This is a genomic window from Paraglaciecola sp. (assembly GCF_039942875.1).
GTDB lineage: Bacteria > Pseudomonadota > Gammaproteobacteria > Enterobacterales > Alteromonadaceae > Paraglaciecola.
Map to the genome: position 1 here is coordinate 1 of NZ_JBDVBQ010000041.1, position 107,445 is coordinate 107,445.

The following is a 107,445-nucleotide window of genomic DNA, read 5'->3' on the forward strand; positions in this document are numbered from 1 at the left end:
AAATCAAGCAGCCCATAATCCGTTAGAAAGGGTAAAAACAGACAACCTAACCCAATTAATAAGAATATCGCACCAGCTACGTCTATATAAGCCGTTATGCCAGTCTCTTTAGATATTACCCAGTCAGGACCTACCTGAAAAAACGTCATACTTGATGCTACGCCCCCTATGATTGCCAGCAGAGTCCATAACCAGTGAGAGGCGATAAATTTTTCACTTAAAGGCAACTTTTTAGCAAAGCTTTTAGGGGTTAAATTGTAGATAACCGCCACCACAGCCCCTAAGAAAAAGACGCTACAAGTGAATACTTTCATGTCGTTACCAATCATTTGGGTAAACAGGCTTGCCACTAGCCCAAGGCTGATTGTCCACGAGTCATTATACTGAAAGGGCACCAAAAAAAATAACACGCCAAATAAAGAGCACCCCAATAGTTTGAGCCAAATTAAGGGAGAGGATGCGGCTTCTTTCTGTGAGGAGCTCTGTTGTATTGTCATGTTCTGTTTCCTAACGTTTAACTGTTTTAGTTGACTAATATTTAAGGTGTGACTTACTTAACCTCTAAAATGCGTAGCCACATTCAAGGGCCGCTTCATCAAGTTCAATTAAAAAGGGGGCATCATAGGCTTCTGCTTGATTTAACAATGCGGATAATTCTGTGAGGCTTTTTGCATGCGCCCCATTACACCCCATAGCTTTGGCAAGTGCCACATAATCTGGCGGAATAATGTCTACGCCATTTTTTTCGACTTTGGCATCATCCATAAAGCGGCGAATTTCACCATGACCTTGGTTATTCCACACGATATAAATTACGGGAACATTCGCGTCCACCGCACTGATAATTTCATTTAGGCTAAATTGTCCACCACCGTCACCTGTTAAACCAATTACGGGTAGCTTGGGTGCGCCTATTTTTGCTCCAATAGCTGCAGGAAACGCATAGCCTAAGGTGCCGTAACCACTGGTTGAATGGAAGTATCGGGCTGTGTTGTTGGTTTCATAATAAGCTTGGGCGTAGTAAGCAGGTTGGGTAGAGTCACCTACGATAACGCAGTCACCTAAGGTGTCTGTGATAGTTTTGAAAAAATCTCGGTAAATAGTTTTTTTCATATCTTGGGTGTCTTTGCGTAAGGTATCGCAACGTGAATGTACTATATCTATATTTTGGGTTTTAACGGCAGATAGACCGCTATTGATAGCGCTTAATGCTTGTTGTGCATCTGATAAAATAGGTAAGTCTGGTCTATGGTTTCGCATCAGTTGTGCGCTATCAATATCAATACGAATGAGCTTACCTTGGATCTGTAAATCACCTAGAAAGAAAAAATCATAATCAGTTTCTGCCAGCTCAGTACCCACTGCAAGGACGACGTCAGCTTGTCTTTCGATTTCTTCACGAATGGCTGGATGAGAGGGAGTAGAGCCAATGGCTAATGGATGATCTGGCGGCATAACCCCTTTACCATTGCAGGTATTTACCACTGGCATGTTGAGTTTTTCTGCAAGCTCTTGGGCAGCAAAATCTACTTTTTTAGCTCCGCCACCCAATATCATTACTGGCCGCTTCGCTTGGCTAAGTAAAGCTACTGCTTGCTTGATGCTATCAGGTTGCGGCGCAGGTGCTTGGGGCACAGGCCAAGGTTGCATATCTAGGTGGCTCGCATCTTGTGCTAATACATCAATGGGGATTTCAATGTGCACAGGGCCGGGTCGTTGGCTACTGAAAACCGCAAACGCTTGAGCTAATACTTTAGGTAGGTTGTCTACACTCAATAAAGTATGACTATAACGAGAAACTCCAGAAGTCAGGGCCAACTGGTTTGATAGTTCATGTAAACGCCCTTCGCCCATGGCTAACTGCTGCGTGCGGTTTACGGATGAAATCACTAACATAGGAATAGAGTCTTGTAGTGCTTGTCCCATGGCGGTGACTATATTCGTCATACCTGGCCCTGTGATAATAAAGCACACTCCGGGTTTGTCTGTGACTCTGGCATACCCATCAGCCATAAAACCTGCACCTTGCTCATGGCGTGGCGTAACATGCTTAATGGGCGAGCCTTTTAAACCTCGATACAACTCAATGGTGTGTACGCCAGGTATACCAAAAATTGTATCGACGCCATAGGCTTGTAATAATCGAGTGAGTGCTTCACCACAGGTTTGTTGTTGCATGCTAATTCTCTATATGTCTGTTCTTATTATTGAATATGCGTTCTCTAATCTTGTTGTGACGGTTATACCCAGAGCCAACAACTAAAATACTACGCTTTTTCTAATGATTGTTGCCACAGTTTTTGTACGGTTTCTCCCATGATGAGCGCTTCTTCCCAGCGATCGCTCAACTCTTCACCGTCTGCTCCTGTTATGGCATAAACCGGTGGGCCTAATTCGCATAAAAATACACATGCGTCATCGCTTTGTTTACCGTGTCTGGCAAGCCAATTATCAAAGCCTTCTGACCACCAAGTTTGAAATAATTCAAACCAAGGTTTGTTTTGGGGGAACATAAAAGGTACTTGTACTTGTTCTCTTGTGGCGACACGGCCATGAAAAGCCTCTGCTTTTGTTAAAAATTCAGAGATACGTTGTTTCGCTAAGTCATGAAGAGGTAGGTAATATTCTTGATTCACTAAGGTATGAGACAAATCAGCCACCATTAGTAACTCAGGTACTTGCTCCATAAGTTGCAAAGTAAACAATAAATCGTTGGTCATACAGTTGCGATGAATTTCAACGTGGGAAGGAATGCCTGCTTGCTCACCAATAGCCAACCACTGTTGTGTGATACCTGCTACATGTTCAACACTCCAAGGTTCAATCTGACCTACTATAGCGATAAATCTGGGTTTGATAGGCTGTTTAGCTGCAAACTCGACAATATCTTTATAATGGTCGACACTTTTTACAAAGGCGTTGTATACCAAATCTAAGCCGTGTGCTTGTAATAAGGGCATGGCGGTTTCTATCAATTCTAACGGGTGATAGCCAATATCAAAACTGACTCCTTTGAAGCCTGCGTTTGATATTTTTTCTATTTTTTCTTCAAGACTTAACTCAAAACCATCGGGGCGTTTATATTCCATCGCCCACATTGATTGGAAAACGTCTAGCTTTGCCATTATTGTTCCTTACTGTCGTTGGGCTTGATGCCATGCTTTGCAAAGGCATCAAGTAACGGATTTAATTGGGTTTGAAATTGACGCCAAAGACCTACAGAGCGACTATAAATCGGCTCTCTTACTTGGCTGGCACTCGCTGTTTGGCTGGCGCTACTATTTTGATGAAAGTTAAGGCATTCTGGCGCCCAATCTAATTCACAAAACGCCAGTAACTTACGGGTTTCTAATTCTTGAGACTGAACCAGTTGTTCGTAGTCTATGGTGTGTATTTGTGCTGGAAATTGTAATTTCCATCGTTGCATCATTGTTTGATACCCAGCGATAAAATCAGCCGTGTCTTCTAGCGCATAGGAGTATTCGTAACCTCTATCGAATAACATTTTGAAGTTGCTCAAGGCGGCATCAAAGGGGTTACGGTTGACATGAATTATTTTTGCATTGGGTATGGCTTGTAAAATCAGGCCACAATATAAAAAGTTATAGGGCAGCTTATCTACAAAAAACGCTGCGCCTTCAACATAGTTGTTCGCAAGTTGTAGATAGCGATTTGCCATATTGTTTAAGGTGTCAGGGGTGACACTTTGCACTAACTCTTGATCTACACCTTCAAGCCCAGCGGCAATAGGCTTACCTCCTGCCTCTAGCAAGGCCATAGGAAACGCATTGAGTTCACCGCCACTGACTACATTGGGGTGACTGGCAATAATACGTTCAACTAATGTTGTGCCTGTTCTGGGCAGCCCCACAATAAAAATTGGAGTTTGTGACGGAGTTTGAGCCGTGCCACTCATTTGCTTTTGAAGTGCTTCAGAAAACCCCACTATGGTTTGCATCAAAGCTAAATCTTGCTTGATATCATAGGGGCGTTGCTGGCGCTTTATTGCACTACCAAGACTTAAATGCTGAAACGCTTTAGGATAATCCGCTAAGTCTTCGTAAACTTTGCCATGGGCATAATGCAGCATAATATGGCCATGATGACTCGCTGGTAATAACTGACTACAGCGGCTTAGCAGCGGAATAATATCTTCAGCTGTTTTGAAGCGGCGTAACTGAGACAAGTTATAGCAGGCTTGATAATTCTCAGGCTCTAACTTGATGACTTCTCTGTACAAGGTTTCGGATTCGGCTAACTTACCGTTAAAACGAAGCAAAGCAGCCAATTGATTACGGCTGCGCTTGCTATCTGGCTCGACGTTTAAAGCTTGGGTGTGTGCGTTAATGGCTAAATCGAGTTGATTGGCCATGTAACGTAATTCTCCAAGCTTATCCCACTCTTGAGCGCTATTGTTGCTGTTTAGTAAAGATGAGGCTTTATCAAGGACTTTAGTCGCCGCTGAAAAAGTTTGAAATTGTAAATAACATCCAGCTAAGTGAAAAAGGTGCCACACATTTTTGGGATCACAATCAATAGCTTTTAAGGCACTATTGATTGTCATTTTGGTTTGCCCTAAGCGCAGACTAATTTCTGATAAGTCTTGCCAAAGCAGCCCATTAGTTGCCTCTTTTTTTAGTGCTTCAGTACAAAGCCTGGCCGCGTGGTTAATATTGTTAGCGGCCAGGCTTGCCTGAATCAGCTGGTGGTAATGATCGTCAGACTGATCCAAAATTTCCATTCTCATCAATAGTTAAGTACTGGTTTTATTGTGTCAGAACTTATAGCTCACAGATACACCCACAGTGCGCGGGCGCACACGGTATAATTGGTCACCTAACTGTGCAATATCGTATTGCTCACCTGCTTTTACCTCACCTGCTGCTGCATCAATGATGTATTTACCATCACCATCAGATGCTGTTGCATCGTCTGCGTTTAGTAAGTTTTCAGCGAACAAAGCAACAGACCATTGGTCTATGTCGTATCGGACACTGGCATTCCATAAGGTTGAAGATGGAATTTCATCGTACCCTGTTTCATAAAAGATAGAGGGTTGTGCATAACCAGTTGTAAATTCATCTTTAAAAGATACACCGATTTTTGCCGTTAATTCACCATCTCCTAGTTCTTGGGTAAATATCAATGAGCTGACTAAGGTAGACTCAGGTATGCCAGGTAAAGACTCGCCATCAGCTGCAGCAAAACTTCCGTCTGGAGCTAAAAAGTCCTCTGTTAGTTCAGCATTGGTATAGGTATAACCAAAATTAAGCTTTAAGCTTTCAGTAAGATTAGCGTTAAGCTCAACTTCAATACCTTTAGACTCAGCACTTTGGGCATTGATCATCGCAGGGAAACCACCAGCCGGTGATTGCACTAATAGAATTGGGTCTTCCCAGTCGATGAAGTAAGCAGTGGCACTATAGTAAAGATCGCCATCTAGCATGCTGCCTTTTACGCCCACTTCATAGTTGGTTGATTTGTCTGGTTCAAAAAACAAATACTCTTCACTTTCACCAAAAATACCCGTGGTCGGCAAACCATTAGCGCCACCATGGCGGAAACCTTGTGAAATGTTGAGGTAAACTTTGGTATCTAGGTCAATGTCGTACGCTATGTTTAAGCGGTATAGCAGATCGCTGAAGTCTTTTTCGTCTTCGCCTGCTGCATAACCTCTAGGATCAATGCCTGAGTTTTCAGTATCGCCACAGGTGAAAAAGCCTAAAGTGGTGTTCCAAAACTCTTCACAAGCGGGCAGTAACACTTCTTGTTTGGCATAAAAATTCTGCTCAAAATAGCGTAAACCTGCTGTGATGCTTAGCTCTTCGGTGGGGTAGTAAGTGACTTCACCAAATATCGCGTAGTCTTCAAATTCAGTTTTTTGAATGTTGCCATAACCCACATCGGTTCCCACTGGGTTAGTGATGTTAAAGGCCGCATCTAGACCATAAACATAGTCGTAAGCATCCGCTTCAAAGTCTACTGAATTATAATAAACACCCAACAACCAATCTAGATCGTCATCATTTGAGCCTGCCAAGCGGAACTCTTGGGTAATCGTGTCTGTTTTGTAGGTCTTTTCGCCCACAATAACTTCTGACGCGGGTGAGGTTCCACCTGTGTAACCATAGTAAGAAATATAATAAGGTCCCCACCAAGTTGAGTGACCGTAGTTGTAGCTTTGGTCATAGCTGCTTTCGGCTTCGTTACTAGTAATAGAGGTAGAAGAAGTAAAGTCAGCAAACCCCAATTCATGTTCGACTACAAGTGAAGTGATGCTGGTTTCACGTTCAAATTGTTCAATGATTTTTGCTGCTGACTGATAACCATCTAGACCTTCTGAACTTGCTGAAGAACCTTGCACATCATCTTTTTGCATGTTGTAAGTGAGGAGTACCTCAGTTTTATCTGTAGGTACCCAACGAGCAGATAAACGAGCCATGGAGACGTCTTCATCGTTGATATCTTTTGCTGTGAAATACTCACCAGTAGGTTGGTTGTTGCTATCTAACCCTGCGATATAGTCGCTGTCGATGTAACCACCATTTGCCAACTGAGTGACGACACCACGGATGGCAAAATTGTCACTTAATGGCACGTTTAATGTGAACTCAACATCATGGTTTATATCACCGGCGCCATCGGTAGATGATAACTTAGCTTGGGCTTTTCCTGATACCTCATCGAACTCTGGTTTATTGGGAATATAACGTATGGTGCCGCCTAAAGAACCCGACCCATATAAAGTTGATTGTGGACCTTTGAGTACTTCTACACGATTCATGTCACGCAGTTCAAGGTTGGCAAACAGAGGGGTTTCACCTAAATAAATTGAAACAACTGGGTCGGTTGTCATGGCGAAATCTTCTTGAGCGCCACCTGTTAGGTTAAGACCACGCATGATGATGCCAGAAGATATACCATTTTTACCCCGTCCTACATCAGTTAGTGTTAAACCTGGGATAGAGCGGGCAATACTAGAAAAATCAGTAATGCCAGCATTTTCTAAGGCTTCACCACCGTAGGCTGAAATACTATAAGGTACTTCTTGAATGGTGGTTTCACGACGAGTCGCGGTAACAGATATTGTCTCAATATCTTTGGCTTTTGGGCTGGTGTCTTCTGGTGCTGTTTGCGCCATACTTAATGCTGGCGAGCCCATAAAAGCACAACAAATTGCCACGCTTAATTTGTTTGGTTTAAACATCTAAATACTCCCTCGAACTAAGTAGTAATAATTAATTTATTATTTTTATTTAACTGTGATGGATATTATTAAGTGCATCTAAAACTGGCAAACAACAAAAACAACTGATGGTATTACAAAATGGAATGGCTACAATGGATACCAATTCAATAATGATATAGATAAGCTTAGGGTGTTAAACTTGAATAAAGTAAAGGTGGTGTAAGTGAGAGGAAAACTCCCTACAATTATTTCATTGCAGTGTTTTGATGCCGTAGCTCATCATTTGAATATGACCTATGCTGGTAATGCTTTGCACCTCACCCAAAGTGCGGTGAGTCGTCAAGTTAAGAATTTAGAAAAGCTGATTGGCCGTGAATTGTTTTACAGGCAAGATAATCAACTCACTTTGACGCCAGTGGGTGAACAGTATGCTGAAGAAGTCCACAAAATGTTAAACAGCTTAAATGCTGTGACGCAAAAAATATCCTCTAATACTGACTATACCAAAACCGTTAAGTTAAAAGTGGTGACTGAACCGACCTTCGCCATTGCTTGGCTAATGCCCAAGCTAAACGAGTTTTATACTAATTACCCAGATATTGAAATTGATTTAGGCACCGACTTTGAGTCGGTTGCCCGTAATACTCGTCGTTGTGATTTTGCGATACTGTGGGGGGATGGTGATTGGCCACATTATTATGCTGAACCACTGCGACACGATACCTATTTTGCAGTGTGTACTCCAAAATATTTAAGAGGTAGAAAGCCCGTTAAAACCATGCGAGAAGTGGCCAATTTTGATTTTATTCATCAAAGTAATGCCATGTCCACAACCGATGAATGGTTCTTAAAAGCAGGTATGACTGAGAAAGAAATTTCTATGATAGGTGGCCAATACTTCGACTACTTTATCTATTTGTTGCAAGCAGTGAAAAATAATATTGGAGTGTCGATACTGCCAGAGTATTTAGTCCGAGATGCCATAATTGAAGGGGAGTTAATTGTAGCCTGCGAAGAGAGCTTCAGGCCGACGCAACGCTTTCATATACTTTATGATAGTGAGCGCCAAGATGATTATGCTATTCGTCAGTTTAGAAAATGGCTACTCACTCACAAAGATGACATGTGATGGGAATGCATAATGCAAAGTAGCCACAATGACTTTCTAAGTACCGAAACACAAACTGAGTTGATTAATGCTCTGGGCACTAACCACTTTTTTAATGTCTTGGTTGATGCGCTTTCGGCAGTTATCTGTTTTGGCAGTAGCTCAGCGATTTGTTACAACAAACATAAAGCCCCCGAGTTATTGTTTTCGAATTTAACAGAGCTCGAAGATAAGATTTTTTATGCGCGCTTTTTAGATGGTGCATATGTGGCCAGCCCAGCATATCAAGGGTTTATGAATGATTTAGATGATGGTCTTTATGCATGGAGCGAGTTGATGCCAGAAGGGTTCAAACAATCTCAAATGTATGCGGCTTATTACCAAGAGAGTGGCATTGAAGATCTCGCTTACTTCTTTGTCAATTGTGGTGATTTAGGCTTTATTCAATTTAGCATTGGCAGGCATTCTCCTAGCTCTGTTTTTACTGAAGCCGAACTCCTATCTTTACAAACTGTAAGTTCGGTACTGATTGCTCTTGTAACAAAGCATTGGCAGTTCGCAGAGCAGCAACAAGGGCAAAATGTGGTGCCACTTTCTTCAATGGTGTCAGAAAGAGTGAACTATTTACTTAACCATTTTGAACCTGAACTATTGACAGCCAGAGAGCGCCAAATAGCGAAATTGGTGATTACAGGTCATTCTTCACAGTCCGCTGCAGACAATTTACATATTTCGCCGGGTACTGAAAGAGTTCATAGGGCCAAACTCTATGCCAAATTGAAACTACGTTCTAATTCAGAGTTGTTTTCGTATTTTTTGAATCAGTTAAGGTGTGTTGATTAGGCAAAAAAAAGGGAAGTACTCACAGGTACTTCCCTTGTATATTTTAGGTTTTGTTATGGACTACTTTGCCGTTTTTAAACTTTCAGAATAGTCTTTGGCAGCCTGTAAAACTCTAAGGGCATTATTAGCCCAAATGTCTTCTAAGTCTGATTTAGTGTAGCCTTCATCGAGTAGACGTTGGGTGATCCTAGGTAGGTTAACTACATCCATCATATCTTTGACACCACCGCCGCCATCCCAGTCGGCACCTATACCCACATGTTTTGGACCTACCACTTTTAAAGCGTGTAAAAAGTGTTTCATATACACTTCAAATGTGGCTTTTACTGCTGGGTGCTCATGTTCTATCTCGCGACGTTTTTCAATTAGTGCATCCATGTCTACACCTTGCGCTCTGAGTGCAAACAAGCCTTTGTAGGCTTCTGCACGCTCAGGATTTTTAGGTAAATCAGCAAGGTAGTCACTGTAAGCGTTCATTTGAATCACGCCCCCCGATGCAGCTAACTTTTTAAGTAAAGCGTCATCAACGTTACGGGGGTGGTCATAAATGGCTTTAGTACCGGTATGAGACAAAATGATCGGTGTTTTCGATAAACGTATCATGTCTTCGGTTGTTTTATCATGAGCATGAGAGCCGTCTAAAACAATACCTAGGCGGTTAGCTTCTGCGACTAGCTCTTCACCTAAAGGTGATAAGCCGCCCCATTTTATGCCTGATGGATCAGTAGAGCTGTCACCAAACTGGTTGTTTTTAAAATGTACCGGACCCACCATTCTTAACCCAAGTTTGTAGAATGTTTCTAGTAAACTTACATCTGTACCAAGTGGGTAAGAGTTTTCCATACTCATGTAAACTATGAGTTTACCGGCTTTTTTTATGGCTGCAGCGTCTTCTGGCTCAGTCGCAAACTCAAATACATCTGGGTTAGCTGTCACCATAGTGTGAATTGCAAGTGCTCTAAGGATAGCGGTATCACGACTGTCTTCGTAGCCTTCCTGAGTCAGCGGGCCTTGTGGTGAGTAAATCACCCAAAATCCACCATCTAAGGCACCCTCTAACATTCTTGGTACATCAACTTGTGAAAAATCATGACCGTAAGTATGACGCTCTAGAATATCAAAACCCGGTTGTACTAAATGGGCAGGCGTATCTAGATGGGTATCTAAGGTCACGATAGAGCGTTGTATAGCTGTTGCATCCTCTAAAGAAGTAGGGCTAGCGCAAGCGGTTTGCGAAAGCAGCAAACCTATAGCGACAGATACCATTTTTTTATTCAGTTTAAGCATATTTCTCTTCATTTTATTAGAAGGCTACCGTTAATGAAGCTTGGAAGTTACGTGGGTTCAGTGGACGATAAAATGCAGAGCCTATGAAAGCGAAGGACAATACTTCTTCATCAAAAAGGTTATCAACATTAAAGCGTAAGCTAACGTTTTCTGGCATACCGAAAGGATTTATACCTCCTAAGTCTAAATAAGCACTCACTAAGGTGAAGCTTTCCATTGTATAGGTTTCAGCATAGTCCGTATAACGACTGCCAGTATATTTGGCTGAGACATTCGCAACAATCCACTCTGTGGGTTCATATGTAATACCGGCTGTCACTAGCCATTCTGGGCTATCTGCTAATCTACTACCTGCTGGGTTACTACCAAAACCGTCAACTAAGGTAGCATTTTTATAAGAAATGTTAGCGTTGAAGTAAAGTTCTTTATCAAATGCTTCTGGTTGATATACACCACTTAACTCAAATCCGTATGCTTCTGAAGCGCCGCCATTGATATAAAAACCTTCAGGTTGACCCGTTGCAGGATTGATGACGTTACTAGCAAATAGTCGGTTGTCGAATCGAGTGTAGAATAATGCAAGTGCAGCGTTAAAGCTTTCTTGATTGGTTCGATAGCCTAATTCAAAGTTATCGGCTTCTTCACCTTCAGGAGTGTCCGCTTCAAAGCTGATCGCGTTATCATAAATATCGTCTGTGCCACTTGGTAGGGCAAAGTTCTTTGAGTATGACGCAAATAATTGGTCGTTATCATTTAATGCATATACTGCACCGATTGAAGGTAAAAAGTGATTGCTGAACTCGCCTCCAACAGATTGAGGACCATAGCCCGCTTCGCCATCTATTTCATAATCGTTATAATCACGATAGCCATCTAGTGAATAATCAACACTTAAAGATTTAAGACCCACTTCTAGTTTTAAATCATCATCCATTAGGCTGATGGTGTCTTTAATGTATAGTTGGGTGGTGTCTCGTACTGAAGTGTAGTCACGTCTGTAGTAAGCTACTTCGTCCCATATTACGTCACCATCAGCGCTACCTGCTGTTTTATTGAGGCGCTGTTGAGTACGGTTGTAGGTATCTTCTTCAAGCCATGCCCCAAATTCGATATGGTTGTTTTCAAGCTCTAAGCTAAAATCAGCCACAAAGCCTTTACGCTCGCCACCAACAGAAGACAAACCGTATTGTACGCCTCTAGGGTGCACTACATCTAATCCAGCAGCGGCTTGGTCTGTGTAAATACCCAATGTATTGCTATAAGAATCTGGAGATACACCATAGCCATCTTTATCTTCTAGGTAGGCCGTGCCGGTGAACATTAAGTTGTCGGTTAAATACGTGTTTAGCTGCAATGAATACAACTTGTCATCCCGCACGTTGATACGGTCTTCGTAATAACTTGTACAGTTGCTTCCGGTAAACACGGGCGTAAAGTCAGAGTCGTCTATGGTGCCGTCTTGGTTAAAGTCGTATACGCCAGGATCAGCAGAGATACAGCCTTCAGGAATGGAATCTGAATAGCTGTAGTAGTAATCTGCCTCGAAGGTTGCGGCCGTACCTGATGGAGAATCATAATCAAAGAAGTCATTGGCTACGTAACTAAATTCTAACGTTGTGCCTTGATCAAAGGTATAGATGGCTTTTCCTTCGATATGCTCTCTGTCTATGGTGCCTGGGCCACGCCATAGGTCACTATCAGTTTTTGAACGGCTTATAAAAGCTTTGAAACCGTTTATATCACCGGTTTCAAGTTTGACAAATGAGCGCTGCAAATTGTCGTCGCCTATGGTCATAGATACTAGGCCGCCCATTTTATCTGATGGATCTACCGAATAATAAGATGCAATTGGCCCTAATGATGAATAGCTAGGTGCTGAAACATCACCAGCACCAGGAGAGGCAACCACAGATGCGAGATTTTCGTTGTCAACATACCTAAAGATTGGGCTACCACCAAATGCGTCAGACCGGCCCATTGGCACTCCGTTTAATACAAACCCTATTTGACTTAAATTAAAGGCTCGTACATTCACTGAGTTGCCAAATTCGTACAAACCTAAAGCCCCGTCTGTTTGAACATTAAAGCCCGGTAAACTTTCTAACATTTTTAACCCTGAAATTCCCGCTGGGGCCGATAACAAAGCGTCACGGGTCACGGCTAAGGTATTGGTGACTTCACCTGTACCTATGGCTATTTCTGTTTCAGAAATTCGACGCCCAACTACTTGAATTTTTTCTTCAGCTTCAGCTGATTGTGTTGTGTCAGACTCTTGAGATAACGCAGGACTAGCAGCGAATAAAGTGGCGAGAGATGCACTTATTAAAGAGGGACGAAAGTACTTATGGATAGTTTTCAAAGGTGACTCCTGGCTGTAATAGTTACTTACTTTGTTGGGGGGTATTGGTAATAAAAAATTATATGAATCAATTAACGTACCAAATTAAAAGCCACTAGCTTTGGACTTCCTTAATCGCTTCAGAGGGCCTTATAGGTTTTGAGGTTGCTAATTTGTAACATTTTGTAAGGTGTGTTTTTTGACGGGTTTTATGCTGAGTAAAATAACTTTAATAATTATACATGCACCAATTAAGAATAATTATGCACTAAATGTGATTTTATTGTGAATAATAAATCTATAACAAAGGTTAAGTTTTTAATTTAAGCGCCTAAATACAACTCAATTTAAGTCATATGATGGGTAATAAATTTTAGACTCCACCTTATGTTTATCGAGTATGGCTTGTAACTCCCCCGAGTTTTTAATGAGCTGTATGGTTTTGTTGATGGCTGGCATTAGATGTTGATGTTCCTCTCTTAATCTAATTAACAGGTTTCCTGAAGAATGTACTGCAGAAAATGCAATGTTAACTTTATTCAAGTTAGCCCAATACTTTGCGGTTTCTCTTTCCAGAATAATGACATTAAAACGCTCATGTTTCAGGCCTTGTAATAATTGACTTTCATTTAAAAAGTCCACTCTTGTAAATGTATTGTCATCAAAATAAAAATAGCCCGCAATGGTGCCAACGTGTTTACCAAATATTGACTCTCGGGAGGGAAACAAGTATTGGTTCGGTGCTAGTGTGATTAGGTTTTCAGTGATCTCAAATAATGGCTCGCTATTTACATATTCTTCAGATTGTTGCTCTTTTGACAGCCACTCTAAGCAAATTAAATCAAAATCAACCCAGCCATCTTTTAGGGCTTTTTGAGCTCTTTTTGCAGGCAAAGGCACAGGTATGAACTCAATATCAGAATGTGCAGTCATAAGTTGAGCCAGTTCACTAAGTACTCCTGGTTGTCCTGCTTCTGCGCCTGTTCGAAACGGCACCCAGCCTCCGGGTTCACCTATGTCAAAGTAAAGCTTTGTTTTTTGTGCTTGGGCAAAGTCGCTTAAAAACGTCATGAGAAATAAAAAACAAAAATTCTGAAGAGGAAAGCTTATCAGGGAGTGTTTATTTAGCATTGGCACCTTAGGTTTTTGTTAAATTCAAGGAGGCATCTTTTGAGATATCGTAGTGGTATATATGGTTTTTGTTAACCACACGATTCAAAATATCCCCAAATCGCTTTTTGTTAACATGGCTAAGTTGACGACTTTGTATTTCTTTAAGTAACTCTAGAGTATTCATTTTCTCATAATCTAGTAGTTCAGCATCCACCATACCTTGAAGTAAGTTTAGACTAAATGCGATTTCTCTGGGGAATAAAATATAGGCTTGATAAAACTGTTTTGTGGCTTCTAAAAACTCTTTAGCCGCGTACTTTTGTAGACCATTTTTATTATACTCAAGCGCCTGAGGTTTTCTCTCTCCAATGCTATCGGCCCCTTTAGCAATCAGCATAGAAGATACTGTTTTCTCGTTTTCGTCTTCAATTTGTTTTAGTTTTTCTTCGCCCAACTCTAAGAGTTCTTTGGCTTTGGCTGTGTTACCAATATTTTGCCACACGTGTATGGCATCGGTAATGGTGGGGATTTCAGCATTTCGTAGATCTCCCATACCTTTTCGCGCTAATACTTCGTGGGTTTTTTTTTCGTTTCCTTCTAAAAAAGCGACTATGGCATGCATGTAATCTTTACGAATAGTGAGTTCTGGATCTAATGACTTTCGACCCGCAGCGCCGATTAAGTATTTCGCCACTTTTAGACTTGCTTGACGCTCGTTGGCAAGTCTTTGTTCTGCTTCAAAAATATAACAGCGAGCTAATTCAAGTGATATTTCGTCGAAATGCTCTCGATTAGAACGGTTCGATTCTCGCTTTTTTTCTAAAAATTTAATGGCATCATCACAACGATTTTGCGCTTGAAATATATGGGCTTTTAATTGTGAAGCAGGAATAGATAATTCCCCTTCGTTAATTTTCCCCATGTATTGTTCAGCTTTGCTGTATTGATTTTTTTCCACGTTGATTCGCGCTAACCATTCGCAGGCTTTGCCATTTGTAAGTTGAGAGTCGGTCAGGCTTGTTAACAGTTCTTCACTTTGTTCGACTTTACCGTCGAGAAATAATGATTGGATTAGCCCCCACCTTGCCCAAAGGACTTTATCTGAACGCTCTAATATTCCTGAATAGAGTTCGCGAGCTTCACCAAAACGGTTAAGTTTAGTTAATATGTGTGCTTTCAATTTAATCAAAGCAGAACGAAATTTTGGTTTTTTATTGGCAACGATTAACGCATCAATAGATTTTAGAGCCTTAGAATAATTATCGTCGTACATGTTTTCATAAATCGGCAATAAAAATGTATGTAAATATAAGCAATTTCGGACATTTTTTTGCAGGTTATGAATTGTATAGGGCTTGGTTACTACGGCTTCAGGATGAATATTGACTATTTGCCCTATTATGAGCGGTAAGCGATCGTAGGTAACGAACATTACACATGTTCTTTCATCGATCAGTTTAACTTTTTGTAAATCTTGGACTACTTCAACACCGTTTTTATAAAGGCCAAGGTGAAAGTCCATAAGTAATAAATCAATTTTATTCCGCTTAATATTTGCCTTTAATTCACGGCCATTACTAAAGCAACTTATGTGCGAAAATCCCATATCTAATAGATGGTTACGAATATTGGCCCGCGCCATTCCGTTATCTTCTACAACGGCTACTTTAACTTTGTTAAATGACATAGCAACTTTATAAAATTGAGAATGAAGGCCTAGCATAGCAGGGCAAGACAAGAAAATAATGAGTCTTTTTATAGGGTAAGTATGAAAATATAGAACTATGAGATGCTAGGTTTCATAAGTTTGTAATATTGTGTGTAGTGAGTTGTGTTTTTAATCAAATATTAACCTAAAAGTAATAGTTTGATAACATTGAAAAACTATCAAATAGAAGTAAGAAAATATGTTTACGGAATCCACCACCGTTCTTTTTGAAGAACTAGATACAGATAATGGTGTGAAGATTGGGCATGCCAAACTCACTAAAGTTAGTGCTTTGAATGCCTTAGATTTAGGAATGATTGAGTCGTTATATGCGCAACTAAGCATATGGCAACAAGACCAATGTATAGCCTTGATTTTATTAGATGCTGAAGGAGACAAAGCATTTTGTGCTGGTGGTGATGTGGTGTCTATGTATCACTTAATGAAGCAGGCACAGAGTCATGTCGTCCAAACTGATTGCGATGAATATATTCTGCAACGATTCTTCACCTTAGAATACAGACTTAACCACCTTATCCACACTTATAGTAAACCTATTATAGTCTGGGGGAATGGCATAGTGATGGGCGGCGGACTAGGTTTGATGTGTGGTGCAAGCCATCGTATTGTGACTGCCAGTTCACGTATTGCTATGCCTGAAATTAGCATTGGTTTATATCCAGATGTTGGAGCGAGTTATTTTTTGAATAAAATGCCACTTGGCTGTGGTTTGTTTTTGGGGTTAACAGGTGCTGCTATTAATGCAGCAGATGCCTTGTACGTCAACTTGGCTGACTATTTTGTATCCCAGGATTTAAAAACAGAGTTTGTTAGCTGTTTGCTTTCGGCAACTTGGGAAACGACTTCTGTCGACACTACATTAAATACATTATGTGATATTTTCCAAACAAAAAACTCTGATGATTTACCTTTAGGCCATTTAGAAAGTCGACAAAACTGGCTTAATGGTTTGTCTCAGCTCCGTTCAGTCAAAGAAGCCGTTAATTATATTCAATCTATCGATCCACAACAAGACTCATGGTTTGAGCGATCTCAGAAAACGCTGAGTAGAGGCTCGGCAATTTCGGCTCATATTCTCTATGAACAATTACGACGGGGTAAAACCATGACCTTGTCCGAATGCTTGCAAATGGAGCTAGGTTTGTCTTGTAAATCTGGAAAATTTGGCGAGTTTCAAGAAGGGGTTAGGGCGCTGCTAGTAGACAAAGATGGCAAGCCAAATTGGAAATATAAAACCGTTGAAGAGGTACCTGACTCTGTGGTCGAGTATTTCTTTGAGGCCATATGGCCTGCTGATTTACATCCATTGGCTCACCTTACTTAGCCTTAGTTCAATCATAATCATATTAGAAAGAGAGTTAAAATGAATTTACAGAATCAAGTGATAGCCATAACAGGTGCAGCCCAAGGGTTAGGGAAATCCATGGCACAAGAGTTTGCAAAACAGGGGGCACACATCGCCCTTTTGGATATGCAAAAAGAAGGCGTTGAAGCCCTAGCTAATGATATAAAAAAGCTCGGCGTAAACGCCCTAGGGTATGCGGTAAATGTTACCGACGAAGCGCAGGTAGAAGCTACCTTTGCAAAAATAGCTACTGACTTTGGTCAGTTAAATGGCTTGATCAATAGTGCCGGAATTATGCGTGACGGTATGTTGTTAAAGGTAAAAGAAGGAAAAGTGCTAGATAAAATGCCGTTGCAACAATTTCAATCTGTGATGGATGTAAATGTTACAGGAACATTTTTGTGTAGCAGAGAAGCGGCGGCACAAATGGTTGAGACGAAAAGCCAAGGAGTGATCATTAATATTTCGTCGGTCTCTAGAGCAGGTAATATGGGGCAAACAAATTACTCAGCTTCTAAAGCTGCGGTATCTACCATGACAGTTTCATGGGCAAAAGAATTAGGGCGCTTTGGCATACGTACTGGCTGTATTGCTCCAGGATTAGTAGAAACTGCAATGGCAGCGCAAATGCGACCAGAAATGCGCGAGATGTTTATTAAAAGTATCCCAGCCCAGCGTTTGGCTGAGGTTGAGGAGTTAGCCCATGCCGCTAAGTTTATTTTTGAGAATGACTACTTTACCGGCAGAACGCTAGAATTAGATGGCGGCACTAGGGTGTAGCTTGTAACGTTTAATTAATTGGTACAGGCAGACAGCAGTTAATTCAAATTAAGGGAGTAATAATGAAAACTTTAAACACATTTTTGTTTTTCACTGGGCTATGTATGCCTGTCACTACTATGGCTGCTGACTTGGACGTAGCCATAAAGAACGTTTTTGCGAGTAGAGTGAGTGAGACTACTCCTGGTTGTAATCTAGGCGTGATCAAAAATCAGCAGTTAATTCATAAAGCCGGTTATGGCCTCGCTAACCTTGAAATGAATGTGCCCTTAGACGGTAGTCAAGTGCATAGGATGGCATCGGTATCTAAGCAATTCACGGCTGTGGCTGTTTTGCTGTTAGCCGAAGAAGGCAAGATAGATCTTGACGCCGAGATACACACTTATCTCAAAGATTTAAGAGATTATGGTGAGCTAGTCACCATTCGCGCTATGCTCGGCCACGTTAGTGGTATGGGTGATTATGACCTTATTGCAGGCTCTTATGAGGGTGAAAAGTCAAAAGGTAGTATTGATCTTAAATCAGTAGCGGGTGGCGATTTCCGTTTAGGCAATGAAGATTACCTAACAATTAGCGAGTTTTATGATGTAGTTAAAACTGTACCTTTGGCACTTAAGCCTAATCAGAAGTTTCAATACAGTAATTTAGCGTACTTTTTATTGTCTATGCTGGTAGAAGAAGTGTCAGGGAAAAGCCTACGGGATTACGCTTCTGAAAAAATATTTAAACCTCTTGGTATGAGTCATACCTTTTTTAGTGATAACCCAGTTGAGATAATCAAAAATCGCGCCATGGGATACGCACAGAATGATGATGGAAGTTATATCAACGAGATGACCAACTTGTTCTGGGTGGGGGACGGAGGCTTACATACTACTCTTGAAGATATGCTGAAGTGGGACGAGAACTTCTATACGCCAAAAGTGGGAAGCAACCCCAGTAAATTGGTAGCGCTGATGAACACTTCAAATAGTCAATTGATGGCAGATAAATGGAGTTATGCTAACGGCCAATTTGTTGGAGAAACTATGGGGCGAATGTCATATTCTCATTCTGGAGGTTGGTTGGGGACTTCTACTTATTATGTACGATTTCCTGAAGAGAAGATGTCTTTTGCTATGATGTGCAACGACTCGGGTTTAGATGCACAAGAGTTAATAAACGAAGTGATAGCGCTGTATTTTGATAATCAATAATGCTGTTTTACTCCAAACTTACAACAAGGTTAAAAGCCTTTAGCTTCTAGCCTTGTTGTTGAGTTAACATGCACATCGCTAATCAATAATATCTCCAGCAGGTATATCTACCTTAGGAAAAGGCTTAGCTTGTAATGTTTTAACAGGCTTACGCTTTATTTGTTTTTGTAAATACTTGATGGCCGCTTCTAGTTGGGCATCTTCGCCATTATAGGTGGCGTAAGGTAAGTTACTGACTTCTATATCTGGAGAGATGCCTCGACCTTCTGTGATCCAGCGCCCATCCATAGCAAATACTGGAAATTCTGCCACCCTTGCTATGCCTTTATCAGCCTGTCTGTTGCGACCTGTTAACCAAACGCCTGCTCCTGCGGTTTGTTTGCCAATAACCGTTCCTAACTCTAAAGCTTTAACACCAGCGGTAAAGGTTTCGCCATCTGAGTAGGTATATTCGTCAGCTAATACGACCAGATGGCCTCTAAAGGTTTGCTGCATATTGGTGTTAGCTTCTTGTCCTGGAGGTTGCCAAAAAGACCATGCGCGTCTTAATAGTTTTTCGATAAGCCAGCTGTCTACGTTACCGCCTCGGTTGCGTCTTACATCTATGATCAGGCCTTGTTTTTTGTACTGAGCATAAAATTCTCTAGCGAAGGTAGAAACATCGTTGGCACCCATGGCATACAAATGTAGGTAACCTAATTCATCATCTGCTTCAGTTACTGTTTGTTGATTTTGGGTGACCCAATCGTAATAACGGTGAAATACTGCGGCTCGGCTGCTTGCCGCTTTCACTACAGTTTTTATGTGCTCGTCACCCCGTTTTAGAGCTAGTAATACCTGTTTCCCTGCTTGATTTTGAAGTGCTTTAACCAAGTCTATTTGGGTATGTATTATTTTACCGTTTATGGCGGTAATGATGTCGCCCTCTTTAGCATTAACATTTGGCCTAGCTAAAGGCGCTAGGCGCTTTATCAACTCAGGGTCATTTTGGTAGATATGGGCAATGCTTAGGCCTAGGTCTGTTTGTTCGTACTGAGCACCTAAAGTGGCATGTTTGGGGGCATTTTTGTCATAAGGCATATCGCCACCCCGGACCTGAGAGTGCAAGGTGTTTAACTCACCCATCATCTGTTCAAATAGGTCGTTTAATTCGTTTCTATGGGTGAGTCGAGTTAATAATGGTTGGTACTTTTGCTTTACGGCAGACCAGTCTAGGCCACGCATATTTTTGTCAAACAGCGAATCTCGGTGCATTAACCAGGCATCGTGAAAAATTTGCTGCCACTCTAAGGACGGGTTAATGGCAAGTTTCCAATCATAGGTTTGCACTTTGCTATCGGTGGATTTAGCTGGGAACTTACCCGCTGCTTTCACTAAGTACATTGAATTTCTACTATCAGCCTTGTGTACGAACAAGGTCTTGCCATCGTCTGACAGACTAAAATCTCGTATTCCAGAGGTAAATGTCGTTAATTTAGGCTTGGGTTTGATTTCGATAGATTGTAAAGACGTTTTGGTATTCGGCTCGTTGATTTTGTCATCAAGGTATAGATACTTTTGATTGGCTATCAACTTGGAGTAATTACCCGACGCCACAGGTACTTGCCATAACCTTGTTTGAATATCTGTCCAATCTACCAGTGCCGCGGTTTTTGACTCGCTTGCTTCTTCATCTTTATCGGACTCATCTTTGGGTTTGTGTTCCGTATTAAGTTCATTGATATCGCTAAACGGGAATTTTGCATCTTGCTTAAGAGATATGGCAAATATTTGAGTGCGGCGATCAAAATTAGCCCCCATGTTTCTGTCGCCCCAAGGTGATCTTGGGAAACTATTAAATTCACGGTCAGATAGAAAATACAGCCATTGCATATCTGCGGAAAAAGCAGGGGAATAAGAATTGTATTTATCTGAGGTGAGTAATTTCTGAGTGTTTGATGCTAGGTCTTCGGAGAGCTCAATTAACATGATTTGACTACGTTCGGCCTTAAGATCGTTAAAGGTTAGCGCTATGAGTTGGCTGTCTTTAGACCAAGTTAATGAGGCAATAGGATTACTGCCAGTGTTGCCAGTGAGGATTTTTGTATTCACTTTAGTATCTAAATCGAGTAACCATAACTCACCATTTTTATCATCATGAGCTAAAGTTTTTCCGTCGGGAGATAAATACAAATTCCAGCGGAATACGCTACCATCCGTGGTTAATTGGGTTGCTCCTTCTGAGCCATCTGCCGGGTACTGCCAGATTTCAAGTTCGCCACTGCTATCATTCAAAGCATATACAGATTTATTATCTGCACTGAGAATAGCGTTTCGGGTGCGTGAGTCTTTTGGCGTAGCTATCTCAATTAACCGTGAATTATCAGTGTTAGCAATTGCGACCCTGCCCCTTGCGGTAAGGACTACCTTTTTGCTATCGCTAGCTTGAGCCGCATTGGTTAGATAGTCTAAGGGCTTATTGATCCAGCGCTCTCTTAAATGGGGAAAGTCTGAGGTGAGTGAGATGTCTAAGGTTTGGCTATTTTCAGTTGGGGTATCAAATACTTTAATATCGGCACCGAGCTGATAAACAATTTTATTTTGGTAAACGTTGGCATCTCTTACTTCCCAATCTTTGTAGTGGGTATGCTGAGTTTGATCTTTGCCGTTTAACTTCATTGACCAAAGGTTGTCTACGCCGCTTTGATTACTAATAAAATATAGGCGCTCCCCTGATAGCATAGGGTTGCGGATAGACCCTTTATGCTTTTTGCTTAGGTGAGTGGCTTCTTTTTGTGAGCCTAGTTTGAATTTCCATAACTCGCCTTTAGCTCCACCTTTGTATGCTCTAGCGTTATCTGTGGACATTTGCAGACCAAACCTCACAAAGTAAAGGTTATTATCGCTGGCCACAGTGCCCTCTATGGCATCAGATAAAGGAATGGATGTGGTTTCTAGGGTATTTGGGTCAAGCTGTTTTAAGGTCCAGTTTCCTATGGGGCCGATGCGGCCATTGTAGCTATAGATAACTTTGCCTTCGTCACTCCAACCATGGTTTTTTACGCTGACATTTTCATAGGTTAATCTTTTGGCTATGCCCCCCTGGATAGGCATGATGTAAAGCTCTGGTGAGTCGGTGTAATTGGCCACAAAAGTAACCCATTGACCATCATTTGAAATATGGGCTTCACGCTCTTCATTGGGATGGGTTGTAAGGCGCTGTGCAAATTGTTCACCTAAGGTTATTTTCCATAGGTCGCCTTCTGCTGTAAATACTAGGGTATTGTCATGTAAATCAGGATAACGAAAGTAACCAGGTGAGGCCCAAACTTGTGGCATAAAAGCAATTAACAGGAGACACAATATTAAACGTTGGATTGACATTAAAATTCCCTTTGAGGCAGGTTGCTATTCTTCTCTGTTAACTATCTCAATTTGTAGCAAAAAGTAAAAGCTAGTTCGCTGAAAAAGCCATTAAACAAGACCAAGGGTGACAAAGAGGCATAAACCCAAGGTTACATAATCTAAGTTAATGATACACTTAGGATATAACTAGATTTGTAAACATTAGGTGTTATGAACAACTTGCTGTCACCCTGGGTATGCCCTTCTTGCCAAAGCCCATTATTTTTAAAAAAGAGTATTTGGAGCTGTGAGAATAATCATAGTTTTGACCTTGCTAAAGAAGGCTACGTTAATCTGTTGCTGGCTCAAAATAAAAATAGTAAAGCCCCTGGTGATAATAAACAAATGGTGAATGGTCGCAGGGCGTTTTTAGAGTCTGGCTTATATCAACCTTTAGCCCAAACCATTACGGGTATGTTCAAATTGCATTTGTGCCCGTCAGAATCCGAGGACAATATTAAAATATTTGATGCGGGTTGTGGTGAAGGCTATTACCTAAATTGGTTGGCAGAAAATTTGACAATGCAGGTAGAAGAGGGCGCGCTACCAATACTATACAGTGGTATTGATATCTCTAAATTTGCGATACAAAAAGCCGCGAAACAATACAAAAAACAGCAGTTTGCGGTAGCAAGTACGTTTAATTTGCCAGTGTCTAGCGCAAGCCAAGATGGGGTGTTACAAATATTTGCACCAAGCAGCGAACAAGAAATTCATCGAGTGTTAAAAGATAAAGGTATATGGGTAGTGATAAACCCTGCTGGTGAGCACTTACAGCAATTTAAATATGCCTTATATGACTCGCCTACTCAGCATCAGGCTAAAACCCTTGAGCCAGTGGGGTTTGTTCTCAAGCAACAGTTTAATTTAAACTTTGAGCTAGAGCTGGCAGACAAAAATCAAGTTGAAAACTTACTGATGATGACCCCGTATTATTGGTCTGCTACTGAGGAAAAACGTCAACAACTTATAACCTATGTTAGAGAGGTGACAGCCGACTTTGATATTCGCGTTTACGTTAAACAATTAGTTTAGTTGAGCTCTTAGAAGCTTGATAAAGTAACAAACCATAAAAATAAAAAAGAAGGGCTGGTATGAATTCCTGGGTTAAAGATTCCATTCAAAAAATCAATGCTGATGCACATCGTTCAGCAGACACCCACTTGTTTAAGCTAGATATTCCTAGATTAACGAATGTGGATATCTACCTAAAGGACGAAAGTACTCATCCAACAGGTAGCCTTAAACATCGCCTTGCAAGGTCGTTATTTTTATATGCTTTGTGTAACGGAAAAATCACCAAAGCCACTACAATAATTGAGGCATCGTCTGGTAGTACCGCAGTATCGGAAGCCTATTTCGCGAGAATGATTGGGCTACCATTTATCGCTGTGATGCCCAAGCGTACCGCACAAAGTAAAATTAAGCTTATAGAAATGTATGGTGGAAAGTGTCATTTTGTTGATTCCGCTCCTCAAATGCATGATGAATCCATCAGGCTAGCCAAAGAGATGGGCGGCTATTTTATGGACCAATTTAAATATGCAGAACGGGCTACAGATTGGCGTGGCAACAATAATATCGCCCAGAGTATATTTCAGCAAATGGAGCATGAGCGTTATCCTATTCCAAACGCGGTAGTCATGAGTGCCGGAACTGGTGGCACTTCAGCTACGTTAGGCCGTTATATTTTGTACCAAGGGTTCAATACTAAGTTGGTGGTAGTTGACCCAGAAAACTCAGTGTTTTATGACAGCTTTATCAATAAAGACAGCAGTTTAACTTCAGATACTTCTAGCAAAATAGAAGGTATAGGACGACCTAAGGTAGAGTTGTCTTTTCAGCCTGACGTTATTAATCAAATGATAAAAGTCCCTGATGTTGCCAGTGTCGCCACTATTCACTGGTTAGAACAGTTAATTGGTCGCAAAGCAGGTCCCTCGACTGGTGCAAACTTATGGGGAGTATTACAACTTGCAAAACAAATGATGGATAACAATGAGGCGGGATCTATCGTCAGTGTTATGTGTGACAGTGGAGAGCGTTACTTAGATAGCTACTATGACAATCACTGGGTTGCTGAAAATATAGGTGATTTGGACGCTATTACAGAAGAGCTATGCTGGTGGTTATCCAGTGATTAATATGTATTAAACGTTGTTTAGATATACTCACTGCAACCTCTTAGTTCTTACTTAAATACTAAAATTGTATGAACAATTTATGGCTAAGGTAATTAGGCCTAAAGCTTGCTTATATTTGTCTGAAAACCAGACATGATTTGTTTTTGTATGAACCAATTTACAGTACTAATTGGCTAAGTTAGTCTTACTTGAGGTGTGTACTGAAGTCCTAGCTTTATTCAACTTAATATAAATAATAATCACCAAGGGTATGAACTTGGGGACATTCTCACGGGGAAATGAGACAAATGCGGTTTAACAGGGTAGTAAAAAGTAAAGGAGTAAGTTGGGTCAAGAGGGCTCTAATATCACTGGCTTTAGGTGGCTTGTTAGGTGTGTCGAGTCAGATAAATGCCGCAGATGTCGGTAGTGTTGAGTTATCAGCAAGCTTTGTGGATGGAATGACGCTACCAGCCTACAAATCTATCGAAGTGAGCGGACGGGCACCACAAGGGCATACATTAGATGTAAAGCTAATAAGAAACAATGCCACTGTTACTATGGCTAGAGTGACAGTAAAAAGCGACAGTAATTGGCATGTATCGTTAAATCCGCAAAGCCCTAGTGGACCCTATCAGCTTAAAGTGATAGATAATAAGCGTCTAGCAGTTGTCAATGACATTTACATTGGTCCAAAAACTAGTAAGTTACGTAATCCAGATGGCGGAATTATCCTTTCCACGCTTTTTAGCGATGACATGCACTTACAACCAGGTGAAGAAATCAAAGTCAGCGGATTTACAGAGCCTAGAAGCTCCTTAGATATAAAGCTTATAAAAAATAAAACAACCCATACCATGGCTAGAGTTCAAGCTGCCAGTGATGGTCAATGGCAGGTGACTATGCCGGCTCAAAGTGCAGGTGGACCATTTCAATTGGTTTTTAGTAATGGGTCTCACAAAAAAGTGGTTAGCGGAATTATTATTGGGCAAGCTGATGTAAAAGAGAGGGGTTCTAACCCAATTAAAAATGAATTCTTAGAACCAGAATTTGATGATTCTTCATGGCCATTAGCTAATTTAAGTTCACTAGAAAACCTACCTAGCAATCAGCCCTTACTCGTTAGAAAATATGTCAACTTCGCCTCAGCTCCGAGCAAAGCTATTCGTTTTAATTTGGGCGACAACCATCAGGTTAAGCAGATTTATATTAATGGTAAATTGTTAGATGATAAAAGTTGGCCCAAAAAATCGCTAATTATTAATGTTCCTAGCAGTATGTTGCAATCTGGACCGAACCTTGTTGCTATGATTTCTAAAGAGGATTGGGATAATACACGCTTTATTGGGACCACAGGACGTTTCAGCCTTAGTATTAATAACCATGATCTAGATTTAAAGAGTAACTGGCGAGTTTTTAATTCGCCTGCTGAAGCGCTATGATATGCAACCATTTAAGTACTCTTAGATTGAAGGGTAGGTTGAAGTGAAAAACGAAATAGACAGTAAATTTGTATTATCTGTATTTGATAAAATGCGAGAGCATGGTGAAAAACAACAAGAGCAATATATTTTAGGTGGGCTAAAGGGCTCAACTGATTTTGACGGTTACACCCTGTTTATTGAGGATGCGTTGGTGATGTTGCGATTTGGTTTTCACAATCAATATGCTTTTGAATATGAAAAAGAAGAACATTTAGAGCAGTTTTTGAAAAAGATGACTGCAATAGAGCAGACTTATTAGTTAATGGCTATTTGGCTATTTGGCTAGATTGCTAGAACTATCGCTTGTCATAAGGCATTTGCTACGTTTACTTATGCGCTTCACTTAATAAATTAATTGCGGTGCTCACCGCAATCTCGGTAACTGCGCCCCTAAAGAAATAGGCTTTCCCCATGTCGGCCACTCAATATGCAAATTCTAGAGTGGGAAATATGTAGTCGCTGAGGCTCAAAGGCATGGCTTTGGGAGCTAATTTATAGGTTTTTCTCTTTACCTGCTACAGGAGTCGCTTCTTCTATTATCTGAGGTCTAGGTGTAATTGAATTTATATTATTAAGTGGTAGCACTATGGTGTTTTTTGTTTGATGGTCATACAGAAAAATATAGTTTATCGAGGTGCTCAATAATGAATATTCATGGCTTGGGTTAGAGATTGCCTTAGCGTCTAGGGTCACGAGACCATATTTTTTATCTATAATTAACTCGGCCTTATTCTTTGAGTGCATACTAATAAAAATCACAAAATAAACTAACAGTATGGCAAAAGCGCCCCACCAAAATGATCGTGCGCTTTGAACCCCTGCTAAAAAAGGGATAACTCTTAACGCCCCATGATTAAACTTTTTGTCTAACCAAGCGCTAACAGGCGCATGAATATATGTCACCGCCCAGGTTATAAAAACCACACTAAATGCACCGAATACCATTAACATCACCATAGGATCTTTGATGCCTGCTACGAGAATATCGCTCACTTCAAGGTATGTCGTGATAGGTAGATTAAAATAAGAATAAAAAGTCAGTAAATAGACAAAGCCAGCGATTGCAATGGTTGCATAGATTAAAAAAACGGTTAGCCCTGGGTGACGTGTGATAAGTGCGATAATTTCATTTGGGTTAACTTTCGGACGATATTTATCTAATTCTGCGTTAGGGGGCATAGTCCGTACTGTGTGATATTGATAAGTTAAAGTCTACAAGACTCATAGGATACTGGCAAAGGAACTTATAGGTGGGCTGTTGATGAGTTGTTTTGTAAATGACTTTACGGGCGAATATTAACCAATCTCGCTAGAACTAGGGTGTTCTATAAAATAATCAACTTTGCTGTCCACAGTTAATTTTTAAACGCCACTCCTTGTCTGAAATACAGATAAAAGCTTCCTATTTGTTAAACTTGGTGCCTATCTTGAAATTAACGTTAGAACGAAACCTAACCTTTAGTAATTGCCTTGTTTATATGCATTTAAATGGACGTGTTCTGCGAAGTATTTTATCTTGGGTGCCTAGATAGAGTGTCAAAGTATATTAAAATATTGGGGAGACAAAATGATTGAATTTTGCCCAAAATGTAATGAGAAATATTCTCTATTCTACAGATAAACACAACCTCTGATGTGTCAACCATGCTTCAAATCTCAAAGAGATGAATTAATTACAAGGGAACAAGAAAAAATTAGTTATAAACCTTATTCACACAAAACGTTTTTACTAGATTTATTGGGGATCGTTGTTGGGGGGTTACTTTGTTTTTGGATGTATACAAGATTTGAAAACTCTGAAGAATGGTTTGATGGACGTCGTTCAGACGGTTATGGTTTCATATTAGGTTTGGTAATAATTACAGTATCTTTGTGGGATATTATCAGAAATTTATATAAGCTAATTAAAACAAAAAAGCTTAATGATAGTGACACATAACAAATAATTTTATCGCCCACAAACTCATTGGCAGTTTTATTCTCTGGCCTTCGGTCAAAGCGCTTTAAAAACTCTCCTTAGGGAAGTCTTTGTTCTACAACCACTCCCTAAAACCTAAACCACCCCTTCAATCATAGTCATGTGGTTATCGAACATTATGGGTAGGGTATTGATGTTGGCTATGCCCTTTAGTGGTGCCGATTCATCTAATTTTTTTAAATAGCCTTTGCCGCTAGAGGCGAGTATTTTGCCTTTTGAAAGGGCTAGGCCTGAGGCGTCACTAAAGTTTTGTTTTTCAATAAATTGGTGGGTGTTGGTATCCCAAAAACTTAGGTGTGAGCCTCTTGGGCAACTTACGCATAGTAGCTTGTCTTTAACCACTAAGCTTGAGGTGTATTGTTGCATTTTATACAGCTGGCTTGTGTCTGCACTAAAGGATTGTAGGGTGTCTTCACCTTGGTGTGAAAACACTAAAGGGTGCATGTTTGATTTAGGCCCTTGGTATTGTGCCCCTGTAAATACTGCGCCATCTTCTCTTACTGTTAAATGGCGAATGCTTAACTGGTTGTCTGGGGGGGCGTAGCTAGCCAATACTTTAGCGGTTGTTGTATCTATGTATGCCAAATTGGGTTGCATGGTGTCTAGGTTGAGCTTTTTCCGCGGTTGCTCTGGGTGGGTCTCAATGCCGCCATTGGCTACCACTAGGGTTTTACCATCAGGCATTAAGGTTAATTCATGGGGGCCGATTCCACCTGAACTAAACCTATCAATTACTTGGTAGGTTTGTGCATCACGCACCACAATTATACCTTGTTTTCTGTCATACAAGTTTTCGGTGGTGTAGAGGTATTCCCCATTTTTTGAGAATACGCCATGGCCATAAAAGTGGCTGTCCCTTTGGCTTTCAATATTGTGATTGATTTGGCCATTGATAAAGTCGACTTCAACGGCAAAACGGTCTGGCCTGCGGGCAAATACTAAGGCGTGTCCCGGTTTGTGAGGTAAAGCTAATGAATCATGACCTCGAGCCGGTAGCTTAACTGAATTGACAATTTGTCCTTGGCTATTGATGGCTGCGGCCATGTTTTGACCTTGTGGGTCGTTGCAGGTACTGACTAACCATTGTTCTGTTTGGTAAGTGGTACACGCAGGTAACAACCAAGCTGCTAGTGCAACTTGGCTTGAGCCTAAAATAAACTGCCTTCGGTTAATCGTCATGATTCTTAGCCTTAGTTAAAAGGCGTATTTTGCGCCTATGATAAATTGTCTTGGCTTACCTGGGCGTGCACCGAAAGGCCTGCGAGATACTATTTCTACTTCATCGGTGAGGTTATCTAGCTTACTGTAAATACGTAGTGCGTCATTCACTTGATACCAAGCAGCAAGGTCAATTTGGCTAATGCTAGAAGTATACACACCTTCTAGCTCGACACCTGTGCCCGATGCTTCAGACATTTCAGCTACATATTTGTAAGCTATATCTAGTTGCCAATTGTCTCCTGCAACTCCGACTTGAAGGTTAAATTGATTTTTAGGTAAGTAGGGGAGTTCGTCGCCTGTGACTACGTTGCCCCACTGAGAAAATGTTGAATCAAAGGTGGTTTGAAACTCTGATTGAGTGTGGGTGTAAGCTAGGTTAATAGGTAGCGTAATACTTTGGGATATTGCTATCTTGCCATTAGCACTTAACTCTAAACCGTAGATGTCTACTTCACCACCGTTAAACTCCACGTCAAGTTCTGTGGTACAACCGCTTGAGAAGGTACAGCTGCCTTTTAGATTACTGTAATCATTAAAAAAGCCAATGGCTTCCATATTCCAGTCGGCTACATTTGCCCGTAAGCCTAGTTCGTAGTTCCAGCTTTCTTCGGGTTTGATGCTACTTTCTTCACCTGGACTATTGGGTACAAAGCCTTTATTTACGCCAGCTAAGATACCTAACTGTGGGGTGATTTGATAGAAAGCACCTAAACCGGGTAGCACAACTGTGTCGCTGTTATTTTGAACCGTTTGAGCAAGGTAGTCGTTAGACTTGCCATCTATGTTTTCGACTCGTAAACCCAAAGAGGTATGTAAGTCACCAAACTGAACTTTTGAATTCACAAAGGCGGCAATGGCGGTGGTGGTGTCTTTGTTACTAGTGATAACGTCGTCCAGTTGACCTGCAAAAATCATTTGGCCATTTACCATGTCGAAGTAGCGCGCTCTGTGAAGTCTTTCTACTTGGTCTTGATGCACCCGAAAACCTGCATCTATGGTCATGTCTGCATCACCTAGGTTTGTATCCCAAGACAGTTTTGATTGCACGCCCTGAGAGTAAAATGTGCGGTCGTTCAAAGTGAAAACTAGGGTTTCATCTGAGGTAAGTGAGTCTTCTTCACCTTTTAAAATCTCCAGAAAACGACTATTTAAGCCGGTATCTGGTGAAGATAAGATAGTGTCTAAGCTGCGGCTAGAGTTAAACCCATTTAGGCGATCCCAATCACGGTTGAAGTCTCTTCTGTAGACTTGTGTTACCACTGTCATGTCTGGGGTTAATTCTATGTAATGAGAAGCTTGTAGTTGTAGGTGCTCCCAATCAAATTTGTCATTTTGACTGCCGGCATAACGTTGATAAGGGTCTTCAGCAAAGTCTGCATCGGTTATGCCTAAGTAGGTTTCGTGAGACACTTCTTCTGAATAACCCACTTTTAATTGAATCTGTTGATTATATGGGTCGTTTTCAAAGCTGTAGTTAGCTTTACCTAATACTTCATTTTTTACAAAGCCGGTATTGTCATCTTCGGGTAAGGTTTTAAAACCGTCTGCTCGTAAATGTACTCCTTCAACTAAAATGCCGATATTGTCGATATTTTTTGAATAATGGCCATGTATCTTTCCGTAAGCCTGCTCGCCAACTGCTACATCAAATTCGCCGCTATCTTCTGGGCTGACAGCGCGAGATAACATATTAATTGCGCCACCTACAGTGTTAGGGCCATATGTAATGGCTGATGGGCCTTTAAATACCTCTAGCTGAGTCATACGTGACACGTTAGGAAAGTAATAAGCTGCAGGAGCTGAGTAGGGCGCAGGTGCGATTAATACGCCATCTTCCATTAAAGCAATTTTGCTACTTCGCTCGCTAGTGGCACCACGTAATCCAATATTAGGTCGTAATCCGTAGCCGTCTTCTTCTCGAATATAAACACCGGGTACACTTTGTAACACGCGGTGAATGTCATCAAATTCAAACTGCTCTAGGGCGGTTTCATTTAATACAAATCCTGAGCCCGTTGCGGTTTCTAGAGCATTTTGATTACCAAATATTTGGATGACATCATCAATATTTGACGTCTTTGGCTCTTCGGCAGCCATAAGGGTTGCTGGCATAGCCGACAACGCTAAGGTGATACCTAGGGTAACTTTAGAGAATGTGGTGTGTAACAACATAGTTTTTATACTTCGCATATTAAATGATTAATCGCCGTCTGATGAGTTAAAGCCTAAATTCAGATCTAAAGCTTGGGTAAAGCTGACGTCTATTAAGTCGATTAGAATTCGCATTTCGTCCACTAAATTAGTGATTGCTTCTCGGCCTTCAGAGTCTGCTAATGCTGTTTCGTATGAATCAAAATCTAGGTTAATTTGGGTGATTTGAGATGACACACTGGTTAACGAAATTGTGATTTCGTCACTAATTGATTGCTGTTCTAAAAAATCGATAAGAATAGAGTCAAAGCCTTTGCCATCGTCATTAGTATAGATCGTTAAAAAGGTTTCAATATTAATGGCAACACTCAGCAGCGATTCGTCGTTTAATATGTGTTCAGCATCTTGGTAATTGCCTGGCGATTCCTCACCTAATATTTCAAACAATTTAGAATCTTCTACAATCTCAATATGCTCTAACCAATTAGTAGTTAACTCTTCGACTGAATCGACTACCGAACTAAAGTCACCTGTTCCTTCAATAAATTGAGCTCTATAGTTACCGCCAGAGGCTTGCCAATCTGTGGCAATATCGTCGCTGATATTGACTAGATTCTGGGCTATGGCTAGGCTGACTTCACAACGTTTTGCTTTGTCGCTAGCATTGATCAAGGAGTCACTAGAATCCTCAGGGAAAAGCAGGTACTCAAGTGCTGGGATCCCTTGTCCACCAACATTTACACCCGAGACATCATCTGCGGTTACTGTGATTTGCTCTAGTAGTAGGCTTTCTACACCGCGACTCACTGCATCATTTTCGTCAGGCCAAAGTTGAATCCTGAATAAACGGCTGTCTTCAACGACTGCACCCACCTTTAACCACTGGATACTTTGCCATGCGCTGTTAAATGATGACCAAGTTTGTTGATATGTTTGTAATTCACTAGTGTTAGGTGAAGTTAACGCACAAAATACATCGCCAGCACTTTTTAGTGTTTGGGCTTGGGCTAACATTGCCTCATAACTAGGAATAATATGGTTATCAGTTAAGTCTGTTAAATAATCAGCAAACTCAGTATTGATATCCACTGTGGGAGTTGTAGGTGTTGTTGGTGTTTCGGTTGATGTGCCACCTGATGAACCGCCACCGCAAGCGCTTAATAAGGTGCTTAACCCTGCGGCTACTAATACTTTGGAGGCTTTAAAGCCGTATTCTAATTTTATCATATTGAACCGCTCCTATATCGCATCTAAAAACGTTAGTAGTTCTTGACGCTCTGTTTGGCTTAAATTTTTGAAGAATGTTTGACTGGCAAGAGCTTCACCACCGTGCCATAAAATGGCTTCAGCTACTGATTTTGCTCGACCATCGTGTAAATATAAGGGGGCCTTTCTAAATACTTTCTGAGCGCCCAACCCCCAAAGTGGTGGAGTGCGCCATTCTTTACCTGACGCGTCGTTTTCGACAACCCCATCCGCAAGACCAGCCCCCATATCGTGTAAAGCTAAGTCTGTGTACGGCCAAATTTTTTGATTGGCTAACACTGCAACAGGATAATCTGCTGCAGTCGTGTAGCTAGGAGTATGGCATAAGGCACAGCCTCCTTTGTAAAAAAGCTCGCGGCCTTGCTGGGCTTCTTCTGATAACAAGTTACGAGTGGGTGGTACAGCCATAAATTGATTAGTGTCTACCACTAGTTTTAATAACTTATTGGGTATTTCTACGTCTGTATGCCTACCCAGTTTTGATGCTATCGCACACCCTTTTTGAGCTGGACCACACGATTCAGCTGGGAACCAAGAACTAGTAATACCAATGTCATCTCTAAAAGCGGCGGCAACCTGCTGTGCCAAAGTTGGGTGTTTGGCTTTAAACCCAAAACGACCAATACCTAGGGTTGGCTCTGCGTAAGCATCATCAGAAGTATGCTTTTTTACCATAGGTACTCGGTTATAACGGGCCGATATGCCATTTTGATCACTATCGTCTATGTCTTCTTGTGCTAATAGGTCAGCTTCTGCAATGGCATCGAGTAGACCTGCGCCATACACCACAGGGGCAAAGCGTGGAGATAATCCCGCTTCTTTGCCTATTTCTCCGTAATTAAGCTCTCGTAATTGATAACTAGGTTTGTGTAATTGATATTCGCTGCCATCAGCATATTGGCCCGTTATGGTTTCATATGCCAAATTTAACTTTGCTTCCGGCTTAATGACTTTCGGCAATTGAGTCTCATGAACGGTATTAATAGCCCGAGTTTGTATTTGCTCTCCATAAATTTCTGATGAAGGACTTTTTGAGTAATGACTGAAGCTAGAGTCTTGGTCTTTTAATCCTAAGCGAATAACCATGGCCGATGGGCTTGATAAACCTACTTCTGGAGCTGGGCCTCTGCCACCTCTAGAGTGGCAACTAATGCATGAGCGTGTGTTAAATAGTGGGCCTAGGCCATCACGGTCTTTGGTTGAGCTAGGCGCTATGACCCAAGGATCCCGGAATAACGAAAACCCCGTCCAAAAATCTAATTTTTGTTTGGCATTTACGCCTTTACCTTCAACTACATAAGTACGGTGAGAAACTCGCTTGGCGGTAATATCACCACCAGGTTGTAGCTCAGTTTGGTCAAATTTGGGTGCCTTAGAGCACCCGAACAACCCACTGAATATAATTATAAAAAAACTGGCTTTTAGCATATTTTTGAATGTACCTAACTCGCTTAAAGTGATGCTAAAAAGGCTAACAACTGGGCACGCTCGGTGCTATCAAGTTGCATATAGTTATCTTTGCTGGTTTGTGCTTCACCACCATGCCATAAAATTGCTTCTTCTATGGTGCGAGCTCGGCCATCATGTAAGAAGGTTGACTTTGCATTGACTGTTTGTACTAGGCCAATTCCCCAAAGTGCAGGTGTTTTCCATTCTGTTCCTGTGGCCATGCCTTGAATTAAGCCATCTGCCAACCCTTCGCAGCGTTGCACATACATGCATTCTTCACCTTCTGAACAACTAAGGCCGGCATCGGTTTCACGAGTCACTTCACAACTGCCACCCATATCGTGTAGTAATAAATCAGTGTAAGGGTAAATAGTTTGATTCGATAATGCTTCAATAGGCTCAGCGGCTTCATCGGGATCGCCAATTAGTGGAATTTCACCTAATAAGCTACCTGCTGCCTCTCCAGTTACATGGCGGGGAGTGTGACAACCTGTGCAGTTGGCTTCAAAAAAGAGTGTCCGGCCTTGGCTTATATCTGTGTCCCATGTTTGTGTGGTTGTGTTGTACCCGCGGCGAGCAGGAACGCCTAATACCCGGGTGTAGAATTCGACCAGTGCCAATTCACGGATTGACACATCATAGTCTTCGCCCATTTGCCCTTCTTGTTCTGCCACAGTTTGACAAGCAATTTGTGCATCTGTACAAGATTCTTCAACAAATAAACTATTGGTTAAACCTATATCCCCACGGTAGGCTCCGGCAGATTGTTGCAATACACTAGGTGTTTGGGCTTTATAGGCAAAACGCCCTAATATGGTTTCGCCGGTTATGGCATGAGTAACCATAGAGGCTTTACCTGATATGCCGTCGTTATCTGCATCGTGCTCATCTACAAGGGCTAAAATATTGTCTTCTGGTATGGCGTTTAATAATCCAGTGCCAAATACGCTGGGTGCCATGCGTACTGAAAACTGAACATCATCAATAAAGTCACCGAAACTCATGTCTTTTGTTTTATATACAGGTTTACGTAAACTGTAAGTTGTAGAATCTGGGTAGCTTCCGCTCACTTCTTCGTACTCCACATAGGTGTAAGCTTCACCAAAAAGCTCATCACCATTTATTGAGCCTCCGAATACAGGTAAGTTGGCGTTTCGAAATGAAGTGTCTGTGGTTTGCTTACCAAACGTTTGAATTTGGTCACCGTATATTGGGTCTTCATTACCTAAAGAATCAGCAATTTTTACTAAGGTACTTTCGAAGGCTTCAGTTATATCGGTAGGAATTTCACCACGGCCGTCGTTAATGTGGCAGCTTTGACAGGTACTGCTGTTCATGAGTGGACCTGAATCATCATGCGCGGTTCTAAATAAGTGGTCACCTTGGACAAATAAACTAGCATCGGTGAAGTCATCGTCTATGATACTGGGGGTTGCTTCAAATGCACCGTCATCGGTTTTAAATGTAGTGACATCTCCACCTGCAAGATATTCTGAACTTTCAATTACATCAGTCTCAATGGGCGTTAAACCACTATGGTCTAGCTCAGGCTGTGGATCGGGATCTGTAATAACAACAACAGGAGTATTACTGCCACTACTACCACCGCAACCAGAGATGATTAAACACAAAAATGTAAAACCTGTTAAAACTATTGCTGTAGGCGAGGTGAGGTTAACGCTTTTATTCATACTTTGAAAACACTGTTGTAAATGAGAATAGTGATTATACACATTTAACAAAAAAAGGGGCTTATTAAGCCCCTTGATATTTATAACGAATCTGAATTACTTGAAGTGGTCTAGACTTTCTTAGAACTCTTCTTCAGTATCTTGGTATATATCATTGGTTGTTATTCCCAATGCGTCGATTGAATCTTCAATATAACCAGTTTGTGTATCTAAGGCTTGGATTACAGCAACCACATTCTCTTGAGCAATACCTTCTTGGATAAGGTTATCAAAAGGGGTGCCAGTCTCTGCTTTAGTATCTATCACTGTCGCGGCAGCCATTGTCGCTTCTAGCGCTGATCGTAAGTTGTTAGCCAACTCTGGTTCACCTTCAACTACCAGTAAATCATAAGGTGAGGCACCTTCAACTACTTCGCCATCAATACGTGTGTAACTAGCGTTGAATGAGTTTTGAACACCTTTAGCATTTAAAAATATGTCTCTGTGTGTGTTATCACTAAAACATGAATGCTCGTCTTCTTGAGAGTCTGTAGTTAACGCTATATTGATACGTTCACCTGCCAACTCACCGTAGCTTAAACGGCCCATACCTTCAAAAATAAGCGCTAAAGATGTGTCACCACCCGCTACGAAGTTTGCATAATGAAATCCTGTCACTGGTTCCCAAGCTTCAACAACAGTAGTTAAGTCGTCTATTAACACATCAGCGGCTGCTAATAAGTAGTCACCACGACGGGTACAAATTTCGTCTGCTACTATGTCAGAGCCTGATGTACATTCACCTGATACATTTGTAAAATCAGAAACTGTACGTTGACCTGCAGTTGCATCACGGCTGCCGGTGCCAGTTAAATCAGCATTTAGATCTTGGCCCCAGAGTAAAAATTCAATGGCGTGGTAACCAGTGGTTACGTTTGCTTCTTCACCTTCATATTCAAACAGCTCACTAATAGTAGCTGCATCAATAATTGGATAAGTTGTAGTGTCAGCAATAATGTTACTGCCGCTTAGGCCGTCACCTTCATCACCATCTACTGTGTCGGCTACATAATCAATAAGCGCTTCACCTAAAGGCCAAGCGTTTATTCGGCCTTCTGGACCGTCGCCTTCTTCACCTAATATATATTCACCCGCTTCATCTGTGGTTAATGCGTCGATAGGACCTACACGGAAACGATATACTTCAGTTTGACCATATGGTTCGCGAGAGTCTAACCATGCTTGTTTAGCTGCTGTGAAGTTTGACTCAGTAGGTTCAGCTACAAATGCTTCCAAGACATCACGCATTGATTGAGCCGAAATTAATGAATCTGCATAAGCTGCATAAGCTATATTTGCGTTTGACGTTACTACGTCATCTCGTGTTACATAAACACTAACACCATCTGTACCGTCAGCCCCTGCGGCACCATCAGCTCCTTGTTGACCATCTTCGCCGTCGTCAATACAGGCAGTTAAAGATAATGCCAGCACTAACGCTATCGATATTGAAGTTTTATTCATTAATTTTTCCATTGACTTAAAATGAGAATTGTTCTCATTATCTGTCGTGTTAAGTAAAAGTCAAGGAATTAAGACATTTTTTTAAAAAATAGCTTTACGCTATTTGCTTATTCTGGAGAGTGTTATTCTATATCAATGCTAACTTATACAATGCATGATTTGTTACTTGGCCGTGCGGGCGACTATTTAATGGAACTACTTGATATCTAGATATCTTGAGACTGAAAACTCAGATCGCTGCGGGCCTCAGTAATTGCCTGTATACAATGTTCGAAATACACTACCTTGGTTGAATATCCTACCGTGAATTTGATTTCTCTTTGTATTTTTTGACGTAAACGCTGCAATATGGCAGTGGCAATATCTACTTTACTGATCTTGGCATAAGCATGAGCTAGCATGATTGCTAATCCTGTTAATGTGATGGTTAACTGCGTTGACTCTATGCGATTATCAAAAATCATTTCTGCTGTTTCAAATGCCCGTCCTAAAAATGCTATAGCTTGTTTGTGGTGTTGCTTTTTAAGTAGCTGTTCTGCATGACTTTTGTTTTCCAGAATGCGGCTAAATGCTTCTCTGGGATGACTGTCTACCCAAAGCTTATTTATAGGACACAAATAGTGGTACTCAGACATTAAAACCTTTCATTCATTACTAATGAGACCTAGTTTAAATATTTACTTTTTAGTTAAAAATGAGTGATTCCTTTTATATGAATTCGCTAATGGTTTGTTTTCATTTTGGCAAATAAAGTACGAGTATAAGGTTTCAATTTCTTCTATTTTTTTCTCGTAATCAGTTTGGTCGAGAATTTCAAATAATAACGGCATGAGTTTTTTTAGGTAGCGATGACACTGAATACGCCAGTTTTTGTTGTGACAGGTGTCACACATAGTTTCTACTAGAGTATCTACTATGCGCAGATGTGCGGTTTTTACCGCTTTCATGTTATTGAGTTTCTTGGCCCTTTCTAACGCTAGGTGAACATAGCAACTGATATCATCATAACTTTCTTTGCTATTGTTACCATAACGTACTGCCAATTCTAAGGAATAAAAAACGAAAGAATAGTGTGTGGACATAAGTGAATTCAACCTTAATGATAATTGTTATCATTAAGGTTAGGTCTGATTGGAAATCATGTCAAGGCTAATTCGATAGGTAAAAGAATCATGGGCATGGCGGCGGGCGCAAACGCTAAATAGAAGTGCCTTAGGAGGAGGATCTGTTTAGGTTAGTGGCAAACTGTACTGTAGTTAAAACTATTAAGTTCCCCCTTAGCATTTAAAACAAACTAGGTGGAACTTAATTAATGACCTACAAAGGGCGCTTAGAAGAAAAACTACTCAGGTGTTTAATACCTTGGCTAAGTAAGCCGGTATCAACTGGGCTGAATACTTCTTCATTGCTTTGTAAGTCGAAAGTACGCACATTACCATTGTTCATTATTTCTATTCTTTCTGTGGCTGTGAGTAGCAATACTTTACTGCCTTGAGTGCTAACGATATAACGTCGTTTATTGGTATTGGTTAAATCACTGCCTGTGCTATATGCGCTAGCGTTTGCTGTGCAACCTAACAAATTTAAAACAGTTGGCGCTAAATCTTCATGGCTAGACATCTGTTTATGCATATTAATATTACTAAACAATTGGCTAGGTAAAGCCTTTGAATGGCTTAAGTCTGTGATTAGAATTTGATATTGACTTTGGACTTCTGGAGTCAATAATTGTGATAAATCCTCGCTATTGACAAAGCCTATCGCCAGGTTACTTTCGATATGTTGAACACTGCTTTTAAACTCGTCCCAACTACTGATGTATTGATTAAATTTAGCAGGAAGATTTTGTTCAGAAAATACATTGATATCTAAGCCCATGGACGCAGGTAAACTCAGAAGTATTGGATCATAGTCGCTCAGTGCGTCGTGATATAACTCCGGTAATCCGTATAAAACAGTATTTATGCTGCTTTGAAGGTTAGATTGTAATCCATAATGTTTGCCTAGAGATGATATACCGGCAATAGAGCCAGATATTTTGCCATTAACTAAACCCAATAGGAGTACTTTTTGGTCATTTTGAACGGCACAATAAACGGGAGCTATAGGGTAATTGATGCCATTTATGGTTTGATCGAATTGTAATGCTTTTCGTTGTTGATAGTCTTCAATATCTAACAGGCTATAACGAGACATTAAGGTTTTAGCTGTGGCTGGGTAAGAAAGCGGGAACATATTATCTTGCTTAACTATAGGTTGATACAATTTGGCGTCGGCCCAAACATGCAAACCGTGGCTAATAACAAAACAGGCCACAAAGAAACTGCTAATAGGTAAGCCTAATTTTCTCTTTTGCAGGCGTTTCACACGCTGCCATAGTGCATTGGCAACCACTAATTGAAAAGAAAACCACACGATAAACAGTAAAGTTAAAAAGCTCCATTGTTGCCAGCCAAAATCAGACATCACGGTTTGTGCTTCGTCACGTATTAAATCCGCTGACTTTATGCTTAAGTGCACCCCAAACTTATTATACAATAAAGCATCAAAAGCAAGCAGAGCAAGGCCTGAAGCTGCAACGATAGAGCTAATTACTTTAACGGTTTTAGCATTCGATAATAAATAACACAACGGTAAAATTAAGATTACAAAACCAAAAAAGGTTAAAAAACCAATATGGCTTATCCAATTAGTAAATAGGTACAGATTACCTATTGCAGTGATGGGAGCTGGAGAGTTTAAAATATAGATGGCTGCAATAATGATGGCGACTACTATGTTTTGCAGCGCAAACCAGTGGCCCCAAGTAACTAACTGGGTAACTAATTTACGACGAGGTGTTTCAGCTAAAATCATAGGCTTGTTTTACCTTTAACTTTTTTATTTTCCATTGATACTTTTTAGCAGCACTTGTGTAAACTGTTCGGCCATTTGTTCGCGCTGATTATCGCCGACTTGTTGCTGGAAAATGTTGGTGATGAGGTTGCCTAACACCATTAGAGAAAGATCTCTGTTGGCTTGGTGTTTTTCTAACGCAATAATAATGTCATGCATGATGGCTTCAAATTGGCTGTCAGAATATTTGGATTGTTGTGGCATACGGATAGGCTCAGATATTTTACTTGTATAATTAGGGCGATAGTAACAATGGTCTACTAAAATTGCTATCAACCAACTGTAACTGAACGAATTTAATTACTTTGAGGAAAAAATGTGAGTGCTTTGATTCACCATTTTGTTGTACATCAATTAGCTGTTAATCAACAGCAAGAGCTAACCCTTATTCCCAGAACTAGCTGCTTTGATGTGAACCCAGAAATTGAAAACTTGGCGCAGCAAATTAACCATGCCTTTAATACTAAACCCGGAAAAGGGGTGGGTGGTTTTGTTACAGAAAACGCAGAAATTGTCAGTGTAAGTAAAGAATCTGATGACGAAGAAGAGAAAGCCCTTACGCCTCACTCGGTTCCGTTCAAAAGTATGTTGCAAGATATGCAGGATGAAACTACTGATTTTGTTGAGTTTAGTATTCAAGCAAGTGAGCTATTAAAAAAATCTTTGATAGATACAGGGACCCTAGAAACGGGCTTTGTAGTATTTAGTCATTATCAGTTTTTAGCGACTGATTACTTGATGATTGCGATAATCAATACCAAGCACCATGTTGAAATAAACCGTGAACTAGAATTGACCAGTAGTGATCATTTAGATCTTAGTAAAATGCAGCTGGCAGTAAGAATAGATTTAACACAACTTGCGGTATCGGCAGAACAGCAAAGGTATATCAGTTTTATTAAAGGCCGCATGGGTCGTAAAGTGTCTGATTTTTTTATGCATTTTGTTGGTTGTGAAGAGTTAGTTGACGTTAAACAACAAAATAAACAACTACTGACTACCGTAGATGCTTTTTTAGCAGCTGAGCAACTTGACCCTGAAGAGAAACATCAGGCTCGAGATACGGTTTCTGAATATTACAAACAGAAACTCGAACAAGGCGAAGATATCCAAATTCAAGAACTAGCGGCTAAACTGCCAAGCGACCATGTCAGTTTTGAGGCATTTAACCAACAAGCTGAAGTACCTGTTGAAGAGCAGTTTCAGGCTGACCGAAGTGCCCTTAAAACCTTGGCTAAATTTAGCGGTCAAGGGGGAGGAGTGTCCTTAAGTTTTGAGCGTAAGTTATTAGGTGACCGAGTTAGTTATGATGCAGGCTCTGACACTTTGATGATCCGCGGAATTCCACCTAACCTAAAAGACCAACTCTTAAAGTCACAAAGTTGATTTTAGGGTAATGGGTAGATAGTTAAATCTAAATGTTAGATTTACTAGATTATTTTTTCAGTATGTAAGTGAACAAGGTAACGATACTTTTTTATGCAATTATTTGTGAATGATTTAACCGTGATGGATTTTTCTTATTTATGCCCAAAGCGGGGAATGGTAGGAGAAAGCTGGATTGTTGACGTGATCCTAAGTGGTGACTTAAATGAAGAAAGCATGGTGTTGGATTTTGGCAAAGTCAAAAAACAGCTTAAGTATTTAATAGATGAATATATAGATCATAAATTATTAGTGCCCGTTGAACATGAGTTTAGTGTAGTGAAGCAGAATGAAAAGACAGATAGAGTGAAGGTTGACTTTATGCGACCTGACAATAAGTCTATACATCTTAATTGCCCTGCAGAAGCCTATGCATTTGTTTATTCAGATAAAGTGACTATGCCTTCAGTTAGTGATTACCTTAAAGATGTTATTGCGACTCATTTACCTGAAAATGTAGCAGGAATAGAGCTTAATTTACGGGCTGAGGTGATTAACACTCCCTATTATCATTATACCCACGGTTTAAAAAAGCATGATGGTAATTGCCAACGTATCGCCCATGGTCATCGCTCAAAAGTAGTAGTGTTTGAAGATCACGAAGAAAGCATAAAGTGGCAGGAGTATTGGGCAACGCGTTGGTGTGATATTTATATTGGTTCTACAGAAGATATAGTGAAGCCTGAGCAAACTGCTTTTGAGATAGAAGAAGGTGATTTTGAACAACATCATGTTTTTGCTTATGAAGCATCACAGGGAAGGTTTGAATTAGCCATCCCGAAAGCTGAATCAGAAATGCTTGAAACTGATACTACTGTAGAGTGTTTGGCGCAATATATGGCAGATGAACATAAGCGACTAACCCCTGAATGTGACTTTAAAGTATTGGCTTATGAAGGGGTAGGTAAAGGAGCCATTGCTTTTGCTTAGGTTAGGTTTATGTGTCGCCTTTTTATTGATTACTTTTAAGGTAACAGCAAGTGACGTTGAGCTTAAAGGTGTTTTAACACAAGGCAGTCTTATTCGTGGTCAGTTACCTGCTGGTAGCCAAGTTTGGTTAGATGATAAGGCTATTAAAATATCAGAGGGAGGGCAATTTGCATTTGGTTTTGGTCGTGATGCAGCACTTGAACACCAACTTAAATGGCAAGATAAAAACGGCCTTCAACACAGCAAAATGATTACACTGTACAAGCGTACTTACCAAGAACAAAAAATTGAGGGAGTGGCGAGCAAATACGTTAGCCCATCAAAGGAAGTGTTTGCTCGCATCAGAAAAGATAATCGACAAATTGGCAGTGCTCGTGCAAATAATGATAATAGATTGGATTTTACCCAAGACTTTATTTGGCCTGCTGAAGGTCCAATTAGCGGAGTGTATGGAAGTCGCCGAGTGTTTAATGGCATTCCCAAGCGGCCTCATTTTGGATTAGATGTTGCTGGGCCAACTGGTACGCCTGTTTATGCTCCTGCTGATGGCATAGTGACCTTGTTTGAACCTGATATGTATTACTCAGGCGGTACTATGATTATTGACCACGGGTTTGGTGTGACCTCGACTTTTTTACATTTAAGTAAAGGCCTTGTTATTGCGGGTACGAAAGTAAAACAGGGTGACTTAGTCGCTGAAATTGGTGCGACAGGAAGAGTAACCGGGGCCCATTTAGATTGGCGTGTAAATTGGTTTAAAGAAAGGCTAGATCCAGCCTTATTGGTGCCGAAACGTTAGGCATAGGCTTACCTCCCAAATAGCTTTGAGAGGTATTTCGCATGCTGTTAACTTATTGTTTGTTTTCTAATCCGAGCAATTTATCCAACGATAATCTTCCGGGGCCCATGCTGAGTACTGTTAATAGTGCTATAAACCACCAAACAGCGGGGTTCCACCAATGGTCCCAAGTTGGGAATACAGCAAGTTGGATAAATAAGGTCATTCCAATTAAACCTGCCGCACCTAAGCGGGTGAATATACCTAGCGCTAGCATAATAGGAAAAACTATCTCAGCTACTCCCGCGCCGACCGCTAAGGATTCGATAAAGGTGATGATAGAAGACCCTTCAACATAATCGAGAGTTTCTGCGTCACACAATAATAGAGCCCCTTCACGAATTGGGTCCGGGCAGAAGAACTCATATAGAAACAAATCGTATTTTTCAGAGTTAAAGCTCAGAAAGCCATTCCACTTGGTCATTCCCGATGAAAAAAAAACATTAGCTGCTAATAGTCTAGCTATAAGAAGGGTTATGTCTGTTAAGTACAAGTTGAGCTTTGCGGTTAAGCTCTTGTATAAACTAATCATATGCGTGCTCTTTAAGTTATTAAGTTATTAAATTATTAAGTAGAAGTTGACTAAAGGTATTACTGATATCTAAGTCGTCACTTTGCATGGCTATTTCGGCTGACTCTCCTAAGGTTCTACCTTCATAAATGCTACTGATAAATAACGCTTCCGATGCTAGTAACGTTCTGTGTAAAATCGTCTCGGAATCGCGCCACACCATAATGGTTTTAGGGTTGACTTCGATTGATATTTCTTCACTTATGTCACTATCTCGAAGTTGTGACCATAAGCTTGTTACCGTCCACTCAAGTTTTACTAATTGTACACTTGGATGCAGCGATAAAGATTTATTTTCAATATCAACTATTAGTGCTTCGATTGCTGTTTCATCGAGGGGTGTTTTTTGGGTAGCAAAATAAGCACGATGCCAAGCTCTGTCTAATTGGCATACATCCCAGACATAGCTCAAGTCCGGGTGCGCTTGGTGAAGTGCATCTCGAATATATTCTGGAAAGGTTTCTCCAAATTCACTGAGTACAGGGTTAGAAGGCGGATTAGTAATAGCAAACTCACGGGCGAGTGTTTTAAAAAAGTCTACACCTAATAGTTTCTCACAACTAGGGTATTTTCTAGTGAGTCCATCAATGCAACTGCTAATGAAGGTATTGCGATAAACGGCTAAGCGACGTTTGCTTTCAAGGTCAGATATATATGGCATTATATCTTCTAAGCTTCCAGTTTTTACATAATCTATAAGTGCGGCATGAAACTCACTCATGTGAGGTTACTTCTTTGTGGGCGTTAATTAGCTTTTGTGCCATGTTTCTTTCTTTTATCAGCACATCGAAGGTTGGTAAATTAGCGTCTCTTTCTATAAGTACAGGACAGGGACCTATATGTGACAGAGCCTTGTCTAATAAGTCCCATACTCCTTTGGATACGTCATTGTCATGGGAGTCAATTAATAAGTCTTTTTCAATGGGGTCCGCAGAGTGGCCTGCAATGTGTATTTCACCTAATGATGCTGGGTCTAAGTTTTCAATATAACGTTGAGGGTCAATACCTGTGTTATTAGCGCTGATGAAAAGGTTATTAACATCTAATAAAATTCCACATCCAGTCTTTCGGACTAGAGACATCATGAATTCAGGCTCAGACATGTCGCCTTTGAAGTTTAGGTAGTTGGCTGGGTTTTCTATTAATATTGGTCTTTGAAGTGCTTCTTGCAATTGCTGAATGTTATGTGCTGTTTTATTTAATGATTCTAATGTTACTGGAGTCGGCATCAGATTGGCCAAATAATTGCCTTCTGTTCCAGACCACGCAATATGCTCAGAGAATGCTGCAGTAGGCACCAAGTTAAGTAAGTTAGTGAGTCGTTTTATATGTGCTGGATTAATAGGTTCTGGCCCTCCTAAGGAGGCTCCCACTCCATGAATACTTATTGGGAAATTCCGTGCAATATCCTGCAGCCTTTCTAACCTTGGACCGCCTTGAATAAGATAGTTTTCGGCATGTACCTCAAACCATATATTTGTTTCTAAGCAATGGTTAATAGAGTCGAAATATTCTGGCTTTAAAGAAATGCCCGCAGCAGCGGGCAATTTAGTTAGTTCTTGCATTGGAAATCAGTATAAATCTAAGCGATGGGCTTTTTAGAGGCGGCACCGTGTGGTGTGACGATAAATTCACACGAACCTTTAGGTGAGTAGGTCCAAGCATTTTTTTGGAAATCGACGGTAGAAGTACCTTCACAACTTGTGCCTGCTCCTGCTTTACAGTCGTTTTCACCTGCTAATGCAATGCCATAACACTTATCTTTACGGCCACGTAATCTGTTACCTTCTTTCCATTCTTGTACGGCGACTTGTATTTTTTCAGGGGTAGCTTCAGCTAGAGTTAATTGATCATTGGGTTTTGCTGTGGCTATTTGTGAAGCGGCAATAGTGCAACCTAATAACAACGCTGACTTAATGGTATTGGTGTTTTTCATAAATGTAATCCTAAGTAAATATAGTTAAAAGAAATGGACAAATATTTAGTTAATGTAGCCCATTATGTTACTTAGAGACCATTATACTTTCGGTTAAATTTCAAAAAATCTCAGTGGCGTAGCGAAATATCTCTAATGTGACGTAGAAAGTAAGGTTGTATATGAGTGTAAAGCATAGGCGTTAAAAAGGACGACTATCACAAAGTATAGAGAAGCACTTGTAGGTTCAAGTTGGGGGATGTAAGTCAAAAATTAAGAGTGTAAATGGCTTTATCCGAGTGAAAAGTCGCTCTTTAGATGGCGCAAAGGTTAGTAATAAAAAACCAAAATAACTAATTTAGTAAAAAGCTTAAATTTTATACTCGCGTTTTAAGGTAACTTCTGTATAATTCGCGCCCTGCCCAGTTGCCCCCGCTTTGGGAAAGCGGATGAATCATACGACTCGAAGGGGTCAAAGTATTGATTTTTAGCGGTTTTGTGTAGCAGTCGGTAGTAAAATATCGAGCATGAAGCCAAGTAACGATTATTTATATATTTCGGGTAATTTTAAAATGAAAACTTTTGTTGCAAAGCCAGAAACGGTAAAACGTGAATGGTATGTGGTTGACGCCGCAGACAAAACTCTTGGTCGTATAGCGACTGAGATTGCTAGCCGTTTACGCGGAAAGCATAAGCCAGAGTACACTCCACATGTGGATACTGGTGACTACATAGTTGTGATCAACGCTGAGAAAGTAACTGTTACTGGTAATAAAGCCAAAGGCAAAATTTACTATTCTCATACTGGATATCCAGGTGGCCTTAAAGATACTACTTTCGAGAAGTTGCAAGCCCACAAACCAGAGATGATCATTGAAAAAGCGGTTAAAGGTATGTTGCCTAAAGGTCCACTTGGACGCGATATGTTCCGCAAAATGAAAGTCTACGCTGGTCCTGAGCATAAGCATGCTGCTCAACAGCCTCAAGTCTTAGACCTTTAAGGAGCATTACAGATGGCAGATAATCAATATTACGGCACAGGCCGACGCAAAAGTTCTACCGCTCGTGTTTTTCTTCGTGCAGGTAGTGGCAACATTGTTGTAAATAAACGTCCTCTTGACGAGTTCTTTGGTCGTGAGACTGCACGTATGATCGTGCGTCAACCGCTAGAATTAGTTGAAATGACTGAAAAATTTGACCTATACGTTACCGTTGCCGGTGGTGGTATTAGTGGTCAAGCTGGTGCAATTCGTCACGGCATTACACGTGCTTTGATGGAATTTGACGAAACTCTTCGTCCAGCATTACGTAAAGCGGGCTTTGTTACTCGTGATGCACGTAAAGTTGAACGTAAGAAAGTTGGTTTACATAAAGCACGTAAGCGTCCACAATTCTCAAAACGTTAATTGTCAGACGAATTTCTTTTCAAAAGAAATACCAAAAACCCGGCTTTTGTCGGGTTTTTTATTGCCTGCTTTTTACCCAAAAGTGTTAAGTGTCAGTATTTCTTCATTTTATTGACGATTTCCTTGTCTTTTATGTGGTTTTTCTTTTATCATTTTCTGTTAATAACGAAACCTTTATATTTCCTGTCACTTCTGTGTATTTTGACACCGCTGATAGGTTAATATTTGTCAATCCAACCCTCGGAGATTAGTGGATGAGCAATGTATCTTTAGATGCGCATGATTCGTCTGAAACCGAAAACCAGCCTGATAGTAGTAATAGACGTCGTTTTTTGACTGTTGCAACTTCTGTTGTAGGTGGTGTCGGTGTAGTCGGTGTAGCAGTGCCCTTTATAGGATCCTGGAACCCTAGTGTAAAAGCGAGAGCTGCTGGGGCTGATGTAGAAGCCGATATCAGTAAAATTGAACCCGGACAGCTGATTCGGGTTATTTGGAGAAGTAAGCCAGTTTGGATTGCTCGCAGGACCCCTGAGTTATTAGCGTCTTTGGCTGCTCATGATGATAAGTTAAAAGATCCTAATTCAGAACAAGAGCAACAGCCTGAGTTCGCTAAAAATCCATATCGTTCATTAAAAGAAGAATATCTAGTGTTAGTGGGTATTTGTACACATTTAGGTTGCTCTCCGCAGCATTTAAAAGATGGGGCGTTTGCAGAGTACGTTGAAGGCGTACAAGAAGGATTTTTCTGTCCTTGCCATGGCTCCAAGTTTGATATGGCTGGACGCGTATTTGATAACGTACCGGCTCCATTGAACCTAGTTGTTCCTCCCTATATGTTTATCGACGACAATACATTGTTGATCGGTTCTGAAGAGGGAGCAGCATAATATGTGGAAAAATTTAATGGAATGGGTTGAGTATCGTCTCCCCATAATGCGCGTAGCTAATATGCACGCCATTCAATATCCAGCTCCTAGAAATATGAACTTTTGGTATATGTTCGGCTTTTTGGCCACAATTGTACTAGTAAACCAAATAGTTACCGGGGTATGGCTTACCATGAGCTTTACTCCAACAGCTGAAGAAGCATTTGCGTCTGTAGAATATATCATGCGTGATGTTGAGTATGGTTACATACTCCGTTATATGCACAGTACCGGAGCTTCTGCATTCTTCATTGTAGTTTACCTACATATGTTCAGAGGCATGATCTACGGCTCTTACCAAAAACCTCGGGAGTTATTGTGGTTGTTTGGGATGTTTATTTACTTGGCTCTTATGGCTGAAGCATTTATGGGCTATGTACTTCCTTGGGGACAAATGTCCTATTGGGGTGCTCAAGTAATTGTATCTTTATTTAGTGCTATTCCTGTTATTGGTCCTGATTTGGTGATTTGGATCCAAGGGGATTATGTTATCTCCGGGGCGACACTGAATAGGTTCTTTGCATTACATGTTATTGCATTACCTTTAGTTATTGTTATTTTGGTGTTCTTACACATAGTTGCATTGCATGAAGTTGGTTCAAATAACCCTGATGGAACTGATGTAAAACGCAAGAAGGGTTCGTTATCTGAAGATGAAAAAACTAAATTCAAAATTCACGAATACTATACAAGTAAGTACGATATTGTTGATGACATAGTGCCTTTCTTCCCACACATAGTATTGAAAGACTTAGTTGGCTTTAGTGTATTCTTAATACTCTTCTGCTACGTGATGTTTTTCAACCCAGAGATGGGTGGTTACTTCTTAGAACATCCTAACTTTGAGATTGCTAACCCTCTTAAGACACCAGAGCATATATTCCCTGTATGGTATTTCACGCCTTTCTACGCAATATTGAAAGCCGTACCTCATAAATTGGGTGGTGTAATCTGCATGTTTGCTGCGATTGTTATGTTGGCTTTATTACCTTGGATAGACAGAGGTAAGGTTAAATCATGGCGCTACCGTTGTGGCCTGCATAGATGGAACCTAATTGTCTTTGCTATCGTTTTCATTTTCCTTGGATACCTAGGTGGTACACCTCAAGAAAACTGGAAAATTGTTGCGTCTCAAGTAGCGACTATTATGTATTTTGGTTTCTTTGCTTTGTTATTCATTTACAGTAAAAATGAACGTACTAAACCAGTACCTGAGAGGATCACAGAATGAAGAAGATAGTTTTTGTATTGTCTCTATTGATATCGTTTGGAGCTTTAGCTGCTGGCGGTGGTGCTCATTTAGATAAAGCAGAATATGACCTAACAGATAAAGCATCGTTACAAAACGGCGCTAAATTATTTATGAATTACTGCTTAGGTTGTCACCAAACCCAGTATCAACGTTACCAACGTACTTTTGAAGACCTAGGTATCCCCATAGATTTAGGTCAAGAGTACCTACAATTCACTGGTGAAAAGCCGGGGGAACATATCAAAAACGCTATGCCCTCTGAGTCAGGAGCTAAATGGTTTGGGGCTCCGCCTCCGGATTTAACTTTGGTTGCTCGAGTACGTGGTGCTGATTGGATCTATACCTATTTACGCACATTTTATGTTGATGAAAGTCGTCCATTTGGGGTGAATAACTTAGTTTTCCCAGAAGTGGGAATGCCCCATGTATTGCAAGAACTTCAAGGCGTACCCCGTATGGCTACAGAAGAAGCTTTAGTCGATGGTGAAATGATTGAGCGTCATGTTGGAATAAAGACAGATGGTAGTGGCGCACTTAGTACCGCTGAGTATGATGCGGCAGTGTTAGACTTAGTTAATTACCTTGTGTATACAGGTGAACCTTCACGTCTTGAATCAGAAAGCATTGGTCGTTGGGTAATAATATTCTTATTAGTTCTCTTTGTATTAATTTACTTACTGAAGAAAGAATATTGGAGAGATGTACATTAATTCCTCACATCTTATGAATTAAAATAGTGTATAATCCGCAAAATTTTGAAAGGGCGCTATTATCCGATAGTGGCCCTTTTCTTTTCTGCTATTTGTCATTCTCAAGTAGTCGAATAGTAACAGATATGCAGCGATGCATTCGCATTTAGGAGAGAGTTAAATGGCAGTTGCCACTAATAAACGTTCAATTATGACGTTATTTTCAGATACGCTAGATATATATAGTCACCAAGCTCGAATTGTTTTAGCAGAAAAAGGTGTTGGCGTAGAGATTTCTTATACTGACCCAACTAATTTGCCAGAAGATCTCCTTGATCTTAACCCTTATGGCACAGTGCCTACTTTGGTTGATCGTGAGTTGGTTTTATATAACTCTCATATCATTATGGAGTATTTAGATGAGCGTTTCCCTCATCCTCCATTAATGCCTGTATATCCTGTATCAAGGGGCCAAAGCCGCTTGACTATGCATCGCATCCAAAATGACTGGTATGTATTGGTTGAACAGATACTCGCTAATAAGGGAGATGTTGATACTGCCCGTAATGAACTTCGTGAAGCGCTGTTAGCTCTTGCACCTTTGTTCGCAGAAACTCCATTCTTTATGAGTGAAGAATTTAGCCTAGTTGATTGTTATTTAGCTCCGTTATTGTGGCGTTTACCTGCTTTAGGTATTGAGCTTAATGGTGCTGGTAGTAAAGATGTAAGAGCTTATATGAATCGAATTTTTGATAGAGCTTCTTTTAAAGCATCATTAACCGATCAAGAACGTGAAATCCATAAACCTCTTTAAAGGGGCGACTTGTTTATGACTGCTAATCAACCTTATTTGCTACGAGCCTTCTATGAATGGATTGTTGATAATAATCTCACCCCTTACATAGTTGTCGATGCTCATTACCCAGGTGCTCAAGTTCCACAAGAGTTTGTGCAAGATGGGCAAATTGTGTTAAATGTGTCACCTGCTTCCACAGGTAAGTTACATTTAGGATTGCAAGAGGTTAACTTTGAGGCACGTTTTGGCGGGGTACCACGTAATCTTGTTATACCATGCCCAGCTGTACTAGCTATTTATGCTAAGGAAAATGGCGCGGGTACTGTTTTTACAGTTGAAGATAGCGCTGCTACTAAGGAAGTCGAGGAGTTTGATACACAGGAGGCTCCACCTCAACCTAAAAAAGGTAAGCCAACCTTAACCGTTGTAAAATAAACAGATATAAAAAAAGCGCCATTGGCGCTTTTTTTATATCTGTTTATTGAAGTCTTTATAGGTACTCAAATACTTTAACTACCTGTTTTACACCTGACACATTTCTCGTGATGTCAGTGGCAATTTCAGCCTCTTCTTGGGTTGCTAATCCCATTAGAAATACTTCGCCGTTTTCAACTTCGATTTCAACATGTAACCCGTCTATACGTTTATCAGCAAGGAGTTTGGCTTTTACTTTAGATGCAAGCCATGTGTCGTTTGCAATAGTGCTGGCAGATATTGGCGTACCTAGCCTGATTTGATTATGTACTTTACTAATATTTTTTATGGGGCTAACAAGTTGCTCTGCTTTTTGTATTAAGGTGTTCGTAGGGGCTTGCCCAACTAATAAAACACTGCCATTGAAAACTTGGACCACAATCCCTGCTTGTGCACTTATCTCAGGGTCATCTGCTAATGCGGTAGACACCCTTCCTGTAAGAGTTCTATCGTCAACCTGTGTGCCCAAAGTTCTTCTATCATGGGCTACTGACACCATTCCGACGCCAGCACCAATTATAAGTCCAGCACAGCTTTGCATAACTAGACTAAGTAAAACTACAATAGTAAGTCGGCTTGTTTGATTCTTAATCATTGTTCTTCATCCTGACGACTATTCTGGAAATAGAGCATTATCTATGCTCTCACATAAACTATGTACAACTAGATAATGAACTTCTTGTATCCTAGCTACTCGATTTGATGGGACTCGTATTTCTACATCATTTTGCCCCAACAAGCCTGCCATCTGTCCACCATCTTTGCCAGTTAAGGCAATTATGGTCATATCTCTACTTAGCGCAGCTTCCATTGCTTTAATGACATTCTGAGAGTTACCACTTGTAGAAATAACAACTAAAATATCTCCCTTTTGACCCAATGCTCTGACTTGTTTAGAGTACACTTCATCGAATTCATAATCGTTAGCAATAGAAGATAAAATTGCACCATCAGATGTTAAGGGGATAGCTGGTAAGCTTGGTCTATCTCTTTCAAATTTATTCAGTAGTAACGAACAGAAATGCTGTGCACTTACAGATGAGCCACCATTACCACAACACAATACTTTGTTATCGTTTATAAGGGCATTGACTACCATATAAGCCCCGTTGGCTATATGTTCTGGTAGCACTTCTATGGAGGCAATTTTCGTTTGAATACTTTCAGTAAAACTTGCCTTTATTTCTTCTAGCATAACTCTCCTGTTGATAATTTTTAAACTAGATATTTATACTTAAGTTAAATGTTTTTTAACCAATTAATATCATCTTGGTTAGCTTTATTGTTGTCTATTGCTACTAGGTCAATTCTATGGGGTGCAATACTTGGGTTTAACTTGTTTTCTTGCATATAGTACATTAGTGCCGATATAAATTTGCGACGTTTAGCAGGGTGAAAGTACTCCATTGCAGAACCAAATTGACTACGGCTTCGATATTTAACTTCAACAAATACTAGTTGTTCTCCATCTTGCATTATGAGATCAATCTCCCCTGTGCGGCAGCGATAATTTTGCTCAATGAATGTAAGACCTTGTTTCTCTAAGAAGGTTCTTGCTAGCCCCTCGGCCTCTTTGCCAATTAGCGGTGATATGGCTTGCTTAATCCATCCCAATTAGAGTTACCTTATCTTGCTTAACCTGAGCCAAGGGTAAATTTCTATGAATGATACCCAGGGAATCAATATTAATATCTCCTGTTAATCCATGGCTATTTACATTAGAAAGTAGCCTTAATGTACGTAATTGAGGGATCAAATTGTAGGCATCTACACCCATAGCAAATAGTCTTAACAAGCTGTCTTTTTCTTGAGGCCATAATTCATTTACTTCTGATGATAGCGCTTTCCAATCATGGTTTGGTAACATCCAGGGCATATCAGTAAAGGTTAAGTTGCGTAAGTCTCGAAGGCTGTTTTGGTTTATATCAATACTGTAACTGCGAGATGAGGCGAATACTGATAGTGACTTTCTGGCAAATGGACTTAAACTTGCTTCTATTATTGGGTTTAATAGTTCTGTTTGTTCTGGACTGGCGAATAGTATTATTGCGTCTATGTCTCTTCTGTTCCTTTCTACGCCAAATACTTCTTTATTTGATAAGTACTCTATCTCTTTTATTCGAGCCTTACTTTGTGCAACATCTAACACACTGGAGACTTGAATACGCATGTCTTTATTTGTAGTAAAAGTAGTCAATTCTGGGGTGTTGTTTGTTTGTTTCTTCCACTCGTTGATGAAAGCTTGAGCCATTCGTTGTGTAGAGGATCCTTCTGCAGCAAATATCACAGGATGCACTAACTGGTGTTTCAATATATGCCTAGCAAGTTGCTGTGCTTCATCTTCTGGGGCTAAAGAAAAGAAGTACTGCTCTACTGCTTTTAGTGGTTCAGATTCTAATGAATCAGTTATTGAATTACTAGTTGAGGTAGTACCTGTCGATTCAAGTCTATTTAGTCCAAGCATGATTTTGTCTGTGGGCAAAATGTCTTTAAGAGCAGCTAATTTTTCTTTTATTAATGGACCAATGATTACATCGAAATTTGCCACTGAAGTATTTAATTCTTCTGGTGTTTTTAGCGCTGAATCGAAAAAATGTAATTCTTTAAATATCTCATTTTCGTTGATTTGAGCATTTTTTAAATCTTGATAATAAGAGGCAAGTATCCCTTTTTTGATGGCTATTCCTTGACTAGCTAAACGACCACTTAAAGGAATTAAAACCGCTATTTTTGATGGAGTAATGGGCTCTAGTTGCAACATTTCTATTACTTCTTCGGGAAGATTGTTTGCAATCGTTTCGGTTAGGTTTCTACTCTGCCAGTTTAGAAGTTGTTGTTTATATTCAGCTGGGTTTAAAGCGAATCGCTTATTTATAATAGCCAGTTGCAACCAAGGTTGTAAATTTGAATACTGCAAACTGGCTTGTTCTAATTCACGCAAACTGAGGTTTTTTAAAAGTGACCAAATTTTTTGGCTTTTTTCATTTTCTGGTACAGCCGTTTTTAGTAGTGAGCTTGCTCCTTTGAGCCATTGTTTTTTTCTTACATAGAATTGAGATTCTAGAGCATGAATCCTAGCACTAAATATAGTGTCGCTTGGTAAATTTGATAGTAATGTATCAGCATTTTTATGAGTGCTATCATCAAGGATAAAATAACATTCCGCTATAATTAGATTGCTATGGCGTCTCAATTGTTCGTTATTTAGCTCTTTTCGTACAACTTGCAGCATTTTAATGCTTTTATCGCAGCGGCCCTCTGTTTGAAAAGCTTCTGCTGCCGATAGAAACAGTAGATTACCTTGGTATGAATCCTGAGTATTGGCGTAGCTTTTTTTCGCTTCTTGCAGATAATATTCACCGTCTTTCACTATTAAAATTGGTGTTTCTGAAGGCGCTTTTTCTGCTACTTGCGGTTTTCTTTCTACTGTATTAGAACAGGAAAATAATATAAAAACCGCGACGCTATATACTCCAAAACTTCGAAAACTCATCGCTGATACTCGTAAAAGAAAGTGTCGAATAGTTTATAGTATCGGGAATAAATATCTAGCAACAACGAGAACTTTACCGTGGAGAATTATCTTTGATTGAATCAGGCACCTTATTTATTGTGGCCACGCCAATTGGCAATCTTGAAGACATTACCCATAGGGCATTGCGCATACTAGGGGAAGTTGATTTAGTTGCCGCTGAAGATACAAGGCATAGCCAGAAGTTATTGCAGCATTACTCAATTGCTACACGATTAATTTCACTACATGATCATAACGAAGCGCAGCGATCTAAGCAGCTCATAGAAAAGTTAACTCAGGGGGAAAATATCGCTTTGATCTCTGATGCAGGTACACCCTTAATTAGTGATCCTGGTTATGGGTTTGTTAACCAATGTAGAATGGCGGGTATTAAAGTGGTCCCTTTACCTGGTCCTTGTGCCGCAATAACAGCATTATGTGCAGCCGGCTTAGCGACAGATAAATTTAAGTTTGAGGGTTTCTTACCAGTTAAAGCTATGGCCAAACAACAAGCTTTGCAAAAGCTATTAGTTGAAACAATGACTACTGTCTTTTATGAGTCTCCCAGGAGAGTGGTGGATACGGTTAAACAGGTAATAACTGAGCTTGGTTCTGAACGTGAGATGGTATTAGCAAAAGAGTTAACCAAAACCTTTGAAACATTTCATTCTGGAACCGCACAAGCTTGCTTGAATTGGTTGGAAGCTGATACTAACCACCAAAGAGGTGAATTTGTTTTAATGGTTGCTGGTGAAAAACCTAATCAATCAGAAGTGCCAGCTGAAGCCATTAATCTGTTAAAGCTTTTAATGAATGAACTTCCTTTAAAGAAAGCCTCAGCTATCACAGCAGAGCAATTCGGGTTAAAGAAAAACCAGCTTTATCAACTAGGCTTAGAATTATAATTATGAAAAAAACACTTTGTTATTATTCTCTTTTTTTGTTGTTGATTACTGTACCTGTCAGTATCCAAGCTAAGTGGTTTGAAAGTAAACAAGGGATTATGGGGACGAATATTCAAGTTGAGCTGTGGAGTGAGTCTGCAGTAACTGGTGAAGCCGCTATAGAAGCTATCATGAGCGAAATGCACCGGATAGATCAGCTGATGAGTCCCTATAAACCTTCAAGTGAGTTGAGTAAATTAAATGCTAAAGCTGCCATTGAGCCTGTTACTGTTTCTAAAGAACTATTCGACTTAATAAGTTTAGCTATTGAGTTATCAAAAGAAACTCAAGGTGCATTTGATATTACGTTTGCGAGTGTCGGTTTTCTATATGACTATCGTGAACACAAAAAGCCCAAGCAAAATAATATTAATGAGTTATTACCTGCAATTGACTATAGGCATATTAAGCTTGAAGAAGGTAACCATAGTATTTTCTTTGGTCATGAGAATGTAAAAATAGACTTGGGTGGGATTGCTAAAGGTCATGCAGTGGACAATTCAATCCATATTTTACAACAAACGGGTATTAAATATGCATTGGTCACAGCCGGTGGTGATACTCGATTACTTGGAAATCGTTTAGATAAACCTTGGATGGTAGGAATTAGAGACCCTAGAAATAAAAACAAACAAGCTGTTGTGCTGCCTTTGGCTGATATTGCTTTATCGACTTCTGGGGATTATGAACGATACTTTGAAGAAGATGGTAAGCGTTACCATCATATTTTGTCACCGAAAACGGGCAAGTCTGCATTTGAGGTGCAAAGTGTTTCGATTATTGGACCTAGTAGCACCTTGAATGATGGTTTATCTACAGCAGTTTTTGTTCTAGGTGTTCAGAAAGGAATGGATTTACTAAATCGAACACCTGGGTATGACGGGATTATTTTAGATAATACTCGTAAATTACATTACTCAAATGCACTTGTTGAGTAAATGTATATTAATCATTTGCTTACGTTTTAGATTGGCATTATTTAGCATTAAATGTAGAGTAATAATTTATCCTTTTGAAAGGGCTGTTAGAAACATTGTGAGAAGACAAATATTGGTTCCAACAATTATTGATATTGAAGCTAGCGGTTTTGGTGCGGCAAGTTATCCGATAGAGGTTGGGGTAATCAACGACGCTGGTGAGCGTTTTTGTTGCCTAATTAAACCTCACAGTGATTGGGTTCATTGGGATAAACAAGCAGAATCTTTACACGGTATTAGCAGGCAACTTTTAAATGAAAAAGGTGAGTCTGTTCAGTCTGTGTGCCGGCAACTAAATCAATTTCTTCAAGGGCAAGTCGTTTATTCTGATGGCTGGGTTGTTGATGATACTTGGCTTATCAAGTTATTTCATGCTGCCGGAGTCGTGATGCAGTTTCAGGTAAGTTCTTTAGAAATGATTTTAAATGAACCGCAAATGTCCTTATGGCATGCCACAAAAGATAAACTATTTAGAGAAATGCAAGTACAGCGTCATCGAGCCAGTAGTGACGCAGCACTTATCCAAAATACATTTGTTGCAACCCAACAAATATGTACTACCAACAGTAACCTACAGCTGAGCTCTTAATAGATTTAGCTAATTTTAAATAGCGCTCATATTCCTCTCTTCCTTAGACTATCCAGTACTCTTGCTAGATAATTTAGATATACTTACCCAAATTTTTTTGAAGAATCAGAATGAGTAATCTAAATAATATATTCTTGACTGATCAAGTCTTAGATCTAATTGCTGACTCTATTGCATCGCAAGGCTATGTATTACTAGAGAACTTTTTGCCAATTGATTTGGCGTCATCACTTTTAACCGATGCTGAAGTATTATCTAGAACAAAATTTAAGGCGGCAGGTATTGGGAGAAATGAAGACAACAAATTAGATAGTAAAATCCGCACAGATAGTACATTGTGGTTAACTCAAAAAATGGTCCCTCAGGTGACTTATATCTCTGTGATGGAGAGACTCCAACAGGGGGTGAATCAAAGACTATTTATGGGGTTGTCTGAATTTGAATGTCACTACTCTCATTATCAAAAAGGTGATTTTTACTTACGCCATTTAGATGCATTCAAATCACAGCAATCATCAACTCAAAAAAATCGTAGATTAAGCTCTGTGTTTTATTTAACGCCAGACTGGCAAGTAGAAGATGGTGGTGAGTTATGCTTATACGCCGATCAAAAACAAGTAGAGCCATTGATTAATATTGCTCCTATGTTTAATCGGTGTGTGTTATTTCTAAGTGATGTATTCCCCCATGAAGTTTTAACCAGCAATAATGATAGGTATAGCATTGCTGGGTGGTATCGATAACTCTATTGGTGCAAAGTGTAGTAACTTGGTTAATAAGACTTGACTCTATTTCAGAGCAAGCCCTACTCAAGTCAATATTTTGAACCCATTTATTCCTGAGTAAAGGTCAGGCCTGCATTTTGTTGTAAACGCTGAATGAGTTTGTCGCCCATAGAAGGTGCCGTGGTCCAAATACCTCCTTTGGTATCTGCTGCATCTTTTACCAGGCATATTGCAGTTTCGGCTATCATTTTCGATGTTGAGCCATACCCTGGGTCTCTATCGCCCTTAACTGATAGCTTAATTTCATTTCCTTGTGCATCAGAACCTATATATAGTAAATCATAAAATCCAGATTCACGTTCTTCTTTGCTGGGGCCTTCACCCGGTTTAGGGCCGTCGTCACCGCTCATACTTTTATCATCTGCCATGGCATTAGCTATCGCTTCTCCTTTTTCACCTGGACCGGTCATAAACATTTCGTCGTAAACAAAATCTTCACCGTAGGCTTTATTTAAAAGAAAGTTTGAGCGTTGTACGTTACGGGTGTTAATTACTGCCATAACAAAGGGAGTGACCCAGCTACCCAAGTCTGCTTCGTAGAATGGTTTATTACCATAGGGTTGATCAGCTCCTGTAAAACCCGGTGTGAGTGAAAATGGATTGAGCAAAGCTTTCATTTTAATTGGGTCTTTTTTGGCGGCTATCAGCGTTTCTTTAAAGCTAGCTGCGGTTCCTCCTGAGAAAGTACCTTTCATTTTTCTGACTCTACATCTTATTGTAGGCATAACCTTACCAAACTGTTGCTTGGCTAGGTTTTGTAGATGATAAACACCCATATCAGAGGGGATGGAATCAAATCCGCAAGAAAATACAATGCGAGCGCCACTTAATTGGGCTGTTTTTTCATGGGCGGGGATCATTTCGCTCATCCATACAGGCTCCCCGCATAAGTCAACGTAATCGACACCAGATTTAGCACACATAGCGACAAGATCTGAGCCGTATACCTGATATGGGCCAACGGTTGTGAGGACTAATTTTGTACGATTCAGCATTGCTTGAATTGAGCTTGAATCTTGCGCATCAGCAATAATAAGAGGCGTGTTTTTGGGGGCTTTTATCTCGTCTCTAACTTGGGTTAGTTTAGCTGTACTTCGTCCAGCCATTGCCCACTTTAATGAGCTATCTCCAGAATATTGTTTCACTAAATATTCAGCGACTAAGCGACCAGTAAACCCTGTTGCGCCATAAATTACGATATCAAATTCTTTATTAGTACTCATTACACACCCTATATATTACATTAGTAGCTTGAGTGTAATGTCCTAGTTGCATAAGTTTACTTTATTTATGTAATAAAGATCTATTTCTAGCGATGATGATTCTGAGTTATGTTTTCAATAGAGCTGTATGTAAGATGTGTATGTTCGATTAAACATCAGGCAACAAAAAGGGCTCAACCGAGCCCATTTTTAAATTAACTTTAAATCAACTTATTGAAATTTAAGCAGTCCAAATTTTACTAGTATTAGTGCTTACAGTTTCAGCCTGTCCGTCACAATAGGTGAATACAAAACGATCACCAGTATTTAATAAACCTTTTTCTATTAAAACAGCAACGACATCACGCTTTAGGTGACCTGATTCACTATTGCTATCGTCAAAGAAAACAGGTTTAACACCTCTGTATAATGCCATTTTGTTTAATGAATTGATATTCATAGACAAGGCATAAATTGGTAATGAGGTGGTAATACGTGACATAAGTAGAGGAGTGCTGCCACTCTCTGTCAACGCAACAATCGCTTTTATATCTTTTAAGTGGTTTGCAGAGTACATAGCGCTAAAAGCAACGGTTTCACTAACGCTTGTAAACTCTTCATTCATTCTATGTTTTGAAGCTGTAACACTTGGATGGGTTTCAGCTCCCATACAAACACGAGCCATAGCCTCTACTGTTTCAACTGGGAATTCACCAGCTGCAGTTTCGGCCGATAACATAACGGCATCTGTTCCGTCTAAAACAGCATTTGCCACATCCATTACTTCAGCACGGGTTGGCATCGGGCTAGTTATCATAGACTCCATCATTTGAGTCGCTGTGATAACGACTTTATTAAGCTGTCTTGAACGAGAAATAAGCTTTTTCTGGACGCCTACTAGCTCTGCATCACCTATTTCTACTCCTAAATCACCCCGGGCAACCATTACAGCGTCCGATGCAGAGATAATGTCATCGATAGCTTCATCAGAAGCAACGGTTTCAGCACGTTCGACTTTAGAACAAATCATAGCACTGCAGCCTGCTTTTTCTGCTAACTGACGTGCATAACGTAAATCATCACCTGAACGGGGAAAAGAAACGGCTAAATAATCAACACCAATTTTCGCTGCTGTAACTATATCTTCTTTATCTTTTTCGGTAAGTGCTTCAGCAGATAGCCCACCACCTTGACGGTTAATTCCTTTATTGTTTGAAAGCTTACCGGCAACTGTCACTTTAGTGTGGACCTTGTTTCCTTCTACAGTGTCTACTTTTAATTGAATACGACCGTCATCTAATAATAATATATCGCCAGGCGAAACATCTTGAGGCAAGGCTTTGTAATCAATCCCTACAGACTCTTGGTTTCCAGCATCACGGTCTAAATCAGCATCAAGAATAAAATGATCACCGATTTTTAAAATGATGGAGCCTTCAGCAAATTTTGCTACGCGAATTTTGGGACCTTGTAAATCACCCAATATAGCAACATATTTACCTAGCTTTTTCGCTGCGATACGAACTTTCTCAGCGCGATCTATATGGTCTTGTGCAGTACCGTGAGAAAAGTTCATCCTTACCACATTGGCGCCGGCTTTAAGAATTCCCTCAATTTGTTCAACGGTATCCGTAGATGGACCTAAAGTCGCCAGTATTTTTGTTCGTCTTAACATGATTATATTGCTCTGTAGTTGTCGCGCATTAATAATCTACCTTTAAATGATAGATGTTAGAAAAATAAATTTTACACTTAGTAGCATAGCTAGATTTTAGCAATACTCTTTTAATTATTTATGACGGCTATAAGCACTTGGGCTTTAATTTGTCACAAATTAACAAATCTGTAATTTTATTACGAAAATGGTAGTGCAAAACAGCCTTAAAGTGAAATGATTCCGAAAAAAAGAGCACTAAAACTCTTTTTTATATGCCATTGCTTAAGGAGCGTCTCTTTTATCAAACCTAGACCCTCTCAATGTATCTTTGACTCGTTTTAGGTTTTCTCTAAATTTATTACCCCTTCTAAGGGTAAAGCCGGTGGCCAAAATATCGATTAATATCAATTGTGCTATCCGAGAAGCCATAGGCATATACATATCAGTGTCTTCAGGTACCTCAAGAGAAAGTACTATATTGCATTCTTTCGCTAAAGGGCTGCCTTTTGAAGTTATACCCATAACAGTTGCATCGTTTCCTCGGGCAATTTGCGCAATCTCAACTAAGCTTTTTGTACGTCCGGTGTGTGAAATTAAAACCACTACATCTTCCTCACCACAATTCATACAGCTCATGCGCTGCATTAAAATATCTTCAAAGTAAACCACAGGAACGTTGAATCTAAAAAATTTATTTAATGCGTCATGAGCGACTGATGCTGAGGCACCTAAACCGAAAAAAGATATTTTTTGTGCTTGAGTTAGCAGGTCTACTGCTCGATTTATTGTATTAATATCTACTGATTGACGAGCGACTTCTAGTGAAGCCATTGTCGACTCAAAAATTTTCTTGGTGTACTCGTCAGGCCCATCATTCTCTTCCACATGTCTATTTACATATGGTGTTCCATTGGCAAGGCTTTGAGCTAGATGGAGCTTAAAGTCGGGATAACCTTTGGTGTCTAGTCTACGGCAAAACCGGTTGACTGTAGGTTCGCTGACACCTGACATTTTTGCTAACGTAGCTATGCTGCTATGTATTGCAGTCTGAGGATTTGCGAGGATAATCTCCGCAACTTTGCGCTCTGATTTACTAAACAAAGAATTATGTTGAGTTATTTTTTCTAGAATGTTCATATTTAGCAGAAAACTTCATTATAATGGCTTCACCTTATTGGTAAGATTACCATTGTAATTATCCTTATGGATACTGTAGTTGTAATTTTTTAACATGATTATTTACAGTTTTTATAAAATTAATAGGCCAAATGGGTCATATTTATGATGAATTGACCATGATAAGTTGTAAATTTACTACATATGATGTTAAATTTTATATCATATGATCGTTGATCCATTTTGTAGTACGGGGATCATTTTCAGCAACATTTTCTCTAAATATTTAAGTAGGCAATAAAAATGGTTTTGGAAAATTCATTCGAACCTTGTGACTTTGTTTTGTTTGGTACCAAAGGTGACTTGGCCAGACGTAAACTTTTACCCTCCCTATATCAACTCGAAAAAGCTGACTTGATGCATGCTGAAACCAAAGTAATTGGGGTAGCACGTCAAGATATCAGTATTGAAGAATACGTAACTTTAGTAAAAGAAAATATCGAAAATTTTACTAAAGAAGACCTTTGTCCAGAAACTTGGGATAGATTCAAAGAAAAGCTAGATTATGTTTGTGTCGACATGAAGAACGCGGACAGCTACAAAGTGTTTAAAGAGCATGTTGATGCAAAACGAACTATGGTTTGTTACTTTGCTACTCCCCCGTCAATTTTTGGTGACATTTGCCGAGGCTTGAAAGCCGCTAAAATTATCGATAAAAGTATGCGTGTGGTACTAGAAAAGCCACTTGGACACGATTTAGAATCTTCAAAAGTAATTAATGATCAAGTTGCAGAGTTTTTTGAAGAAAAACAAATCTATCGTATAGATCATTATTTAGGTAAAGAAACGGTATTGAACTTAGTTGCGTTGCGTTTTGCGAACTCAATATTTGCAACCAACTGGGATCATAACTGTATTGATCACGTGCAAATTAGTGTGGCTGAGTCTGTTGGTATAGAAGGTCGTTGGGGCTATTTTGACGATGCAGGTCAAATGCGTGATATGGTGCAAAACCACTTGTTACAAATTTTAACGCTGATTGCGATGGAGCCTCCGGCTACACTAGACGCAACAAATATTCGTAACGAAAAACTTAAAGTGCTTAAAGCGCTGCGGCCTATTGATGCATCAAACGTACGTCAGAACACTGTTCGTGGGCAATATGTTGAAGGATTTATAAAGGGTAAAGAAGTCCCTGGGTATTTAGATGAGCCTGATGCTAACCAGCAAAGTACCACTGAAACCTTTATCGCATTGAAAGTAGAAATAGACAACTGGCGTTGGGCAGGTGTTCCTTTCTATTTGAGAACAGGTAAACGATTACCAAACAAAACTAGTGAAGTGAATATCTTCTTCAAGCGCCAGCCTCATAACTTGTTTAAGGATAGCTTCACTCAGCTACCCCCGAATAAATTGACTATTCGCCTGCAACCAGATGAAGGCGTTGAAGTTACCGTTATGAATAAAGTGCCAGGATTAACTAGTTCAGGTGCAATGAACTTACAAAAATCTAAACTTAACTTGAGCTTTTCTGACACTTTCAAAGACGAACGTATTGCAGACGCCTATGAAAAATTACTGTTGGAAGTAATGTTAGGTAATCAGTCATTGTTCGTACGTAGAGATGAAGTTGAAGCCGCTTGGACTTGGGTTGATGGAATACTCGCGGCATGGAATTCTAGTAACGAAGCCCCAGAACCTTACCAAGCGGGAACTTGGGGTCCCGTTTCTTCTATTGCATTATTGGCGAGAGAAGACAGAGCTTGGTATGAAAGTAAAATAGGGAAAAAATAATGGCGTTAACGCGATCAAAATTTAGAACTCCAGAACAGCTAAATTTAGCATTCACACGCAAGATATCTAAATTATTAAGAGATGGAATTGAAGAAAACGGACGAGCTAGCTTAATTGTTTCAGGTGGCAGAACTCCGGCAGCTTTATTCGAAGCGCTATCTAAAGTTAGCTTAGCTTGGGATTTAGTAGATATTAGCTTAGCTGATGAACGTTGGGTTGATAATGGTAATGATGCGTCAAATGAAAAAATGTTACGCGAGAAACTTCTGATAAATAATGCAGTTAACGCTAATTTTTTCCCATTAAAAACTCACCATGCTAATGCTAACGAAGCCGTTCAACAGTGTACGAGTAATTTGCAAGATATACATACACCTTTTGATGTAGTGATTCTGGGCATGGGTGAAGATGGACATACTGCGTCTTTGTTTCCTTGTTCAGAACAAATATCTGAAGGGTTAGACCTTGAATCCGGTCAATCTTATATAGCTGTACAACCTACTACGGCACCTAACCAGAGAATGTCATTGACCTTGCCTGCCTTATTAAATAGTCAGCAAATTTTTCTACATTTAACTGGTGATAGTAAAAAAGAAGTATTAGATCTTGCTTTATCTGGTGACAACGAAATGGAAATGCCGATTCGTGCAGTATTGAATAATGCTGATGTAGAATTGTTGTGGGCTCCATAGCCAGATAGGCAAACAATCAATTTAAAATTTTTTGGAGAAAACTGTGAACGCTGCCATTCAGGAAGTCACTGCACGAATTATCGAACGAAGTAAAAATACTCGCAAAGCGTATTTAGATAAAATAGAAGCCGCTCGTTTAGAAGGGCCTCATCGTGGTGTGTTATCATGTGGTAACTTAGCCCATGGCTTTGCTGCTTGTGGTACAGAAGATAAAGCTGACTTACGTAGTATGACCAAAGCTAATATCGCAATTGTATCTTCATACAATGACATGTTATCGGCTCATCAACCCTATGAAGATTACCCTGCTATTCTTAAAAAAGCAGTAAGTGAAGTGGGCAGTGTTGCTCAATTCGCTGGCGGTGTGCCAGCTATGTGTGATGGCGTAACTCAGGGTACGCCAGGTATGGATCTGAGTTTAATGAGTCGAGATATTATTGCTCAAGCAACGGCTATCTCGTTATCTCATAACATGTTTGATGGCAATTTGCTGTTGGGTATCTGTGACAAAATTGTACCTGGTTTACTGATGGGAGCCCTTAGCTTCGGACATTTACCAAGTATTTTTGTACCTGCAGGCCCCATGCCGTCTGGTATTCCAAATAAAGAAAAAGCCCGTGTTCGTCAAGCTTATGCCGAAGGTAAAGCGACTAGAGAAGAGTTGTTAGATGCAGAGTCTAAGTCTTACCACTCTGCAGGAACCTGTACTTTCTATGGTACGGCTAATAGTAATCAACTTGTCGTAGAAACCATGGGGCTGCACCTTCCTGGGTCTTCTTTTGTTAATCCTGGTACTCCTTTGAGAGATGCTTTAACGGATGCAGCAGCTAAACAGATCACTCGTATTACTGATCTTGGCGATAATTACCGTCCTATGGGTCATATTGTTGATGCTAAAGCCATAGTGAATGGTCTTGTCGCATTATTAGCAACGGGTGGTTCAACTAACCACACTATGCATTTAGTGGCTGTGGCTAGATCAGCAGGTTATATTATCAATTGGGATGATTTCGCTGATATTTCAAGAGTAATTCCATTATTAACCAGAATCTATCCAAATGGCTCTGCTGATATTAACCACTTTACCGCAGCTGGTGGTATGGCTCTATTGTTTAGAGAGTTATTAAATGCTGGCTTACTTCATAATGATGTTAAAACCATATGTGGTGATGGCCTTGAGCAATATACTCAAGAGCCAGTGATCAAAGATGGTGAGTTGATTTGGCAAGATGGACCTAAAGAATCTTTTGATAAAGAAGTCGTAGCTTCTGTAGAGAAGCCTTTCAAAGTCGATGGTGGTTTATCTGTACTGTCTGGTAACTTAGGTCGAGCCGTGATGAAGACTTCTGCATTACGTGACCCTCATTGTAAAATTACAGCGCCAGCTGTTGTTTTTGAAGACCAGTTTGAACTCCACGCTGCGTTTAAAGCAGATGAATTAAATAAAGACTGTGTCGTTGTTGTGAGATTCCAAGGCCCTTCAGCCATAGGTATGCCTGAGCTACATAGCTTAACTCCACCTCTTGCCGTATTGCAGGACCGTGGCTACAAAGTTGCATTGGTGACTGATGGCCGTATGTCTGGTGCGTCAGGTAAAGTTCCGGCCGCTATCCACGTGACTCCAGAAGCGTTGAAGGGAGGCTTATTAGCTAAAGTGAATACTGGCGATATGATCGAATTAGATACGGCAACGGGCGTTATGTCTGTGTTAGTTAGTGATGAGGAATTAGCAAGCCGGGAAGCTAAAGTAACAGATGTTGCAAATCACCAAATTGGTATGGGCAGAGAAATGTTTGCGGCTGTTCGTACTACCTTAACAGGTGCCGAGCAGGGCGCTTGTTCACTATTTTTAGGTCAGGATTAGTATGAAGTTTGTTGCTGATGTTGGCGGTACTAATATTCGTATCGCCCAAGTAGATGGAGCTAATATTAGTAACATTAAAAAATATTTGTGTGCTGATTTTGCTACCATCACTGATGCTATAAAAACCTATTTTACTGAATATTCTAACGTTACATTTAGTGCTGGCTGTCTTGGAGTTGCTTGTCCTGTTACAGGTGACAATATTTCAATGACGAATAATCATTGGGATTTCTCTATTACAGAGTTAAAAAATGACTTGAGCCTTAACTGGTTAGGTGTCATTAATGATTTCACCGCTGTAGCTCATGCTGTGCCAGTGTTAAATGATCAGCAAAAATTTCAGGTTGGTGCTGGTTCAATTAAAGAGAATGAAAATATTGCAGTGTTTGGTCCTGGCACTGGCTTAGGTGTTAAACACTTAGCACCTTCTACTGATGGTTGGTTAGCGCTAGATGGTGAAGGCGGACATGTAGATTTTGCTGCGGTTGATGAGCTTGATATTGCTATCTTACGTTTTTTAACTAAAAAGTTAGGCCATGCCTCTGCTGAAGAAGTATTGTCAGGACGCGGTGTAGTGCAGATTTATCAAGCATTATCAGAATATCAAAGTACCGAGGCTGAGTTAACTGAAGCAGCTGACATTACTGATAAAGCTCTCAATGGTAGTTGTGCTCTATGTACCGCTACTTTGAACCAATTCTGCAAAATTTTGGGTAGTTTTGCAGGAAATCTTGCCCTTAATATGGGAACACGTGGTGGCGTGTATATTGGTGGTGGCATTGCCCCCCGTTTCACCAAGTTTATTCAAGAAAGTGATTTTCGTGAGCGTTTCGAAGCAAAAGGTCGATTTAAAGACTATGTTGTAGGAATTCCCACTTTCATTATTACCGAGCCCGATCATGGTTTGATTGGAGCTATGGCCTATCTAAATCAAAATTTTAAAGGTTAAAATTCAATGACAAAAAATTGGAAAATGACATCAGAAGAAATATTCAGCCAGGGGCCAGTGGTGCCGGTTTTAGTTATCAAAAATGTCGAACATGCAGTTCCTCTAGCGAAAGCGTTGATTGCGGGCGGTATAAAGGTTTTAGAAGTAACATTAAGAACTGATGCAGCAATTGACGTAATCGCTAAGATTGCTAAAGAAGTACCGGAAGCAGTAATCGGTGCAGGTACAGTAACTAACCGTGAGCAATTACAACAAGTGATAGATGCTGGCGCTAAGTTCGCTATCAGCCCAGGGTTGACGACAGATTTATTGAAAGCTGGTAATGAAGGCAGCATTGCACTTATTCCTGGTATTTCTTCAATTTCAGAATTGATGACAGCTAAAGATCTTGGCTATACACACCTTAAGTTCTTCCCAGCTGAAGCTTCTGGTGGCGTAAAAGCGCTTAAAGCCATTGGTGGACCTTGCCCAGAAATCACATTCTGTCCAACAGGTGGTATCAGCCCTAGCAACTATAATGACTACTTATCTTTATCTAACGTAGCTTGTTGTGGTGGCTCTTGGTTAGCACCAGAAGATGTAATGGAAAACGGCGAGTGGGATAAAATCACTCAACTAGCTAAAGAAGCAATTGCTGGCGTTAAATAAACTAAGTTTATTAGATAGTCGTTAAACAACATTGTTTAAATAGAAAATCCGATGACAATTGTCATCGGATTTTTTTATGCATTATTGATCATAAAAGTTATTTTTTATCTGTTACTAAGTCTCGGATATACCGTTTTTTATAGCGATAAAACCAGAATATTTTAAGGAACTCTTCAAAAGGGACCATGGCAAAAGCCCAAAAAATTGAAACATCTAAGTAAAGAACGAGAACGGCGCATAGTGGTAAAGCACCAAGCCATAATGTCATGAAGTGTATCTTTAAGACTAAATGACTTTGGCCTACAGCCCTTAAAATATTACCTGCAATTGTGTTGTAGGCTCTAACAATTGGAAGAGCAATGTAAAGAGGGGCAATTGTCATTAGAGCGTGATAGGTATGAGTGTTTATATTTGGATAAACAGTGTGTATCGATAGACTTAATATAAAAAATAGTAAAGCAATCATAATAGATATCAGCATACCTACTCGGGTTACTTCACTGATAAATGAAGTTAAGGTATGAACTTTATTTTGTCCTAGCGTTTGGGTAATAGTAATAGCAGAAGCTTGGGCCCAAGAGTTTGGAAACTGCGTGCCTGCCCTAAGCCAAGGAAAGATTAAAGTGATCGCTACAAATGAATATAGATCTAATTGAGCAAACAATAATTGATAAATGGTCGCGCCAATTGATAGTACAAAGAAGTTTGCAGCAATAGGATATATTTCAAAATACTGAGGACCTATTTCAATGTGCAACATATGGTGCGCGGGGTAAGCAAGGTCTATGTCAGTATCTTGTTTTAACGTAAGGTGCAGAAATACAGCTCTAACCATTACCGCAATTAGACTTCCCCACGCAGCCCCTTCAAGACCAATCCCTACAACCCCCCCAAAACCATTGATGAGAAAGTAGCTTATTAATGCATTTATGGGTAATTCAAGCATAAAGCCTTGTAGTGGCTTTTGGGTTTTGCCGCAACCATTGAGTAATGCGGTACAAACTTGAGTATAGGCAGTGATGAGTACTAGGTATTTGGTTATTGATATATATGTTTCTGTAAGGCTTGCTAAAGCTTTGTCTTCTGTAATTGCAGCGATAATATCAGTGTCAAATATCGTTAATATAAGCAGAAACACTAATGAAACTGATATGTTGATTACCAGCCCTGAACGGTAAGCTATAGCAAGGTCTTCTTGGCTTTTAGAGCCAAAGGCTCTTCCTACTAGAAGCTGTATCCCGTTACCAATGGCAATTTCAATGCCTAAGACAAAAGCAATGATAGTGGCAGCAATCCCCATTGCCGCTACAGGGTGTTCGCCAAGAGGCGCCACTAGAAAGGTATCAATTAACAACATGGATTGAACCAATAGAGCATTAAAAGCGAGTGGCCATGCCATTGCCAGGTTCTGCTTAATCTGTGTGTTAGATACTATCAATGTAGAGCCTATATGAGTTTGAATGTCTACAGAGTGCGGCTTTGAAATAGGCTAGTTGCTTTATTTTTTCATGGCTTTTAAACAGGTAACTTATTCTCAAAGTTGTATTGTGGAGCAGGGCATACCGCACTCAGGAACTAACAATGAGAAAAGGTGTGGTTTAGGTTACCCTAAGCAACGACTTATTGAGCTACTACGCTTGCATGAATAATAGACACTCCTTCACTTGGTCGGCCATTTCTAGAACCGAGCTTTTCTATATTTTTTAATACTTCCATACCTTCAGTGACTTCACCGAAAATAGTATGTTTACCATCTAACCAAGGTGTGGCTGAGAACGTTAGGAAAAATTGGCTACCATCGGTATTGGGCCCTGCGTTTGCCATGCTCAATTTACCAGCTTCTGCGTGGGTTATTGCATCACTAAATTCACCTGCATACTTATAACCAGGATTTCCTCTCCCTGTACCTAAAGGGTCCCCTCCTTGTGCCATAAAGCCAGGAATAATTCGATGAAATAACAAACCGTCATAAAACCCTAATTTTGTAAGATAAATGGTACTAGATACGTGCATAGGAGCGATGTCTGGTTTGAATGTTACTGTAATATCACCATGACTAGTTGTTAATTTCCAAAGGTAAATCTTATCTGCTGTAAAGGTTAACTCTGGTGCTTGAGATAAATTTGTTTTCCACGTTTTAGAGGTCTTATCAATGTCTTGTTCTGCAATAAACTGATCCACTTGTTTGATGGCTTTATCAGTAAATAAGTCACAACTTGAAAAAATTAACATAATCAAAATAACAACAGCAGTGGGCGAGCTTAACGACAGATAAGACTTCATGATGTAAGGGGTCTTGTTTAAATTAACTAGATATCTAGTTTAAACACCTTTGAGTTTCGTTGAAAGTTGTATAGCTGTTTCTTTTTGGCTGGGAGGTCATCAAGACTAGCTTGCTTAAAACCTTGCTCTTGAAACCAATGGGCTGTGACAGTAGTTAATACAAAAATGCTGGTGAGTCCTTGTTGTAGAGCGTGTTTCTTTATAGCTTCTAGCAAACGTTCACCACGGTTTCCACCTCGATAGTCGGTATGTGTTGCAACGCACGCTAATTCACCCATTTCTTCTTCAGTGTAGGGATAAAGCGCAGCGCAGGCTATGGTCATGCCGTCTCTTTCAAGTAGCATAAATTGTTCGATCTCTTGCTCTAACCTTTCTCTCGAACGTGTGACTAAAATACCTTTTTCTTCTAAAGGTTTAATTAGCTTTAAAATACCAGCCACATCCTCAACATTTGCATGCCTTAACTGTTCATAAGAACGTTGTGATATCAATGAGCCTGCGCCATCTCGAGTAAACAGTTCTTGTAATAGAGCACCGTCTTGGCGGTAACTCACACAGTGACAACGGCTAATGCCAGCTTCTAGGCTTGCAATGATTGCTTGAAATAACTGCTTTTCAGGTGCGTAAAAAGGCTGAGTGAGCATTTCATTGATTTGATCTAATTCTATACTTCTAAGTAGTCTTCCATCTTCTGATATCAAGCCATCTTGTTCTCTAAATAAGATTAGCTTGTCAGCATTCAACGCAATTGCTGCATTGGTCGCCACATCTTTGTGTGAAAGGTTAAATACCTCACCCGTGGCCGAATAGCCCATAGGGGGTAACAAAACAATAGAGCCGTCATTAAGATGATCGTTTATACCGTCTACATCAATACGGCGAACTAGGCCGGTATTCTCGTAGTCCACACCATCTTGCACGCCTATTGGCATAGCGACTACTAAGTTTCCAGAGCACACTCTTATTTGTGAGCCATGCATTGGGGAATTGGCTAACCCCATAGTGAGTAACGCTTCGACCTGAGATCTGACCGATCCTGCCGCGTCTTTTACGCATTCTAGGGTTTGTTTGTTTGTAATACGAACGTCTTGATGAAAACGAGGGGTTAACCCCCTGAGTAACGCGCGTTCATCAATTTGTGGTCGTGCACCATGTACTAATACTAGTCTTACACCTAGGCTATTTAATAGCGCGATATCGTGAATAATATTGGCAAAGTTTTCCTCTTCGATGGCTTCACCACCAAACATCAGCACAAAGGTTTTACCCCTGTGAGCATTGATGTATGGCGCTGAGTTGCGAATAATTTTTACGCTATCGATATGAGATACAACCACTATTGAGTCCTTAGCTACGTTTCGCTAATTCAGCATCTAAGGCTGCGGAGACAGGCTTGATGCCTGTTCCACCTAAGATACTGCGTTTGTCTACTAAATATTCTAATTGTAGAATTTCGTAGACATCATCTTCAATTAAATCAGAGTACTTCTTGAGCTCTTCAAGGCTAAGCTCTTCAATGGCTTTTTTCTGCTCTAGGGCTGCCAGTACAACTTGTCCAGAAATATCGTGAGCAGTTCTAAATGGAATCCCTTTTGCTACAAGGTAGTCTGCAAGCTCAGTTGCGTTTGCATACCCTTCACGGGCCGCCTTTGCACAACGCTCAGAATCTAATTTAATGCTATCGATAACCTCACAGGCAATACATAAGCATATATGCCATTGAGTGACGGCATCTAATAAGCCTTCTTTATCTTCTTGCATATCTTTATTGTATGCCAAAGGCAGGCCTTTCATCGTGACTAACATGCCTTGTAAGCTGCCAAAAACTCGGCCGCATTTACCACGCATAAGTTCTAAGGCATCAGGGTTTTTCTTTTGAGGCATTAAAGAAGAGCCTGATGTTACTTCGTCACCCAGGGTAATAAACCCTGCTTCTCCAGAGTTGAAGAATATTAAATCTTCAGCCATGCGAGACATGTGCATCATGCTGGTACTTGCAGCAAAAAGTAACTCTAGAACAAAATCACGGTCTGATACTGCGTCTAAACTATTTAAACATGGGCTGTCAAAACCTAACTCGTTTGCAATCTCTTGGCGATCAATTGGGTAAGTAGTACCCGCTAACGCACCGCAACCTAATGGAGATTGATTCATACGGGCTTTTAAATCTACTAAACGACTAATATCACGTTTAAACATTTCTACGTAAGCTAAGCACCAGTGGGGGTAACGCACTGGTTGCGCACGTTGTAAGTGAGTATAGCCAGGTAAAATAACCGTTTTATTGTTACTAGCAGTGCCAACCAAAGACGCTTTAACATTCTCTAAATCGGCAATAAGTAGCTCAACGTGCTCACGTGTCCACAATTTAAAATCGGTAGCGACTTGGTCATTTCGGCTACGGCCAGTATGTAACTTACGGGCTATATCGCCTAGCTGTTCGATAAGTGTGGCTTCAACAAAGCTATGAATATCTTCTTCACTGCTAGCATCAAAGTCCAAAGTACCATCTTCAGCTTTAACGAGTAATGCTTGTAAGGCACTTTCTAACTGTTGTTGTTCGTCTAGCGTTAATACCCCTGCTTTGCAGATGGCTTTTGACCAAGCGATTGAGCCTCTAATATCTTGGCTAGCTAATGCCCGATCAAAAGGCAACGAATCATTAACCCTTCTGAACATGGCACTACTGCCGTCTTGAAAACGTCCGCCCCACAAACTCATTATTCAATACCTGTATTTTTGAAAGCGATACCTTTTTTATTCATCGCATCTATACGGCTAGATAAGCTAAATAAGCGGATAAAGCCTTCAGCATGGCTTTGGTCGTAAACATCATCAGCACCAAATGTGGCGAAGTCTTCTGAATACAAACTATTAGGTGATTTTCTTTGAACAACCGTAGCTTGGCCTTTATAAAGTTTTACAACTATTTCACCCGTTACTTTTTGAGCAAAGCTTGCTGCGCCAGCTAACAATGCATCGTTTAGGGCTGTAAACCAACGGCCGTCATACATTACGTGTGAGTATTCTAAGCCAATCTGCTCACGGTACTTAAGTGATGATTTGTCTAATACTAAACATTCTAGCGCTTTGTAGGCCGCCATCATGACTGTACCACCTGGGGTTTCATAACAGCCGCGAGACTTCATACCCACTAAACGGTTTTCAACGATATCAATACGGCCTACACCATGTGCTGCGGCGATTTTGTTCAGTTTCATTAACACACCATAAGGAGTTAATTCTTCGTCATTTACTTTTGTCAATTTACCTTGGTCGAAAGTAAGGTGAACACGTACAGCTTCATCTGGTGCATCTTCTGGGTCAACTGTCATAGTCCATATCCCTTTAGTTGGCTCACACCAAGGATCTTCTAGTTCGCCACCTTCGTGAGATATATGCCAAGCGTTTGCATCACGGCTATAAATTTTAGTGAGTGATGCTGAGCAAGGAATGTTACGCTCTGCTAGGTAATCTAGTAAATCTTCACGAGATACCATGTTCCACTCACGCCAAGGAGCAATGACTGTTAACTCTGGAGCAAGGGCTGCAAAAGTCCCTTCAAAACGTACTTGGTCATTACCCTTACCAGTACAACCATGACATAAAGCATCAGCGCCAACTTTACGGGCAATTTCTACCTGAGCTTTAGCAATAATTGGGCGGGCCATAGACGTGCCTAATAGGTACTCACCTTCGTAAACTGCACCAGTTGTAATGGTTGGATAGATATAATCAGATACAAACTCTTCTTTTAGATCAACGATATAGCATTCACTAGCACCTGTTGCGATAGCTTTTTCGTGCAATCCGATAAGCTCTTCTTCGCCTTGACCAACATCAGCTGCAAAGGCAATAACTTCACAGTCATAGTTTTCCTTTAACCAAGGAATGATTGCTGATGTATCTAATCCGCCTGAATAGGCTAAAACTACTTTTTTGATGGGTTTATTTTTTGCGATTGCCATGATGTATCCTGTAATTATCAGCTATAGCTTTTGAGCCAGTGCTGAGCGGTGTTTAATTTGTTTTAATGAATTGGATCAATCTAGTTGATCCAAGGCTATCTTTATTTATTACTGACTACCGATAGAGGCTAGTTTAAATTTTTGGTTCGAAACCTTGAGCTAATAGTTCAACTAAAATTGCATTTTGACCATGCATACGGTTTTCTGCCTGTTGAAATAAGAGAGACTGCTTACCGTCAATTAAGCTGCCGCTAATTTCTAAGTCCCGGTGCGCCGGTTGACAATGTAAAACATAATCAGCCCCTGTTTTTTCCATCAATGCTTCATTTAGTTCATAGCCAGCAAAGGTATCCTTTATATTTGCAAGAGGGGTGTCATCACCCATAGATAACCAAGTGTCGGTATACAATACTTGAGCGCCAATGGCTGCATCAATGTTTGTGCTAAGCGTTAATTTACCACCAAACTCAGCTGCGCGCTTTTCTGTTAAGGCGATAATGTCAGAGTCGACCTCATACCCTTTAGGTGTAATCACGATTACTTCACAACCTAGAGCTACGCCAACAAGCATAAGTGAATGGGTGACGTTGTTACCATCTCCTATATAAGCAAGTTTTACTTTGCTAATGTCTTCGTAATGCTCACTAATCGTCAGGTAGTCAGCGACAGCCTGACAAGGATGGTACATGTCGCACAAAGCATTAATAACTGGCACTTCTGCTGATTCGGCTAGTTCTTCTAATGTGCTATGAGCAAAAACTCGAGCAACGATGGCGTCTGCCCAGCAAGCTAAATTAGCTCCCATGTCTTTCACATCTTCACGACCTGCTAATTTATTTGATTGGCTGTCTAAGTAAACTAAATGTCCACCTAGTTTATTGATGCCAATATCAAAGCTTACTCGTGTTCGCAGTGAAGGTTTCTCAAATAAAGCCACGACAGACAATCCGTCTAATGCAGTACGATATGCCTTAGGGTTACTTTTTATGGTTTTCGCTAATGTAAGCAACTCGGTTAGTTGCTCTGCGCTCCAATCTTTAAATGAGAGAAGATCTTTTTTCATGATCATACCTTGTCTATTTCTACGTATTTAATGTGCTGTAATTATTGAGGGCGAGATTTTGCTTCCAATTGCTTGTTGTTGCAACAGTCCAAGCAGTTTTTCTGAATTTTTCCAACTCGCAATGGTAACGCAACGGCCTAAACTGGTTGCAGCGGTCAGCGCCGCTTGTACTTTAACAATCATGCCATCACGGATAACATTCTGTGCAATTAGCTGCTCAATGATCTCTGTATCTAATTGTTCAATTAGCGTTTTGTCTGCGTCTAGCACTCCAGGTACATCAGATAGCAGTATTAATTGAGCGTTGAGCAGTTGTGCTACAACAGTGGCTGCTTGGTCTGCATTTACATTAAGTAAATTACCAGATGAGTCTGCTCCAATTGAACTAATGATGGGTAACATATCAGTTGAGGCTAAAGCATCTAGTAGTGAACTTTCAGCTGCCACTACATCTCCAACAGAGCCCAAGTCTTCTCTTAATACAGTTGTAGTGCACATGTTGCCATCAGCTAAGCTTAAGCCCACAGGGATTATGCCTGCTCTAATTGCTAGTCCACAAAGTTGCTTATTGGCAGTACCAGCCAGAGCACCTGTAATGAAAGGCATATGCTCTTTGGGAGTGACTCGCAAACCGTCTATTTTCTGACTGGGGAGATTGAGAGCAAGTAATAACTCCTCAACCATAGTGCCGCCGCCATGTACAAGCACCACTTGATATTGATCTTGTAGTTTGGCTATCGTATTAAGTAACTGAATGGCTACTTCAGGGGCTTGCATAAATGCCCCTCCTACTTTAATCACTAAGCTTTGTTTTGTTGTCATAGTTAATTTACCAATCCAATGTGAGATTCAAAGCCAAAACGTAAATTGGCACATTGCATAGCTTGAGAAGCAGCACCTTTTAAGAGGTTGTCTATTGCACTGCTCACTATTAGGTAGCCGGTCTTTTCGTCTAATTTCCAGAATAAGTCACAATATGGAGTGTGGGTGACATCATCGATTTTTGGCCAGCTATTTCTAAGGCGTACAATTGAGCTATTTTTATAAGCCGTTTGGTAAGCAGCATCTATTTGAGTCTGGGTAGTTCCCGCTGGTGTTTTCACACATATAGTGGCCAATATCCCTCGCTTAAAATTGCCCAAGTGAGGTGTGAAAATAACAGGAGCACCTAGATAATCAGCAATTTCAGGTTGATGTCTATGGCCAAGTACACCATAGGCTTGCAGGCTGACTTCGGTGAAACTACTAGTTAATGATGCTTTACGACCGGCACCAGATACACCCGATGTAGCATTAATTACCGGTAAATGTGCTGGGTCAATCAGCTGCTGTTGCTGTAATGGTTTAAGTGCGGTTAAAGAAGCTGTGGGGTAACAACCAGGCACTGCGACTAAATCTGCGATACTTATTTGCTCTTGGTGCCAGTCGGCTAGGCCGTAAACTGCCTGGGTTAGTAAGTCTGCTGCGGTATGCTCGAATCCATAGTAATCTGCGAAAACTTGTTTATCTTTAATTCTGAATGCGCCAGATAGATCCATGACTACGGCTTTTCTACCCGTTAATTCAGCCATCCATTTGTGACTGGCTTCATGGGGAGTGGCTAGAAATATCAAATCGAATTCAGCTGCCAGAACCGATAACTTGCTCTCATCAATAGGTTCTAAACTTAGGTTGATTTTACCAAAAAACTTTGGGTGAATATCTCCAAGTGCTTTGCCAGCATCTGCGCTGTTACTTGAAACAAACAATCCGGATAGCTCGAAATTAGGATGCTGGTTGACAATAGCTGCTAGCTCAGCGCCAGTGTATCCGCTGGCTCCAATAATACATGTTTTGATCATGAAAAAATTCTCTATAAACTCAGTAGTGAGTTGTGTGCTTACTTAAAATAAAGGGGGAAGAAAAAGCACTCTCTGCCAAAAAAGTTATTTTAAGGCAAAGAGTGGGCTACACGCCACAATTTCAACTATCGTCGAAACAAAATATTGGCGAAGCTAGGCAGGGAAGTGAAGTTAGAAATAATCATGTGCATATTCGTTAAGTAACCAAAATAAGTTAAAGTACAGATTAGAGTGACCTTTAATCGCCAACTAAGACCTTTTTTACAATCATAGTAGGATGTCATATTTGGTATAGTTATGCAAATAAAGTGAATAAATATATAGTGGGTCGTTTATGCCAAATTTGTCTTTTATAGAACATTACCAATCTATTATAGGTGCCCCTTCTATAAGTGCTTTCGAGCAGAGTATTGATCAGTCGAATAAGCAATTAATTGAGTTGTTATCAGGCTGGTTTGAGACGGCTGGATTTCATATAACTATTCAAAAACTGCCTGGCAGTCGCAATAAATATAATATGCTTGCTAAAATCGGATTGGGTGAAGGTGGCTTATTGTTATCTGGACATTCAGATACCGTGCCTTTTGATGAGCACCAGTGGCGATCTGATCCTTTTGTATTAAAGCAAAAAGATCACAAAATTTTCGGCTTAGGGGCCTGTGATATGAAAGGTTTTTTTGCTTTTATTTTAGAAGCTATAAAAACAGTCCCTCTGCATCAACTCAAAAAACCATTATATGTTTTGGCGACAGCGGATGAAGAAACTTCTATGGCTGGGGCTAGATTCTTTGCACAACAGCAACTAATAAAGCCAGATATGGCTATTATTGGTGAGCCCACTGAGTTGGTTCCAATATATAAGCACAAAGGCCATATTGCCCAAAGCTTGAATATTAAAGGTAAAGCTGGCCACTCTAGTGACCCTGATAAAGGTGTAAATGCGATTGAAATAATGTACCAAGCAATTGGGCAATTAATGGATTTACAAACCAAGCTTCGCACTAAATTTCATGATGATGCGTTTTCAGTTCCCCATGTGACTATGAACTTAGGGCATATCCATGGCGGCGATGGCGAAAATCGTATTTGTGGCCATTGTAAGCTCAATTTTGATATGAGGGCTGTACCTGAATTGTCTGATGAGCACGCTCTGGCGCTAATAGATGAAGCTCTAGCCCCAGTATTCGCTAAATATCCAAATCGTTTGAACTTAGAATTGATGTATCCTACTGCGCCCGCTTTTTCCTGTCGGGATGAGCAAAATATTTTGGCGATAGCGGAACAATTAACGGGTAAAAAGTTTCAAAGTGCTAACTATGCCACAGAAGCACCGTTTATTAATCAATTAGGGTGCGACACTATAGTGTTAGGGCCTGGTAGTATTGAACAAGCCCATCAGCCCGATGAGTTTATGTCATTAGATTATGTAAATCCTACTGTAAACATATTGCAGCAAATGATCAGTAAAGTGTGTTTCTAAAATAGTAGGTTTAACACTTTTATCTTGTTACTCTGTTTTAAATTGTAAACATAAGGTTAAGTTATCCATGCAGAAAACCATTGCTTTGGTTGCCCATGATCACAAAAAACCAGATTTGGTTAAATGGTCATTGGCTCATAAAAATGAATTAAGTAAACATAAATTGGTTGCCACCGGCACGACAGGGAGCATATTGCAAAAAGAGTTATCTCTAGATGTACATTGCTTTAAAAGTGGCCCCTTGGGCGGTGATCAGCAAATTGGTGCATTAATCGCGGAGAAAAAATTAGATTGTTTAATCTTTTTCTGGGATCCACTTAATCCTGCTCCACATGATCCTGACGTAAAAGCTTTGTTGCGACTATGTTCTGTTTGGAATTTACCTGTTGCCTGTAACATGGCGACAGCTGATATGTTAATTACGTCTCCTTTCTTTGTCGAAGGCGCTAGCTATCACAGAGATATTCCTGATTTATAGGCCAGTTCATGAGACAAAGAGATATTTCTCAAATGTGAGTCTCGAAGAAAACAAATCTGACTTAAAAGTCAGATTTGTTCTAGTTGACTTCTAAGCGCTTACAGTGGGCTCTTCATTCGAACGAACGGTTAGTAAGTGATTCAGAGCTGAAATAATGAAACTGGTACTATGGGCTGGTGATTGCGCATAAAACTGCTCCCAAGCCTGTATTTTATGTTCATCGTAATTCGCTTGATGGTCTGGGTATTCATCAATATGTGCTAAATTAACAGCATGACCGATAGTGACGTCAATTACTATTGCTTCATCTATCTTCAAACTTGGGTTTTGTTCAAAAAAGCTAGCTAAAGCTTCTAAGGTTTCTATGGTGAGTTGGCGATATTCAGCAGCCTGAATATTGTTAAACATATGCTCTATTAGTAAAGCAAATGCTTGTTCGCCTTCAGTCATATCACTTAACACTAAACTACTACTGAGCCGGTTACGCTTATCTAGCTTATTACCTATGACTAAACCGCTGGTATGGTGCAATATTTTCCATATTTTTGCTAAAAATTGATTAGAGCGTCTATCAATAATTCCTTGATGTTGTCGCCACGCTAGCCAGCCTTCTTCGGGGATTGCTAACTTGTCTAAACCAAGATTTTGCTGCCAGTTTAGGGTTTGAGTATTACCTTGTGCGTGTAATGCTTCCATTTGTTGTGGTAAATCTGCCAAGGTCTGGAAGTCTTCTAAAACGGCTTCTAATCGTGATTGAATATCACAAGGTGACAGCCCCATTAATACTTCATAAGCTTGGTCTGCAGTGCTTTTTTCCGTTCGTACAATTTGACTGGTAAGTAAAATAATTAACTGGCTAGCACGAATAGTTAATAACTCACTGAATAACTCTGGGCGAGCTTTAATCAATAGCCCAAGGTAGAGTAAAACTTCTTGGGTTAAAATTTGATCGCGAACATCTTCTCGGCAATATTGCCTAATACGTTGTAATAATTCATCATCGCTCAATGGGCGAGTGATAAGTGAATCGTCATGATATGAGCGCCCAACCTGTATGAACTTTTGAGCGACTAATAAATCACCTACTGCGAGGTCAATGTCTCCGATAACTTTGCCTTGTAACCCAGCTGCTTGACGCAGCACTGACCATAGCCTTAAACGGCCCGCATGGGCATGAACTTCTTCAATTAAATCATAGAGTCTGCGATTTGAACCTTCTAATTCAATACAATACTCAAGAGACTGCATGGAGACTAGTTGGGTTAACAATGAAATTTGTTCATATAAGTTGTTGGCTTGGGTTAGTTGATCGACTAAAGATGACAAATCGTTGTTTAAGGCAATTTTTAACTCTTCATTGGGATCAAGCGTTTGATGCTTTCCATTTAATGGCAACATGCAAGGTTTATAGAGCAACTCTGCTAAGGGCTCTTTAGGCAGATTTAGATCATGTAAGTGTTCAACATGTTCTACTGTTGCCGTGTTAAGTAACTGAGCCATATGTTCGTGACGAACAGGTATCCCATCTACTACACCGCTATCGATTTGTTTTACTAACGCGTAAAACGCTGAACGGTCTGTTTCTAATAAATTATGCGTCAACAAAACGGTGACTGTAGGACGGCCTAGCTCGGTCCAGTTTCTGTGAAGGTAACTGAGTTCTGATTTAAAATGCCCCACCAAAAAGTCTATGTCGTAACTTAAAAAGTACTCTTGTTGAAGGAACGAAGGTGTGAGACACACGGCTTGCTGTTTCCCCATCATGTAAACACGGCTTGTTGTTAGGCTTTTCAAGCTTCGTTCAATGCGTCCTGTTAAGCCAAGAGATTGACATAATCCTATTTGGCCATGAACCTTTGCTATATGCTCGGGGAGGTAAACTTGTACTGGTGAAATATCATCTAAGGTTTGTGTACTGACGCCAAAGGTTTCTAACTCTTCTTGTAAAACGCGGTCCTCAGCTAAAAATACTATCTGCACTACTGGCTTTTTGGGTGTTTTCAGGTGTCGTCTACCTAGTGGGTCTAAATCGCCCGGGCGTAATAAATCATCTTCAAGCATTGAACCTAACAGGTATAGACTTTGTGCCCAGACTAAAGGCACGTTGTCGTTTGGCTCTCTATGCTGAGAGCCTGGATTTTCTCGCTCTTGTTCAATATGGTCTTCTGGAACAAAATAAAGTTCCGGTAATAACTGCTGACCATCTTGTTCAACTAAAACAGTGTTGAGTCTTTCTCGGTAATGAGCTATTTGCTCTTTGTCATCACGGAATATAGCGTCTAAGTAAAGATAGGTATAAAACAATGGCCATTCAGACTCTATGTGCTCAAACTGTTTTAATTCTTGTTCTTCGTAATGTAGTCGCCCTTCGTCTTCAATTGCAGTTTGGTGACCATCTCGCAAAAATCGCTTCAGCCCATAATTACCTTCAAGCTTATTAATGATATCGTCGCGAACTTTTTTAGATAGTATTTTGTCTTTCACTGCAAACGCAGGGTAACCGATAATGCTGAGTAAAGCTGCATCGGTTTCTTTGGTATTAGACTCTCTAGGTAACATTGCCGTTAAGGTAATATTAGATTGTGCAATGTTATCTGGCACTACGTGAATAACACTTGATTGTGAACCCTTAGTGCCAAATAAATTGAAACCTGATAGTGATTCTAAGGCTGCTTTTGCCATGCCAAGCGAGCTTGCATTGAGTTCTACGTTGCCGCTATTGGTTTTAGCTCCTCGTTCCCAAATACCAAAATCAGGTGTGCGATAAGCACGCTCTATGTAATAGACTAAGTTTTGTATGAAATTAACTTCTTCTTCTGTCCAAATAACATCTAGGCCAGATGCGATCATTTGTGTCATGGTCAGTAAAAACACTGAAGTTGCATCAATTTGCAAATGGCCCCATTCGTCATCTCCTACTACAGGCTCTCCGGTCGCTGTGTCATACTTCGCGTGCAGAGAATCAATAGGTGCCCGTGTTTTCTTAAATTTTTCTATTTTAGATGATTGGGCCATCATAGAGCGCAATAAAGCTCGCATAAGTTTTACTGTACGTTGCTGTAACTCAAAGCCCCTGCCGTTATCGTTATCTAGGTTACGATAAGCAAGAGCTAGTCCCCAAACGGCTAAAATACTGTAAACGTTGTCACGAACCCATGCATCTTGGTAATTGCCATGGACAGTAACGGCTGTACTGGCGGGGAGTAATCCAGAAATAGGATGCTGCTTATCGAGTATCACGGACTTTACTTGATCGTAATATTTATCAAGTTTGATTCGCAGTTGAATGTCTTCCATAAAGTCTCCTGATGGCCCAAATTATCGAGCCAATATAATTTTTAGGTTTACTACCTATACATTCTTCGCGGTGTTTATTTTACTTTCACTGTTGCTATCCAGTTGTCTACCATGCGTTCTAGAACGCTCAAAGGTACTGAGCCTCCACCTAAAACTGTATCGTGAAACCCTTTTATATCAAATTGCTCACCTAAAGCTAGCTTTGCTTTTTCTCTCAGCTCGATAATTTTTAACATGCCTACTTTATATCCTGTAGCTTGGCTTGGCCAAGCAAAATAGCGTCTCACTTCCGCTGAAATCGCAGCCTCTGATATAGGGGAGTTTTGTTTAAAGTAATCAATAGCTTGTTGTTCTGTCCAGCCCTTAGAGTGAATGCCAGTATCGACCACTAAGCGAATAGCTCGCCACATTTCAGTTACTAAGCGCCCAAAGTCAGTATAAGGTGAGTTGTAAGCGCCCATTTCTTTGGCTAATAATTCAGAGTACAAGGCCCACCCTTCAATATAGGCAATGAAAAAAGCTTGGGTACGAAATTCTGGTACCCCTTCTAGTTCTTGCGCTATAGAAATTTGCATATGATGGCCAGGATTACCTTCGTGATAAGCAATAGCTTCCATTTCGTTCTTGGGCATAGCTGTCATGTCTGAGAGGTGAGCATAATATACGCCATCACGTGAACCATCGGGGGTACCTGGGTTGTAATGTTGTGGTGCCCCATCTTGCTCTCTAAAAGCTTCAACTCTTTTCACTATTAAGTCTGCTTTCGGTAATAAACCAAAGTACTCGGGAAGTTTACTATGAATGTAGTCAAGGTAAGCTGTGGAGTCATCTAAGTAACCTTGACGACCTTCATCAGTATTTGGATAGTAAAACTGTTGATTGTTGACGTCACTTTTGATGTAGCTAAAAAATTCTTGAAGGCTACCTTCAAATTCAACCGTATGTTTTATTTCTTCCATCAAGCCTAGTATTCTATCTACTTCACTTAAACCAATCTTATGGATTTCATCAGCTTTAAGGTCTGTAGTGGTTGAGCTTAATAGCATGGCATTGTAAAACGCTTCTCCGTTTGGAAGTGCCCCTGCACCTGTGGCTTCTTTAGATACATAGCTCATATCTTCTTCAAACCAAGTAATCAGGTTTTCATACACCGGTTGGAATTGTGTTTTTAGGGCAGTTATTACATCTGTTTCTAATGTTTCAGCTTGTTCCGCTGATATTTTATTGTTTTCAAGTAAGCCTTTTATTTTATTGAGGGCATCTTTGAGTATTGGGGAATCAACTTTTGAAGTGTCAAAAGGCTGACCTATTAACAGGTTACTAGCTTGTTCAATTACACCTTCATAGGCAAAGTATGGTGGGCGAACCCCTTCACTCGCGTGCAATTTGGCCCGCTCTAATAATTGCTCAATGGCAGTCGATAGGCCAACGATACGTTTTATATAGGCATACATATCGGTTGAGTCTTCTACTTTGTGGAAATTAATTAAAAAGTTAGGAAGGCTGGTATGGTTGCCCATCATTTGTGTAAACACATATTTGTTGTGGCGAAATGGAATTAACGCTTTTGTTGCTTCATATTGATACACCCAAATGTCATATGAAATTTTAGCATCTTCGGTTAAGGCATTATAATTAAAGCTATTTTTAAGTTCAGCTACAGTTTGAGCTTGCCACGCTAACTGTTTGTCTTCTGCTGCTTCGCTAAAGTCATCAAACTCGTCATATCTTTCCTTTCTTCCTAGGCTGGTCAATGTCATAGGTGACATAAGAATGCGTTCTTCATACTTTTCGTCAAACCATTGATTCAGTCTTTCACTTTCTGTCAGTGTTACTTGTGGCACTGTAGTGCTTTCTGATGCTGGTTGTTCACAAGCCGTTATAAGAAGGAAGGTGATAACTCCCAATGTTTTTTTAATCATGTAGTTGAGTGTCCGTTAAGGTATATATCTAAAACTAATATCCTTCGAGCATAAAACAAAAGCGGGTTGAATGAAATGTACTGAGATTAAGAATTGCATGAAAAAAGCGCCTGTTGGCGCTTTTTTTACAGGCTGTTTACACCATGTATTTATCAAGTTTAAAATACGAGAAAGACTTAAACAGTTTGCTGCTTTTTGTGCTTTTTCCCGTGCTTTTTGCGGTCTTGCATTTTTTCGATTCTCTCAGTGACTTTTTGTTGTTGCTCTGCAGTTAGCATATTCCATACATCATGACGAACGTTAGCTTTTGAAACTGACATGGCTACAAAGTCAGACTGATACTCAGCGCTAAGTGCTAACCAATCTTCAGAGCTAAAGTCACTACTGGTAATTAAGGCCCGCTCTGCCTTTTTAAACTCTTTTAGTTTAGCTCTTATATTTTTATCTGATTCTCTGGCTTGCTCACGAATTGTTTTAATCCCAGCTTTTTGCTCATCGGTTAACGCTAGCTTTTTAAACATACCGTATTTGCATTTATGTTTACCTTTTGTGGTTGAGTCCTTCGATTCTAAATTTTCATTGTTCTCAGCAACTAAACTTGCAAACTTAGTTTGTTGCTCTGTTGTTAGTGCATTCCATACTAGGTTTTTTTGTGTGGCTCGTTGTAGCATTTTATCAGTTTGTACTGATTGACTTTGCGCTAGGGCACTTTCAATGGCACTCTGATCCCATTCATTAGACTGAATCAATGTTTGTATTTCAGACCTGAAGGTTGAGGTGTCTTCTTTAAATACGCGACCGTCTTGACGGCTTTGTTTCATGATTTCTCTGATGTCTTGTTTTTGTACATCAGTTAAAGAAAGTTGCGAGAGTATTTGACGCATACCATCGCGGTTATGATCACGGTCTTTTTTAGCTATTGCTGGAATCGCTACTACCAATGCAAGAGAAAGAGCTATGGGGGTTAATAAAGTTTTAAGCTTTAACATAATTATATCCTTTTTTGCGGCTGATTAATTTCAGTGGGATTAGTGTAACTAATGCAATGCAAAGAAACGCAAAGGGAGTGTAAAGCTTTTGTAAATAGAGGGGATGTTGCCTATTAGGCTGCGTTATCATACGTTCATGTTAATGCGGAGTCGTCAGGCTTCAAATTAGAAGGCAGTATATGAGTAACAAACAACTTTTACTAATTGATGATGACACTGAGCTTACCGAATTATTATCTCAGTATCTAACACCGCAAGGTTATGACTTGGATATTGTGCACGACGGTGAGGCTGGTATTGCTCATGCTACGTCCGGTAAACATTATGATCTCATCTTGTTGGATGTGATGTTGCCGAAGCTCGATGGCTTTGAAGTTTTAAAAAAACTTAGGATGAGTCATTTAACTCCTATTCTTATGTTGACTGCAAAAGGTGACGATTTAGACAAAATTCTAGGGTTAGAAATGGGGGCTGATGATTATCTAGCAAAACCCTTTAACCATAGAGAATTGTCTGCTCGTATTAAAGCTTTAGTTCGCCGCATGTCTTTACTACCTGCAACTAGTGCGCAACAGAACCTTAGATTAGATGATGTTGAGTTATCACCTGCATCACAACAAGTGTTGTGTGGGGGGCAGTTAGTGGAACTCACAGGCACCGAATATTCTATTTTGCATTTGTTGATGCTTAATCATGGAAACTTAGTGAGTAAAGAAGAAATTAGCGAGAAAGTACTAGGGCGGAAGTTAGCTCCGTTTGATAGAAGTATAGATATGCATGTCAGTAATTTACGTAAAAAATTAGCAGTGTTTAACCCTACAGAAAAAATTAAAACCCATCGTGGCGCAGGTTATTTATATTTGGTAGAAGTATGAGCTTGTTGAAGCGGGTAAATCCTGCAGCTAGTTTATTTTTTAAAATGTTTTTATGGTTTTGGTTGGCGATATTTTTAGTTTTTGTGAGCTCTATATGGTTAGTTAAGCAACTTGACTCCGAAGTAAAATACCGGCCCTTAAACCCACAGCAACAAAAGGAATTAGCCGTTGTAACCCGTATAGTCCAAAAGCAAGCTGATAAACTATCAGGGCTAGAATCACTGGAGTCTATGTTATATCAGGCTGGCAAACGTTCTAGAGTTGGCTTGGTATTATATAACTCCAAAGATAAAACGGTAATTTTTGACAACCCAAAGCGTATGCAAGCTTCCAAGAATGTTAGTGAACTTTTTGAGCCACGCCACAGATCTTTGGCTATTTGGGTCGGTGGTTTAGCGTATTGGGGAGCAAGTAACATTGAAATAGCAGGAAAAGAATATCAATTGTTTATAGTCACTCCTCGACCGGGAGGGGCCCTAAGGGTTATTCGGCATCAGTATCCGGGGCTGTTTGTTTTACTTCTAATTCTTCTTAGTGGTGGGTTATGTTACTTGTTCGTAAATTCAATACTTAAGCCCATTATCCAGTTACAAAATGCGTCTAAAAAAATGGCACGAGGAGATCTTACTGTCCGTGTCGAAAGCGTAGGTGAACGACTTGATGAAATTGGACAACTTGGCCGAGATTTCAATTATATGTCGGAGCAGGTGGAGCGTTTACTGATTGGACAAAAGCGACTATTAGCAGATATTTCCCATGAATTAAGATCTCCACTTACGCGTTTGCAATTATCTATAGGTATTGCACAACAACAGAATGCGTTGGAAGTTTCGGCTGATATGGTACTCGCATTAGAAAGGATAGAAAAAGAAGCGGGGCAAATAGAAAGCATGATTAGTCAAGTTTTGATGCTATCTAAACTAGATAATCAGCTACCGATTCAAAACCTACAAGCTGTAAGTATTGTTGGGCTAATGACACCAATTATTAACGATGCTGAATTTGAAGCCGAACAGAAAGGCAAAGCTATTAGCTATCTGTGTGATTGTTCACTTACCTTTGATGCAGAGCCACAACTGTTAAGTAGTGCTGTGGAGAATGTCTTGCGCAATGCTATTCATTACGCTAATAGGATTGTGGAAGTAAAAGTATCAGTGAGTAACAATGCAATAAAGTGGGTTATTTTGGATGACGGTAATGGTATTCCTGAAACTCAGCTCACTAAAATATTTGACGCTTTTTATCGGGAGTCAACCGCACGTGATAGGGACAGCGGCGGTATAGGTTTGGGACTAGCCATTGCCTGCCAAGCCATTGCTAAGCACAAAGGAACGATTAAAGCAGCTAACCGCTCAGAAGGTGGATTAGCGGTCACTATGTCTATCCCAATAGCCTAACGCTACTTCCAAAAGTGGGCGATATTTTAGGGGCTCAAACAAAAAGTTTAAATATGAATGTATTCAGTAAAGAACATGAATTAGAAGATTCTTATAAAAACGTAATCGTCCCTTTTTGGGATAGTCAAATGAGTTTCGGGAGTTTTCAAGGAGTTGCAGATGTAAAAATTGCTTACTCATTTGTGAAACATTCAAAACCAGTTGGTTCAATTGTCATTTCGACTGGGCGTATTGAATCAATGCTTAAATACAAGGAAGTTGTTTTTGACTTATACCAAGCTGGGTATTCTGTTTTTATTCATGACCATAGAGGGCAAGGATTGTCTGGACGTATGTTAGGCAATAAGCATTTGGGGTATGTGACTGACTTCTCTGATTATGTTGCTGACTTTAAAACATTCATTGATAAAGTTGTGACTCAGCATAGTGAATATCAACCTAATTTACTATGCCACTCTATGGGGGGCGCTATAGGCGCCATGACAATAATGCGTTACCCCAATTTATTTAAAAAAGTGGCTTTTTCTGCGCCTATGTTTGGAATCTTGCCTGTATTACCTAGATGGTTGTCGCGAACGTTATTAAGCCTACATAAAGTTTTTTGCCCAGAGCCGGCATTTTTTTGGGGCCAGAAAAATTATGAGAGTAAGCCTTTTGACAGAAATGAGCTGACCCATAGTCAAATTCGTTATCAGATTTTTAGAAATGAATATCACGACCAACCAGACATTCAACTTGGTGGTGTGACTGGTAGCTGGCTAAAAGCTGCAATAGCAGCAATGGATGATATTGAAAATGAAGCTTCGGACTTTCCGATACCATCATTAGTTATTCAAGCTGGTGGAGATACAGTGGTTGATAATAAACGACAGGCTCGTGTTGCAAATAAATTAGCAAATTGCAGATTTATGATTATTAAGAAAGCAAAACATGAGCTAATGGAAGAGCTGGATATCTTCAGAGATCGGGCCATGAATGCTATTTTAGATTTTTATAAATAATTGTGTTCAGATAAATACTGTCGTTTTTGATACCATCATTTATCTGACTCCAAAAAATGATTATTTATGCTTGATATTGTTTTATACCAACCTGAAATCCCGCCCAATACAGGAAATATTATTAGATTATGTGCCAATACTGGATTCGCTTTACATCTAATTGAGCCACTAGGTTTTGAATGGGATGATAAAAGAGTGCGCCGTGCTGGGTTGGACTACCATGAGTTTGCTCAAGTAAAGAAATACCCCAGCCTAGAGGCATATATTGAAGCACGTGCACCTGAAAGAATTTTTGCTTGTACGACAAAAGGTACCGCTTTTTTTGCTGAGGTTAAATATCAAGCGGGTGATGCTTTACTATTCGGTCCTGAAACTAGAGGCTTACCTGACGATGTAATCCAGTCTTTACCGCCTGAGCAAAGAGTACGCATCCCTATGTTACCAGAAAGTCGCAGTATGAATTTGTCTAACGCTGTATCAGTATTTGTGTATGAAAGTTGGCGTCAATTGAATTTTAATGGAGCGGTATAGTTATCTTTAAAAGTGGACCGTTCCGTTAAATTGATGTTAACTTGGTAGCAGATGATATGGTGCTCTAAGGTAATTAAAAACAGATACCTCATCGGATGAATGTCACCTGATCATCTAGTAACTGGATAGTTTGTAATTCAACTGAGCTATCCATCTTTTTATTATTAGAGGAAAAACTATGACATTTACACCTGATATGGCTTCCGAGTTAACTTTATTACTTAAGTTTCCTAATAAAAGTCTAATGCAAGGTATCAAGATTCATCACGATGCTAAACCAGAGGTTGTTTCTGCGGCTCAAAGATTATTTGAAAAAGGCATAGTGACGCAACCTGACGGAGGTTACCTTACTGACTTAGGACATGACTTGTTTGAACATGCGCAAGTGTTAGGACTTGCCATGACCACGGAGTAACCCAAGGTTTTCGTTATTTAAAGAATTACCTAAGTATATAGTTTAGAAATTAGTCAGGGTTGCCGATAAACAAGCATTAGCTCAAACATAGAATATAATTTATGAACCTAATCAAGTCCTTATGCTCCACTTTAACGATGTTTTTATTTATCGGTAACGCAGCCGCTGCTGAAAATATTAAAGCCGTACAGCTTTATTCCCAAGAAGAGCTTTTGCAACTGATTAATAAAAATGAGCACCTCAGTCGTGTTGTGCTAGATGACTGCCAATTAGTTCAAGATATTCAAGCCCGTGCAGAAGTCTTAAAAATACCAGCCTATCAATTTTTATGGGGAGACATGCTGGCGTGGGGAGTATGTGTGGAAGAAGATGCCGAGCGCGGCATAATGTTTATGCATCAGGCAGCTGAACAGGGTCTTGCATCAGGTTTAGAGCAACTCGGTAGATATTATGCTCAGGGTAAGTTAGTACAGCAAGATAAAGAGCGAGCAGTTGTTTATCTGAGAGAAGCGTCAGCCTTAGGCAACTTAAAGGCGCAGATACAATTAGCTGAACTGTTCATTGATGGGTATGGTAGCCCTTATGATTACGAAGATGCCTATCATTGGCTATATAATGCCATTACTTCAGATAAGCCTACACACTCCAAAATAGCTCACTGTATTTCTGGGTTAGAAAAATTAATGCACCCGAAAGCGGTACGTAAAGCTAAAAGACCATTAAATTCTTAAAATAAGCATAGTTAATTCGCTCCAATTAACAATGCTTGAAGCTATGGGAAATCACACTTCTATATTTTAAATTTGAAAGCACTGGTTTTTAAATTGCCTAACTCGCTATAATAGCTACTTATACTATAAATCAACGGACCTTCCATTTGTCTCAATCAGACGATCCCCATTATCAACGGGAAAAAGAAAAATATGAAAACCCTGTGGCCAGCCGAGAGTACTTACTCGAACTTTTAGATAAAGCCAAGGGCCCGCTGTCTTTTCTTGAATTTTGTCAATTGCTTAATGCAAAAGATGAAGACTCTCGAATAGGTATTCAGCGTCGTTTACGGGCAATGGAACGAGAAGGGCAGGTTGAATTTACCCGAGATAAAAAGTACGCCAAGTTAAAGATTGAAGAACTTATTAAAGGCCGTGTCATTGGGCATAGAGATGGTTTTGGTTTTTTAAAGCGTGAAGATGGCGAAAAAGATCTCTTTATTCATAATGCTCAGATGGCTGCAGTACTACATGGCGATATTGTACTGGCTAAAGAAAGTGGTACCGACAATAGGGGGAGACGAGAGGCTCGTATTGCTAAAATTATAGAGCCACGGGCTGAGCCAATAGTAGGGCGCTATTTTTTTGAAAATAATGTTGGCGTGGTTATTCCTGATGATAGTCGTATTAATCATGAAATCATGATCCCCAAAGAACAAAGTAATGGTGCCCGTCAAGGTCATATTGTAGTGGTTGAAATTGTCCAAAGACCACGTCGTAGAGATAATGCTATTGGTAAAATCGTAGAAGTCTTAGGTGAACATATGGCGCCTGGCATGGAAATAGACATGGCGCTGCGTACCTTTGATATTCCTCATGATTGGCCAAAAGGTGTTGAACGGCAAATTAAAGGGTTAACTGATCAAGTTCCAGAAGAAGCGAAAGAAGGGCGAATTGATTTAAGACAACTTCCCCTTGTTACGATAGATGGTGAAGACGCAAGAGACTTTGATGATGCTGTTTTTTGTGAGCCACTTGACGAGGGGGGGTGGCAGTTATGGGTTGCCATTGCTGATGTCAGTTACTATGTGCGTCCAGGTACTGCATTAGACAGTGAAGCCCAAAACCGCGGTAACTCAGTCTATTTTCCAGAACAAGTTATCCCCATGCTACCAGAAGTTTTATCGAATGGTTTGTGTTCACTAAACCCTCAAGTAGACCGTTTGTGTATGGTTTGCGAGATGACTATCAGCGCAGCTGGTGAGCTAGTAAAGCATAAGTTTTATGAAGCGGTGATGAATTCCCACGCAAGGCTTACTTATACCAAGGTTTGGGATATTTTACAGGGTGACCCAGAGTTACATAAACGTTACGCAGAGCAAGTGACGCATCTTAAAAATTTGCACGATATGTATCGTGTTCTTAAGCGAAGCCGTAATAAGCGTGGAGCTATTGAGTTTGAAACTCAAGAAAGTAAGTTTGTATTTAATGCGCAACGGAAAATAGATAATATTGTTCCTGTTACTCGCAACGATGCTCATAAGCTAATTGAAGAATGTATGATTTTGGCTAATGTCTCTGCTGCGGAAACTCTCGACACAAATAATGCTGAGGCCTTATATAGGATCCACGATGAACCAGACTCAGATCGTCTTGGTGCATTTTTATCTTATTTAGCGGAAGTGGGGATCACCCATAAAATTGGTTCTGAAGTATCACCCCAAGATTTCACCGATGTAATAGAAAAAATTCAAGATCGTCCTGATCAAGAGTTGATCCAAACCATGTTGTTACGTTCAATGAAGCAAGCTGTGTATGACCATGAAAATATTGGTCATTTTGGGTTGGCTTTAGAAGCCTACGCGCATTTTACCTCGCCAATCCGCCGTTATCCTGATTTAGTTGTTCATAGGGCATTAAAGGGGATCGTAGATAAGCAAAATCAACGCAAAAGTAAGACTGGTGGAAAAGCCTATTCTGCTGATGAAGTAGAAGCATTGGGTGAGCAATGCTCAATGACAGAGCGCCGCGCTGACGATGCAACCCGAGATGTAGCCGATTGGCTAAAATGTGAGTTTATGCTTGACCATGTAGGGGATGTATTTGATGGGGTGATTGCATCTGTCACCAACTTTGGGTTTTTTGTGCGATTAACGGAGTTTCATATTGATGGTTTAGTGCATATCACTTCTTTAGATAATGATTACTTCCGGTTTGATGAAGTTAAGCAATATTTGGTTGGGGAAGCCTCTGGCGTAACCTATCGATTAGGCGACCCAGTTGAAGTAAAAGTGGCTTCAGTAAACTTAGATGAACGAAAAATAGACTTTTTGCTTGATGGCGCTCACGGTAAAGCTATTAAACGATCTGCAACCCGTAAAGCCTCTCGTCGCAAGAAAAATGCTGGTGACAAAGGGGCTGCAGAGATAGATAAAATATCACCTAAGCAAAAAGAGCAAGCAAAGGGATCTAATCAGAAAAAGCCAGCGAAGAAAACCAGTAGCCGCAAACCAAGAACGAGTTCTAGTAAAACAAAGGGCTCTCGTAACAAACCCGCTACCTCATCCAGAAAGAGGAATAAATAATGGCTCAACAAGAGTGGTTATATGGCATTCATGCCCTTGAATCGGTCATTCAACGAGAGCCTGAACGTTTAATTGAGCTATTTGTGTTGAAAGGGCGTGATGATAAGAGTATCCATGGCATTGTGAGTCAAGCAAGAAAGTTTGGTGCTTCAGTGCAGTTCTGCCAAAGAAAAACGTTAGATGACAAAACTGACGGGGGACAACATCAGGGCGTTTTAGCAAAAGTTAAACCTGCAAAGCAATATAACGAAAATGACTTAGCTGCTATTGTTGAGTCTTCTACTACGCCTTTTTTATTGATTTTGGATGGAGTTACCGACCCTCATAATTTAGGAGCCTGTTTGCGTACCGCCGATGCCGCAGGCGTAGATGCTGTTGTTGTGCCCAAGGATAAATCCGCAGCCCTAACGCCAGTAGTCCGTAAAGTAGCTTGTGGCGCTGCCGACGTTGTTCCCTTGGTACAAGTGACTAATTTAGCTCGTACCCTAAGAGACCTTCAAGATGCCGGTGTGTGGATTATTGGCACTGCGGGTGAAGCAGAAAATAATATTTATGACTGTAAACTTGTTGGGCCAATGGCATTAGTAATGGGGGCTGAGGGAAAGGGGATGCGCCGCTTAACCCGTGAACATTGTGATGAGCTGATTAAGTTGCCTATGGCGGGGTCTGTTTCTAGCTTGAATGTATCAGTAGCAACGGGCGTGTGTTTATATGAAATAGTTAGACAAAGAGGTTAGCCTCTATACCTTAATTAACTAAATACCTTCCTGTTTGTGTTTATTGTGGTGCATTGACAAGTAACTGTGTTGGTGTGCCACCAATAGCTTCCTCTTGGAGTTAATTATTCCACTTCGAGATTTTAAAATGCGTTTTATTTCTTTTGTTATCGGAAACGTTCTAAGTCTGCAAGGTGCATTATAGTTTCGCGCTCTTTCTATCTCTCTGTAGACAATGATTAAAGCCTTGGCGTGATTAATATCTATCATTATTATCAATGAAACTTTAAAAAAATGTAAATATCTATTCATTAAATCAATATTAATGTTAAAATATTGTAATTGATTGTGGTGGGGTATCTGATTTGTAAAATTCCACCTTTAATATATTGGAAAAATTATGACACTGAAAACGCCATTAGAGATGCTTTACCACTGGGAGTCAAAAGAGCCAAGCACTGTGTATTTGAAGCAACCGGTGCTAGGAGAAGTTAAAGAGTTTACTTGGAAGGAAGTGGGCGAACAAGTTCGTAAAATCGCCAGTAATTTAATTGCAATGGAGCTACCAAAGAGCAGCCATATTGGACTGCTATCAAAAAACTGCGCCGAATGGTTTATTACCGATTTAGCCATAATGATGGCAGGTCATGTATCAGTACCTATCTATTCTACAGCGGGTGAGAAGACGATCCGCTATGTGCTTGAGCACGCAAAGTGCCCTGTTATATTCGTTGGTAAACTTGATGATACGGCGAATCAAGTAGCTGCTATAGGAAACGACATTGTTAAGCTAGCTTTTCCATATCCTGATATTCCAGCAGATAAACAGTGGCATGAATTATTAGAGGTTGCGCCATGTACTGAAAACCCTATTCCTGATTTAGATTCAGTTATGACAATTATTTATACGTCAGGCAGCACAGGTAATCCAAAAGGCGTGGTCCATAATTACCGCTCCATATGTTGGGCTGCTCATGCATCATTAAAAGAGTTAGGAGTTAACTTTAAAGATAGGGTAATGAGTTATCTACCTTTAGCACATATCACTGAAAGAGTTTTAATCGAAATTGCAAGTTTCTACTCTGGCAAGAGAGTGAGCTTTATAGAATCTCTTGATACATTTTCCCGAGACATCTGTGCCACACAACCCACTTTGTTTATTTCAGTGCCTCGTTTATGGACGCGCTTTCAAATGGGCGTGCTTGCAAACATGCCTCAAAAGAAACTTAATTTTCTGTTGAGCATTCCCATTGTAAAAAATGTTGTTAAGAAAAAAATACAGCAAAAGCTAGGGCTAAGTGAGGCTCGCTTATGTGCGAGTGGCTCAGCGCCCATACCCGCTTCTACATTAGAATGGTTTAGAACTATAGGTGTAAATATTTCTGAAGGCTGGGGCATGACAGAAAATAGTGCTTATGGCACCTGTTGTGTGCCATTCAGGGCCGACAAAATTGGTTGTATTGGGAAGGCTTATGAAGGCGTTGATATCAGGATAGCCGAAGATGGGGAAATTCAAGTTAAAGGACCTTGTAATATGAAGGAGTATTATTTGGAGCCTGAAAAAACCGCAGAGGTTTTAACTAAAGATGGGTATTTAAAAACCGGTGATAAAGGTTCAATTGATAATGAGGGCTTCATCAAGATAACTGGTCGTTTAAAAGAAATATTTAAAACATCTAAAGGTAAATACATTGCGCCTGTTCCTATTGAATCTAAATTAATGGCTAACTCTATAATTGAGCAGGTTTGTGTCACAGGTTCACACTTAAAACAACCAATTGGACTTGTCGTTTTGTCGGCAGATGCTTTGAAAAAGCCATTTGAAGAAATAGAGCATAGCTTGTTAGTGACACTTGAAGAGGTTAACTCTTCACTGGAAAGCCATGCAATACTTGATAGGTTAATTATACTGAAAGATGAATGGACAGTAGAAAATGACCTGTTAACTCCTACCCTAAAAATAAAACGTCATACTTTAGAAAGTAAATACGAAGACCTAATAAGTGGTGATTTTAAAGGTAAAATAGCGAAGCAATAGCAAAGTTTACAAAATCTATGTAAACTCCCGTCCCAGTATTATTTTAATGCCCCAGAGGCGCCAATTGACGGTGCCTTATGAAGAATGTGCAAATAATGTGGAACTTTATTTACTTGTTCTACATCCTATTGCTGTACACATGTATTAACTATGGATAACTTTTTATGAAAAATGCTTTTTTATCTTCTGCTATTTTGTCACTTTTGCTACTTTCAGCATGTGGCGGATCAAGTGGCAATGGAGATAACACTTTTAGTGAACCTTATATTCAGTTTTATAACGGTTCAGCAAATAGCGCTACAACATTGATGGCCGAGGTCGATGGCAACGTTTTGGGGTCTGCTACTTATGGTGATGCGACAAGTTTAATTACTACACTTGAAAAAGGTGAATTGGAGTTAGAGTTTTACCGTATTGATGCAGATGATCAAGAAGTCACAGTAGAAGAAATGAATGTAAACCTTAAAAATGGTGATAAGTCATTAATTATTCTAAGTGGTGATTATGAAACACCTTCGTTTATGGAGTACACCTATACTCGTGAAGACTTAGAAGATCACTTCAGAATATTGGCAACCTCTGTTATTGCTGATGGAACAAGTTATGACCTTTACATGAGCGAAGCTGGTGAACCCTTTAGTGCTGCTAATTTCTTAGGTGCTGTTAATTATCAACAGCTTGATGAATTCGAGTATTGGGATGGTGACAGCGATAGTGATGACTTCGACGAAGGTGAATACATTATTTATCTGACAGAATCTGGTTCCACAGAACCTTTCTATGAGAGTGCAACTATTAGCTTTGCTTTCGACACTGAATACGTACTAGCCTTAAGAACAACCACTGGGGCGATTCAAGATAATGTGGTTATAGATCTTATTATTAATTCTTCTTCAGTCGGGAATTACGCTGATGATGATGCCACAGCTCAATATAGAATCTATAATAGTTTAGATGATAGTAGCTCAATTAACTTAACTCTAGCTGGAAACGACGATAATACTGAACAAGAATTAAGTCTAAGTGCTAATGAGTTAAGTGACTTTACTGAAATTGATTTTGGTGATTATCGTTTATCAGCAAGCCTTGAAGGTGACGAGTCTGCAGTATTCAATAATCGTTTGATTACATTGAACCAAGGAGAAAGTAAGGCTGTTGTTTTGTATAGAGATGCTGATGAGGCTTTAACTGCTGTTTCATTTCAAGAAAGTAGCTTGCCTCAAGTGTTTGATCATCAAATTCAGATTGTCAATTTAGCACCAGATTATTTTGACATTGATTTTTACTTTGTTCGTAAAGATGAAACGATTGAAAGCGCGGAGTATTTAGTCGCTGGTTTAGATTATGAAGAAAGCAGAAGTATTACTCTTCCTAGTGACTTTTATGAGTTGATAGCAGTATTTGATGATAGTAATGACACTCAAGTTTTACTCGATAGAACTGAACTGTTGGGAATTAACGAAGAGGTTAATTACATCATAACTGTTGAGAAAACAGATGATTCAGCGACAGGGTTTGAAATATCTGTTCTTTATTAGTATTCGAATAGTATAAAAAGGCCTCTTAAGAGGCCTTTTTTATGAATGCATATTTGTCACTGCCCCAATATAAAGTAGCCTTCAGAGCATAAACCTCCTAAAACAAAGCCTTAAGATTGATAATAGTGGATTTATTGGATTATTTTGAAATTACACTATCCCTACCTATACTTTTCTGTTAGTATTTCGCGCCCTTTTAACTGGGGTATGTATAAAAAAGCAACGAATAGCTGCTTTTTTACAGATAAACGACTCGGAAGAGTCTTAATTTTAACAGCGGAGCACTAACATGATCCAAATGCAAACTAACCTGGATGTTGCTGATAATAGCGGCGCTCGCAGGGTTCAGTGTATTAAGGTTCTTGGTGGCTCGCATCGCCGTTATGCACATATTGGTGACATCATTAAAGTTACTGTGAAAGAAGCAATTCCTCGCGGTAAAGTAAAAAAAGGTGATGTACTAAATGCAGTGGTGGTGCGTACTAGGAAAGGCGTTCGTCGTCCAGACGGTTCATCTATCCGTTTTGATAACAACGCAGCTGTTTTGCTAAATGCAAACAAGCAACCTATTGGTACGCGTATCTTTGGCCCGGTTACTAGAGAACTTCGTGTTAATAACATGAAAATTGTCTCATTAGCCCCTGAGGTACTATAAGGAGTCACGATATGGCTAATAAAATTCGTCGTGATGATGAAATCATCGTTTTAGCTGGTAAAGACAAAGGAAAACAAGGCAAAGTGCTTAAAGTTATTCCTGCGGCTAACCGTCTAATCGTTGAAGGTGTTAATCTAATCAAGAAGCATCAGAAGCCTAACCCTCAATTGGGTGAAGCAGGTGGTATTGTTGAGAAAGAAGCATCAATTCACGTATCAAATGTAGCGATCTACAACTCGAAAACGGGTAAAGCAGATCGTGTGGGTTTCCGTCTTGAAGATGAGAAGAAAGTTCGTTTCTTCAAATCAGACGGTGAACTAATTTAATTAATTGGAGAGTACGATGGCGAAACTGCATGATTTCTATAAAGACTCAGTGGTAGCGGAACTTGCTAAGCAGTTCAACTATCAAAGCGTCATGCAAGTCCCTCGGATTGAAAAAATCACTCTAAACATGGGTTTAGGTGAAGCGGTAGCAGACAAAAAGGTATTGGAAAATGCCACGGCTGACATGCAAGCAATTGCTGGTCAAAAGCCTGTTGTAACTGTTGCTCGTAAATCTGTTGCGGGTTTTAAAATCCGTGAAGGTTATCCGATTGGCTGTAAAGTAACCCTACGTGGTGAACGTATGTGGGAATTCTTTGAACGTTTAGTTTCAATTGCAATTCCACGTATCCGTGACTTCCGTGGCTTAAATCCTAAGTCATTTGATGGTCGTGGTAACTATAGCATGGGCGTTCGTGAGCAAATTATCTTCCCAGAAATCGATTTCGATAAGGTTGATAAAATCCGCGGTATGGATATCACTATCACTACTAGCGCTCAAAACGATGCGGAAGCACACGCTTTATTAAGCGCGTTTAACTTCCCGTTCAAAAAGTAAGGTGTAGGGTTATGGCAAAAGAATCAATGAAAGCGCGCGAAGTTAAACGCGCCAAACTAGCTGCTAAGTACGCGGTAAAACGCGCTGCTCTTAAAGCAACTATCAGCGATGTCAACTCTTCTGACGAAGACCGTTGGGACGCTGTTCTTAAGCTGCAACAACTGCCACGTGATTCATCTGTAAGTCGTAAGCGTAACCGCTGCAATATTACAGGTCGTCCACATGGTTTCCTACGCAAGTTTGGCATGAGTCGTATCAAGTTGCGTGAAGCAGCGATGCGCGGTGAAGTGCCTGGCTTGAAAAAAGCCAGTTGGTAAGGAGTAGCTGATATGAGTATGCAAGATCCTATCGCGGACATGTTTACCCGCGTACGTAACGGCCAGATGGCTAGCAAGGTTTCTGTATCTATGCCCTCTTCTAAAGTTCGTGTTGCTATTGCAGGCGTTCTAAAAGAAGAAGGTTACGTAACAGACTTCGCTGTTTCTGGTGACGTTAAGCCGGTATTAGAAGTAACGTTAAAGTACTTCGAAGGCAAAAAAGTAATCGAAAGCATTGAGCGCGTAAGTCGCCCTGGTCTTCGCATCTATAAGAAAAAAGATGAGTTGCCAAAAGTAATGGGTGGTTTAGGTGTGGCTATCGTGTCTACCTCTAAAGGTGTGATGACTGACCGTGCAGCGCGTAAAGCGGGCATGGGTGGTGAGATCATCGGCTACGTAGCGTAAGGGGAATAGAATGTCACGTATAGCAAAAGCTCCTGTAGATGTCTTATCTGGCGTAGAAATTTCTATTGCTGGTCAAGAGATTACAGTTAAAGGTAAAAACGGCTCGCTAACTCGTGTATTTAACGATGCAGTTGAAGTAGTACAAGAAGATGCACAACTTAAAGTTGCTCCTCGTGAAGGTGCAGTTAATGGTTGGGCTCAAGCTGGTACCGCTCGCTCATTGTTGAACAACATGGTTGTAGGTGTAGCTGAAGGTTTTGAGAAAAAATTATTGTTGAATGGTGTTGGTTACCGTGCTCAAGCGCAAGGTAAAAAATTAAATTTAACTTTGGGTTTCTCTCACCCTGTAGCATATGAAATGCCTGAAGGTATTTCTGTTGAAACTCCTAGTCAAACTGAAATCATCGTTAAAGGCGTTGATAAGCAGTTGATAGGTCAGGTTGCAGCTAACATCCGCGCATACCGTCCGCCAGAGCCTTATAAAGGTAAAGGTGTTCGTTACGCTGATGAAGTTGTGCGTCGTAAAGAAGCTAAGAAGAAGTAGGAGTCAGTACGATGGATAAAAAATCAGCTCGTTTGCGTCGCGCTACTCGTGCACGCAAAAAAATTAGTGAATTGGCAGCGCATCGCTTGGTTGTTAACCGTACCCCTCGTCACATATACGCTCAGTTAATCGCTCCAAGTGGTTCTGAAGTATTGGCGTCGGCATCAACAGTTGAAACTGAGATCGCTAGTAGCCTTAAAGGCACTGGTAATTCAGCTGCAGCTGCGGCTATTGGCAAGACCATCGCTGAACGCGCTATAGAAAAAGGCATCAAATCTGTTGCTTTTGACCGTAGTGGATTCAAATATCACGGTCGAGTTAAGGCATTAGCTGATGCAGCTCGCGAAGCTGGTCTTCAGTTCTAGGAGTTAATTATGGCTAAAGTAGAAGCTCAACAACAAGGTGACTTGTTGGAAAAATTAATCGCTGTTAACCGTGTTTCTAAAGTAGTTAAAGGTGGTCGTATCTTTAGCTTTACTGCTTTGACAGTAGTTGGAGACGGTAATGGTCGTGTTGGTTTTGGTTACGGTAAAGCACGTGAAGTGCCTGCTGCAATCCAAAAAGCAATGGAAAAAGCACGTCGCAATATTGTGACTGTTGATCTAAATGGCAACACGCTACAGCATCCAATTAAAGGTCGTCACTCAGGCTCTAAAGTTTACATGCAGCCTGCATCTGAAGGTACTGGTATTATTGCCGGTGGTGCGATGCGTGCAGTATTAGAAGTGTCTGGTGTACAAAACGTACTTTCAAAATGTTACGGATCTACCAATCCAATTAACGTTGTGCGTGCAACTATCAATGCGTTGACAGAAATGAATTCGCCTGAGTCAGTTGCCGCTAAGCGTGGATTGTCTGTATCAGAAATTTTGGGGTAATTGAACATGGCTAAGATGATAAAAGTAAAGCAAACAAAAAGCTCTATCGGTCGTCTACCTAAACATAAAGCTACGCTTACAGGTTTAGGTCTTCGTCGCATCGGTCATGTTCGTGAATTAGAAGATACCCCTTCTGTCCGTGGCATGATCAACCGTGTATTTTACATGGTTGAAGTAGTGGAGGAGTAAAAGATGCATTTGAATACTCTTGCTCCTGCACCTGGAGCGAAAAAAGCTGGTAAACGTGTGGGTCGTGGTATGGGCTCTGGTCTTGGAAAAACTGGTGGCCGTGGTCACAAAGGTCAAAAGTCTCGCTCTGGCGGTTCTGTAAAACCTGGTTTTGAAGGTGGTCAAATGCCTATCCAACGTCGTCTTCCTAAATTTGGTTTTACTTCTCGTAAATCTATGGTTTCTGACCAAGTTACGTTAAGTGAAATAGCCAAAGTTGAGGGCGAAGTTGTATCACTTGAAACTTTGAAAGCAGCAGGTCTTATCAAAAAAGAAATGTTGTTTGTTAAAGTAATGAAAAGTGGCGACATCTCACGTGCCGTAACGGTTAGTGGTTTAAAGGTATCTAAAGGCGCACTTGAAGCGATTCAAGCGGCTGGCGGTAAAGTAGAGGAATAAACTAGATGGCTAAACCAGGACAGGACTCAAGCGCTAAAGGCGGCTTGAGCGAGCTTAAATCAAGATTGTTGTTCGTACTTGGTGCGATCATAGTATTTAGGTTGGGTTCTTTTGTACCTATTCCTGGTATTGATGCGGCGGTGTTGGCTGAATTATTCGACCAACAGAAAGGTACTATCGTTGAAATGTTTAACATGTTCTCCGGTGGCGCTCTTGAACGTGCATCAGTTCTAGCCCTAGGCATCATGCCATACATTACAGCATCTATTATTGTGCAGTTGTTATCACATATGCATCCGCCAATGATGGAACTGAAAAAAGAAGGCGAAGCTGGAAAACGCAAAATTAGTCAATACACTAGATATTTCACTTTAGTGTTAGCGACTTTCCAAGCGATTGGTATTGCGACTAATTTACCTAACCTTATGCAAGGTTTGGTAATTAATCCCGGTTTCGGTTTTTACTTTACAGCAGTAGTGAGTCTGGTTACTGGGACTATGTTCCTAATGTGGCTAGGTGAACAAATTACAGAGAGAGGTATTGGTAACGGTATCTCTATTCTGATTTTCGCCGGTATTGTTTCTGGTTTGCCATCAGCATTAGGTAATGTTGCTGAACAAGCTAGGCAAGGTGAAATAAACTTATTATTCTTGTTATTAGTGGGTGTGATTATTATCGCAGTCACTTACTTTGTGGTTTTTGTAGAGCGTGGTCAACGACGTATTGTTGTTAACTATGCTAAACGCCAACAAGGTCGTAAGGTCTTTGCTGCACAAAGCACGCATTTACCTTTAAAAGTGAATATGGCTGGTGTTATACCGCCAATTTTTGCGTCAAGTATAATTTTGTTTCCTGGAACAGTTGCTAACTGGTTTGGTCAGAATGAGTCATTATCTTGGTTACAAGATGTGGCATTAATGTTGTCTCCTGGACAACCTTTGTATGTGATGTTTTACGCTGCGGCGATTATCTTTTTCTGTTTCTTCTATACTGCGTTGGTATTTAACCCTCGTGAAACAGCGGATAACTTGAAGAAGTCAGGGGCATTTATCCCTGGTATTCGTCCTGGTGAACAAACATCTAAATATGTTGATAAAGTCATGACCCGTCTTACATTGGCTGGTGCGCTTTACATAACCTTTATATGTTTAGTGCCTGAGTTCATGTTGATCGCCTGGAACGTTCCGTTCTACTTTGGCGGTACATCATTACTAATTATGGTAGTGGTTGTCATGGATTTCATGGCGCAGGTACAGACACATTTGATGTCACATCAATATGAGTCTGTTCTTAAAAAAGCTAATCTTAAGGGCTACGGCCGTTAAGATAGCGATTTACGGAGTGATGAAATGAAAGTTCGTGCATCCGTCAAGCGGATTTGCCGTAACTGTAAAGTCATTAAGCGCAACGGTGTTGTGCGTGTGATTTGCAGTTCTGACCCTAAGCATAAGCAAAGGCAAGGTTAATCAACTGGGATTGGGGGTCGTCTATATACACTAGCGCCTCAATCCTTAATTGCAATTTAGTTGTTGGGTAAGTATCCTATCGGGCTTTTTAGGCTAACAACTATAAATATAGAGGAGTACTGTTAATGGCCCGTATCGCTGGCATTAACATCCCTGAGCACAAGCATGCTGTGATTGCATTATCTGCAATCTACGGTGTCGGCTCCACACGTGCTAAAAGCATTTGTGCAGCAGCTGGTGTTGCAGAGACAACAAAGATCAAAGATCTTGATGAAGAACAGATTGATAAGTTACGTGATGAAGTAGCTAAGTTCACAGTTGAAGGTGATCTTCGCCGTGAAGTATCAATGAGTATTAAACGTTTGATGGACTTAGGTTGCTTCCGTGGTATACGCCACCGTCGTAGTCTTCCTCTACGTGGTCAGCGCACTAAAACTAATGCGCGCACCCGTAAGGGTCCTCGCAAAGCAATTAAACGATAAGCGAGGATATTATGGCTAAAGCACCAACCAAAGCGCGTAAACGCGCAAAACGTCAAGTTGCAGATGGTATGGCTCATATCCACGCCTCTTTCAACAACACCATAGTGACTATTACAGACCGCCAAGGTAATGCCTTGTCTTGGGCTACGTCAGGTGGTTCAGGTTTCCGTGGTTCACGTAAATCTACACCATTTGCTGCTCAGGTAGCTGCTGAACGTGCAGGTACTGCCGCTCAGGATTACGGTTTGAAAAACATAGAAGTGTTTGTTAAAGGTCCAGGTCCAGGTCGAGAATCTGCGATCCGCGCTTTAAACGCTGCTGGTTATAAAATCACTAATATTACCGATGTGACACCTATACCTCACAACGGTTGTCGTCCACCGAAAAAACGTCGCGTTTAATCGACGGACAGTTGGAGAAAGATCATGGCAAGATATTTGGGTCCCAAACTCAAACTTAGCCGCCGCGAAGGAACAGATTTGTTCCTTAAAAGTGGCGTTCGAGCAATTGACTCGAAATGTAAAATAGATAATGCACCTGGTCAGCATGGCGCCCGTCGTGGACGTTTATCAGACTATGGTGTTCAATTACGTGAAAAGCAAAAAGTACGTCGTATGTATGGTGTATTAGAAAAGCAATTCCGTAACTACTATAAAGAAGCAGCACGCTTGAAAGGTAATACAGGTGAAAACTTGTTACAACTTTTAGAGCAGCGTTTAGACAATGTTGTATATCGTATTGGTTTCGCAAGTACTCGTGCTGAAGCACGTCAGCTTGTTAGCCATAAAGCCATTTTGGTAAACGGTAAAGTTGTTAACGTTCCTTCTTTTAACGTTTCTGCTGATGATGTTGTGTCTGTTCGCGAAAAAGCGAAGAAACAAGCACGTATCGTTGCTGCTCTTGAATTAGCAGATCAGCGTGAAAAACCAACTTGGATTGAAGTAGACAACAAGAAAATGGAGGGTACATTTAAACGTGTTCCTGAAAGAACTGATTTGTCTGCCGAAATTAACGAACAGTTGATCGTCGAACTTTACTCTAAGTAAAGCTTAAAGAAGAGAGGAAACAATGTCGGGTTCTGTAACTGAATTCTTAAAACCAAGATTAGTTGAAATTGATAACGTCTCGCCAACTCGAGCTAAGGTCACACTTGAACCTTTAGAACGAGGATTTGGCCATACGCTAGGTAACGCGTTACGTCGCATCTTATTGTCTTCAATGCCAGGATGTGCTGTAACAGAAGTTGAAATTGATGGTGTATTACATGAATACAGCACCAAGGAAGGCGTACAAGAAGACGTTATTGAAATATTGCTTAACCTTAAAGGTTTAGCCGTGCGTCTTGAAGGCAAAACTGAAGCAACACTAACTCTAGTGAAGTCGGGAGCTGGCCCAGTATTAGCTGGTGATATCCAGCATGATGGCGATGTGGAAATTGTTAACCCTGATCATGTAGTTTGTACTTTAACTGGCGAAGCTGAACTCAGCATGCGTATTAAAGTAGAAATGGGTCGTGGTTATGTTCCAGCATCAACACGCCGCTCTTCAGAAGAAGATGATCGTCCTATTGGTCGTTTATTGGTAGATGCTTCATACAGTCCAGTTGAACGTATAGCTTACAATGTAGAGTCTGCTCGAGTAGAGCAAAGAACCGACCTTGATAAGTTAATCATTGATATGGAAACCAACGGTACTATTGATCCAGAAGAAGCGATTCGTCGTTCGGCTACAATTTTAGCTGAACAATTAGACGCATTTGTTGAACTGCGTGATATTTCAGAGCCAGTTGAGAAAGAAGAGAAGCCGGAATTTGATCCTATTCTTCTTCGTCCTGTTGATGACCTTGAGCTAACTGTGCGTTCAGCTAATTGTCTTAAAGCAGAAGCCATACAATATATTGGTGACCTGGTACAGCGCACCGAAGTTGAGTTGTTAAAAACTCCTAACTTAGGTAAAAAATCTCTTACAGAGATTAAAGATGTACTTGCTTCTCGTGGACTTTCTCTAGGTATGCGCCTAGAAAACTGGCCACCAGAGTCAATCGCAGAAAAAGATTAATCTAGTTTTTTATTAAACTGATTTGTAAAGAAGGATAAAACTATGCGCCATCGTAAAAGTGGTCGTCAGTTAAATCGTAACAGCAGTCATCGTCAAGCGATGTTCAAAAATATGGCTGGTTCTTTGGTAAAAGAGGAGTTGATTAAAACAACTTTACCAAAGGCGAAAGAACTACGTCGCGTACTTGAGCCTCTTATCACTCTTGCTAAGCAAGACAGTGTAGCTAATCGCCGTTTGGCAATGGCTCGTACTGGTGATAAAGAAGTTGTTGGTAAATTGTTCAATGAACTTGGTCCTCGTTATGAAGAGCGTCCAGGTGGGTATATTCGCATTTTAAAGTGTGGATTCCGTACTGGTGATAAAGCACCTATGGCCTACGTTGAATTGGTTGATCGCCCAGAAGTAGAAGCAATCGAAGAGATTGAAGAAGCAACTGAAGAGTAAGGTTTGTAACCTGAAATTGGTCGACATACTAAAAAATAGAAGCCCGGTGTATACCGGGCTTTTTTATGCCCATAGATAACCGGAAGTCATTTCTCTGCTAAGTTGCGTGCAGCTAAAAGTGATAATAAGTGATGACTTATAATGTCTACAAATGTACTTAAATTTTGTTATTTAATGTATGAAGACAGTGTTCAACTCACCTAAGCTCAGCTTAAATATTTGTAGAGGAAAACTAACAATGGTTTGTGATGTGCGGCCAAATTTTACGTTTGACACCTAAGTTTCATTTACAAGGTCATATAAGCAACCAAGTAGTTTAATGATGATGTGGAGGAATGCTGGTCTTATAAGTTGCGGCTATTTTAATCCTTTATACTTAATACTTCAGCCAGTTCTTCTTGTGTAGCACCGCCGTTAATGGCATAACTACCTAAGTCTTCGCTAGTTATTCCAGAGTTGTAGGCTGCTTCAATAATCTTTATTACATTTTCCCTTTTTGCTGCCGACTCACGAACAGCTGTCGTTACTACTTGCTCTGCGTCGTTTGGAAATGCTGCTAATAAAGCTTCTACTACATATTCCCCGACCAACGGAACTGCACCTATCGCAGTACTTAATATTTCGACAATTTTACTAGGGTGTTCTTTCGCTAATGATTGAACTATGTAGTCAGCAGAGTCTGGTTCTGTAATTACTGCAATACGCACTATTTCATTTAACTCTTCAGGTGTTGTGCTTGCAGCTGCGGTTACGACAAAATCTACATAGCTTGGGTCAGCATTAATTGCTGTTTCTACAATACTACTGCAACTCGTAATTCCCTTGCTTATAGCTATGGTAACCACTTCTTGTGCTAAAGCAGGTTGTGCAGAAATTGCAGAGTGAATTATCTCTTTATATTTATCAGGATATAGGTCTAGCGTAGTTGTAACTATTGCGGCTGACTGCTGTGGATAATGATTAACTATAGATTTTACTGTCAAGCCGACAGAGTTGTTCTTTTGAACCTGGTTCTGAATGAAGTTTTCAGTAATTTGTGTGGATTTACCTTCTATTAAGCTTGGGCTCGCCGAGACTTTGTTTAGACAACTAATAGAGCTAGTTAAAATAATTACACTTATTACTACAATCTTCATATAACATACCAATATTTAAGAAAAGACGAATTTCTAATTATTCGTTCTTATTGAGAAGTTAATCTAACAACATTTCTTTGAAATAGACAGCTTTATAACCAGTTTGCGTGGTTTTTGAGCGAACAGTAAAATAAATGAAATAAAGTGTTGCATAGGAATGTGTTGTCTCTATAATGCGCCCTCGCTTCAAGGCAGACCGGTTGAAACAACACGGGGCAGCGGCAACGAAGTCAATGTAGTTGACGAGTTGCATATATTTAAGAAGTATATTTGAAGCGGGATGCAGCGAGATTTAATTTGAAAAGTTTTTAAATTAAAACGTTGACATCAAATTTTAACGGCGTATTATACGCCTCCCGCTTAAGAGGGTCCACGGACAGCTTAAGCCGCTAACGAAG

The 107,445-nt window shown here is 40.3% G+C and carries 101 protein-coding genes and 1 pseudogene; 58 read left to right on the forward strand and 44 right to left on the reverse strand.

The window, feature by feature from the left end; translation table 11 throughout:
• The 5 genes and pseudogenes from ABJE44_RS13465 to ABJE44_RS13485 all read right to left on the reverse strand — a co-directional run.
• A pseudogene (locus ABJE44_RS13465) lies at positions 1–497 on the reverse strand (YjiH family protein); the annotation flags it as partial.
• A gap of 64 nt (positions 498–561) precedes the next feature.
• Entirely contained in the window at positions 562–2,178 is a 1,617-nt protein-coding gene (locus tag ABJE44_RS13470) for a 5-guanidino-2-oxopentanoate decarboxylase (RefSeq protein ID WP_348110220.1), read from the reverse strand.
• Between the two features lie 89 nt (positions 2,179–2,267).
• A complete protein-coding gene (locus ABJE44_RS13475; protein ID WP_348110221.1) occupies positions 2,268–3,125 on the reverse strand; it encodes a hypothetical protein in 858 nt (285 codons plus the stop codon).
• Complete coding sequence (locus tag ABJE44_RS13480; protein WP_348110222.1) at positions 3,125–4,732, reverse strand: sulfotransferase; 1,608 nt, start codon at positions 4,730–4,732, stop codon at positions 3,125–3,127. The genes ABJE44_RS13475 and ABJE44_RS13480 overlap by 1 nt, the downstream gene beginning before the upstream one ends.
• A gap of 42 nt (positions 4,733–4,774) precedes the next feature.
• The gene (locus ABJE44_RS13485; RefSeq protein ID WP_348110223.1) at positions 4,775–7,207 is read right to left on the reverse strand and encodes a TonB-dependent receptor; all 2,433 of its coding nucleotides are present in this window, start codon (positions 7,205–7,207) and stop codon (positions 4,775–4,777) included.
• Between the two features lie 205 nt (positions 7,208–7,412).
• Between ABJE44_RS13485 and ABJE44_RS13490 the strand changes: the two genes are divergently transcribed.
• Together ABJE44_RS13490 and ABJE44_RS13495 are read left to right on the forward strand one after the other, a co-directional pair.
• A complete protein-coding gene (locus ABJE44_RS13490) occupies positions 7,413–8,318 on the forward strand; it encodes a LysR substrate-binding domain-containing protein (RefSeq protein ID WP_348110224.1) in 906 nt (301 codons plus the stop codon).
• Positions 8,319–8,330: 12 nt separating this feature from the next.
• Positions 8,331–9,140, forward strand: coding sequence for a helix-turn-helix transcriptional regulator (locus ABJE44_RS13495; RefSeq protein WP_348110225.1), 810 nt, complete (start codon positions 8,331–8,333; stop codon positions 9,138–9,140).
• A gap of 60 nt (positions 9,141–9,200) precedes the next feature.
• Here ABJE44_RS13495 and ABJE44_RS13500 read toward each other — a convergent pair whose 3' ends face one another.
• The 4 genes from ABJE44_RS13500 to ABJE44_RS13515 all read right to left on the reverse strand — a co-directional run bounded on the left by ABJE44_RS13500 (position 9,201) and on the right by ABJE44_RS13515 (position 15,565).
• Positions 9,201–10,427, reverse strand: coding sequence for a dipeptidase (locus ABJE44_RS13500; RefSeq protein WP_348110226.1), 1,227 nt, complete (start codon positions 10,425–10,427; stop codon positions 9,201–9,203).
• Between the two features lie 16 nt (positions 10,428–10,443).
• Positions 10,444–12,786: a TonB-dependent receptor gene (locus ABJE44_RS13505; protein WP_348110227.1), complete on the reverse strand. Its 2,343-nt coding sequence runs from the start codon at positions 12,784–12,786 to the stop codon at positions 10,444–10,446.
• A 321-nt stretch (positions 12,787–13,107) separates the two neighbouring features.
• Positions 13,108–13,836: a transporter substrate-binding domain-containing protein gene (locus ABJE44_RS13510; protein ID WP_348110228.1), complete on the reverse strand. Its 729-nt coding sequence runs from the start codon at positions 13,834–13,836 to the stop codon at positions 13,108–13,110.
• Positions 13,837–13,903: 67 nt separating this feature from the next.
• Positions 13,904–15,565 (reverse strand): response regulator, encoded by a 1,662-nt coding sequence (locus tag ABJE44_RS13515; RefSeq protein WP_348110229.1) that lies wholly within the window; start codon positions 15,563–15,565, stop codon positions 13,904–13,906.
• A gap of 220 nt (positions 15,566–15,785) precedes the next feature.
• On the opposite strand from ABJE44_RS13515, the gene ABJE44_RS13520 reads away from it, so the two are divergent.
• From ABJE44_RS13520 to ABJE44_RS13530, 3 genes are all read left to right on the forward strand, one after another.
• Positions 15,786–16,931 (forward strand): enoyl-CoA hydratase/isomerase family protein, encoded by a 1,146-nt coding sequence (locus tag ABJE44_RS13520; RefSeq protein WP_348110230.1) that lies wholly within the window; start codon positions 15,786–15,788, stop codon positions 16,929–16,931.
• 39 nt (positions 16,932–16,970) lie between these two features.
• Positions 16,971–17,732 carry an SDR family oxidoreductase gene (locus ABJE44_RS13525; RefSeq protein WP_348110231.1) on the forward strand — a complete coding sequence of 254 codons (762 nt, stop codon included), beginning with the start codon at positions 16,971–16,973 and terminating at the stop codon, positions 17,730–17,732.
• 62 nt (positions 17,733–17,794) lie between these two features.
• Positions 17,795–18,928, forward strand: coding sequence for a serine hydrolase domain-containing protein (locus tag ABJE44_RS13530; protein ID WP_348110232.1), 1,134 nt, complete (start codon positions 17,795–17,797; stop codon positions 18,926–18,928).
• Positions 18,929–19,006: 78 nt separating this feature from the next.
• Here the strand turns inward: ABJE44_RS13530 and ABJE44_RS13535 are convergent, their stop codons facing one another.
• Complete coding sequence (locus ABJE44_RS13535) at positions 19,007–22,291, reverse strand: S41 family peptidase (RefSeq protein ID WP_348110233.1); 3,285 nt, start codon at positions 22,289–22,291, stop codon at positions 19,007–19,009.
• A gap of 201 nt (positions 22,292–22,492) precedes the next feature.
• Between ABJE44_RS13535 and ABJE44_RS13540 the strand changes: the two genes are divergently transcribed.
• From ABJE44_RS13540 to ABJE44_RS13555, 4 genes are all read left to right on the forward strand, one after another.
• Positions 22,493–23,347 carry a putative RNA methyltransferase gene (locus ABJE44_RS13540; RefSeq protein ID WP_348110234.1) on the forward strand — a complete coding sequence of 285 codons (855 nt, stop codon included), beginning with the start codon at positions 22,493–22,495 and terminating at the stop codon, positions 23,345–23,347.
• Positions 23,348–23,406: 59 nt separating this feature from the next.
• Positions 23,407–24,456, forward strand: a complete 1,050-nt coding sequence (locus ABJE44_RS13545; RefSeq protein ID WP_348110235.1) for a PLP-dependent cysteine synthase family protein — start codon at positions 23,407–23,409, stop codon at positions 24,454–24,456.
• Positions 24,457–24,743: 287 nt separating this feature from the next.
• On the forward strand, positions 24,744–25,877 hold the full coding sequence (locus ABJE44_RS13550; RefSeq protein WP_348110236.1) for a DUF1533 domain-containing protein: 1,134 nt from the start codon (positions 24,744–24,746) through the stop codon (positions 25,875–25,877).
• 43 nt (positions 25,878–25,920) lie between these two features.
• Positions 25,921–26,178 carry a DUF3081 family protein gene (locus tag ABJE44_RS13555; RefSeq protein WP_348110237.1) on the forward strand — a complete coding sequence of 86 codons (258 nt, stop codon included), beginning with the start codon at positions 25,921–25,923 and terminating at the stop codon, positions 26,176–26,178.
• A 233-nt stretch (positions 26,179–26,411) separates the two neighbouring features.
• On the opposite strand, the gene ABJE44_RS13560 is transcribed toward ABJE44_RS13555, so the two are convergent.
• Positions 26,412–27,098 carry a hypothetical protein gene (locus tag ABJE44_RS13560; RefSeq protein ID WP_348110238.1) on the reverse strand — a complete coding sequence of 229 codons (687 nt, stop codon included), beginning with the start codon at positions 27,096–27,098 and terminating at the stop codon, positions 26,412–26,414.
• A gap of 454 nt (positions 27,099–27,552) precedes the next feature.
• Here ABJE44_RS13560 and ABJE44_RS13565 point away from each other — a divergent pair, with 454 nt between their 5' ends.
• Positions 27,553–27,858 carry a hypothetical protein gene (locus tag ABJE44_RS13565; protein ID WP_348110239.1) on the forward strand — a complete coding sequence of 102 codons (306 nt, stop codon included), beginning with the start codon at positions 27,553–27,555 and terminating at the stop codon, positions 27,856–27,858.
• A 114-nt stretch (positions 27,859–27,972) separates the two neighbouring features.
• Here ABJE44_RS13565 and ABJE44_RS13570 read toward each other — a convergent pair whose 3' ends face one another.
• From ABJE44_RS13570 to ABJE44_RS13615, 10 genes are all read right to left on the reverse strand, one after another.
• Positions 27,973–29,076 carry a DUF1513 domain-containing protein gene (locus tag ABJE44_RS13570; protein ID WP_348110240.1) on the reverse strand — a complete coding sequence of 368 codons (1,104 nt, stop codon included), beginning with the start codon at positions 29,074–29,076 and terminating at the stop codon, positions 27,973–27,975.
• Between the two features lie 15 nt (positions 29,077–29,091).
• A complete protein-coding gene (locus ABJE44_RS13575) occupies positions 29,092–31,308 on the reverse strand; it encodes a TonB-dependent receptor (RefSeq protein ID WP_348110241.1) in 2,217 nt (738 codons plus the stop codon).
• A 9-nt stretch (positions 31,309–31,317) separates the two neighbouring features.
• Positions 31,318–32,496: an imelysin family protein gene (locus tag ABJE44_RS13580; protein ID WP_348110242.1), complete on the reverse strand. Its 1,179-nt coding sequence runs from the start codon at positions 32,494–32,496 to the stop codon at positions 31,318–31,320.
• 12 nt (positions 32,497–32,508) lie between these two features.
• Positions 32,509–33,963 carry a di-heme oxidoredictase family protein gene (locus ABJE44_RS13585; RefSeq protein ID WP_348110243.1) on the reverse strand — a complete coding sequence of 485 codons (1,455 nt, stop codon included), beginning with the start codon at positions 33,961–33,963 and terminating at the stop codon, positions 32,509–32,511.
• A gap of 23 nt (positions 33,964–33,986) precedes the next feature.
• Positions 33,987–35,675, reverse strand: coding sequence for a di-heme oxidoredictase family protein (locus ABJE44_RS13590; RefSeq protein ID WP_348110244.1), 1,689 nt, complete (start codon positions 35,673–35,675; stop codon positions 33,987–33,989).
• A gap of 120 nt (positions 35,676–35,795) precedes the next feature.
• On the reverse strand, positions 35,796–37,178 hold the full coding sequence (locus tag ABJE44_RS13595) for an imelysin family protein (protein WP_348110245.1): 1,383 nt from the start codon (positions 37,176–37,178) through the stop codon (positions 35,796–35,798).
• A gap of 206 nt (positions 37,179–37,384) precedes the next feature.
• Complete coding sequence (locus ABJE44_RS13600; RefSeq protein WP_348110246.1) at positions 37,385–37,813, reverse strand: hypothetical protein; 429 nt, start codon at positions 37,811–37,813, stop codon at positions 37,385–37,387.
• Between the two features lie 42 nt (positions 37,814–37,855).
• The gene (locus ABJE44_RS13605; RefSeq protein ID WP_348110247.1) at positions 37,856–38,260 is read right to left on the reverse strand and encodes a hypothetical protein; all 405 of its coding nucleotides are present in this window, start codon (positions 38,258–38,260) and stop codon (positions 37,856–37,858) included.
• 235 nt (positions 38,261–38,495) lie between these two features.
• Positions 38,496–40,034 carry a DUF3413 domain-containing protein gene (locus ABJE44_RS13610; RefSeq protein ID WP_348110248.1) on the reverse strand — a complete coding sequence of 513 codons (1,539 nt, stop codon included), beginning with the start codon at positions 40,032–40,034 and terminating at the stop codon, positions 38,496–38,498.
• A 24-nt stretch (positions 40,035–40,058) separates the two neighbouring features.
• Positions 40,059–40,277: a DUF1414 domain-containing protein gene (locus ABJE44_RS13615; RefSeq protein WP_348110249.1), complete on the reverse strand. Its 219-nt coding sequence runs from the start codon at positions 40,275–40,277 to the stop codon at positions 40,059–40,061.
• 114 nt (positions 40,278–40,391) lie between these two features.
• Here ABJE44_RS13615 and yejK point away from each other — a divergent pair, with 114 nt between their 5' ends.
• From yejK to ABJE44_RS13630, 3 genes are all read left to right on the forward strand, one after another.
• Positions 40,392–41,459, forward strand: coding sequence for a nucleoid-associated protein YejK (yejK, locus tag ABJE44_RS13620; RefSeq protein ID WP_348110250.1), 1,068 nt, complete (start codon positions 40,392–40,394; stop codon positions 41,457–41,459).
• 93 nt (positions 41,460–41,552) lie between these two features.
• On the forward strand, positions 41,553–42,428 hold the full coding sequence (locus tag ABJE44_RS13625; RefSeq protein WP_348110251.1) for a 6-carboxytetrahydropterin synthase: 876 nt from the start codon (positions 41,553–41,555) through the stop codon (positions 42,426–42,428).
• A gap of 25 nt (positions 42,429–42,453) precedes the next feature.
• Positions 42,454–43,227 (forward strand): M23 family metallopeptidase, encoded by a 774-nt coding sequence (locus ABJE44_RS13630; protein WP_348110301.1) that lies wholly within the window; start codon positions 42,454–42,456, stop codon positions 43,225–43,227.
• A 52-nt stretch (positions 43,228–43,279) separates the two neighbouring features.
• Here the strand turns inward: ABJE44_RS13630 and ABJE44_RS13635 are convergent, their stop codons facing one another.
• The 4 genes from ABJE44_RS13635 to ABJE44_RS13650 are packed head-to-tail and all read right to left on the reverse strand — an operon-like array spanning position 43,280 to position 45,773.
• Positions 43,280–43,798, reverse strand: a complete 519-nt coding sequence (locus ABJE44_RS13635; protein ID WP_348110252.1) for a DoxX family protein — start codon at positions 43,796–43,798, stop codon at positions 43,280–43,282.
• 19 nt (positions 43,799–43,817) lie between these two features.
• On the reverse strand, positions 43,818–44,558 hold the full coding sequence (locus ABJE44_RS13640) for a DNA-binding domain-containing protein (RefSeq protein WP_348110253.1): 741 nt from the start codon (positions 44,556–44,558) through the stop codon (positions 43,818–43,820).
• Positions 44,551–45,402: a DUF692 domain-containing protein gene (locus ABJE44_RS13645; protein ID WP_348110254.1), complete on the reverse strand. Its 852-nt coding sequence runs from the start codon at positions 45,400–45,402 to the stop codon at positions 44,551–44,553. The genes ABJE44_RS13640 and ABJE44_RS13645 overlap by 8 nt, the downstream gene beginning before the upstream one ends.
• A gap of 17 nt (positions 45,403–45,419) precedes the next feature.
• Positions 45,420–45,773, reverse strand: coding sequence for a DUF2282 domain-containing protein (locus ABJE44_RS13650; protein ID WP_348110255.1), 354 nt, complete (start codon positions 45,771–45,773; stop codon positions 45,420–45,422).
• A 551-nt stretch (positions 45,774–46,324) separates the two neighbouring features.
• Between ABJE44_RS13650 and rplM the strand changes: the two genes are divergently transcribed.
• From rplM to ABJE44_RS13685, 7 genes are all read left to right on the forward strand, one after another.
• Complete coding sequence (gene rplM, locus ABJE44_RS13655) at positions 46,325–46,753, forward strand: 50S ribosomal protein L13 (protein ID WP_133471130.1); 429 nt, start codon at positions 46,325–46,327, stop codon at positions 46,751–46,753.
• A 12-nt stretch (positions 46,754–46,765) separates the two neighbouring features.
• Positions 46,766–47,158: a 30S ribosomal protein S9 gene (rpsI, locus tag ABJE44_RS13660; protein WP_133471128.1), complete on the forward strand. Its 393-nt coding sequence runs from the start codon at positions 46,766–46,768 to the stop codon at positions 47,156–47,158.
• 254 nt (positions 47,159–47,412) lie between these two features.
• A complete protein-coding gene (gene petA, locus ABJE44_RS13665; protein ID WP_348110256.1) occupies positions 47,413–48,045 on the forward strand; it encodes a ubiquinol-cytochrome c reductase iron-sulfur subunit in 633 nt (210 codons plus the stop codon).
• A gap of 1 nt (position 48,046) precedes the next feature.
• Positions 48,047–49,315, forward strand: coding sequence for a cytochrome b N-terminal domain-containing protein (locus ABJE44_RS13670; RefSeq protein WP_348110257.1), 1,269 nt, complete (start codon positions 48,047–48,049; stop codon positions 49,313–49,315).
• A complete protein-coding gene (locus ABJE44_RS13675; protein ID WP_348110258.1) occupies positions 49,312–50,046 on the forward strand; it encodes a cytochrome c1 in 735 nt (244 codons plus the stop codon). The genes ABJE44_RS13670 and ABJE44_RS13675 overlap by 4 nt, the downstream gene beginning before the upstream one ends.
• A gap of 160 nt (positions 50,047–50,206) precedes the next feature.
• On the forward strand, positions 50,207–50,839 hold the full coding sequence (sspA, locus tag ABJE44_RS13680; RefSeq protein WP_133471120.1) for a stringent starvation protein SspA: 633 nt from the start codon (positions 50,207–50,209) through the stop codon (positions 50,837–50,839).
• Positions 50,840–50,854: 15 nt separating this feature from the next.
• Positions 50,855–51,256 (forward strand): ClpXP protease specificity-enhancing factor, encoded by a 402-nt coding sequence (locus ABJE44_RS13685; protein ID WP_348110259.1) that lies wholly within the window; start codon positions 50,855–50,857, stop codon positions 51,254–51,256.
• A gap of 55 nt (positions 51,257–51,311) precedes the next feature.
• On the opposite strand, the gene dolP is transcribed toward ABJE44_RS13685, so the two are convergent.
• Genes dolP through ABJE44_RS13705 form a run of 4 tightly spaced genes read right to left on the reverse strand, consistent with a single transcriptional unit; the run spans position 51,312 to position 54,788 of the window.
• Positions 51,312–51,890 carry a division/outer membrane stress-associated lipid-binding lipoprotein gene (dolP, locus tag ABJE44_RS13690; RefSeq protein ID WP_348110260.1) on the reverse strand — a complete coding sequence of 193 codons (579 nt, stop codon included), beginning with the start codon at positions 51,888–51,890 and terminating at the stop codon, positions 51,312–51,314.
• Positions 51,891–51,908: 18 nt separating this feature from the next.
• Positions 51,909–52,490 (reverse strand): phosphoheptose isomerase, encoded by a 582-nt coding sequence (locus tag ABJE44_RS13695; RefSeq protein WP_133471116.1) that lies wholly within the window; start codon positions 52,488–52,490, stop codon positions 51,909–51,911.
• Positions 52,491–52,534: 44 nt separating this feature from the next.
• Positions 52,535–52,900 carry a YraN family protein gene (locus ABJE44_RS13700; protein ID WP_348110302.1) on the reverse strand — a complete coding sequence of 122 codons (366 nt, stop codon included), beginning with the start codon at positions 52,898–52,900 and terminating at the stop codon, positions 52,535–52,537.
• Positions 52,896–54,788, reverse strand: a complete 1,893-nt coding sequence (locus ABJE44_RS13705) for a penicillin-binding protein activator (RefSeq protein WP_348110261.1) — start codon at positions 54,786–54,788, stop codon at positions 52,896–52,898. The genes ABJE44_RS13700 and ABJE44_RS13705 overlap by 5 nt, the downstream gene beginning before the upstream one ends.
• 92 nt (positions 54,789–54,880) lie before the next feature.
• On the opposite strand from ABJE44_RS13705, the gene rsmI reads away from it, so the two are divergent.
• The 4 genes from rsmI (at position 54,881) to ABJE44_RS13725 (ending at position 58,062) form a co-directional block, all read left to right on the forward strand.
• On the forward strand, positions 54,881–55,714 hold the full coding sequence (gene rsmI, locus ABJE44_RS13710) for a 16S rRNA (cytidine(1402)-2'-O)-methyltransferase (RefSeq protein ID WP_348110262.1): 834 nt from the start codon (positions 54,881–54,883) through the stop codon (positions 55,712–55,714).
• Between the two features lie 2 nt (positions 55,715–55,716).
• On the forward strand, positions 55,717–56,691 hold the full coding sequence (locus ABJE44_RS13715; RefSeq protein WP_348110263.1) for an FAD:protein FMN transferase: 975 nt from the start codon (positions 55,717–55,719) through the stop codon (positions 56,689–56,691).
• A 97-nt stretch (positions 56,692–56,788) separates the two neighbouring features.
• On the forward strand, positions 56,789–57,319 hold the full coding sequence (locus ABJE44_RS13720) for a hypothetical protein (RefSeq protein WP_348110264.1): 531 nt from the start codon (positions 56,789–56,791) through the stop codon (positions 57,317–57,319).
• A 110-nt stretch (positions 57,320–57,429) separates the two neighbouring features.
• Entirely contained in the window at positions 57,430–58,062 is a 633-nt protein-coding gene (locus ABJE44_RS13725; protein WP_348110265.1) for a 2OG-Fe(II) oxygenase, read from the forward strand.
• Positions 58,063–58,151: 89 nt separating this feature from the next.
• Here the strand turns inward: ABJE44_RS13725 and ABJE44_RS13730 are convergent, their stop codons facing one another.
• From ABJE44_RS13730 to ABJE44_RS13740, 3 genes are all read right to left on the reverse strand, one after another.
• On the reverse strand, positions 58,152–59,327 hold the full coding sequence (locus ABJE44_RS13730; RefSeq protein ID WP_348110266.1) for a saccharopine dehydrogenase NADP-binding domain-containing protein: 1,176 nt from the start codon (positions 59,325–59,327) through the stop codon (positions 58,152–58,154).
• 220 nt (positions 59,328–59,547) lie between these two features.
• Positions 59,548–60,981, reverse strand: coding sequence for a pyruvate kinase (gene pyk, locus ABJE44_RS13735; RefSeq protein WP_348110267.1), 1,434 nt, complete (start codon positions 60,979–60,981; stop codon positions 59,548–59,550).
• A gap of 264 nt (positions 60,982–61,245) precedes the next feature.
• Positions 61,246–62,100: a MurR/RpiR family transcriptional regulator gene (locus ABJE44_RS13740; protein WP_348110268.1), complete on the reverse strand. Its 855-nt coding sequence runs from the start codon at positions 62,098–62,100 to the stop codon at positions 61,246–61,248.
• A gap of 282 nt (positions 62,101–62,382) precedes the next feature.
• On the opposite strand from ABJE44_RS13740, the gene zwf reads away from it, so the two are divergent.
• Genes zwf through ABJE44_RS13765 form a run of 5 tightly spaced genes read left to right on the forward strand, consistent with a single transcriptional unit; the run spans position 62,383 to position 68,026 of the window.
• Positions 62,383–63,873, forward strand: coding sequence for a glucose-6-phosphate dehydrogenase (gene zwf / locus ABJE44_RS13745; protein ID WP_348120802.1), 1,491 nt, complete (start codon positions 62,383–62,385; stop codon positions 63,871–63,873).
• Positions 63,873–64,565: a 6-phosphogluconolactonase gene (pgl, locus tag ABJE44_RS13750; RefSeq protein WP_348110270.1), complete on the forward strand. Its 693-nt coding sequence runs from the start codon at positions 63,873–63,875 to the stop codon at positions 64,563–64,565. Before zwf ends, pgl begins: the two co-directional genes overlap by 1 nt.
• 43 nt (positions 64,566–64,608) lie before the next feature.
• The gene (gene edd / locus ABJE44_RS13755; protein ID WP_348110271.1) at positions 64,609–66,429 is read left to right on the forward strand and encodes a phosphogluconate dehydratase; all 1,821 of its coding nucleotides are present in this window, start codon (positions 64,609–64,611) and stop codon (positions 66,427–66,429) included.
• Positions 66,425–67,378 (forward strand): glucokinase, encoded by a 954-nt coding sequence (locus ABJE44_RS13760; RefSeq protein ID WP_348110303.1) that lies wholly within the window; start codon positions 66,425–66,427, stop codon positions 67,376–67,378. Before edd ends, ABJE44_RS13760 begins: the two co-directional genes overlap by 5 nt.
• Positions 67,379–67,384: 6 nt before the next feature.
• Positions 67,385–68,026, forward strand: coding sequence for a bifunctional 4-hydroxy-2-oxoglutarate aldolase/2-dehydro-3-deoxy-phosphogluconate aldolase (locus ABJE44_RS13765; RefSeq protein ID WP_348110272.1), 642 nt, complete (start codon positions 67,385–67,387; stop codon positions 68,024–68,026).
• A 97-nt stretch (positions 68,027–68,123) separates the two neighbouring features.
• On the opposite strand, the gene ABJE44_RS13770 is transcribed toward ABJE44_RS13765, so the two are convergent.
• From ABJE44_RS13770 to argC, 8 genes are all read right to left on the reverse strand, one after another.
• Positions 68,124–69,425: an MATE family efflux transporter gene (locus ABJE44_RS13770; RefSeq protein WP_348110273.1), complete on the reverse strand. Its 1,302-nt coding sequence runs from the start codon at positions 69,423–69,425 to the stop codon at positions 68,124–68,126.
• A 221-nt stretch (positions 69,426–69,646) separates the two neighbouring features.
• Complete coding sequence (locus tag ABJE44_RS13775; RefSeq protein ID WP_348110274.1) at positions 69,647–70,309, reverse strand: peptidylprolyl isomerase; 663 nt, start codon at positions 70,307–70,309, stop codon at positions 69,647–69,649.
• 26 nt (positions 70,310–70,335) lie between these two features.
• Positions 70,336–71,646, reverse strand: a complete 1,311-nt coding sequence (gene argA / locus ABJE44_RS13780) for an amino-acid N-acetyltransferase (RefSeq protein ID WP_348110275.1) — start codon at positions 71,644–71,646, stop codon at positions 70,336–70,338.
• Positions 71,647–71,656: 10 nt separating this feature from the next.
• Complete coding sequence (gene argH, locus ABJE44_RS13785; protein WP_348110276.1) at positions 71,657–73,030, reverse strand: argininosuccinate lyase; 1,374 nt, start codon at positions 73,028–73,030, stop codon at positions 71,657–71,659.
• Positions 73,030–74,277 carry an argininosuccinate synthase gene (locus ABJE44_RS13790; RefSeq protein WP_348110277.1) on the reverse strand — a complete coding sequence of 416 codons (1,248 nt, stop codon included), beginning with the start codon at positions 74,275–74,277 and terminating at the stop codon, positions 73,030–73,032. Before ABJE44_RS13790 ends, argH begins: the two co-directional genes overlap by 1 nt.
• Positions 74,278–74,410: 133 nt before the next feature.
• Complete coding sequence (locus tag ABJE44_RS13795; protein ID WP_348110278.1) at positions 74,411–75,340, reverse strand: ornithine carbamoyltransferase; 930 nt, start codon at positions 75,338–75,340, stop codon at positions 74,411–74,413.
• 27 nt (positions 75,341–75,367) lie between these two features.
• On the reverse strand, positions 75,368–76,162 hold the full coding sequence (gene argB, locus ABJE44_RS13800) for an acetylglutamate kinase (RefSeq protein WP_348110279.1): 795 nt from the start codon (positions 76,160–76,162) through the stop codon (positions 75,368–75,370).
• A gap of 2 nt (positions 76,163–76,164) precedes the next feature.
• Positions 76,165–77,181: an N-acetyl-gamma-glutamyl-phosphate reductase gene (gene argC, locus ABJE44_RS13805; protein ID WP_348110280.1), complete on the reverse strand. Its 1,017-nt coding sequence runs from the start codon at positions 77,179–77,181 to the stop codon at positions 76,165–76,167.
• Between the two features lie 334 nt (positions 77,182–77,515).
• Here argC and argE point away from each other — a divergent pair, with 334 nt between their 5' ends.
• Together argE and ABJE44_RS13815 are read left to right on the forward strand one after the other, a co-directional pair.
• Complete coding sequence (gene argE / locus ABJE44_RS13810; RefSeq protein WP_348110281.1) at positions 77,516–78,661, forward strand: acetylornithine deacetylase; 1,146 nt, start codon at positions 77,516–77,518, stop codon at positions 78,659–78,661.
• A gap of 67 nt (positions 78,662–78,728) precedes the next feature.
• Complete coding sequence (locus ABJE44_RS13815) at positions 78,729–79,139, forward strand: methylglyoxal synthase (protein ID WP_348110282.1); 411 nt, start codon at positions 78,729–78,731, stop codon at positions 79,137–79,139.
• A gap of 90 nt (positions 79,140–79,229) precedes the next feature.
• Here ABJE44_RS13815 and ABJE44_RS13820 read toward each other — a convergent pair whose 3' ends face one another.
• The 3 genes from ABJE44_RS13820 to ABJE44_RS13830 all read right to left on the reverse strand — a co-directional run bounded on the left by ABJE44_RS13820 (position 79,230) and on the right by ABJE44_RS13830 (position 85,347).
• Positions 79,230–82,436 carry a glycoside hydrolase family 15 protein gene (locus ABJE44_RS13820; protein WP_348110283.1) on the reverse strand — a complete coding sequence of 1,069 codons (3,207 nt, stop codon included), beginning with the start codon at positions 82,434–82,436 and terminating at the stop codon, positions 79,230–79,232.
• A gap of 74 nt (positions 82,437–82,510) precedes the next feature.
• Positions 82,511–84,358 carry a DUF885 domain-containing protein gene (locus tag ABJE44_RS13825; protein ID WP_348110284.1) on the reverse strand — a complete coding sequence of 616 codons (1,848 nt, stop codon included), beginning with the start codon at positions 84,356–84,358 and terminating at the stop codon, positions 82,511–82,513.
• Between the two features lie 176 nt (positions 84,359–84,534).
• Entirely contained in the window at positions 84,535–85,347 is an 813-nt protein-coding gene (locus ABJE44_RS13830) for a Spy/CpxP family protein refolding chaperone (protein WP_348110285.1), read from the reverse strand.
• A gap of 179 nt (positions 85,348–85,526) precedes the next feature.
• Between ABJE44_RS13830 and ABJE44_RS13835 the strand changes: the two genes are divergently transcribed.
• The 27 genes from ABJE44_RS13835 (at position 85,527) to rplQ (ending at position 105,911) form a co-directional block, all read left to right on the forward strand.
• Positions 85,527–86,222: a response regulator transcription factor gene (locus tag ABJE44_RS13835; protein ID WP_348110286.1), complete on the forward strand. Its 696-nt coding sequence runs from the start codon at positions 85,527–85,529 to the stop codon at positions 86,220–86,222.
• Complete coding sequence (locus tag ABJE44_RS13840) at positions 86,219–87,619, forward strand: ATP-binding protein (RefSeq protein ID WP_348110287.1); 1,401 nt, start codon at positions 86,219–86,221, stop codon at positions 87,617–87,619. The genes ABJE44_RS13835 and ABJE44_RS13840 overlap by 4 nt, the downstream gene beginning before the upstream one ends.
• A 53-nt stretch (positions 87,620–87,672) precedes the next feature.
• Positions 87,673–88,620, forward strand: a complete 948-nt coding sequence (locus tag ABJE44_RS13845; RefSeq protein WP_348110288.1) for an alpha/beta fold hydrolase — start codon at positions 87,673–87,675, stop codon at positions 88,618–88,620.
• 66 nt (positions 88,621–88,686) lie between these two features.
• A complete protein-coding gene (gene trmL, locus ABJE44_RS13850) occupies positions 88,687–89,151 on the forward strand; it encodes a tRNA (uridine(34)/cytosine(34)/5-carboxymethylaminomethyluridine(34)-2'-O)-methyltransferase TrmL (RefSeq protein ID WP_348110289.1) in 465 nt (154 codons plus the stop codon).
• Positions 89,152–89,329: 178 nt separating this feature from the next.
• Positions 89,330–89,566 (forward strand): TIGR02647 family protein, encoded by a 237-nt coding sequence (locus ABJE44_RS13855; RefSeq protein WP_133471061.1) that lies wholly within the window; start codon positions 89,330–89,332, stop codon positions 89,564–89,566.
• A gap of 137 nt (positions 89,567–89,703) precedes the next feature.
• On the forward strand, positions 89,704–90,297 hold the full coding sequence (locus tag ABJE44_RS13860; RefSeq protein WP_348110304.1) for a tetratricopeptide repeat protein: 594 nt from the start codon (positions 89,704–89,706) through the stop codon (positions 90,295–90,297).
• 146 nt (positions 90,298–90,443) lie between these two features.
• On the forward strand, positions 90,444–92,861 hold the full coding sequence (rnr, locus tag ABJE44_RS13865) for a ribonuclease R (RefSeq protein ID WP_348110290.1): 2,418 nt from the start codon (positions 90,444–90,446) through the stop codon (positions 92,859–92,861).
• A complete protein-coding gene (gene rlmB / locus ABJE44_RS13870) occupies positions 92,861–93,598 on the forward strand; it encodes a 23S rRNA (guanosine(2251)-2'-O)-methyltransferase RlmB (protein ID WP_348110291.1) in 738 nt (245 codons plus the stop codon). The genes rnr and rlmB overlap by 1 nt, the downstream gene beginning before the upstream one ends.
• A 379-nt stretch (positions 93,599–93,977) precedes the next feature.
• Positions 93,978–95,615: an AMP-binding protein gene (locus ABJE44_RS13875; RefSeq protein ID WP_348110292.1), complete on the forward strand. Its 1,638-nt coding sequence runs from the start codon at positions 93,978–93,980 to the stop codon at positions 95,613–95,615.
• Positions 95,616–95,779: 164 nt separating this feature from the next.
• On the forward strand, positions 95,780–97,153 hold the full coding sequence (locus tag ABJE44_RS13880) for a DUF4397 domain-containing protein (protein WP_348110293.1): 1,374 nt from the start codon (positions 95,780–95,782) through the stop codon (positions 97,151–97,153).
• Between the two features lie 289 nt (positions 97,154–97,442).
• Positions 97,443–97,808, forward strand: coding sequence for a 50S ribosomal protein L14 (gene rplN / locus ABJE44_RS13885; RefSeq protein WP_133471054.1), 366 nt, complete (start codon positions 97,443–97,445; stop codon positions 97,806–97,808).
• Between the two features lie 11 nt (positions 97,809–97,819).
• Positions 97,820–98,134: a 50S ribosomal protein L24 gene (rplX, locus tag ABJE44_RS13890; protein WP_133471053.1), complete on the forward strand. Its 315-nt coding sequence runs from the start codon at positions 97,820–97,822 to the stop codon at positions 98,132–98,134.
• Positions 98,135–98,150: 16 nt separating this feature from the next.
• On the forward strand, positions 98,151–98,690 hold the full coding sequence (gene rplE / locus ABJE44_RS13895; RefSeq protein WP_133471052.1) for a 50S ribosomal protein L5: 540 nt from the start codon (positions 98,151–98,153) through the stop codon (positions 98,688–98,690).
• Between the two features lie 11 nt (positions 98,691–98,701).
• A complete protein-coding gene (gene rpsN, locus ABJE44_RS13900) occupies positions 98,702–99,007 on the forward strand; it encodes a 30S ribosomal protein S14 (RefSeq protein WP_133471051.1) in 306 nt (101 codons plus the stop codon).
• Positions 99,008–99,019: 12 nt separating this feature from the next.
• Positions 99,020–99,412, forward strand: a complete 393-nt coding sequence (gene rpsH / locus ABJE44_RS13905) for a 30S ribosomal protein S8 (RefSeq protein WP_133471050.1) — start codon at positions 99,020–99,022, stop codon at positions 99,410–99,412.
• Between the two features lie 10 nt (positions 99,413–99,422).
• Positions 99,423–99,956 carry a 50S ribosomal protein L6 gene (gene rplF / locus ABJE44_RS13910; protein WP_348110294.1) on the forward strand — a complete coding sequence of 178 codons (534 nt, stop codon included), beginning with the start codon at positions 99,423–99,425 and terminating at the stop codon, positions 99,954–99,956.
• A gap of 11 nt (positions 99,957–99,967) precedes the next feature.
• Positions 99,968–100,321: a 50S ribosomal protein L18 gene (rplR, locus tag ABJE44_RS13915; protein ID WP_133471048.1), complete on the forward strand. Its 354-nt coding sequence runs from the start codon at positions 99,968–99,970 to the stop codon at positions 100,319–100,321.
• 9 nt (positions 100,322–100,330) lie between these two features.
• Positions 100,331–100,834 carry a 30S ribosomal protein S5 gene (gene rpsE, locus ABJE44_RS13920; protein ID WP_133471047.1) on the forward strand — a complete coding sequence of 168 codons (504 nt, stop codon included), beginning with the start codon at positions 100,331–100,333 and terminating at the stop codon, positions 100,832–100,834.
• A 6-nt stretch (positions 100,835–100,840) separates the two neighbouring features.
• Positions 100,841–101,023, forward strand: coding sequence for a 50S ribosomal protein L30 (rpmD, locus tag ABJE44_RS13925; RefSeq protein ID WP_133471046.1), 183 nt, complete (start codon positions 100,841–100,843; stop codon positions 101,021–101,023).
• Positions 101,024–101,026: 3 nt separating this feature from the next.
• Complete coding sequence (gene rplO / locus ABJE44_RS13930; RefSeq protein ID WP_133471045.1) at positions 101,027–101,461, forward strand: 50S ribosomal protein L15; 435 nt, start codon at positions 101,027–101,029, stop codon at positions 101,459–101,461.
• A gap of 5 nt (positions 101,462–101,466) precedes the next feature.
• Positions 101,467–102,786: a preprotein translocase subunit SecY gene (gene secY, locus ABJE44_RS13935; RefSeq protein ID WP_133471044.1), complete on the forward strand. Its 1,320-nt coding sequence runs from the start codon at positions 101,467–101,469 to the stop codon at positions 102,784–102,786.
• 24 nt (positions 102,787–102,810) lie between these two features.
• Positions 102,811–102,927 carry a 50S ribosomal protein L36 gene (rpmJ, locus tag ABJE44_RS13940; protein WP_007104309.1) on the forward strand — a complete coding sequence of 39 codons (117 nt, stop codon included), beginning with the start codon at positions 102,811–102,813 and terminating at the stop codon, positions 102,925–102,927.
• Between the two features lie 125 nt (positions 102,928–103,052).
• Complete coding sequence (rpsM, locus tag ABJE44_RS13945) at positions 103,053–103,409, forward strand: 30S ribosomal protein S13 (protein WP_133471043.1); 357 nt, start codon at positions 103,053–103,055, stop codon at positions 103,407–103,409.
• 11 nt (positions 103,410–103,420) lie between these two features.
• Positions 103,421–103,810 (forward strand): 30S ribosomal protein S11, encoded by a 390-nt coding sequence (gene rpsK / locus ABJE44_RS13950; RefSeq protein WP_133471042.1) that lies wholly within the window; start codon positions 103,421–103,423, stop codon positions 103,808–103,810.
• 24 nt (positions 103,811–103,834) lie between these two features.
• Positions 103,835–104,455 (forward strand): 30S ribosomal protein S4, encoded by a 621-nt coding sequence (gene rpsD, locus ABJE44_RS13955; RefSeq protein WP_133471041.1) that lies wholly within the window; start codon positions 103,835–103,837, stop codon positions 104,453–104,455.
• Positions 104,456–104,477: 22 nt separating this feature from the next.
• Positions 104,478–105,467 (forward strand): DNA-directed RNA polymerase subunit alpha, encoded by a 990-nt coding sequence (gene rpoA / locus ABJE44_RS13960; protein ID WP_133471040.1) that lies wholly within the window; start codon positions 104,478–104,480, stop codon positions 105,465–105,467.
• Positions 105,468–105,509: 42 nt separating this feature from the next.
• Positions 105,510–105,911 carry a 50S ribosomal protein L17 gene (rplQ, locus tag ABJE44_RS13965; protein WP_133471039.1) on the forward strand — a complete coding sequence of 134 codons (402 nt, stop codon included), beginning with the start codon at positions 105,510–105,512 and terminating at the stop codon, positions 105,909–105,911.
• Positions 105,912–106,273: 362 nt separating this feature from the next.
• Here rplQ and ABJE44_RS13970 read toward each other — a convergent pair whose 3' ends face one another.
• Positions 106,274–107,047, reverse strand: coding sequence for a hypothetical protein (locus ABJE44_RS13970; RefSeq protein ID WP_348110295.1), 774 nt, complete (start codon positions 107,045–107,047; stop codon positions 106,274–106,276).
• Positions 107,048–107,445: the final 398 nt, after the last annotated feature.

Bases quoted from the DNA above. Each gene is read 5' to 3' on its own strand.
- ABJE44_RS13470 (WP_348110220.1), bottom strand. From the start codon at position 2,178: ATGCAACAACAAACCTGTGGTGAAGCACTCACTCGATTATTACAAGCC.
- ABJE44_RS13475 (WP_348110221.1), bottom strand. From the start codon at position 3,125: ATGGCAAAGCTAGACGTTTTCCAATCAATGTGGGCGATGGAATATAAA.
- ABJE44_RS13485 (WP_348110223.1), bottom strand. From the start codon at position 7,207: ATGTTTAAACCAAACAAATTAAGCGTGGCAATTTGTTGTGCTTTTATG.
- ABJE44_RS13495 (WP_348110225.1), top strand. From the start codon at position 8,331: ATGCAAAGTAGCCACAATGACTTTCTAAGTACCGAAACACAAACTGAG.
- ABJE44_RS13500 (WP_348110226.1), bottom strand. From the start codon at position 10,427: ATGCTTAAACTGAATAAAAAAATGGTATCTGTCGCTATAGGTTTGCTG.
- ABJE44_RS13510 (WP_348110228.1), bottom strand. From the start codon at position 13,836: ATGACGTTTTTAAGCGACTTTGCCCAAGCACAAAAAACAAAGCTTTAC.
- ABJE44_RS13515 (WP_348110229.1), bottom strand. From the start codon at position 15,565: ATGTCATTTAACAAAGTTAAAGTAGCCGTTGTAGAAGATAACGGAATG.
- ABJE44_RS13520 (WP_348110230.1), top strand. From the start codon at position 15,786: ATGTTTACGGAATCCACCACCGTTCTTTTTGAAGAACTAGATACAGAT.
- ABJE44_RS13525 (WP_348110231.1), top strand. From the start codon at position 16,971: ATGAATTTACAGAATCAAGTGATAGCCATAACAGGTGCAGCCCAAGGG.
- ABJE44_RS13530 (WP_348110232.1), top strand. From the start codon at position 17,795: ATGAAAACTTTAAACACATTTTTGTTTTTCACTGGGCTATGTATGCCT.
- ABJE44_RS13535 (WP_348110233.1), bottom strand. From the start codon at position 22,291: ATGTCAATCCAACGTTTAATATTGTGTCTCCTGTTAATTGCTTTTATG.
- ABJE44_RS13545 (WP_348110235.1), top strand. From the start codon at position 23,407: ATGAATTCCTGGGTTAAAGATTCCATTCAAAAAATCAATGCTGATGCA.
- ABJE44_RS13550 (WP_348110236.1), top strand. From the start codon at position 24,744: ATGCGGTTTAACAGGGTAGTAAAAAGTAAAGGAGTAAGTTGGGTCAAG.
- ABJE44_RS13560 (WP_348110238.1), bottom strand. From the start codon at position 27,098: ATGCCCCCTAACGCAGAATTAGATAAATATCGTCCGAAAGTTAACCCA.
- ABJE44_RS13565 (WP_348110239.1), top strand. From the start codon at position 27,553: ATGTGTCAACCATGCTTCAAATCTCAAAGAGATGAATTAATTACAAGG.
- ABJE44_RS13570 (WP_348110240.1), bottom strand. From the start codon at position 29,076: ATGACGATTAACCGAAGGCAGTTTATTTTAGGCTCAAGCCAAGTTGCA.
- ABJE44_RS13575 (WP_348110241.1), bottom strand. From the start codon at position 31,308: ATGCGAAGTATAAAAACTATGTTGTTACACACCACATTCTCTAAAGTT.
- ABJE44_RS13580 (WP_348110242.1), bottom strand. From the start codon at position 32,496: ATGATAAAATTAGAATACGGCTTTAAAGCCTCCAAAGTATTAGTAGCC.
- ABJE44_RS13585 (WP_348110243.1), bottom strand. From the start codon at position 33,963: ATGCTAAAAGCCAGTTTTTTTATAATTATATTCAGTGGGTTGTTCGGG.
- ABJE44_RS13590 (WP_348110244.1), bottom strand. From the start codon at position 35,675: ATGAATAAAAGCGTTAACCTCACCTCGCCTACAGCAATAGTTTTAACA.
- ABJE44_RS13595 (WP_348110245.1), bottom strand. From the start codon at position 37,178: ATGAATAAAACTTCAATATCGATAGCGTTAGTGCTGGCATTATCTTTA.
- ABJE44_RS13600 (WP_348110246.1), bottom strand. From the start codon at position 37,813: ATGTCTGAGTACCACTATTTGTGTCCTATAAATAAGCTTTGGGTAGAC.
- ABJE44_RS13605 (WP_348110247.1), bottom strand. From the start codon at position 38,260: ATGTCCACACACTATTCTTTCGTTTTTTATTCCTTAGAATTGGCAGTA.
- ABJE44_RS13610 (WP_348110248.1), bottom strand. From the start codon at position 40,034: ATGATTTTAGCTGAAACACCTCGTCGTAAATTAGTTACCCAGTTAGTT.
- ABJE44_RS13615 (WP_348110249.1), bottom strand. From the start codon at position 40,277: ATGCCACAACAATCCAAATATTCTGACAGCCAATTTGAAGCCATCATG.
- ABJE44_RS13625 (WP_348110251.1), top strand. From the start codon at position 41,553: ATGCAATTATTTGTGAATGATTTAACCGTGATGGATTTTTCTTATTTA.
- ABJE44_RS13635 (WP_348110252.1), bottom strand. From the start codon at position 43,798: ATGATTAGTTTATACAAGAGCTTAACCGCAAAGCTCAACTTGTACTTA.
- ABJE44_RS13640 (WP_348110253.1), bottom strand. From the start codon at position 44,558: ATGAGTGAGTTTCATGCCGCACTTATAGATTATGTAAAAACTGGAAGC.
- ABJE44_RS13645 (WP_348110254.1), bottom strand. From the start codon at position 45,402: ATGCAAGAACTAACTAAATTGCCCGCTGCTGCGGGCATTTCTTTAAAG.
- ABJE44_RS13650 (WP_348110255.1), bottom strand. From the start codon at position 45,773: ATGAAAAACACCAATACCATTAAGTCAGCGTTGTTATTAGGTTGCACT.
- rplM (WP_133471130.1), top strand. From the start codon at position 46,325: ATGAAAACTTTTGTTGCAAAGCCAGAAACGGTAAAACGTGAATGGTAT.
- rpsI (WP_133471128.1), top strand. From the start codon at position 46,766: ATGGCAGATAATCAATATTACGGCACAGGCCGACGCAAAAGTTCTACC.
- petA (WP_348110256.1), top strand. From the start codon at position 47,413: ATGAGCAATGTATCTTTAGATGCGCATGATTCGTCTGAAACCGAAAAC.
- ABJE44_RS13670 (WP_348110257.1), top strand. From the start codon at position 48,047: ATGTGGAAAAATTTAATGGAATGGGTTGAGTATCGTCTCCCCATAATG.
- ABJE44_RS13675 (WP_348110258.1), top strand. From the start codon at position 49,312: ATGAAGAAGATAGTTTTTGTATTGTCTCTATTGATATCGTTTGGAGCT.
- sspA (WP_133471120.1), top strand. From the start codon at position 50,207: ATGGCAGTTGCCACTAATAAACGTTCAATTATGACGTTATTTTCAGAT.
- ABJE44_RS13685 (WP_348110259.1), top strand. From the start codon at position 50,855: ATGACTGCTAATCAACCTTATTTGCTACGAGCCTTCTATGAATGGATT.
- dolP (WP_348110260.1), bottom strand. From the start codon at position 51,890: ATGATTAAGAATCAAACAAGCCGACTTACTATTGTAGTTTTACTTAGT.
- ABJE44_RS13695 (WP_133471116.1), bottom strand. From the start codon at position 52,490: ATGCTAGAAGAAATAAAGGCAAGTTTTACTGAAAGTATTCAAACGAAA.
- ABJE44_RS13705 (WP_348110261.1), bottom strand. From the start codon at position 54,788: ATGAGTTTTCGAAGTTTTGGAGTATATAGCGTCGCGGTTTTTATATTA.
- ABJE44_RS13715 (WP_348110263.1), top strand. From the start codon at position 55,717: ATGAAAAAAACACTTTGTTATTATTCTCTTTTTTTGTTGTTGATTACT.
- ABJE44_RS13725 (WP_348110265.1), top strand. From the start codon at position 57,430: ATGAGTAATCTAAATAATATATTCTTGACTGATCAAGTCTTAGATCTA.
- ABJE44_RS13730 (WP_348110266.1), bottom strand. From the start codon at position 59,327: ATGAGTACTAATAAAGAATTTGATATCGTAATTTATGGCGCAACAGGG.
- pyk (WP_348110267.1), bottom strand. From the start codon at position 60,981: ATGTTAAGACGAACAAAAATACTGGCGACTTTAGGTCCATCTACGGAT.
- ABJE44_RS13740 (WP_348110268.1), bottom strand. From the start codon at position 62,100: ATGAACATTCTAGAAAAAATAACTCAACATAATTCTTTGTTTAGTAAA.
- zwf (WP_348120802.1), top strand. From the start codon at position 62,383: ATGGTTTTGGAAAATTCATTCGAACCTTGTGACTTTGTTTTGTTTGGT.
- pgl (WP_348110270.1), top strand. From the start codon at position 63,873: ATGGCGTTAACGCGATCAAAATTTAGAACTCCAGAACAGCTAAATTTA.
- ABJE44_RS13765 (WP_348110272.1), top strand. From the start codon at position 67,385: ATGACAAAAAATTGGAAAATGACATCAGAAGAAATATTCAGCCAGGGG.
- ABJE44_RS13770 (WP_348110273.1), bottom strand. From the start codon at position 69,425: ATGGCATGGCCACTCGCTTTTAATGCTCTATTGGTTCAATCCATGTTG.
- ABJE44_RS13775 (WP_348110274.1), bottom strand. From the start codon at position 70,309: ATGAAGTCTTATCTGTCGTTAAGCTCGCCCACTGCTGTTGTTATTTTG.
- argH (WP_348110276.1), bottom strand. From the start codon at position 73,030: ATGAGTTTGTGGGGCGGACGTTTTCAAGACGGCAGTAGTGCCATGTTC.
- ABJE44_RS13790 (WP_348110277.1), bottom strand. From the start codon at position 74,277: ATGGCAATCGCAAAAAATAAACCCATCAAAAAAGTAGTTTTAGCCTAT.
- ABJE44_RS13795 (WP_348110278.1), bottom strand. From the start codon at position 75,340: ATGAAAAAAGATCTTCTCTCATTTAAAGATTGGAGCGCAGAGCAACTA.
- argB (WP_348110279.1), bottom strand. From the start codon at position 76,162: ATGACAACAAAACAAAGCTTAGTGATTAAAGTAGGAGGGGCATTTATG.
- argC (WP_348110280.1), bottom strand. From the start codon at position 77,181: ATGATCAAAACATGTATTATTGGAGCCAGCGGATACACTGGCGCTGAG.
- argE (WP_348110281.1), top strand. From the start codon at position 77,516: ATGCCAAATTTGTCTTTTATAGAACATTACCAATCTATTATAGGTGCC.
- ABJE44_RS13815 (WP_348110282.1), top strand. From the start codon at position 78,729: ATGCAGAAAACCATTGCTTTGGTTGCCCATGATCACAAAAAACCAGAT.
- ABJE44_RS13820 (WP_348110283.1), bottom strand. From the start codon at position 82,436: ATGGAAGACATTCAACTGCGAATCAAACTTGATAAATATTACGATCAA.
- ABJE44_RS13825 (WP_348110284.1), bottom strand. From the start codon at position 84,358: ATGATTAAAAAAACATTGGGAGTTATCACCTTCCTTCTTATAACGGCT.
- ABJE44_RS13830 (WP_348110285.1), bottom strand. From the start codon at position 85,347: ATGTTAAAGCTTAAAACTTTATTAACCCCCATAGCTCTTTCTCTTGCA.
- ABJE44_RS13835 (WP_348110286.1), top strand. From the start codon at position 85,527: ATGAGTAACAAACAACTTTTACTAATTGATGATGACACTGAGCTTACC.
- ABJE44_RS13840 (WP_348110287.1), top strand. From the start codon at position 86,219: ATGAGCTTGTTGAAGCGGGTAAATCCTGCAGCTAGTTTATTTTTTAAA.
- ABJE44_RS13845 (WP_348110288.1), top strand. From the start codon at position 87,673: ATGAATGTATTCAGTAAAGAACATGAATTAGAAGATTCTTATAAAAAC.
- trmL (WP_348110289.1), top strand. From the start codon at position 88,687: ATGCTTGATATTGTTTTATACCAACCTGAAATCCCGCCCAATACAGGA.
- ABJE44_RS13855 (WP_133471061.1), top strand. From the start codon at position 89,330: ATGACATTTACACCTGATATGGCTTCCGAGTTAACTTTATTACTTAAG.
- ABJE44_RS13860 (WP_348110304.1), top strand. From the start codon at position 89,704: ATGTTTTTATTTATCGGTAACGCAGCCGCTGCTGAAAATATTAAAGCC.
- rlmB (WP_348110291.1), top strand. From the start codon at position 92,861: ATGGCTCAACAAGAGTGGTTATATGGCATTCATGCCCTTGAATCGGTC.
- ABJE44_RS13875 (WP_348110292.1), top strand. From the start codon at position 93,978: ATGACACTGAAAACGCCATTAGAGATGCTTTACCACTGGGAGTCAAAA.
- ABJE44_RS13880 (WP_348110293.1), top strand. From the start codon at position 95,780: ATGAAAAATGCTTTTTTATCTTCTGCTATTTTGTCACTTTTGCTACTT.
- rplN (WP_133471054.1), top strand. From the start codon at position 97,443: ATGATCCAAATGCAAACTAACCTGGATGTTGCTGATAATAGCGGCGCT.
- rplX (WP_133471053.1), top strand. From the start codon at position 97,820: ATGGCTAATAAAATTCGTCGTGATGATGAAATCATCGTTTTAGCTGGT.
- rplE (WP_133471052.1), top strand. From the start codon at position 98,151: ATGGCGAAACTGCATGATTTCTATAAAGACTCAGTGGTAGCGGAACTT.
- rpsN (WP_133471051.1), top strand. From the start codon at position 98,702: ATGGCAAAAGAATCAATGAAAGCGCGCGAAGTTAAACGCGCCAAACTA.
- rpsH (WP_133471050.1), top strand. From the start codon at position 99,020: ATGAGTATGCAAGATCCTATCGCGGACATGTTTACCCGCGTACGTAAC.
- rplF (WP_348110294.1), top strand. From the start codon at position 99,423: ATGTCACGTATAGCAAAAGCTCCTGTAGATGTCTTATCTGGCGTAGAA.
- rplR (WP_133471048.1), top strand. From the start codon at position 99,968: ATGGATAAAAAATCAGCTCGTTTGCGTCGCGCTACTCGTGCACGCAAA.
- rpsE (WP_133471047.1), top strand. From the start codon at position 100,331: ATGGCTAAAGTAGAAGCTCAACAACAAGGTGACTTGTTGGAAAAATTA.
- rpmD (WP_133471046.1), top strand. From the start codon at position 100,841: ATGGCTAAGATGATAAAAGTAAAGCAAACAAAAAGCTCTATCGGTCGT.
- rplO (WP_133471045.1), top strand. From the start codon at position 101,027: ATGCATTTGAATACTCTTGCTCCTGCACCTGGAGCGAAAAAAGCTGGT.
- secY (WP_133471044.1), top strand. From the start codon at position 101,467: ATGGCTAAACCAGGACAGGACTCAAGCGCTAAAGGCGGCTTGAGCGAG.
- rpmJ (WP_007104309.1), top strand. From the start codon at position 102,811: ATGAAAGTTCGTGCATCCGTCAAGCGGATTTGCCGTAACTGTAAAGTC.
- rpsM (WP_133471043.1), top strand. From the start codon at position 103,053: ATGGCCCGTATCGCTGGCATTAACATCCCTGAGCACAAGCATGCTGTG.
- rpsK (WP_133471042.1), top strand. From the start codon at position 103,421: ATGGCTAAAGCACCAACCAAAGCGCGTAAACGCGCAAAACGTCAAGTT.
- rpsD (WP_133471041.1), top strand. From the start codon at position 103,835: ATGGCAAGATATTTGGGTCCCAAACTCAAACTTAGCCGCCGCGAAGGA.
- rpoA (WP_133471040.1), top strand. From the start codon at position 104,478: ATGTCGGGTTCTGTAACTGAATTCTTAAAACCAAGATTAGTTGAAATT.
- rplQ (WP_133471039.1), top strand. From the start codon at position 105,510: ATGCGCCATCGTAAAAGTGGTCGTCAGTTAAATCGTAACAGCAGTCAT.
- ABJE44_RS13970 (WP_348110295.1), bottom strand. From the start codon at position 107,047: ATGAAGATTGTAGTAATAAGTGTAATTATTTTAACTAGCTCTATTAGT.